Source organism: Pseudomonas sp. PB103 (assembly GCF_009764635.1).
Taxonomy (GTDB): domain Bacteria; phylum Pseudomonadota; class Gammaproteobacteria; order Pseudomonadales; family Pseudomonadaceae; genus Aquipseudomonas.
Map to the genome: position 1 here is coordinate 57,089 of NZ_RWIL01000148.1, position 102,960 is coordinate 160,048.

58 protein-coding genes and 5 tRNA genes (1 of these 63 running past the window's edge) are annotated in these 102,960 nt (G+C 61.1%); 40 read left to right on the top strand and 23 right to left on the bottom strand.

Annotation, left to right across the window (positions count from 1 at the left end; genetic code table 11):
• From EJA70_RS26250 to EJA70_RS26265, 4 genes are all read left to right on the top strand, one after another.
• Positions 1 to 320, top strand: the 3' end of a protein-coding gene (locus EJA70_RS26250) for a thioesterase II family protein (RefSeq protein WP_158834644.1). Its footprint begins 415 nt before the window's first position; 320 of the gene's 735 nt are visible here — the last part of the coding sequence; its start codon lies off the left edge, out of view; it ends in the stop codon at positions 318 to 320.
• Between the two features lie 179 nt (positions 321 to 499).
• The gene (locus EJA70_RS26255) at positions 500 to 16,060 is read left to right on the top strand and encodes a non-ribosomal peptide synthetase (RefSeq protein WP_158834647.1); all 15,561 of its coding nucleotides are present in this window, start codon (positions 500 to 502) and stop codon (positions 16,058 to 16,060) included.
• A 12-nt stretch (positions 16,061 to 16,072) separates the two neighbouring features.
• The gene (locus EJA70_RS26260; RefSeq protein ID WP_158834650.1) at positions 16,073 to 29,695 is read left to right on the top strand and encodes a non-ribosomal peptide synthase/polyketide synthase; all 13,623 of its coding nucleotides are present in this window, start codon (positions 16,073 to 16,075) and stop codon (positions 29,693 to 29,695) included.
• Positions 29,696 to 29,758: 63 nt separating this feature from the next.
• Entirely contained in the window at positions 29,759 to 30,706 is a 948-nt protein-coding gene (locus EJA70_RS26265; protein ID WP_158834653.1) for an alpha/beta hydrolase, read from the top strand.
• 111 nt (positions 30,707 to 30,817) lie between these two features.
• On the opposite strand, the gene EJA70_RS26270 is transcribed toward EJA70_RS26265, so the two are convergent.
• From EJA70_RS26270 to pvdM, 7 genes are all read right to left on the bottom strand, one after another.
• Positions 30,818 to 32,131 carry an S-type pyocin domain-containing protein gene (locus tag EJA70_RS26270; RefSeq protein ID WP_158834656.1) on the bottom strand — a complete coding sequence of 438 codons (1,314 nt, stop codon included), beginning with the start codon at positions 32,129 to 32,131 and terminating at the stop codon, positions 30,818 to 30,820.
• Positions 32,132 to 32,192: 61 nt separating this feature from the next.
• Positions 32,193 to 33,224, bottom strand: a complete 1,032-nt coding sequence (locus tag EJA70_RS26275; RefSeq protein WP_158834659.1) for a hypothetical protein — start codon at positions 33,222 to 33,224, stop codon at positions 32,193 to 32,195.
• A gap of 239 nt (positions 33,225 to 33,463) precedes the next feature.
• Positions 33,464 to 35,890 carry a TonB-dependent receptor gene (locus EJA70_RS26280; protein ID WP_158834673.1) on the bottom strand — a complete coding sequence of 809 codons (2,427 nt, stop codon included), beginning with the start codon at positions 35,888 to 35,890 and terminating at the stop codon, positions 33,464 to 33,466.
• Between the two features lie 154 nt (positions 35,891 to 36,044).
• Positions 36,045 to 37,694 carry a cyclic peptide export ABC transporter gene (locus EJA70_RS26285; protein WP_158834676.1) on the bottom strand — a complete coding sequence of 550 codons (1,650 nt, stop codon included), beginning with the start codon at positions 37,692 to 37,694 and terminating at the stop codon, positions 36,045 to 36,047.
• A 119-nt stretch (positions 37,695 to 37,813) separates the two neighbouring features.
• Complete coding sequence (locus EJA70_RS26290; RefSeq protein WP_158834691.1) at positions 37,814 to 38,707, bottom strand: formylglycine-generating enzyme family protein; 894 nt, start codon at positions 38,705 to 38,707, stop codon at positions 37,814 to 37,816.
• 30 nt (positions 38,708 to 38,737) lie between these two features.
• Entirely contained in the window at positions 38,738 to 40,018 is a 1,281-nt protein-coding gene (locus EJA70_RS26295; RefSeq protein ID WP_158834694.1) for an aminotransferase class V-fold PLP-dependent enzyme, read from the bottom strand.
• Between the two features lie 28 nt (positions 40,019 to 40,046).
• Positions 40,047 to 41,396, bottom strand: a complete 1,350-nt coding sequence (gene pvdM, locus EJA70_RS26300; RefSeq protein ID WP_158834697.1) for a pyoverdine-tailoring dipeptidase-like protein PvdM — start codon at positions 41,394 to 41,396, stop codon at positions 40,047 to 40,049.
• 221 nt (positions 41,397 to 41,617) lie between these two features.
• On the opposite strand from pvdM, the gene EJA70_RS26305 reads away from it, so the two are divergent.
• Positions 41,618 to 43,246: a PvdJ/PvdD/PvdP-like protein gene (locus tag EJA70_RS26305; protein ID WP_158834700.1), complete on the top strand. Its 1,629-nt coding sequence runs from the start codon at positions 41,618 to 41,620 to the stop codon at positions 43,244 to 43,246.
• A 211-nt stretch (positions 43,247 to 43,457) separates the two neighbouring features.
• Here EJA70_RS26305 and EJA70_RS26310 read toward each other — a convergent pair whose 3' ends face one another.
• From EJA70_RS26310 to EJA70_RS26320, 3 genes are read right to left on the bottom strand one after another with little or no spacing between them, the layout of a single operon-like run.
• Positions 43,458 to 44,852, bottom strand: a complete 1,395-nt coding sequence (locus tag EJA70_RS26310; protein WP_158834703.1) for an efflux transporter outer membrane subunit — start codon at positions 44,850 to 44,852, stop codon at positions 43,458 to 43,460.
• 7 nt (positions 44,853 to 44,859) lie between these two features.
• Positions 44,860 to 46,833, bottom strand: a complete 1,974-nt coding sequence (locus tag EJA70_RS26315) for a MacB family efflux pump subunit (protein WP_158834706.1) — start codon at positions 46,831 to 46,833, stop codon at positions 44,860 to 44,862.
• Positions 46,834 to 48,006: an efflux RND transporter periplasmic adaptor subunit gene (locus EJA70_RS26320; RefSeq protein WP_158834709.1), complete on the bottom strand. Its 1,173-nt coding sequence runs from the start codon at positions 48,004 to 48,006 to the stop codon at positions 46,834 to 46,836.
• Positions 48,007 to 48,328: 322 nt separating this feature from the next.
• Between EJA70_RS26320 and EJA70_RS26325 the strand changes: the two genes are divergently transcribed.
• From EJA70_RS26325 to EJA70_RS26360, 8 genes are all read left to right on the top strand, one after another.
• Positions 48,329 to 48,811, top strand: coding sequence for a sigma-70 family RNA polymerase sigma factor (locus EJA70_RS26325; protein ID WP_158834712.1), 483 nt, complete (start codon positions 48,329 to 48,331; stop codon positions 48,809 to 48,811).
• A gap of 134 nt (positions 48,812 to 48,945) precedes the next feature.
• Positions 48,946 to 50,280: a lysine N(6)-hydroxylase/L-ornithine N(5)-oxygenase family protein gene (locus tag EJA70_RS26330; RefSeq protein WP_158834715.1), complete on the top strand. Its 1,335-nt coding sequence runs from the start codon at positions 48,946 to 48,948 to the stop codon at positions 50,278 to 50,280.
• Positions 50,281 to 50,870: 590 nt separating this feature from the next.
• Entirely contained in the window at positions 50,871 to 53,570 is a 2,700-nt protein-coding gene (mgtA, locus tag EJA70_RS26335) for a magnesium-translocating P-type ATPase (protein ID WP_158834718.1), read from the top strand.
• A 151-nt stretch (positions 53,571 to 53,721) separates the two neighbouring features.
• The gene (locus EJA70_RS26340) at positions 53,722 to 54,438 is read left to right on the top strand and encodes an MgtC/SapB family protein (protein WP_007913384.1); all 717 of its coding nucleotides are present in this window, start codon (positions 53,722 to 53,724) and stop codon (positions 54,436 to 54,438) included.
• A gap of 209 nt (positions 54,439 to 54,647) precedes the next feature.
• Positions 54,648 to 55,037: a hypothetical protein gene (locus EJA70_RS26345; RefSeq protein WP_158834721.1), complete on the top strand. Its 390-nt coding sequence runs from the start codon at positions 54,648 to 54,650 to the stop codon at positions 55,035 to 55,037.
• A gap of 178 nt (positions 55,038 to 55,215) precedes the next feature.
• The gene (locus EJA70_RS26350) at positions 55,216 to 55,656 is read left to right on the top strand and encodes a chemotaxis protein CheY (RefSeq protein ID WP_158834724.1); all 441 of its coding nucleotides are present in this window, start codon (positions 55,216 to 55,218) and stop codon (positions 55,654 to 55,656) included.
• A gap of 134 nt (positions 55,657 to 55,790) precedes the next feature.
• Positions 55,791 to 56,417, top strand: coding sequence for a response regulator transcription factor (locus EJA70_RS26355; RefSeq protein ID WP_158834727.1), 627 nt, complete (start codon positions 55,791 to 55,793; stop codon positions 56,415 to 56,417).
• A gap of 9 nt (positions 56,418 to 56,426) precedes the next feature.
• Complete coding sequence (locus EJA70_RS26360) at positions 56,427 to 59,645, top strand: transporter substrate-binding domain-containing protein (protein ID WP_158834729.1); 3,219 nt, start codon at positions 56,427 to 56,429, stop codon at positions 59,643 to 59,645.
• A 4-nt stretch (positions 59,646 to 59,649) separates the two neighbouring features.
• Here the strand turns inward: EJA70_RS26360 and dkgB are convergent, their stop codons facing one another.
• The gene (gene dkgB, locus EJA70_RS26365; protein WP_158834732.1) at positions 59,650 to 60,453 is read right to left on the bottom strand and encodes a 2,5-didehydrogluconate reductase DkgB; all 804 of its coding nucleotides are present in this window, start codon (positions 60,451 to 60,453) and stop codon (positions 59,650 to 59,652) included.
• Positions 60,454 to 60,698: 245 nt separating this feature from the next.
• Positions 60,699 to 61,607 (bottom strand): LysR substrate-binding domain-containing protein, encoded by a 909-nt coding sequence (locus EJA70_RS26370; RefSeq protein ID WP_008084032.1) that lies wholly within the window; start codon positions 61,605 to 61,607, stop codon positions 60,699 to 60,701.
• Between the two features lie 105 nt (positions 61,608 to 61,712).
• Between EJA70_RS26370 and EJA70_RS26375 the strand changes: the two genes are divergently transcribed.
• The 4 genes from EJA70_RS26375 to EJA70_RS26390 all read left to right on the top strand — a co-directional run bounded on the left by EJA70_RS26375 (position 61,713) and on the right by EJA70_RS26390 (position 65,659).
• Positions 61,713 to 62,579, top strand: a complete 867-nt coding sequence (locus EJA70_RS26375; RefSeq protein ID WP_158834735.1) for a pirin family protein — start codon at positions 61,713 to 61,715, stop codon at positions 62,577 to 62,579.
• A gap of 86 nt (positions 62,580 to 62,665) precedes the next feature.
• Complete coding sequence (locus EJA70_RS26380; protein WP_008084027.1) at positions 62,666 to 63,349, top strand: isochorismatase family protein; 684 nt, start codon at positions 62,666 to 62,668, stop codon at positions 63,347 to 63,349.
• 55 nt (positions 63,350 to 63,404) lie between these two features.
• Positions 63,405 to 64,031 (top strand): isochorismate family cysteine hydrolase YcaC, encoded by a 627-nt coding sequence (ycaC, locus tag EJA70_RS26385; RefSeq protein ID WP_158834738.1) that lies wholly within the window; start codon positions 63,405 to 63,407, stop codon positions 64,029 to 64,031.
• Between the two features lie 185 nt (positions 64,032 to 64,216).
• Complete coding sequence (locus EJA70_RS26390; RefSeq protein WP_158834741.1) at positions 64,217 to 65,659, top strand: mechanosensitive ion channel family protein; 1,443 nt, start codon at positions 64,217 to 64,219, stop codon at positions 65,657 to 65,659.
• 5 nt (positions 65,660 to 65,664) lie between these two features.
• On the opposite strand, the gene EJA70_RS26395 is transcribed toward EJA70_RS26390, so the two are convergent.
• Positions 65,665 to 66,246, bottom strand: coding sequence for a GNAT family N-acetyltransferase (locus tag EJA70_RS26395; protein ID WP_158834744.1), 582 nt, complete (start codon positions 66,244 to 66,246; stop codon positions 65,665 to 65,667).
• A 128-nt stretch (positions 66,247 to 66,374) separates the two neighbouring features.
• Here EJA70_RS26395 and xth point away from each other — a divergent pair, with 128 nt between their 5' ends.
• Together xth and EJA70_RS26405 are read left to right on the top strand one after the other, a co-directional pair.
• Positions 66,375 to 67,169: an exodeoxyribonuclease III gene (xth, locus tag EJA70_RS26400; protein WP_008083033.1), complete on the top strand. Its 795-nt coding sequence runs from the start codon at positions 66,375 to 66,377 to the stop codon at positions 67,167 to 67,169.
• A 101-nt stretch (positions 67,170 to 67,270) separates the two neighbouring features.
• The gene (locus EJA70_RS26405; protein WP_158834746.1) at positions 67,271 to 68,104 is read left to right on the top strand and encodes an arylamine N-acetyltransferase; all 834 of its coding nucleotides are present in this window, start codon (positions 67,271 to 67,273) and stop codon (positions 68,102 to 68,104) included.
• Here the strand turns inward: EJA70_RS26405 and EJA70_RS26410 are convergent.
• Positions 68,101 to 68,421, bottom strand: a complete 321-nt coding sequence (locus tag EJA70_RS26410; protein ID WP_008083030.1) for a BrnA antitoxin family protein — start codon at positions 68,419 to 68,421, stop codon at positions 68,101 to 68,103. The two genes, EJA70_RS26405 and EJA70_RS26410, sit on opposite strands and share 4 nt — an antisense overlap.
• Positions 68,422 to 68,424: 3 nt before the next feature.
• Entirely contained in the window at positions 68,425 to 68,709 is a 285-nt protein-coding gene (locus tag EJA70_RS26415; protein WP_008083028.1) for a BrnT family toxin, read from the bottom strand.
• 254 nt (positions 68,710 to 68,963) lie between these two features.
• Between EJA70_RS26415 and EJA70_RS26420 the strand changes: the two genes are divergently transcribed.
• Positions 68,964 to 70,487 carry a nucleobase:cation symporter-2 family protein gene (locus EJA70_RS26420; protein ID WP_158834750.1) on the top strand — a complete coding sequence of 508 codons (1,524 nt, stop codon included), beginning with the start codon at positions 68,964 to 68,966 and terminating at the stop codon, positions 70,485 to 70,487.
• A 200-nt stretch (positions 70,488 to 70,687) separates the two neighbouring features.
• Here EJA70_RS26420 and EJA70_RS26425 read toward each other — a convergent pair.
• Positions 70,688 to 70,763, bottom strand: a tRNA-Asn gene (locus tag EJA70_RS26425).
• Between the two features lie 220 nt (positions 70,764 to 70,983).
• Here EJA70_RS26425 and EJA70_RS26430 point away from each other — a divergent pair.
• The gene (locus EJA70_RS26430; protein WP_008083020.1) at positions 70,984 to 71,214 is read left to right on the top strand and encodes a hypothetical protein; all 231 of its coding nucleotides are present in this window, start codon (positions 70,984 to 70,986) and stop codon (positions 71,212 to 71,214) included.
• Here EJA70_RS26430 and EJA70_RS26435 read toward each other — a convergent pair.
• Together EJA70_RS26435 and EJA70_RS26440 are read right to left on the bottom strand one after the other, a co-directional pair.
• Positions 71,211 to 71,411, bottom strand: coding sequence for a hypothetical protein (locus EJA70_RS26435; protein ID WP_008083017.1), 201 nt, complete (start codon positions 71,409 to 71,411; stop codon positions 71,211 to 71,213). The two genes, EJA70_RS26430 and EJA70_RS26435, sit on opposite strands and share 4 nt — an antisense overlap.
• A gap of 229 nt (positions 71,412 to 71,640) precedes the next feature.
• Positions 71,641 to 72,837: an amino acid aminotransferase gene (locus EJA70_RS26440; RefSeq protein WP_158834753.1), complete on the bottom strand. Its 1,197-nt coding sequence runs from the start codon at positions 72,835 to 72,837 to the stop codon at positions 71,641 to 71,643.
• A 337-nt stretch (positions 72,838 to 73,174) separates the two neighbouring features.
• Here EJA70_RS26440 and uvrB point away from each other — a divergent pair, with 337 nt between their 5' ends.
• A complete protein-coding gene (uvrB, locus tag EJA70_RS26445) occupies positions 73,175 to 75,190 on the top strand; it encodes an excinuclease ABC subunit UvrB (protein WP_008083013.1) in 2,016 nt (671 codons plus the stop codon).
• 139 nt (positions 75,191 to 75,329) lie between these two features.
• Here the strand turns inward: uvrB and EJA70_RS26450 are convergent, their stop codons facing one another.
• Both EJA70_RS26450 and EJA70_RS26455 read right to left on the bottom strand, forming a co-directional pair.
• Complete coding sequence (locus EJA70_RS26450) at positions 75,330 to 76,820, bottom strand: MDR family MFS transporter (RefSeq protein WP_178117000.1); 1,491 nt, start codon at positions 76,818 to 76,820, stop codon at positions 75,330 to 75,332.
• Positions 76,821 to 76,869: 49 nt separating this feature from the next.
• Positions 76,870 to 77,919: an HlyD family secretion protein gene (locus EJA70_RS26455; RefSeq protein WP_158834759.1), complete on the bottom strand. Its 1,050-nt coding sequence runs from the start codon at positions 77,917 to 77,919 to the stop codon at positions 76,870 to 76,872.
• Between the two features lie 228 nt (positions 77,920 to 78,147).
• Between EJA70_RS26455 and gltX the strand changes: the two genes are divergently transcribed.
• The 11 genes from gltX (at position 78,148) to EJA70_RS26510 (ending at position 87,179) form a co-directional block, all read left to right on the top strand.
• Entirely contained in the window at positions 78,148 to 79,629 is a 1,482-nt protein-coding gene (gene gltX, locus EJA70_RS26460; RefSeq protein WP_158834761.1) for a glutamate--tRNA ligase, read from the top strand.
• A 256-nt stretch (positions 79,630 to 79,885) separates the two neighbouring features.
• A tRNA-Ala gene (locus tag EJA70_RS26465) sits at positions 79,886 to 79,961 on the top strand.
• 80 nt (positions 79,962 to 80,041) lie between these two features.
• Positions 80,042 to 80,117 (top strand) — tRNA-Glu (locus tag EJA70_RS26470).
• Positions 80,118 to 80,170: 53 nt separating this feature from the next.
• Positions 80,171 to 80,246: transfer RNA gene (locus EJA70_RS26475), tRNA-Ala, on the top strand.
• Between the two features lie 79 nt (positions 80,247 to 80,325).
• Positions 80,326 to 80,401, top strand: a tRNA-Glu gene (locus EJA70_RS26480).
• 180 nt (positions 80,402 to 80,581) lie between these two features.
• Positions 80,582 to 81,121 carry a TetR/AcrR family transcriptional regulator gene (locus tag EJA70_RS26485; RefSeq protein ID WP_008083008.1) on the top strand — a complete coding sequence of 180 codons (540 nt, stop codon included), beginning with the start codon at positions 80,582 to 80,584 and terminating at the stop codon, positions 81,119 to 81,121.
• A 30-nt stretch (positions 81,122 to 81,151) separates the two neighbouring features.
• Entirely contained in the window at positions 81,152 to 81,985 is an 834-nt protein-coding gene (locus EJA70_RS26490) for an alpha/beta fold hydrolase (RefSeq protein ID WP_008083003.1), read from the top strand.
• 45 nt (positions 81,986 to 82,030) lie between these two features.
• On the top strand, positions 82,031 to 82,468 hold the full coding sequence (locus tag EJA70_RS26495; protein ID WP_158834764.1) for a thioesterase family protein: 438 nt from the start codon (positions 82,031 to 82,033) through the stop codon (positions 82,466 to 82,468).
• A 187-nt stretch (positions 82,469 to 82,655) separates the two neighbouring features.
• On the top strand, positions 82,656 to 83,615 hold the full coding sequence (locus EJA70_RS26500) for a tRNA-dihydrouridine synthase (protein WP_158834767.1): 960 nt from the start codon (positions 82,656 to 82,658) through the stop codon (positions 83,613 to 83,615).
• Positions 83,616 to 83,760: 145 nt separating this feature from the next.
• A complete protein-coding gene (locus EJA70_RS26505; protein WP_158834770.1) occupies positions 83,761 to 84,456 on the top strand; it encodes a DUF1266 domain-containing protein in 696 nt (231 codons plus the stop codon).
• Positions 84,453 to 87,179, top strand: a complete 2,727-nt coding sequence (locus EJA70_RS26510) for a DUF805 domain-containing protein (RefSeq protein WP_158834773.1) — start codon at positions 84,453 to 84,455, stop codon at positions 87,177 to 87,179. Before EJA70_RS26505 ends, EJA70_RS26510 begins: the two co-directional genes overlap by 4 nt.
• On the opposite strand, the gene EJA70_RS26515 is transcribed toward EJA70_RS26510, so the two are convergent.
• From EJA70_RS26515 to EJA70_RS26525, 3 genes are all read right to left on the bottom strand, one after another.
• The gene (locus EJA70_RS26515; protein WP_158834776.1) at positions 87,176 to 88,867 is read right to left on the bottom strand and encodes a molecular chaperone HscC; all 1,692 of its coding nucleotides are present in this window, start codon (positions 88,865 to 88,867) and stop codon (positions 87,176 to 87,178) included. The genes EJA70_RS26510 and EJA70_RS26515 overlap by 4 nt on opposite strands.
• 94 nt (positions 88,868 to 88,961) lie before the next feature.
• On the bottom strand, positions 88,962 to 92,240 hold the full coding sequence (locus EJA70_RS26520; protein WP_158834779.1) for a PAS domain S-box protein: 3,279 nt from the start codon (positions 92,238 to 92,240) through the stop codon (positions 88,962 to 88,964).
• Positions 92,241 to 92,314: 74 nt separating this feature from the next.
• Entirely contained in the window at positions 92,315 to 93,199 is an 885-nt protein-coding gene (locus EJA70_RS26525; RefSeq protein ID WP_158834782.1) for a LysR family transcriptional regulator, read from the bottom strand.
• 140 nt (positions 93,200 to 93,339) lie between these two features.
• On the opposite strand from EJA70_RS26525, the gene leuC reads away from it, so the two are divergent.
• The 7 genes from leuC to EJA70_RS26560 all read left to right on the top strand — a co-directional run bounded on the left by leuC (position 93,340) and on the right by EJA70_RS26560 (position 102,828).
• Complete coding sequence (leuC, locus tag EJA70_RS26530) at positions 93,340 to 94,758, top strand: 3-isopropylmalate dehydratase large subunit (RefSeq protein ID WP_158834785.1); 1,419 nt, start codon at positions 93,340 to 93,342, stop codon at positions 94,756 to 94,758.
• Positions 94,759 to 94,768: 10 nt separating this feature from the next.
• Positions 94,769 to 95,413 carry a 3-isopropylmalate dehydratase small subunit gene (gene leuD / locus EJA70_RS26535; protein ID WP_007913445.1) on the top strand — a complete coding sequence of 215 codons (645 nt, stop codon included), beginning with the start codon at positions 94,769 to 94,771 and terminating at the stop codon, positions 95,411 to 95,413.
• Positions 95,414 to 95,576: 163 nt separating this feature from the next.
• Positions 95,577 to 96,344, top strand: a complete 768-nt coding sequence (locus tag EJA70_RS26540; RefSeq protein ID WP_158834788.1) for a class I SAM-dependent methyltransferase — start codon at positions 95,577 to 95,579, stop codon at positions 96,342 to 96,344.
• Positions 96,345 to 96,398: 54 nt separating this feature from the next.
• Complete coding sequence (gene leuB, locus EJA70_RS26545) at positions 96,399 to 97,481, top strand: 3-isopropylmalate dehydrogenase (protein ID WP_158834791.1); 1,083 nt, start codon at positions 96,399 to 96,401, stop codon at positions 97,479 to 97,481.
• A 66-nt stretch (positions 97,482 to 97,547) separates the two neighbouring features.
• Positions 97,548 to 98,660 carry an aspartate-semialdehyde dehydrogenase gene (asd, locus tag EJA70_RS26550; RefSeq protein WP_158834794.1) on the top strand — a complete coding sequence of 371 codons (1,113 nt, stop codon included), beginning with the start codon at positions 97,548 to 97,550 and terminating at the stop codon, positions 98,658 to 98,660.
• Between the two features lie 276 nt (positions 98,661 to 98,936).
• Positions 98,937 to 99,947 carry an aspartate-semialdehyde dehydrogenase gene (locus EJA70_RS26555; protein WP_158834797.1) on the top strand — a complete coding sequence of 337 codons (1,011 nt, stop codon included), beginning with the start codon at positions 98,937 to 98,939 and terminating at the stop codon, positions 99,945 to 99,947.
• Positions 99,948 to 100,155: 208 nt separating this feature from the next.
• Positions 100,156 to 102,828, top strand: a complete 2,673-nt coding sequence (locus EJA70_RS26560) for a FimV/HubP family polar landmark protein (RefSeq protein WP_158834800.1) — start codon at positions 100,156 to 100,158, stop codon at positions 102,826 to 102,828.
• Positions 102,829 to 102,960 lie beyond the last annotated feature (132 nt).

A 102,960-nucleotide genomic window follows, 5' to 3' on the forward strand; every position in this document is an offset into this window, starting at 1 on the left:
GCGAAGAAATTCTCGCCAATGCCGAATTGATGAGCCTGACCCTGCCGGTGCTGCGTGCCGACTTCCTGTTGTGCGGACGTTTTCAGCCCATCCAGCGCCCACTGCTCAAATGCCCGGTGCATGTGCTCGGCGGTACCACCGACCGGGCGACCACCGAGCAATTGATCGGCTGGAGCAAGGAAACCCTCGGCAGTTTCTCCGTGGACATGCTCGCCGGCGGTCATTTCTTTATTCATGAACACGAAGCCAAAGTGCTGAAAGTTATCAAGGATCAGCTCGACGTTCATCACCGCCGACACTCAATGCCCGCCACTGCCTGAACATCAGCACATTTCATGTGGGAGCAAGCACGCTCCCACAGGGTTTCCTGCCCGTCTGAAAATCCCCGCCTGCCTCGCTCCTGATACTTCTTCTCATTCGCTAATTTTTCCGGTGTGCATTCGTTTTATAGGGACGACGTGCCTTTGTGCTTCCTGCCTACTGATCCGGATGCTAAGAAATGAATGCTGAAGACTCCTTGAAACTTGCTCGCCGGTTTATCGGGTTGCCCCTGGAAAAGCGCCAGATGTTCCTCGCGGCCCTGCAAAAGGAGGGCGTGGATTTCGCCCGGTTCCCGATTCCCGCCGGGATCGAGGCCGAAGATCGCCAGGCGTTGTCTTACGCGCAGCAACGGATGTGGTTTCTCTGGCAACTGGACCCGCACAGCGGCGCCTACAACTTGCCGGGTGCGGTGCGCCTGAGCGGGCGGCTGAATCTGTCGGCACTGGAGCAGGCGTTTGCCGCACTGGTCGCCCGCCATGAAACCCTGCGCACGGTGTTCCAGCGGCAGGCGGATGACAGTCTGCTGCAAGTGCCCGCCACGGCGACCTTGAACATCCGTCACGAAGATTTCAGCGCGCTGCCGGCCGCCGAACGCGAGGAAGCGGTCGTTCGTGCCGCCGAGCAACAATCGGTGTTGCCGTTCGATCTGGCCGTCGGGCCGTTGCTGCGGGTCACCTTGCTCAAGCTCGCCGAGCAGGAGCACGTATTGCTGCTGACCCTGCACCACATCGTTTCCGATGGCTGGTCGATGAACGTGCTGATCGACGAATTCATCCGTTGCTATGACGCCTTTGACGCCGGCCAGCCACCGGCGCTGGCAGCGCTACCGGTGCAGTACAGTGATTACGCGCTGTGGCAACGCCGTTGGCTGGAAGCCGGCGAGCAGGCGCGGCAACTGGAATATTGGCAGGCGCAGTTGGGTGATGAGCACCCGGTGCTGGAATTGCCGCTGGACCATTCGCGCCCGGCCATGCCGAGCTATCGCGGCCCGCGCTATGAGTTTGCCGTCGACGGTCAATTGGCCGAGCAACTGCGCGCCACCGCGCAACAGCATCAAGTCACGTTGTTCATGTTGTTGCTCGGCGCGTTCAATGCGCTGCTGCACCGTTACACCGGGCAGACCGACATCCGTGTCGGCGTGCCGATTGCCAACCGCAATCGCGCCGAGATCGAAGGCCTGATCGGTTTCTTCGTCAACACCCAGGTGCTGCGCACAAAAGTGGATGGCCAGACCCGCGTCGATGCGTTGCTGCAAGCGATCAAAGAGACGGCGCTCGGCGCTCAGGCCCATCAGGATCTGCCATTCGAGCAACTGGTCGAAGCGCTGAAACTGGAACGCAGCCTCAGTCACACGCCGCTGTTCCAGGTGATGTACAACCACCAGCCGCAGGTGGCCGATATCGCCGCCCTCAGCACGGCCTCGGGCCTGGTGCTCGACAGCCTCGAATGGCAAAGCCGCACCACCCAGTTTGACCTGACACTCGACACCTACGAGAAGGGCGGCAAGCTACACGCTGCACTGACCTACGCCAGCGATCTGTTCGACGCGCCGACCATCGAACGGATGGCGCGCCACTGGTTGCGCCTGCTCAAGGCAATGGTCGCCGATCCTGCGCAACGCATTGGCGAACTGCCGTTGCTGGACGCGGATGAGCAGCACACGCTGGTGCACGCCTGGAACGCTACAGCAGCGGTTTATCCGTGCGGGCAGCCGATTCATCAATTGATCGAAGCCCAAGTGGCGCGCACCCCGAATGCCCCGGCGCTGGTGTTCGCCGAGCAAACCCTGAGTTATGCACAACTGGATGCCCGAGCCAACCAACTGGCGCATCTGTTGCGTGATCAAGGCGTGCGGGCCGACAGTCTGGTGGGCATTTGCGTCGAGCGCTCGCTGGAAATGGTGATCGGCCTGCTGGCGATTCTCAAGGCCGGCGGCGCCTATGTGCCGCTGGATCCGGGATACCCGCAAGAGCGTCTCGCCTACATGGTCGAGGACAGCGGCATCACTTTGCTGCTGACCCAGAGTGCGCTGCTGGCGTCCCTGCCGACGGCAGGGGTGAACGTCATTACCCTCGATCAGGAAGCTGACTGGCTGGATCGCTACAGCGAAGGCCGTGTCGATGTGGTCGTTGATCCGCTGAACCTGGCGTACGTGATTTACACCTCCGGCTCCACCGGCAAACCGAAAGGTGCCGGCAACAGTCATGCGGCGCTGGTCAACCGTTTGTGCTGGATGCAGGAGGCTTACGGGCTGGATGCCAGTGATTCGGTGTTGCAGAAAACCCCGTTCAGCTTTGACGTGTCGGTCTGGGAATTTTTCTGGCCGCTGCTGACCGGCGCGCGTCTGGTCGTGGCCGCACCGGGTGCGCACCGCGATCCATCGCGGTTGATCGCAACCATCAACCACTACGGCATCAGCACGCTGCACTTTGTCCCGTCGATGTTGCAGGCGTTTATTCATGAACCGGGCGTCGAGGCCTGTGTCGGCCTCAGGCGCATTGTCTGCAGCGGCGAAGCGCTGCCGCTGGATGCGCAACTGCAAGTGTTCGCCAAGCTGCCGAAGGCCGGGCTCTACAATTTGTACGGCCCGACCGAAGCGGCCATCGACGTCACCCACTGGACCTGTGTCGACGAAGGCGCCGACAGCGTGCCGATCGGTCGGCCGATCGCCAACCTGCGCACGCATGTGCTCGACGCCGAACTGTTGCCGGTACCGAGCGGCGTCGCCGGTGAGTTGTATCTGGGCGGGGCAGGGCTGGCGCGCAGTTATCACCAGCGCCCGGCGCTGACCGCCGAGCGTTTTGTGCCGTGCCCGTTCCATGACGGCGCGCGCCTGTACCGCACCGGTGACCGGGTGCGCCAACGTGCCGACGGCGTCATCGAATACCTCGGGCGTCTCGATCATCAGGTGAAGTTGCGCGGCTTGCGTATCGAGTTGGGCGAAATCGAAACCCGCCTGATGCAGCATCCGCTGGTGCGTGAAGCCGTGGTGCTGGTGCAGGGCGGCAAACACCTGGTCGGCTATCTGGTGCTGGAAACTGCTCAGGCAGACGAACAATGGCAACAGGACGTCAAGGCCTGGCTGCTCGGCAGCCTGCCGGAATTCATGGTGCCGACCCACCTGCTGACGCTGGACCGGTTGCCGGTCACTGCCAACGGCAAGCTCGATCGCAAAGCTTTGCCGCAACCGGATGCCGCGCCGCAACAAGCCTTCGTTGCGCCGCAGGATGCCATGCAAAAGGCCCTGGCCGCGATCTGGGAAGACGTGCTCGGTCTGCAGCGTGTGGGTCTGGAAGACAACTTCTTCGAGCTGGGCGGTGATTCGATCATTTCGATTCAAGTGGTCAGCCGCGCGCGGCAGGCCGGGATCCGCATCAGCCCGCGCGACCTGTTCCAGTATCAGACTGTGCGCAGTCTGGCGTTGGTCGCAATCCTCGACAGCCACAGCTCGGTGGATCAGGCCCCGGCGACGGGCGAAGCGTTACTGGGGCCGATCCAGCAACAGTTTTTCAGCCGGACGATGCCGCGGCGTGAGCACTGGAACCAGTCCCTGTTGCTGACCCCGCGCGAGGCGCTGAATGCTCAGTGGCTCGACACGGCATTGACCCATGTGATCAACCACCACGATGCCTTGCGCCTGCGTTTTGTCGAGGGCGTCGACGGCTGGCAGCAAGCGTACGCGGCACAGGTCGAACGCGGTGACGTGTGGCTGCGCACGGCCGAGACGACCGCGCAACTGAGCGCCCATTGCGACGAAGCCCAGCGCAGTCTTGATCTGGCCAACGGGCCGCTGTTGCGCGCGGTGTTAGTGACCATGGCCGATGGCAGTCAGCGCCTGTCGCTGATCCTCCATCACCTGGTGGTGGACGGTGTGTCGTGGCGCGTGTTGCTGGAAGATTTGCAGCAAGCCTACGAACAAATCGCGGCGGGCGGTGGTGTGCAATTGCCGGCCAAGACCAGTGCGTTTCAGCGCTGGACGGCGCGCCTGAGCTCCGAGGCTTCGCGCTTCGACGATCAACTGGCTTACTGGAAGGCCCAGCACAACACCGCGCAGGATCTGCCGTGCGAACGCCCTGAAGGCAGCCTGCAAAACCGTTTCGGTAAAAAGATCGAATGGCGTCTGGACGCCGAGCGCACCCGCCAATTGCTGCAACAGGCACCGGCAGCCTATCGCACCCAGGTCAACGATCTGCTGCTGACGGCATTGGCGCGCACCATCAGTGGCTGGAGCGGTCAGCCGGGCACCCTGATCCAACTGGAAGGCCATGGTCGTGAAGACCTGTTCGACGACATTGACCTGACGCGCAGCATCGGCTGGTTCACCAGCCTGTTCGCCGTCAATCTGCTGGCGACCGAGGACCTCGACGGTTCGATCAAGGCGATCAAAGAACAACTGCGCGCGGTTCCGGACAAAGGTCTGGGTTACGGCGTGCTGCGTTATCTGGCCGCGCCGTCGGTGCGCGAAGAACTGGCTGCATTGCCTGCGCCGCGCATCACCTTCAACTATCTGGGGCAGTTCGACCGTCAGTTCGATGAGCAGGCGTTGCTGGTGCCGTCCACCGAGTTTGGCGGCGTCGCCCAGGATCAACAGGCGCCGCTGGATAACTGGTTGACGGTCGAAGGCCAGGTCTATGGCGGCGAATTGAGCCTGAGTTGGGGTTTCAGCTCGCAGATGTTCGATAGCGCCACTGTGCAAATGTTGGCTGACCGCTACGCCGCAGAATTGACTGCCCTGATCGAGCACTGCTGCGCCCTCGACATTGCGCAAGTGACGCCGTCGGACTTCCCGTTGGCGCGCATCAGCCAGGCGCAACTGGAGGCGTTGCCGGTCGCCGCCGCCGTCATCGAAGATGTTTATCCGTTGTCGCCGATGCAGCAGGGCATGTTGTTCCATACCCTGTATGAACCGCAGGTCGAGGCGTACATCAGCCAGATGCGCCTGGACATCCAGGGCCTCGATCCGCAGCGTTTTGCCGACGCCTGGCAAGCGGCGCTGGCGCGTCATGATGTGTTGCGCAGCAGCTTCCACTGGCAAGGCCTGGACAGCGCCCATCAAGTGATCAGCCGCCAAGTGCAACTGCCGCTGCAGGTGCTGGACAACACGGACACCGATGCGCTGGCCGAGACGGAGCGGGCGCAGGGTTTCGAACTCGACTGCGCGCCGTTGTTGCGCCTGAAACTGGTGCGCACCGGTGCCGATCACTGGCACTTGATCTACACCAGCCATCACATCCTCATGGACGGCTGGAGTAACGCGCAACTGCTCGGCGAGGTGATTTCGCACTACGCCGACGCGCGTTCATTGCCGGCGCCGGTGGGGCATTACCGCGATTACATGGGCTGGTTGCAGCAGCAATCGGCAGACGCTGGCAAGGCGTTCTGGAACGCTGCGCTGGCGCCGTTGCAGGCGCCGACACTGCTTGCCGATGCCGTGCGTGCGCCCGTGGCTGGCCACGGCACAGACGAGCATCGCGAGGTGATCGACGCCGCCGCGACGCGGCGTCTGGGCGAGTTCGCTCGTCAGCAGAAAGTCACCCTCAACACGTTGCTGCAAGCGGCCTGGAGCCTGTTGCTGCAACGCTACACCGGGCAGGACTGCGTAGCGTTCGGCGCCACGGTGGCCGGTCGTTCGGCGCCGCTGCCGGGCATCGAGCAGCAATTGGGGTTGTTCATCAACACCTTGCCGCTGGTGTGCAACCCGCGCCCGGATCAGCACGTCGGGCAGTGGTTGAGTGATCTGCAGGCGCAGAACCTGGCCCTGCGTGAATTCGAGCATGTGCCGTTGTATGACATTCAAGGCTGGGCAGGGCATCAGGGCTCGGCGCTGTTCGACAGTCTGCTGGTGTTCGAAAACTTCCCGGTCGCCGAGGCACTGAAACAGGGCGCGCCGGCCGGGTTGACCTTCGGCAACCTGCATAACCATGAACGCACTCACTATCCGCTGACGCTGGGCATCGAACTGGGCGCCACGCTGAGCCTGGAGATGAGCTACGACGCCGCGCGATTCAGCGCCGCGCAAGTGCACATGCTCTGCGCCAACCTGCGCCACTTGCTTGAGCAATTGATCACCAACGTCACCGCTTGCCTCGGCAACCTGACGTTGCTCGATGAAGCTGCAACGCACGCCATGCTCGCCCATTGCCAGCCGCCGGCGCTGCAATTGCAGCACACCGGCCTGGTGCACGAGCGCATTGCCGCGCAGGCCAAAGCCACACCGCAGGCACTGGCCGTACAGTGCGGTGAACAGCGTCTGAGCTATGACGAACTCAACCGTCAGGCGAATCGCCTTGCTCACCGTCTGCTGGCCAGCGGTGCCGCACCGGGCAAACGCATCGGTCTGGCGCTGCGTCGTGGCCCGCAAATGATCGTCAGCTTGCTGGCCGTGCTGAAGACCGGCGCCGCTTACGTACCGCTGGATGCCAACTATCCGGCCCAGCGTCTGGCCTACATGATCGAAGACAGCCGTGTCGATCTGCTGCTCGATGAATCCGCTCTGCTGCAAGACGTGCCGCTGCCGGCAGGTCTTGAACATTTGCACCTGGGCGAAATCATCGAGACGCTGGGCGCTTATCCGGACAGCGATCCGCTGAATCACGCCACGGTCGATGACCTGGCGTACGTGATTTACACCTCGGGTTCCACCGGCCAGCCAAAAGGCGTGGCGATTGCTCACGCGGCGCTGCGCGAATTTTGCCAGACCGGTGCCGAGTATTCGGCGCTCACCGCCGAAGATCGCGTGCTGCAATTTGCGACGTTCAGCTTCGACGGTTTTGTCGAGCAATGTTATCCGCCGCTGTGTGTCGGTGCGGCGCTGATCATGCGCGGTGACGAACTCTGGGACGTTATCCAGTTGGCCGACCAGATCGTCGGCCATGGCGTGACCCTGGCGGACTTGCCGGCGGCTTATTGGTTCTTGCTGGCGCGTGAATGCGCTGGCGGCAACATCGCCAGCCTGGGCCCGTTGCGTCAGGTTCACGTCGGTGGTGAAGCGATGTCGGTCGAAGGCCTGCGCCTGTGGCACGAGGCCGGGTTGAGCCACGTGCGCTTGCTCAACACCTACGGGCCGACCGAGGCGACGGTGGTGTCCAGCGTCCACGATTGCCGCCTGAGCGATGCCAGCGATAGTTTCGGCATTCCGATTGGCCGAGCCATCCCCGGCCGCGCGTTGTACGTGCTCGACAGTGCCGGCCAGTTGCTGCCGGCCGGTGGTGTCGGCGAGTTGTGCATTGGTGCGAGCGCCTGTCTTGCGCAGCAGTATTTCGACCGTCCGGCCCTCACCGCCGAGCGCTTCCTGCCAGACCCGTTTGCCGCCGAGGCGGGTGCGCGGCTGTACCGCAGCGGCGACCTGGTCCGTTACAACGAAAACGGCGATCTGGAATACGCCGGGCGGATCGACCACCAAGTGAAGATTCGTGGCTTGCGCATCGAGATGGGGGAAATAGAAGCCTGTCTGCAAGCGCAGGAAGGCGTGCGCGCCGCCGCAGTCATCGCTCAGGATTTCCCGGGGGGCGCACAACTGGTGGCTTATGTGGTGCCCGAAACAGGCACCGAACCTGCGACCGCGCAGGCGCAGTGGCTGGGCTCGCTCAAAGCTTCGCTGCAACAAGTGCTGCCCGATTACATGGTGCCGGCGCACCTGCTGTTGCTGGACGCGTTGCCCCTGAACAACAACGGCAAACTGGATCGCACCGCGCTGCCGAAAGCCGAACTGAGCCAGGATTTGTGCGCTTATGCCGCGCCGCAGACCTTGCTGCAGGTGCAACTGGCGCAGATCTGGGAAGCCGTGCTGAAGTCCGGCGCGGTGGGGCTCAGCGATCACTTCTTCGAACGCGGCGGCCACTCGTTGCTCGCCACCCAGGTGATTTCCCGGGTCCGCCAGACGCTCAAGCTCGATGTGCCGATGCGCACCCTGTTCGAGCAGCCGACGCTGCAAGCCTTCGCGGCCGCCTGCGCCACCCTGCAACACAGCGAAACTGTGCCAATGCTTGCGGTGCCGCGCGGTGATGCTCTGGCGTTGTCGTATGCCCAGGAACGTCAGTGGTTCCTCTGGCAGCTGGAGCCGGACAGCGCCGCTTACCACGTGCCGAGTGCACTGCGTTTGCACGGTGCGCTGGACATCGCGGCGTTGCAGCACAGCTTCAATCAACTGGTGGCCCGTCACGAGCCGTTGCGCACCACGTTCCGTCAGGACGACGAACGCACCGTGCAGGTGGTTCATGCGCAGGGACAATTGACGATTGAACAACACCGCCTCAATACCGAAGAGGGTCTGGCGGATTGGGTGCAGGCGCAGATCCGCCAACCGTTCGATCTGTTGAACGGGCCACTGCTGCGTGTCGCCCTGCTACGGATGGCCGCGGATGATCATGTGCTGGTGATCACGCAGCACCACATCGTTTCTGACGGCTGGTCGATGCAAGTGATGGTGCGCGAACTGATGGCGATGTATGCCGCAGAACGCGCCGGACAACCGCTCGAACTGGCAGCCCTGACGCTGCAATACGCCGATTTCGCGCAGTGGCAACGGCAGTGGATGGAGGCCGGCGAACGTCAGCGTCAACTCGATTATTGGAGGGCTCAACTCGGCGGCGAGCAACCGGTGCTGGAACTGCCGCTGGACCATTCGCGTCCGGCGGTGCAGAGCTATCGTGGCGCGCGGCTGGATGCGCCGCTGGAATCCGCGTTGAGTGCGCAATTGCAGGAGGTTGCCCGACGTGAGGGGGTGACGATGTTCATGCTCTTGCTGGCCTCGTTCCAGACCCTGTTGCACCGCTACAGTGGTCAGGACGATATCCGCGTCGGTGTGCCGATTGCCAACCGCAACCGCGCTGAAACCGAAGGCCTGATCGGCTTCTTCGTCAACACCCAAGTGATGCGTGCACAGTTTGCCGGCGACCTGAGTTTCCGTGATCTGCTGGCGCAGACTCGTCAGGCCGCAATGGGCGCTCAGGCGCATCAGGATCTGCCGTTCGAGCAATTGGTCGAAGCGCTGGCGCCGGAGCGCAGCCTGAGCCACAGCCCGTTGTTCCAGGTGCTGTTCAACCACCAGCGCGATGCCGCGCCGGTCACCGATGTGGCGGGTTTGCGCATCGAAGGCCTGCCGTGGAACAGCGCCACCGCCCAATTCGACCTGACCCTGGACACCACCGAAACCGCCGCCGGGCTGATGGTCAGTCTGACCTACGCCAGCGATCTGTTCGAGGCGACGACCATCGCGCGCCTGTTCGAACACTGGCAGGCATTGCTGCGGGCGATTGTCGCTGCGCCGCAACAGGCGATTGCCGCGTTGCCGATGCTCGCTGCGCAGGAGCGTCAGCAGATTCTCGAAGACTGGAACGCCACGGCCACCGAGTACCCGCTGCACCTCAGCGTGCAGCAGTTGATCGAAGCGCAGGTGCTGCGCACGCCGGACGCCATGGCGCTGAAATACGCCGATGAATGCCTGAGCTACGCGCAACTCAATGCCCGCGCCAACCAGTTGGCGCACAAGCTGATGGCGCTGGGTGTCGGACCTGAAAGCCTGGTCGGCATCGCCGCCGAACGTTCGATCGAAATGGTCGTCGCGCTGTTGGCCGTGCTCAAGGCCGGGGGCGCCTACGTGCCGCTGGACCCTGAATACCCGCAGGATCGCCTGGCCTACATGATCGAAGACAGCGGCGTGCAGCTGTTGCTGACTCAGGCGCATCTGCTCGATGCCTTGCCGCTGAGCGGACAGGTGCAAACCCTGTTGCTCGAGGCATCGATGGAGGGCTTCGCCAGCGACAATCCGGAAGTGGCGGTCACGGGTGAGAACCTTGCCTACGTGATTTACACCTCCGGCTCCACCGGCAAACCGAAAGGCGCTGGCAACCGTCATGTCGCCCTGACCAACCGTCTGTGCTGGATGCAACAGGCCTATGAGATCGGCGCGGGCGACAGCGTGCTGCAAAAGACCCCGTTCAGCTTTGACGTGTCGGTGTGGGAGTTCTTCTGGCCACTGATGACCGGCGCACGTCTGGTCGTCGCAGCCCCGGGCGATCACCGCGATCCGGCAAAACTGGTGGCGCTGATCAATCGCGAACACATCACCACGCTGCACTTTGTGCCGTCGATGTTGCAAGCCTTCCTGCAAGACGCCGAGGTCGGTACGTGCACCAGCCTGCAACGCATCGTCTGCAGCGGTGAAGCGCTGCCGGCTGATGCGCAACAGCAAGTCTTCGCCAAGCTGCCAACTGCCGGGCTGTACAACCTTTACGGCCCGACCGAAGCGGCCATCGACGTGACGCACTGGACGTGTGTGGAGGAGGGCCGCGACAGCGTGCCGATCGGTCAGCCGATTGCCAACCTCGGTTGCTACATCCTTGACGATAACCTTGAGCCGGTGCCGACCGGCGTGCTCGGCGAGTTGTACCTGGCGGGCGTCGGTCTGGCGCGCGGCTACCACCAGCGTCCGGCGCTGACCGCCGAACGTTTTGCGGTCAGCCCTTACGGCACCGGCGAACGGCTCTATCGCACCGGTGACCTGGCGCGCTACCGCGCCGACGGCGTGATCGAATACGCCGGCCGAATCGACCATCAGGTCAAGCTGCGCGGCCTGCGTATCGAACTCGGTGAAATCGAAGCGCGTCTGCTCGAGCACGCCAATGTCCGGGAAGCCGCGGTGTTGGTGATCGACGGCAAACTGTTGACCGGTTACGTGGTGCTGAACGAAGAAAGCGCGGACTGGCGCGACACTCTGATGCGTCATCTGCACGTCGGGCTGCCGGAATACATGGTGCCCAACCAGTGGCTGACGCTGCCGCAGATGCCGTTGAGTCCCAACGGCAAGCTGGATCGCAAGGCGCTGCCGAAGCCTGGATTGGGCGCCGGCAAAGCCGAATACATCGCTCCGCGCAATCAGCTGGAGCAGCGTATCGCTGCGGTGTGGGCCGATGTGCTGAAACTGCCGCGAGTTGGCTTGGCCGATAACTTCTTTGAACTGGGTGGCGATTCGATCATCTCGATTCAAGTGGTGGCCCGTGCCCGTCAGGCTGGAATCCGCTTTACCCCCAAAGACTTGTTCCAATACCAGACCGTCCAGGCGCTGGCCGGCGTCGCGACGCTGGGCGATAGCGCGGCGCAGATCGATCAGGGCGCGGTCAGTGGCGCTACACCGTTGCTGCCATTCCAGCAGTGGTTCTTTGCGGCTGAGATTGCCGAGCGGCATCACTGGAACCAGTCGGTGATGCTCAAACCGGCCGTCAGCATTGAGGCAAATGCGCTTGAGCAAGCCTTGCAAGAACTGGTCGCGCATCACGATGCCTTGCGCCTGTCGTTCACCGAAACGGCCAACGGCTGGACCGCAAATCATCATGCAACAACGGTGCAACACAGCCTGCTGATGCAGGCGAGTGTCAGCGATGAACAACAGTTGCAGGACGCTTGCCTTGAGGCACAACGCAGCTTCGACCTGGCTCACGGCCCGCTGTTGCGTGGCTTGCTGGTGACCCTGGCCGATGGTTCGCAACGCTTGCTGCTGGCGGTGCACCACTTGGTGGTGGACGGTGTGTCCTGGCGGATTCTGCTGGAAGATTTGCAAAGCGCTTACCAGCAGCGCATCGACGGCAAGCCCCCGCGCCTGCCGGCCAAGACCAGCGCCTTCAAGCACTGGGCCGAACGTTTGCAACAGCACGCGCCGCAACGCGCTGGCGAACTCGAACTGTGGCGCGCACAACTGGCGGGTGCGCCCGTCGACCTGCCGTGCACCCATCCACAGGCCAGCCTGCAAAACCGCGATGCGCACACCGTACAGACGCGCCTCGATCAAGTGCTGACCCGACAACTGCTGCAACAGGCGCCGGCGGCGTATCGCACTCAGGTCAATGACCTGTTGATGACCGCGCTGGCCCGAGTGATCTGCCGCTGGACGGGGCACGCCTCGACCTTGATTCAGCTGGAAGGCCACGGCCGTGAAGACCTGTTCGACGACCTCGACCTGAGCCGCAGCGTCGGCTGGTTCACCAGCCTGTTCCCGGTGCGCCTGACCCCGACCGCGTCGCTTGACGGTTCGATCAAGCAGATCAAGGAACAGCTGCGGGCGATTCCTGACAAGGGCCTGGGCTTCGGCGTGCTGCGTTACTTCGGCGACGAAGCGACCCGCCGTGAGCTGGCGGCGCTGCCAACGCCGCGCATCACCTTCAACTACCTCGGCCAGTTCGACAGCCAGTTCGATGACGGCGCACTGTTCGCCCCGGCCAGCGAAAAGGCCGGCGACGAACAGAGCCCGTTGGCACCGCTGGGCAACTGGCTGGAACTCAACGGTCAGGTCTACGGTGGCGAGTTGAGCCTGGGCTGGACGTTCAGCCGGGAAATGTTCGATGAAGCGACCATTCAACGTCTGGCCGATGAGTACGCGGTCGAACTGGCGGCGCTGATCGAGCATTGCTGCGCCGCGCAGAACGCCGGCATCACGCCGTCGGACTTCCCGTTGGCGTCGCTCAACCAGCAACAGCTCGACGCCTTGCCGGGTGCCGGTGCCGATGTCGAAGACATCTACCCGCTGTCGCCGATGCAACAGGGCATGTTGTTCCACAGCCTGTATGAACAAGGTTCGGGCGATTACATCAACCAGATGCGCGTCAGCGTCGAAGGCCTGGATCCCGAGCGCTTGCGTCAGGCCTGGCAGGGCGCGGTCGACCGCCATGCGATTCTGCGCACGCGGTTCGTGTGGATCTCCGAGCAGGAAAAGCCGCTGCAAATCGTCCAGCGCCAGGCCGAGTTGCCGTTCAGCCTGCATGACTGGCGAGATCGCGCTGACCTGCCGGCGGCGCTCGACGTGCTGGCGCAAGAGCAACTGCAACAGGGCTTCGACCTGTTGCAGGCACCGTTGCTGCGTCTGGTGCTGGTGCGCACCGGCGCTGACTGCCACGAGATGATCTACACCAGCCATCACATCCTCATGGACGGCTGGAGCAACTCGCAGTTGCTCGGCGAAGTGATGCAGCGCTACGCCGGTGCAACCCCGGCCGCGCCGCTGGGCCGTTATGCTGATTACATCGGCTGGCTGCAGCGTCAGGACGGTCAGGCCAGCGAACGCTTCTGGACAGAGCGTCTGGCCGACCTGGAGGAACCGACTCACTTGGCCCGCAGCTGCCTTGATACGCTGGCGACTGCCGGCCAGAGCGGTTACGACCAGCAAACCCGGTGGCTGGACCGTGAGCAGACGCAACGTCTGGGCGCGTTCGCCCGTCAGCACAAAGTCACCCTCAACACCGTGGTGCAGGCCGCCTGGTTGCTGCTGTTGCAGCGTTACACCGGGCAACCGACCGTGGCGTTCGGCGCGACGGTCGCCGGGCGTCCGGCCGAGCTGCCAGGCGTCGAGCAACAGGTCGGGTTGTTCATCAACACCTTGCCGGTGATCGCTACCCCGCGTGTCGAGCAACCCCTCGGTGATTGGCTGCAAACAGTGCAGGCGCTGAACCTGGCCATGCGCGAATTCGAATACACGCCACTGGCCGACATCCAGCGCTGGTCCGGGCAACGTGGCGAAGGCGTGTTCGACAGCCTGTTGGTGTTCGAGAACTACCCGGTGTCGGAGGCGCTGAACAACGGTGCGCCGCAAGGCTTGCGCTTCGGCCAGGCGTGCAGTCAGGAACAGACCAACCTGCCGTTGACGGTGCTGGTGGACCTGAGCGACAGCCTGTCGTTGCAATTTGCCTACGCCCGGCAACATTTCAGCGCTGCGCAGATCGAGCAGATAGGCGGCCATTTGCAGCACCTGTTGCAGCAAATGGCCGACTCGCCGGCGCAACGTCTGTTGGCCGATCTGAGTGTGTTCGATGCCGCGCAGCACCAGGCGGTGTTGCAGGACTGGAACCGTGCGCCGGCCACCTTTACGCAAACCCGCACCCTGCCACAGCTGATCGAAGCACAAGTGCGTCGGGCACCGCAGGCCATTGCCGTGAGCCTGGGCGAGGAACAATTGAGCTACGGCGAACTCAACGCCCGCGCCAACCGCCTGGCCAATGCCCTGATCGCACGGGGTGTCGGTGCCGATGTGCTGGTCGGTCTGGCTGCCGAGCGTTCGATCGAAATGATCGTCGGCCTGGTCGCCATCCTCAAGGCCGGCGGCGCTTACCTGCCGCTGGATCCGCAATACCCGGCCGAGCGCTTGCAATACATGATCGAAGACAGCGGCATTGCTTTGCTGTTGATGCAGCCGGGGGTGCTCGATCACCTGGCGGTGGCCGAGAGCGTCGAAACCCTGTTGCTGGGTGATGACAGCCGCTGGCAGGATCAATTGGCAACCGATCCGCAGGTCTGGGCCGACAGCGCCAGCCTCGCTTACGTGATCTACACCTCGGGCTCCACCGGCAAGCCGAAAGGTACGCTGCTGGCTCACGACAATGTGCTGCGTCTGTTCGAGGCCACGGACCCTTGGTTCAGCTTCGGTGCCGAGGACCGCTGGACGCTGTTCCACTCGTACGCGTTCGACTTCTCGGTCTGGGAAATCTTCGGCGCGCTGCTGCATGGCGGGCGTCTGGTGATCGTGCCGCACAGCGTCAGCCGCTCGCCGCAAGAGTTCCATGCGCTGCTGTGCCGCGAGCGCATCACCGTGCTCAACCAGACGCCGTCGGCCTTCAAGCAACTGATGCAAGTCGCCTGCGACGCACCACAGGATGCGCAACTGTCGCTGCGTTACGTGGTGTTTGGCGGTGAAGCGCTGGAAGTGCGCAGCCTGCGTCCATGGTTCGAACGCTTCGGTGATGCTGCGCCACAACTGATCAACATGTACGGCATTACCGAAACCACGGTTCACGTGACTTACCGTCCGTTGACCCTGGCCGATCTCGAACAGGATGCCGGCAGCCCGTTGGGCGAACCGATCCCGGACCTCGGCTGGTACGTGCTCGACGCCGACCTGCAACCGGTGGCCAAGGGCTGCATCGGCGAATTGCACGTCAGCGGCGCCGGGCTGGCACGCGGTTATCTCAAGCGTGCCGACCTCAGCGCATTGCGTTTCGTGCCCAACCCGTTTGGTGACGACGGCGCGCGGCTGTACCGCACCGGTGACCTGGCGCGCTATCGCGCCGATGGCCGGATCGAGTACGCCGGACGCATCGACCATCAAGTGAAAATCCGTGGTTTCCGTATCGAGTTGGGGGAAATCGAGGCGCAATTGTTGGCGCTGCCGCAAATCCGTCAGGCCGTGGTACTCGATCAGCCAGGCGCCGGTGGCGTGCAACTGGTCGCGTATCTGGTGGCCGATCAGTCGGTCGAACTCGATCAACAGGGCCCGTGGCGTGAGCACCTGCGCCAGGCGCTCAAGCACAACCTGCCGGATTACATGGTGCCGGCGCACCTGTTGTTGCTCGACAGTCTGCCGCTGACCGCCAACGGCAAGCTCGACCGCAAGGCCCTGCCGCAACCGGATGCCAGCCTGCTGCAGAACACTTACGTGGCGCCTGAAAGTGAGCTGCAACAGCAGATTGCCGGGGTCTGGGCCGACGTGTTGAAGCTGGAGCGAGTCGGCCTGACGGACAACTTCTTCGAACTCGGTGGCCATTCGCTGCTGGCCACTCAGGTGGCCCTGCGTTTGCGTGAGTTGTTGGGCTTCGAAGTGCCGTTGGCCAGCCTGTTCGCCAGTGCCGATCTGGCGGCTTTCAGCGCGGCCGTACAAGCCCTGCAACCTGATTTGCAGCCCGTTCATGATGTTTTGGCTAAATCCTTGGAGGCTCTCAATCGTTTATCAGCAGATGAACTTGAAAAACTGATTTCCTGAGAGGACCACGGCATGCAGCAGTTGATTGAATCGGTAGGCGCGCTTTCTCCCGAGAAACGCAAGGCGCTGGCGATTCTACTGGGCAAACAGGGCATTAACCTTTATGGCATCGCGCCGATTTTCCGGCGCACCGAAGGTGAACCGCTGCTGTTGTCTTATGCCCAGGAGCGGCAGTGGTTTCTCTGGCAGATGGAGCCGGACAGCGCGGCGTACCACATTCCCACGGCGTTGCGCTTGCGCGGCGCCCTGGACATGGCAGTACTGCAGCGCAGTTTCGATACGCTGATCGAACGTCACGAAAGTCTGCGCACCGGGTTTGCCCGAGGTGATCAGGACAAGGCCATTCAACTGATCAAGGCGCCGTATGCCTTGCAGATCGAGGTTCATGCGCTGGCAGGCGAAGTCGATGAGCCGCGTTTGCGCGCGGCCATCGAAGCGCAGATCGCCCGCCCGTTCGACCTTGAACAGGATGCGTTGCTGCGGGTCTGCCTGTTGCAACTGGCACCGGACGATCACGTTCTGGTAATGGTGCAACATCACATCATTTCCGATGGCTGGTCGATGCAAGTGATGGTCGGCGAACTGATCGAACTCTATGCCGGGTTCAGTCGGGGCGCGCCGGCCACGCTTGCACCGTTGCCGATCCAGTACGCCGATTTCGCCCAGTGGCAACGCAGCTGGATGGACGCCGGTGAGCGCGAGCGGCAACTGAGCTATTGGGTCGAGCACCTGGGCTCGGATCCCGGCGTGCTGGAATTGCCGGCCGACCATCCACGCCCGCTGGTGCAAAGCTATCGCGGCGCACGTCTGGATCTGCAACTGGACGCGGCATTGAGCAAAGGCTTGCAGGACCTCGCGCGCCGTGAAGGCGTGACGATGTTCATGCTGTTGCTGGCGGCGTTCCAGACCTTGCTGCATCGCTACAGCGGTCAGGATGACATTCGCATCGGCGTGCCGATTGCCAACCGCAACCGCGCGGAAACCGAAGGGCTGATCGGCTTTTTCGTCAACACCCAAGTCTTGCGCGCCAGCCTCGACAGCAGCATGCCGTTCAGCGCTCTGTTGGCCCAGGCCAAGCAAACGGCGCTGGGCGCGCAGGCGCATCAGGATCTGCCTTTCGAGCAATTGGTCGAAGCCCTGGCGCCGGAACGCAGCCTGAGCCGCAGCCCGTTGTTCCAGGTGATGTTCAACCATCAGAGCGGCGCGCGGCAGGCCAATCAGGCCATGCAATTGCCGGGGCTTGCGGTTGAGAGCGTGAACTGGGACAGCCTCACGGCGCAGTTCGACCTGACCCTGGAAACCCACGAGTCGCTGCAAGGCGTGTGGGCCTCACTGATCTACGCCACGGACCTGTTTGAGGCGACGTCCATCGAGCGTATGGGCCGGCACTTGCAGGCGTTGCTCAAGGGCATCGTCAGCGATGCGCAACAGCGCGTCGGCGAGTTGCCGTTGCTCGATGCCAGTGAGCGGCAGGTGTTGCTGCACGACTGGAATCCTGTGGACGCTTCGTTTGCCAGCAATCTGTGCATCCACCAGTTGATCGCTCGTCAGGCGGCGCAGACCCCGGATGCACGCGCGGTGACCTTTGCCGAGCGGCACCTGACGTATGCCCAGCTTGAAGCGCGGGCCAACCCGTTGGCGCATGCCTTGATCGAACGTGGCGTCGGCCCGGAAGTACGGGTCGGCGTGGCGATGCAGCGCTCGGAGAATCTGCTGGTCGCGCTGTTGGCGGTGGTCAAGGCTGGGGGGGTGTACGTGCCGCTCGACCCGGATTACCCGGCCGACCGTGTCGCTTACATGCTCGAAGACAGCCGTGCGCTGTGCCTGCTGACCGAACGCGAGGTCGCCGCCAATCTGGCGATTGCGGCCGACACCGACGTGCTGCTGATGGACAACGCCGCCGAAAATTTCGCCGCGTACCCTACGCATGCGCCGGAGACGCGGGTGTCGGCCGACAACCTGGCGTATGTGATTTACACCTCCGGTTCTACCGGCAAACCGAAAGGCGTGGCGATCGCGCATCGCAACGTGCTGGCGCTGATCGACTGGTCGCAATCGGTGTACAGCCGCGACGATATTCAAGGCGTGCTGGCCTCGACCTCGGTGTGTTTCGACCTGTCGGTGTGGGAACTGTTTGTCACCCTGGCCAACGGTGGCTCGCTGATCATCGCCCGTAATGCGCTGGAGTTGCCGCAGTTGCCGGCTCGCGATCAGGTGCGCCTGATCAACACCGTGCCGTCGGCGATTGCCGCCCTGCAACGCAGCGGCGAGATCCCGCCGAGCGTGCGCATCATCAATTTGGCCGGCGAGCCGCTCAAGCAAGCGCTGGTCGACACCTTGTACGCGCAACCGACGGTCGAGCATGTTTTCGACCTGTACGGTCCGTCGGAAGACACCACCTATTCGACTTGGACCCGGCGCACGGCCGGTGGCCAGCCGAGCATAGGCCGGCCACTGAAGCACACCGCCAGCTATGTCCTCGATGGCGAGCTGCAACCGGTGCCGCAAGGCGTTGCCGCCGAACTGTATCTGGCCGGTGCCGGCATCACCCGCGGTTACCTGGCCCGGCCGGCATTAACCGCAGAAAAGTATCTGCCGAACCCGTTCGGCGCTCCGGGCGAGCGCTTCTACCGCACGGGTGACCTGACGCGTTATCAAGCTGACGGCAACCTGCAATACGTCGGGCGGATCGACCATCAGGTCAAGGTGCGCGGTTTCCGCATCGAGCTGGGCGAGATCGAAGCCCGCCTGCTGCAACAAGACGCGGTGCGCGAACTGGCGGTGCTGGCGCAGGAAGGCGCGAGCGGTCAGCAATTGGTCGCCTACATCGTGCCGAGCGCTGCCCTGGGCAATGCCGAAGAACAGGCGCGGCTGCGCGAAGTGCTCAAGGCCGGCCTGCGTGAACACCTGCCGGAGTACATGGTGCCGGCGCACTTGCTGTTCCTCGAACAATTGCCGCTGACCCCCAACGGCAAGCTTGACCGCAAGGCCCTGCCTAAACCTGATGCAGCGCTGGAACAGCACACCTATTTGGCGCCGAGCAACGACAACGAACGGCAATTGTGTGAGATCTGGCAGGCCGTGCTCGGGTTGGAGCAGGTGGGCGTCACGGATAACTTCTTTGCTCTGGGCGGTGACTCGATCATCTCCATTCAGGTGGTCAGCCGCGCGCGTCAGGCCGGTCTGCGCATTACCCCCAAGGATTTGTTCCAGTACCAGACTGTGCAAGGTCTGGCCCGGGTCGCCCAGCGTGGCGAAGCGGCGTTCAGCATCGAGCAGGGCGCCGTCACCGGCAGCACGCCGTTGCTGCCGTTCCAGCAACGATTCTTCGAACTGCAGATTCCTGAGCGTCAGCGCTGGAACCAGTCGCTGCTGCTGAAACCTTCGCAGGCGGTCGACGCCAATGTCCTCGAACGCGCCTTGCAAGCGCTGGTGGCGCATCACGATGCCTTGCGCCTGAGCTTCAGCGAAGGTGCTGAACGCTGGACGGCCACGCACCGTGCGCCGGATAACCAGGCGTTGCTGCAACAGGCGAGCGTGCAGCACGTCGACGAAATCGAAGCGGTGTGCGACGCCGCGCAAGGCAGCCTCGATCTGCAAAACGGTCCGCTGTTGCGCGCCGTGCTGCTGAATGTGGCCGACGGCAGCCAGCGGTTGTTGCTGGCGATCCATCACCTGGTGGTCGACGGTGTGTCGTGGCGTGTGTTGCTGGAAGATTTGCAGAACGCTTGCGAGCAACTGCAAAACGGCCAGGCAATCAAACTCGCGGCCAAGACCAGCCCGTTCAAGGACTGGGCGCAACGCCTGCAAACGTTCGCCGCCGGCGAGCTGCATAGCGAACTGGCGTGGTGGGCCGAGCAGTTGGGCGAGGCACCTGCCGATCTGCCTTGCGACAACCCAGTGGCGACCTTGCAAAACCGTCACGCGGTGAGTGTGGAAACCCGCCTGAATGTCGATCAGACCCGCCAACTGTTGCAGCAGGCGCCCGCCGCCTATCGCACACAAATCAACGATGTCTTGCTGACGGCACTGGCGCGGGTGATCTGCCGCTGGACCGGGCAGGCTTCGACCCTGATTCAACTCGAAGGTCATGGCCGCGAGGAGCTGTTCGATGACATCGACCTGAGCCGCACCGTTGGCTGGTTCACCAGCCTGTTCCCGGTACGCCTGACCCCGGCCATGGGCCTGGCCGACTCGCTCAAGGCGGTCAAGGAACAACTGCGTGGCGTGCCGAACAAAGGCCTGGGTTTTGGAGCCTTGCGTTACCTGGGCGATGAGCGCGCGCGACAGACCCTCGCCGCGCAGCCGGTACCGCGCATTACCTTCAACTACCTGGGGCAGTTCGACAGCCAGTTCGACGATGCCGCGCTGTTCGTGCCCGCCAGTGAAAGTACCGGCCGTGAACAGAGTTCGCTGGCGCCGCTGGCCAACTGGCTGGACATCAACGGCAAGGTCTATGGCGGCGAGCTCAACCTCAGCTGGTCGTTCAGCCACGAAATGTTCAATCAGGCGACGATCCAGCGTCTGGCTGATGACTATGCGCAAGAACTCAATGCACTGATCGCCCATTGCTGTGATACGCACAACCGCGGCGTGACGCCGTCGGACTTCCCGTTGGCTGACCTGACTCAGGCGCAGCTCGATCAACTGATCACCGATCCGCAAGCGGTGGACAACGTTTATCCGCTGTCGCCGATGCAGCAGGGCATGCTTTTCCACACTCTGTACGAACAAGGTTCGGGCGATTACATCAACCAGATGCGCGTGTCGGTGGAAGGGCTCGATGTCGAGCGTTTCCGTCAGGCCTGGCAAGCGGCGCTGGAGGCTCATGACATTCTGCGTACGCGGTTTGTCTGGGGCGGCGAGCAAGCACAGCCACTGCAAATCGTCGAACGCACGGCCACGCTGCCGTTCACCGTTCACGACTGGCGCGGCCAGCCGAGTGAAGCGCTGGACGCGCTGGCCGAGGCCGAGCGCAGCCGTCCGTTCGACCTGAACGAGGTGCCGTTGCTGCGCCTGGTGGTCGTGCGCACCGCTGCAGACCGTCACGAACTGCTCTACACCAGTCATCACATTTTGATGGACGGCTGGAGCAACTCGCAGTTGCTCGGTGAGGTGTTGCAACGCTATGCCGGGCAAGTGCCAGCAGCAGCCATCGGCCGCTACAGCGATTACATCGCCTGGCTGCAGCGTCAGGACAGTCAGCTCAGCGAGCAGTTCTGGCTTGAGCGTCTGGCGCAATTTGATGAGCCGACCCGCCTGGCCCAAGGGCTGGCGGATCGTTCGGCGAGCGCGAATGGCGGGACCGAACAATATCAGCAGTGGATCGACGCCACCGGCACGTTGCGCCTGAGTGAATTTGCCCGTCAGCAAAAAGTCACCCTTAACACTTTGGTGCAAGCGGCGTGGCTGCTGCTGTTGCAGCGTTACACCGGGCAATCGACCGTGGCGTTCGGCGCCACCGTGTCGGGGCGTCCGGCGAGCCTGCCGGGCGTCGAGCAGCAGGTCGGCCTGTTCATCAACACCTTGCCGGTGATTGCCCGTCCGGAACCGCAACTGACGGTCGGCCAGTGGCTGCAAACCGTGCAAGAACTCAACATCGCCCTGCGTGATTTCGAACACACGCCACTGGCCGATATCCAGCGCTGGTCGGGGCAGGGCAGCGATGGCCTGTTCGACAACCTGTTGGTGTTCGAGAACTACCCGATCTCCGAAGCGCTGGAGCAAGGTTCAGCGCTGGGCCTGAATTTCGGCGCGGTGGACACCCGTGAACAAACCAACTTCCCGTTGACGGTCGGGGTCAATCTGGGCGAAACCCTGTCGGTGCATTACAGCTTTGCCGCGGCGAATTTCAGCCAGGCGACGATTGCTCGTCTGCACGCACAACTGGCCTCGCTGCTGGAGCAATTCGTGCAGTCGGCCAATGCGCGTCTCGGCGCGTTGACCCTGCTCAGCCGTGAAGAACAGCACCGTTTGCAGGGCAGCAATCGTGCGCAGCCGTGCACCGACCCGTTGCTGGTGCATCAGCGCATCGCAGTGATTGCGGCGCAGCAGGCGCAACAAGAGGCCGTGCGTTGTGGCGATCAGGCGTTGACCTTCGCCGAGCTTGAAACCCAGGCCAATCGCCTCGCGCAGGTGTTGATCAATGAAGGTGTCGGCCCGGAAGTGCGCGTCGGCGTAGCCCTGCCGCGCAGCCCATCGGTGCTGGTGGCCTTGCTCGCTGTGCTCAAGGCCGGCGGCGCCTACGTGCCGCTGGACGCCAGTTATCCGCGCGAACGCCTGGCCTATCTGATCGAAGACTCGGGCATCGCGCTGTTGCTCACTGATTCGCAACTGCGCACCCAGTTACCGCTGAGCGCCGGTTTGCGCGCACTGGACCTGGACACGCTGTCGACCGCCGAATGGCCAGACGTTGCGCCGCAGGTTGACGTGCAGGCGGAAAACCTCGCCTACGTGATTTACACCTCAGGTTCCACCGGACAACCCAAGGGCGTGTGCGTGGCGCACGGCCCGTTGGCGATGCATTGCCAGGCCATCGGCCAGCGCTATGAAATGACCCCGGACGATTGCGAACTGCATTTCATGTCGTTCGCGTTCGACGGCGCACATGAGCGTTGGCTGACCCCGCTGACCCATGGCTCGCGGCTGTTGTTGCGTGACGACAGTCTGTGGAGCCCGGAGCAGACCTATACCGCCATGCAACAGCACGGTGTGACCGTGGCGGCGTTCCCGCCGGTGTACCTGCAGCAATTGGCCGAGCACGCCGAACAGGTTGGCCAGCCGCCGGCAGTGCGCATTTACTGCTTCGGCGGCGACGCCGTGCCCAACGACAGTTTCGAGCGGGCGCGTGCCGCGCTGGCGCCGCAGTACATCATCAACGGTTACGGGCCGACCGAAACCGTGGTCACTCCGCTGATCTGGAAGGCCGGACGCAATGACGAGTGCGGCGCGGCCTATGCACCGATCGGCACGCGTATCGGCGACCGCAGCACCTGTGTGCTCAGCGCTGATCTCAATGCGTTGCCACAGGGCGTGATGGGCGAGTTGTACCTGGGCGGCAGCGGGCTGGCCCGGGGTTATCTGGATCGTCCGGCGATGACCGCTGAACGCTTCGTACCCGATCCGTTCGGGGCGCCGGGCAGTCGTCTGTATCGCAGCGGGGACCTGGTGCGTGAGCGCGCCGATGGCGTATTTGACTATCAGGGCCGCGTCGACAACCAAGTGAAAATCCGTGGTTTCCGCATCGAACTGGGCGAAATCGAAGCGCGTCTGCTGGAACTGAGCAGCGTGCGCGAAGCCGTGGTGCTGGCGCATGCCGGGCTCAGCGGCAAGCAACTGGTGGCGTATCTGGTGCCGGCGCAGCCGGTGGCAGAAGCCCATCTGGGCGAATGGCGCGACAGCGTGCGCAACACCCTCAAGGAGAGTCTGCCAACGCACATGGTGCCGGCGCACTTGATGGTGCTGGCGCACTTGCCGGTGACCCCGAACGGCAAGCTGGATCGCAAGGCGCTGCCGGCACCGGATGCCAGCCTGATGCAGAACAGCTACGTGGCGCCGCGCAACGACATGGAGCAACGCATCGCCACGATCTGGGCCGATGTCCTGCGCCTGGAGCGGGTCAGTGCCACGGACAACTTCTTCGAGCTGGGCGGTGATTCGATCATCTCGATTCAAGTGGTCGGCCGTGCGCGGCAGGCCGGTATCCAGTTCACGCCCAAGGATTTGTTCCAGCACCAGACCGTGCAGGCACTGGCGGCAGTCGCGCAACTGGGCGGCACGCTGCTGAGCATCGACCAGGGGCCGGTCAGCGGCGCGACGCCGTTGCTGCCGTTCCAGCAATGGTTCTTCGCCAGCGAAATTCCCCAGCGGCATCACTGGAACCAGTCGTTGTTGCTCAAACCGGCGATGACCCTGCACGCCGACAGCGTTGCGCAGGTGCTTCAGGCACTGGTTGTGCATCACGATGCCTTGCGCTTGTCGTTCAGTGAAACGACTGACGGCTGGACAGCCACTCACCGCCCGATCGAGCCTGCGCAAACACTGCTCTGGCAGCGCACGCTGACCGATCCGGGTGAAATCGAAGCCACCTGTCAGCAGGCTCAGGGCAGCCTCAATCTGCACGACGGTCCGCTGCTGCGAGGTGTGCTGCTCGATCTGCCGGACCACACTCAGCGTTTGCTGCTGGTGGTGCATCACTTGGTGGTCGACGGTGTCTCGTGGCGGGTTCTGCTGGAAGATCTGCACACCGCGTTCAGCCAGATTCAGGCCGGGCGCGAGGTCGCGTTGCCGGCCAAGACCAGCGCCTTCAAAGCCTGGGCCGAGCGCCTGCAGGCGCACACCGCCAGCCTCGATGATGAACAGGCCTTCTGGCGTGAGCACTTGCAGGGGGCCAGCACCACGTTGCCGTGCGAGCGCCCGGACGGCAGCCTGGAAAACCGCTACGCGCAAAGTGTGCAGACGCGTCTTGCCCCTGAGCTTACCAAACAACTGTTGCAACAGGCCCCGGCGGCTTATCGCACGCAGGTCAACGACCTGCTGCTGACCGCACTGGCGCGCGTCATCAGCCGCTGGAGTGGGCATGCCTCGGCGCTGATTCAGCTGGAAGGACATGGTCGTGAAGACCTGTTCGACGATATCGATCTGAGCCGCACCCTCGGCTGGTTCACCAGCGTGTTCCCGGTGCACCTGACGCCGGCCAGCGGGCTCGCTGACTCGATCAAGCAGATCAAGGAACAACTGCGTGCGATTCCCGACAAGGGCATCGGTTTTGGCGCCTTGCGTTATCTGGGCGATGTGTCGGCGCGTGAGGCTTTGGCAGACCTGCCAACGCCGAAAATCACCTTCAACTACCTTGGCCAGTTCGACAGCCAGTTCGACGACGCTGCGCTGTTCCTGCCGGCCGGCGAAAGTGCCGGCAGTGACCTCAGCGATCGCGCCCCACTGGGTAACTGGCTGTCGGTCAACGGCCAGGTGTATGGCGGTGAACTGAGCCTGTCGTGGAGCTTCAGCGAGCAGATGTTCGACACCGCGACCGTGCAGGCATTGGCCGATGATTACGGGCGTGAACTGACGGCGCTGATCGACCACTGCGTGGTTCCGGGCAACCACGGCCTGACGCCGTCGGATTTCCCGCTGGCCGCGCTGAGTCAGGCGCGTCTGGACGGTTTGCCAGTGGCAGTCGCGGACATCGAAGACATCTATCCGTTGTCGCCGATGCAGCAGGGCATGCTGTTCCACACCTTGTCCGATGATGGCGACGATCTCTACGTCAACCAGCTCAACCTGTCGGTGGAAGGCCTCGATATCGAGCGCTTCCGGGCCGCGTGGGAATGCGTGGTGCAGCGCCACGAAATTCTGCGCACGTCGTTCCACTGGCAAGACAGCCAGGCGTCACCCGTGCAGATCGTCCACCGTCAGGGCGTGGTTGACCTGCAAGCGCTGGACACGCCGATGGATGAAGCGCAACTCGCCGAGTTCGCCCGTCAGCAGCGCGTTCAGGGCTTTGCGCTGGACCGCATGCCGTTGCAGCGCACGCGCCTGATTTGTCTGGGTGCGGACAAGTACCAATTGATCTGGACCAGCCACCACATCCTGATGGACGGCTGGAGCAGTTCGCAGTTGTTCGGCGAGGTGCTGCAGCATTACGCAACCGGTCAGGTTGAAGGCGAGAGCGGTCGTTATCGCGACTTTATCGCGTGGTTGCAGCAGCAGGATTCGGCGCAACTGCAGCAATTCTGGCGCGGCCACTTGCAGACGCTGGTCGAACCGACCGCGTTGAGCCAGGCGATGCACCCGCGTCACGAGTCCGCCGAGCACGGTCACCAGGCGTTGTACACCCGTTGGGACGCACAGCAGACCGCCTTGTTGCAGCAGCATTGCCGAGCGCAGGGCATCACCGCCAACACGCTGATTCAAGGTGCATGGTTGCTACTGTTGCAGCGCTACACCGGTCAGCACAGCGTGGCGTTTGGTGCCACCGTGGCCGGGCGCCCGGAAGGCTTGCCGAATGCCGGCAGCATGCTGGGCCTGTTCATCAATACCTTGCCAGTGATCCAGACCCTCGATCCGGCGCAGCCGCTGAACGCCTGGCTGAGCAGTCTGCAGGCTTATAACCTCGACCTGCGTGAACATGCTCACGCACCGCTGGCGGACATTCAGCGCTGGTCGGGGCAGGGCGGGCAAGCCTTGTTCGACAGCATCATCGTGTTCGAGAACTACCCGATCGACCAGCGTCTGGAACAGGCGCCGCGCGGCTTGCGCTTCGGCACCTCGGCCAGCCATGACGTGACCAACTTCCCGATGGACCTGGCGGTGCATCTGGGCGAAGAGTTCTCCATCGAGTACCTGTTCCTGCGTGATCGTTTCAGTGTCGAAGCGGTCGAGCGGATCCGCCAGACCATGGAAGTGTTGCTGCACAGCATGATGCAGCAGCCGACCGAGCGTCTGGGCAATCTGCAACGTCTGGCTGCGCCGCAATGGCAGGCCTTGCAACAGTGGGGCGCAGAACCGGCGGCGGTGCACCGGCGCGAGCTGTTGCCGGCGATGATTGCCGCACAACGCCCTGAGGCGATTGCCGCCGAATGTGCCGACGAGCAGTTGAGCTATGCGCAACTTGAGCGCCGTGCCAACCAGTTGGCGCATCATTTGATCGCGGCGGGTGCCGGTCCGGAAGTGCTGATCGGTGTCGCACTCGAGCGCTCGCTCGACATGCTGGTGGCCTTGCTCGCGGTGTTCAAAAGTGGCGCTGCCTACGTGCCGCTGGACATCGATTATCCGAGCGAGCGCCTGGCCTTCATGATCGAAGACTCCGGCATGCGTCAGATGATCAGCCGTGGCGCCGCCAGCCAGCGCTTGCCGCTGCCGGCGAACCTGCCATTGCTCGATCTCGATCATTTCGATGGCAATCAATATCCGCACACCGCGCCGCGCGTGCAGACCTGTGATGACAGCCTCGCGTACCTGATCTACACCTCGGGCTCTACCGGTTTGCCCAAAGGTGTGGCGGTGACCCACGGACCGCTGAGCATGCATTGCCAGGCGATCCGCGAACTGTACGAAATGGACGCGACCACCCGCGAATTGCATTTCATGTCGTTCGCCTTCGATGGTGCGCATGAACGCTGGCTGACCACCCTGGCTTTCGGCGGCACCCTGGTGCTGCGCGATCATGAACTGTGGACGCCAGAGCAGACCAGCCACGCCTTGCTCAGCCGTTCGATCGACATCGCCTGCTTCCCGCCGGCCTACCTCAAGCAGGTGGCCGAGTACGTCGAGGCCAGCGGTATGGCCGTGCCGAACGTGCGCATTTACTGCCTGGGCGGTGACGCTGTGCCGGAGCAGACCTTGGCGCAAGTGCGCCGCGTGTTGCAGCCGCAGTTCATCACCAACGGTTACGGCCCGACCGAAACCGTGGTCACTCCGATGCTCTGGAAAGCGCCGAACGATGAAGCCTGCGCTGCCGGCTATGCGCCGATCGGGCGAGTGGTCGGCCAACGCTCGCTGTGGGTGCTGGACGACGACCTCAATCCGCTGCCACAAGACTTGTCCGGCCAGTTGTATATCGGCGGCTACGGGGTTGCCCGCGGTTACCATGGCCGTGCGGCCATCACCGCCGAGCGCTTCGTGCCGGATCCGTTCGGCGCGCCGGGCAGTCGTCTGTACCGCAGCGGTGACCTGGTGCGCCTGCGCCATGACGGCATCCTCGATTACGTCGGCCGTGCCGACCACCAAGTGAAGATTCGCGGTTTCCGTATCGAACTGGGTGAAATCGAAGCCTGCCTGCGTGCGCAGGACGGCGTCAGCGATGCCGTGGTCATCGCCCGTGACGGCGTCTCGGGCAAACAGTTGATCGGTTACGTGGTCAGCGCCGACGACAACGCCGGTGACCGTCTGAAGACCCTGTTGCGCGCACAACTGCCGGAATACATGGTGCCGCTGCAGATCATTGGCCTGGCGCGCCTGCCGATCTCGCCGAACGGCAAACTGGACCGCAAAGCGCTGCCGGAGCCAGCGTTTTGCGCCGATCAATATCAGGCGCCACGCAACGAGCAGGAACGTTGGCTGGCAGAGATCTGGGCCGACGTGCTGCAAGTGGAACAGGTGGGTATCAGCGACAACTTCTTCGAGTTGGGCGGTGATTCGATTCTCAGTCTGCAAGTGATTTCCCGGGCGCGCAACCATGCGCAACTGAAACTGGAGATCAAGCTGCGCGACCTGATGCGCTTCCAGACCATTGGCAACCTGTTCGACCAGCAAGCGGTCGCCCGCTCGAGCCAGACTGCCGACAGCAGTCATGTGGCGCAGGCTGGCGCGTTTGGTCTGTTGCCGATCCAGGAGTGGTTCTTCGCCGAGGGCATGAGTGAACCGCAGCATTTCAACCAGGCGATGATGCTGCGTTCGCGCCAGGCACTGGATGCCCCGGCGCTGGAGCAGACGCTGCGGTTGATGCTCGAGCAGCATGATTCGTTGCGCCTGCGCTTCTATCAGGATCAGGGCCGCTGGTTGCAGCACTATCAAACGTTGCCGGACTGCTTGCGCATCGCTGAGCGCAACCCGTTGCTGTGGCAACGGGAGATCAGCGACATCGAGCAACTCGACGCACTGGTCAACCAGGCCCAGCGCAGCCTCAACCTGCTCGAGGGGCCACTGCTGCGCGGCCTGCTGGTGAACCTGCCGGACGGCGAGGTGCGTCTGCTGTTGGTGGTGCATCACCTGGTGATCGATGCGGTGTCGTGGCGGGTATTCCTGCAAGACTTGCAACTGGCCTACGAGGCGTTCAGTCAGGGCCGCGAACCGCAACTGGCGCAGCGCACCAGCAGCTATCGCGCCTGGGCCGATGGCCTCGCGGCGCAGGTGCCGGCACTGGTCGAGCAAGAGCTGGATTACTGGTTGGCACAGCTGGATCAGCCGGGCAAGGATTTGCCGTGTGACAACCCGCGTGGCAAGAACCTGGTGCGTTTCCGCGAAGAAACCTTCATGGGCCTCGACGCCACCCGCACCGGGCAATTGCTCAAACAGGCGCCAGCGGTGTACGGCACGCAGATCAACGATCTGCTGCTGACGGCGCTCGGTCGTGTGCTGTGTCGCTGGAGCGAGGCCGAGTCGGTGCTGGTGCAACTGGAAGGTCACGGCCGTGAAGACCTGGTCGAAGGGCTGGACCTGAGCCGCACGCTCGGCTGGTTCACCACCATGTTCCCGGTACGGCTGACGCCGTTGACCGAGCAGGATTTCGGCGCCTCGATTCTGGCGGTACGCGAACAGTTGGCGGCGGTGCCGCAGAAGGGCGTCGGCTACGGCGCGTTGCGCTACATGGCTGATGCGTCGGTGCAGCAGCGTCTGGCGGCCTTGCCACAGGCGCGACTGACCTTCAACTACCTGGGGCAGTTCGACCAGACCTTTGATGAGCAGGCGATGCTGATGCCGGCGGACGAGCACATCGGCGACGTCTACAGCCTGGACGCCAACCTTGGCAACTGGCTGGAAATCGTCGGTCAGGTGTTCGACGGCAAGCTGTCGATGCGTTGCATGTACAGCACCCGTCGCTTCCGCCCAAGCACCATCGAGACCTTGATGCAGCAGTATCAGGCCGAGCTGGAAGCGCTGGTCGAGCATTGCCTGCAACAGTCGGCGCGTTGAGCCGGTCTTTAACTTTTTGAGAGGGCCGGTGCGCATTGCGCGCAACAGCCCGGGATGTGATGCATGTCATTGAATTCGGAAGTAGCGGCGTTTCTTGATCTGGTCGAAGACAGTCAGAACGACGCGTTTCACCAAGGGACACCCGAGCAGGCGCGTGAGGCGTTCGAGCAGTCCTCGCAACAGATGCGTTGGGCCGTGCCGGATGTCGACGTGAGCGAGGTGCAACACCGTGCCCGCGACGGCGCTGAACTGACCTTGCGCTTGTACCGTCCGTTGCAAAAGGGCGGTGTCTTGCCGGTGCTGCTGTTTTTGCACGGCGGGGGTTTTGTCGTCGGCAGCCTCGATTCCCACGACGGTATCTGCCGCGAGTTCTGCGCGCGCACGCCGTGTGCAGTGTTGTCGGTCGGCTACCGCCGCGCGCCGGAACACAAGTTCCCGGTGGCGTTGCACGATTGTGCCGATGCACTGGATTGGCTGCGCGAACAGGCTGGTGAATTTGCTCTCGATCTGTCGCGCCTGGTGTTTGGCGGCGACAGCGTCGGCGCCACGCTGGCGACCGTGCTGGCGCTTGAGGCGCGCGCCCCCGGCGCGCTGAAACCCTGCCTGCAATTGCTCTGCTACCCGGTGACCGACGCCTCGCAGCGCCGTGAATCGATGGACTTGCTCGGCGAAGGCTACCTGCTGGAAAGCGATTCCCTGGAATGGTTCTACCAGCACTACGCCCGCAGCATCGAGGACCGCAGCGACTGGCGTTTCTCGCCACTGCTGAGCAACGACCTCGCCGGCGCCGCCCCGGCCTACATCGCCCTGGCAGGCTTCGACCCGCTGCTGGACGAAGGCCGTGCCTACGCCGAACGTTTGGCCAGCACCGGAGGACTGCTTGAATGCCGCGAATTCAGCGGCCACGTGCACGACTTCCTGCGCATGCGCATGGTCACTGAAGAAGTGGAGGCGATCTATCAGGAACTGGTGAGCGTGCTGCGCACCGTGATGTATCCCGAAACGGTCTGATCCGCCCTGGCCTGATGTGTGCGTCGACACCTCAGGCCATCAACATCCGCCCCTGTGGGAGCGAGCCTGCTCGCGAAGAGGCCGGTCCTGACAGCTTGTTTCAGGAACTGACTATTGCGGTTTGAAACCGGGTTTGCCGTTGGCGGCTCGCCATTCTTTGATGGTGTTTAAAACGCCTTCTGGACTGTCCTCAACGCCTTCGGCGGGATAATACAAAACGTTTGATCCTGCAGGGTGCTCGGCTGCATCGACGATGAGTTCTACAATTTCATCCAGCTCTTTTTCTGATGAGTAGTCACCTTTGAATAATCGATGTATCAAATTCATATAATCGAATTCCGTGTAGTCCTCGTATTTTTTATTTGAATTCAATTTGATGTCCTCCGGTTTTGTGTGTGTCGAAATATGTTGTTTCGGTGTAAGCACTTTGATGTTGTCAACGTCGTAAACAGAGCCGCCCTCACTGATAGGAATTACATGGTGAAGATCGAGTTTTTTCTTCTTACCGACGTGGTCCACGATGTCGGCTGTAGCAGCAAGTCCCTTTGCAGTTTCAATTTGACTAAGTGAGGACAATCCTGAATTTAGTTTTTGGTCTGCTGCCACAGCCTTCCAAAACGCCCGCCTAAATGCTTTAAAACTGGAAAACTCCCGCCCCCTCAGCTTATCCGCAATCTGCGCGGGTATCGGTGCGCCCTCCGGGGTTGACGCCGTCCCCAGCCAATTACCCGATATCACTTGTCCATTCCCTGTAGCGACTCCCGGATCCTGTCGGCGATCCCTGAACATCGTGAAGGTCGGCGGGATGCCGGACTCGATCGGGAATACGGTGATGAAGCCACCGAAGCCGTACTGATCCAGTTCGGGAAACGGGTCGACTCGCCCGCCTTGCGGGGTGGCCGTTGCACCTTCGTAGATCGGCAGATCGGTGTCGGCGAACGGTAAGTCCGTCGAAGGATTCAGCGGCAGTACCAAAGGCGTCCAGGTCAAGGTGGGACCCTTGGCTTCGGCGTCGCCGGAGACGTATACATTTTTGCCGGCATCAAAGCGGGCCAGTCTTACCGGCACGTTGGCGGGTGTGACGCCGTCCGTACCGACGACGACAATCTCTACGCGGTTGCCGATCGTCCTGGAACCAAGCCTTGCCGGCAGGTCGACGTCTTTGCCGTTGGCCGCTTGTTCGTACAGGTCGACAGCGTTCAGATCGGGAGCGAGTTCCGCGAGCGGAACGCTGGCCGAATAAAGATCACCGCTGCCCAGCCTGGAGGGAATCAGCAGTGCTGCGAAGCCGACCAGCACGGGCGCAGCCGCGGCGCTCACGATAGAAACGGCTGTGCGCAAAGCGGTTCTGAGCGCCAGTGAGGTGGCCTGGCTGGTGGCGATGTGGCCGAGGGTGCCGCTGAACGTTGAGTCAAACGCCGCCATTGAGCCAACGTTGGCGAACGTCGGACTTTGCCAGCGCGCGTCGCTCTCGGCTTGCCATTGTTCATGCTGGCGGTTGTTTTGCGCGGCCAGTTTGGCCTCGGCTTGGGCCGCGCGGCGCCTGCTGCTGCCTTTTCCTTTTGGCTTTTTTCTGAGCCTGACTCTGTTCCCTCAGGCGCTGTGCTTCCTCGTCTCGCTGAATCCGCGCCTGTTCAGCCTCGGCTTCTGCCTCACGTTTTGCCTGCGCCTGACGCGCGAGAAGGGCTTGCTCGGCGGCGAGGCGATCCCGCTCGGCAGCCGCGCGTTGAGCTTCTTCCTGTTCCCGTTGGCGACGTGCTGCATCTGCCAACGCCTGTTGCCGCTGTTGCTCCGCAGCAATCCTTGCGTGTTCAGCGGCCTGACGTGCCGCTTCGGCGGCAGCCGCTTGCGCCTGTTCGTTGGCCTGCACGGTGGTCAGCCAGTTGTGCACACTGGCTTGTTGTTGATGCAGAACCGTAAGGGTCTGGGCCAGCAGTCTGGCTTCGAGCGCCGCTCGATAGGACTGTTTCCACAGGTTCATGCCCGGGCCGTTGGGGCTCAGGATGCGGTCGACGATCTGTGCGCGGGAAAGGAACTGGAAAACCGTTTTATCGGTAGGATCGCTGCCGTAGAAACCGTGGGACACCTGGATTTCGTGCTGCAGTTGCCGGGTCTTGCGCTCGATCACGGTGTTGCGCACACCCAGCTCGCGGATCAGCGATGCAGCCGGTGGTAGCGGCTGGGTAGAAATTTCCTGTCGTGCGGCAGCCAGGTCTGCTTCGATGGTCACCGGAATCTGTGCGGTCTTGCCTTGATATTCCGCTTCCAGCGGGCCGGTAAAATTTTGCAGAACTTGTTGATATCGGCCGGTGTTTCGCGGCGGTCCGAACATTCCGCTGTTGGGAATCGTGGTGCCGGTTGCGGGACTGATTGGAACGTCTTTGGGGGCTATTGCGGTTGTATGGACAGCCTCGTCCAACTCCCAGGCTTGGGGCTTCTTCGGCATATTCATATCCTTTTGAATGTGCGCGGTTATCGATAAGCAACTGGCAATGTTCCGTTGCTTTCTGCCATTCAAAATTACAATGAAACGGTTGCAGACTTTTCCGAGAAGCCCGTAGCTGATTGCAGGAGATGAGGCAGGCGTTTTCGACGGGGCGTCGGTTATAGCGCAGACTTCTTTCAGGTAATCGGACGTTTCCTATGCAACGAAAGGAAATGCCTTTCAAACCGCACGCCGTGTAGTCCGTTAAGCCTTTACCCATAAAAAAAGCGCCCCGGTTTGGCCGGGGCGCTTTTTGTGTTGCGGTGGTTAAATCAGAACGTGTACTTGAAGCCGGTCATGATGTTGCGCGGTGCGCCGTACATGCCGTGGTCGCCGGCGTAGCTGAGGTATTCGCGGTCGAATACGTTGTTCAGGTTGACCGAGGCGCTGAGGTTTTTGTTGATGTCGTAGCGTGCCAGCAGGTTGGTGACGGCGTAGCTGCCTTGCTGGAAGGTGTGCAGGTCGGCACCGGTCTTGCTCTGCCAGTTCACGCCACCGCCAACGGTGACTTTGTCCAGAATGCCCGGCAGGCGATAGCTGGTGAAGGTCTTGAGGCTGTGACGGGGCAGGGTGGTGACGATGCGCTGGTCATCGGCATCGGTGCTGACCGCGTAGGCGTAACCGGCAGACGCTTGCCAGCCTTCGGCCAGTTCGCCATCGAGGGTGAATTCCGCACCTTTGGTGGTGGTGCCCTGTTCGGATTTGTAGGTGTTGCCGCCTGGGGTGTCGATCCAGATCGCCAGGTTGTCCTGCTCGATCTTGAACAGCGCGAAGCTGGAGTTCAGCTTGCCATCGAAGTGGCTACCCTTGACGCCGACTTCGTAGCCGGTGCCTTCCATCGGGTCCAGCGGCTTGTTGTTGATGTCGCGAACCCACGACGATTGCGGGTTGAAGATCTTGGTGTAGCTGGCATACAGCGACCAGGTGTCGTTGACGTCGTAGACCACGCCCGCGTAAGGGATGTAGACACCGGTTTCCGATTCCTTGGTCTTGGTTTCTGCACCGCCGTACGGTTTGTCTTCGATCTCGCGATGCCAGTCGACCACACGGCTGCCGAGCAGGATGCTCAGGTCATCGGTGGCGCGCAGGCGGGTGGCCAGGTAAGCGGCGTATTGCGTTTCATCGACGGTGGATTTGCCGGTGACGTTGAATTCGGGTTTGACCGAGTCGCCGTTCCAGTTCAGCAGGTTGTCGATGGCGCCGGCAGGGGAGCTGGAATAGTCGTATTTCCAGCCACCGTAGCTCGGCACGTTTTCGTAGTATTGGGACAGGGTCACACCGGCGATCAGCTCATGCTCGCGACCCAGCAGGCCGAACGGGCCGGTCAGATAGGCGTCGATGTTGTTCTGGCGCGGGGTACCGGAGAAGCGCACCGGCAGTTGGGTCGTGCCGCTGCCGTCAGGGTTCAGGCCGCCGTTGACGTAGTTGAAGACTTCGTCGAATTTGTTCTCGGAGTGAGTCAATTCAACCTTGCCGCTCCAGCCATTACCGAATTGCTGTTCGATCGAGGTGAAGAAGCTGGTTTGTTCGTGGTCGTTGTAAGACCAGGTCTGCGCCGAGTTCAAGGAACGTTTGAGGTTGGTGCGCGAGCCGTCGGTGAAGCGGGTCGGCAGGCCCGAACGCATTGGCGAGTCGACGTCGGTGCGCTGGTAGCTGAAGCCCATCGTCAGCAAGGTGTCTTCGGTCAGGTCGAACTCAGTGATGCCATACATCAGTTGCGAATCTTGCTTGTAGCGGTCGACCCAGGACTGTTCAGTCTTGAAGTCGCCGACCAGACGGCCACGGATGTTGCCGGTTTCGGTCAACGGCCCGGAGACGTCGAAGCCGGTGCCGTAGCGATCCCAGTTGCCGGCTTCAGCGGTGACGCTGGCCTGCGCTTCGGCGGTCGGACGCTTGCGGATCAGGTTGATGGTCGCCGAAGGGCTGCCCAGGCCGCTGATCAGACCGGTGGCACCACGCACCACTTCAACTCGGTCGTACATCGCCATGCTCTGGGTGTAGTTGTCCATGCGCTTGACGGTCGGTACGCCGTCGATTTCGAAGTTCTGGATCTCGAAACCACGGGAGAAGTAGCCGTCGGACTCTGCGCCCTGGCCGTCACGCAGCACGATGATGCCCGGTGTGGCGTCGAGGGTGTCGCTGAGGTTGGTCAGGCGCTGGTCGTCGAGGCGCTGACGGGTCATGACGGTCAGCGACTGCGGGGTTTCCTTGGGTGTCAGGTTCAGACGCGTCGAACTACTGGAGGAGTACGTGGTGTACAGCCCGGTGCCTTCAGTGGTCGACCCCGGCGCCTTGCCGGAAATCGATACCGCGCCCAACTCCAGTGCGTTTCCCGCACTTGCTCCGGCGGCCGGCACCAGCGAAACGGTGTTGCCGGTCAGTTGATAAGTCATGCCGCTCCCCAGCAGCAAGTTGTCCAGCGCCTGTTTCGGCTCCAGGTGACCGGAGACCGCACTCGATTTCAGGCCCGCCAGGGTTTCCGGGCTGTAGAGAATCTGCAGGTTGGCTTGTTGCCCAAGCTGTTGCAGTGCGCTGGACAGCGGTTGCGCAGGGACGTTGACGTCGACCGGCGTCGCTTGTGCCTGGGCGCTGCCCAACAACATCAGCGTCAGCAGGGCACCTGACAGCACGGCGCCACGCGGATTGCGGCGGGAAATGGCTACAGCCAGAGGGGTGCGGGACAACTTTAAGGCTTGCATTTGCTCGGGATGCTCCTGAAGTGCGAGTGCAGTTTTATTAGTTAATGATAATTAGACGCAACACTGCGTAAAAACCGGAAAAAATCCCGCCAACCGCGAAAAACTCTGCTATCGCGTGAAGGCGGGATCAGCCCATCCCTGAGCGGTTGGCGGGTCAGGCCGGGTTGAGCGCGGTTTTGACTTTGCCGGCATCCATGCGCACCAACTGGTCGGCGACATCGAAGTAACGGTCATCGTGGGAGATCACGATGATGGTCTTGCCCAGACGTTTGAGGTCGGGCAGCAACTCGGTGTAGAAGACCCGGCGGAAGGTCGGGTCCTGATCCGCGGCCCATTCGTCGAACACCAGCACCGGGCGTTCCTCCAGCCAGGCATTGACCAGCGCCAGACGCTTGCGCTGGCCGGTGGACAGGTCGGTGGTGGTGAAGCTGCCGTCCTGCACGCTGACCTTGTGGGCGATTTCCAGGCGTTGCAGGTATTTGTTGGCGTCGTCGGGAATGTGCGTATCGCCTTGCACCACGTCATCGAACAGGTAGTAGTCGGCAAAGACTGTGGTGAACAACTGGCGGTAATCGTCGCGGGTGAGGGCGGTCACGCACTCGCCGTTGAGGCGGATTTCGCCTTGTTGTGGCGGATACAGGCCCAGCAGCAATTTGATCAGGGTGGTCTTGCCGCAGCCGTTTTCGCCGACGATGAACACGATGTCGCCCTGTTCGATCTTCAGGTTCACCGGCCCCAGCGTGAACGGACTGGCGTCGCCCACGGCCGGGAAGGCGTAGCGCACGTCTTTGAGTTCCAGGCTCTGCACCGGCTCGGCTTTCTTGCCCTGATCGCTGAGCAACAGATGCGGCTCGGGCGAGGAGAACTGCGCCGACAGTTCGGCGATGCGGCGGAAGGCGATCTGTGCGCGGCTGACCACCGGCAAGGTGCCGACCAGATGCTCCAGCGGACCTTTCATGTACAGCAGCACCAGGACGAAACCGCTCATCACGGTTTTGTCAGCGCTGGGCCAGAACGATTGCAGGGCCAGTGCCAGACCGATGACCACAAAGAACAGCATCGAGCCGAAACTCTTGGCGATCACGAAGGTGTTGATCGATTTGATCTGGGTCTTGCAGATGAAATCGGCAGTGCCCTTGATGCCGCTGTTGAACATGCGTTGGCGGCGCGGGCGGTGAATGCGCAGTTCCTTGGCACCTTCGGCTATCGCATTGTAATGCTTTTGCAGTTCGTCTTCAGCGTCTCGGGCGGCGAAGAAACCTTTGATCCCGCGCCCTTGGGCGAAGTACTGAATGCCCGTGCCGATCAGGATCGCCACCACCATGATGAGGAACATTGGCCACGACAGCATCGCCAGATAACCCATGCAACCGAGGGTCACGGTCAGCGAGATGGCCAGTGGCGCGAAGGCGAAGGCGAAGTCGCTGATGGTATCGACATCGTGGGTCAGCACCGGAATCAGGCGATGGCTGCGATAGCGTTCGATCTGTTCGATCGGTGCCGACAGGACTTTCTCGCCCAGTTGTTTGCGCAGGGTGGCGATGATGTGCTGGCCGACATAATTGGTGCCGATGTCCGAGCAGATCGAGCTGAGCAGCGCCAGCACACACAGGCCACCGAACAGCGCGACCACGCCTTGGGTCAGACCGGATTCGGAGTGCAGCGCGTTGTTGATGGTGGCCAGCAGGACGGTGACACTCAGGCCACCGACCATACCCAGAATGACCGACAGTGCGACGACGAGCCGAAAAGGTTTGAGTAGGGTGAACAATTCATGAATTGCACCGCGCGTAGGCTGGGTCATGACAGGACAGTTCCTTGGGTCGTAAAGGCAGATACCCTGTAGAACGTCTGATCCGCTGCTTAATTTAGACGGTCGCCGACTGGCGGCGACCGGGGGGAGAGGAGAAGCGTTACTGCCGATTACAACTCACGCACGACACGGAAACCGATCCAGTCGCCGCGGGTCTTCGGATCGATGTCGTTGCGGTTGCCGGAACGGGAGAAGACCGGCGCTTCACCCCAGTCATTGCCGCGAATGCGCAGGGTCTCGCAGTTGGGTTCCAGCCACGCGCTGCCGTCTGTTGGCGCACCTTTGTAGTCCGGGTGATAGCAGTCTTCGACCCACTCATAGACATTGCCGTGCATGTCGTACAGGCCAAAGGCGTTAGCCGGATAGCTGCCTGCCGGCGAGCTGAAACTGTAACCGTCCGCCGGGCCGTAGGTGTTGGCGTGCTTGGCGATGCTGTAGCCCTTGCCCTCGTCGAACGGGAAGGGGAACGGTCCTTTGGAACCTGCACGGGCACCGTATTCACGCTGGGCTTCGCTGAGCATGCTGTAGGTCTGGCCGGTTTTTTTCGACAACCAGGCGACGTAGTTCTTGATGTCCTGGAAGTCCATGCACACCGCCGGCTGGCGCGGGGTTTGCGGGTAGCGCGGTTTGCTCGCGACGCATTCGCGACCGGGGCGCGTGTCACCGTCGGCGATCACCGCACCGCTCTCGCGAATGTAACTGTCCCATTCACCGGCAGTGATCTGGAAGCGGCTCATGGCGAAGGGTTTGGCGAAGGTCACTGCATGCATCGGGCCTTCGTCGGGTTCGCGCCCGACTTCATCGTCCGGTGTGCCCATGGTAAACGTGCCGGCCGGCAGCACGACCATTTCCGGGCAATCTTTGCAGTCCTTGAATACTTTGCCCGCGGCGGGCGCTGTCGCGGCCTGTGCGGCACTAGGCAGCAGACCGGTCATGAGGGCGGCGAGGGCCAGTGCCTTGAGCGCCTTGGCGCCGAGGGCAGGGGTCAACAGATCACGTTTCATGAGTCATCTCGTTTAAAGGAAAGCGGGGCGTCACAGCTGTTTGTTGAGCACGGCCATGAAACGCTCGATGTCGTTTTCGCTGTTCAGCAGGCCGGGTGCGATGCGGATCACCGGGCCGACGTCGCGCTCCACCGCGTCGCATACCACGCGGTTTTGCATGAGTTGAGCGGCGACCTGATCGCAATCGCGATCCTTGATCCGGAAGAAGGTGAAGCCGGCAGACAGATCGCTGCTGCGCGGTGTCACCAGTTCAATCGAATAGTGTTCCAGCAAGCGGTTTTTGGCGTAGGTATTGAGTTCGTGAATACGCGTTTGCACCTCGCGCTTGCCCAGCGTCAGATGCAGCTTGAACGCTTCGTCCAGCGCCCAGCGGTGTTCGAAACTGTGATACCCGCCGGGGGTCATGATGGTCGAGAACGTGGTGGCTTCGGAGAAGGTCGGGATGGTCGGGGTGACATCCTTCAGTTCGCTGGAACGTGCGCAGATGATCCCGGTGCCGCGCGGGCCGAACATCCACTTGTGGGTACCGGCGATAAAGAAATCGCAATGCATGTCGGGGAAGTCGAGGTCATCGACACCAAAGCCGTGCACGCCATCGACGACATAGAGGATGCGATCCTTTTCCTCGCGCTGGCGATTGTGCTGGTCCACCAGTTTGCCGATCTCGCCGATCGGCAGCTTCACGCCGCTGCCCGATTGCACCCAGGTCATGCCCAATACGCGGGTTTCGGGGCGAATGCCTTTGTCGATTCGGGTCAGTATTTCGTCGACGGATACCTTTGCGCTGCTGTCGAACAGCTTCAGTTTGCGCACCTTGACGCCATCTTTCTGCTGGCGGTAAGCCAAGGTGTAATTGGTCGCGTAGTGCTCGTGTTCGGTGGTGAGGATTTCCTGATCGGCGCGCACATGAATGCCGCCATAAATCAGCGCCAGCCCTTCGGTGGTGCTGCCAGTGAGGGCGATCTGCTCAGGCTTGGCCTTGAGGTAGCGACCGGCCCATTCGCGCACGGCTTGCTCGCGCTTTTCGGTTTCACCCAGATCCCAATCCATTGCGCGACCGGGATTGCGGTCGAGGGTCACGCGGTAACGCTCGATGGCTTCGCGCACCGGGCGCGGATGGGAGGTCACGAGGAAGTTGGCGAAATGCAGGTATTCCGGGTCCTGATCGAACAACTGACGCAGTTGCGCCCATTTGTTGCCGCCGATCGGTTGTGGATTGGCGGCGCGGGCCGGCAGGTTGACGGCAGCGCCCAGGGGCAGGCCGGCGGCAAGAATGCCGGCTTGTTTGAGAAAAGAACGACGGTTGGTCATGAGGTCTGATCGCTTGTTCGAAGAGGTGTCAGCGGTTGACGACAGGCTTGGAGGACTTTTGCACCTGTTCCCAGACCCGCAAGAAGTTGCCGCCCCACAATTTGGCGATGTCGGCCTCGCTGTAGCCACGCGAGATCAGCTCGGCGGTCACGTTGCGTGCTTCGCTGACGTCCTTCCAGCCATCCAGACCGCCGCCATCGTTGAAGTCGGAACTGATGCCGACATGGTCGATGCCGATTTTCTTCACGGCGTAATCGATTGCGTCACCGAGGTCCTTGAGGTTGGCCTTGGGTTCTTCGTCGACGATTGCGTAGAGCTGGCCGGCGTACTCGCCAAAGCGTTGTTCCGGCCAAACGGTGATGATCGGGTCACCAGGCATCAGCGCCATCTCCAGGCCCTGCAGTGGTTGCAGATCAAACCTGGCACGCAGGGCGTTGAGCTTGTCCTGCGTTGTTTGGCTCAGGGGACGCAAATAGGTCGGGAAACCGACGATTTGCACAACGCCGCCACTGTTCTTGATCAGTTGCATTTCCTGGTCGCTGATATTGCGCGGGATATCCACCAGTGCCCGTGGCGCCGAATGGGAGGCCACGATCGGTGCGCGACTCAGTTGCGCGACCTGTTCCAGTGCCTTGGTCGACATCTGCGAGACATCGATAATCACGCCCAGATCGTTGAGGCGATGCACGGCTTGTTTGCCAATGTCCGACAGGCCGCCGAGCGCATCGCGGGTGTCATTGAAAAACGGCAGTGGTCGTGAAGAGTCGGCCCAGTCGTTGTTGCCCACGTAACTGAAACCGAACATGCGCATGCCACGTGCGGCCCACTTGTCCAGGGCGTTGAGATCGTTGCCCAGTGGATAGGCGTTGAGCATGCTCATGAAAATCGCAAACTTGCCTTCGCCATGCAGACGGCGGAAATCGTCCGGGGTGTAGGCGATGGCGACCTGATTGGGGAAGTCGCGCACCAGGGTGCTGATGATCTTGTAACGGGTTTCCTGTTCGAAGCGTGCTTCTTCGACAAACCCGGCGGTCGGACGGTGGGGGGCGTTGGCGCCGTTCCAGATTTCCGGCCAGCCGAAGATCGTCAGGGCGGCACCGGACAGGCGCCCGCGGGCGGTTTTCACCAGATCGAACTGGCTGCTGCCATCCTTGTCGGCTTCGTTGCCGGCGGTGCCGAAATCCAGCGGTACGGTGATGTGGCTATCGAAGGAAATGATGCGGTCCTGCAACTCATCGGCTTGCTGCATGACTTTGACCGGGTAGCCGGGATTGTCCTTGAACCAGTGTTCCCAAACCGCAAAACCTGCGGCGGCACTGATCGCCAGGGCCAGCGGCAGGCCGATGTAAAGAGCCTTTTTCGAACGTGGTTTTGTCATTGCCATCTCAGTCAGGTTCGCCGTCGAGGTGCAGGCGCAAGGGCCTTCGCTATCTGGGTGGAACGACTGGGCTGCCGGGTAATTTAGGTCTGGCTGAAAAGAACGCGCGCGATGCAGGAACTGCCGAAGGCTGCGATCTTTTCAGGACGGCATAAATTTACCTCCGCAACAAACGTTCTAGCTTGGATAAAGCCTGCTTCATGGCTGACACAGGTAGGGCAATGAAGATTTCTCGACGATGGTTCATGGCGGGCCTGGCACTGACCGGCGCCGCTGTGCCTGCAGCGTATTTTGGGCATCGTGAATGGACGAAGCCGGATCCGACGATCACCCCGGGTGAGGCGTCGTTCGACGTCGCGGATGTCGCCGGGCAACGCCTGGCGGATGCGCTGCGCGGTGTCTGGCAGATTCGTTTCGAGGGTCATGACGCCGGTATCGCGGGTTTGCCCGGAGAAGGTCTGGAAGTGTTTCTCGATGTTGCCCAGAAAGGGCGCGGCGTCATCGGCTTTCTCGACACGGCCGAGCGCTTGCGTTCGTCTCAGGCACCGCGCTATCGAATTCTCGCGGACCTGGCCGATGTCAAAGCCTCGCAGTTGAGTTGGCGTCTGGTCAGCCTGTCCGCAGCCGACGGTGCACCGGACTACGAATTCAGCATGACGCTGGATGAGGTCTGGGGCGGTTTCGGCAACGCCGGCAGCGGCAGCCTCAGCGGGCGCGTCCTCAACCTTGATCGCCCCTTGATGCTGCCGGCGCAGGACAACCGTTTTATTGCCGTCAAACGCGTATTCCCCGAGGCACGCGAGCGCGCAGGGTTGAACCCGACGTTGCTGGCCTGGCTGATTTCTCCTGAGCACCGTTTGTTCCATCAACTCTGGCACGCCAGCCGCGACAAGTGGCATACCTTGAGCGAGGAAAAACGCGGCGCCCTGCGCGGTATCGGCTGGCAACCCGGCCCGCGTGACAAGGAGCGCGACGCCCGTGGCCCGCGCAAGGACCGCAATGGCTCGGGTATCGATTTCTTTTTCATGCACCGGCACATGCTGGGCACGGCGCGTTCAATGCAGGATCTGCCGTCGTGGCAGCATTTTCCGCTGCCGCAGCCGGAATTGATCCGCGACCGCCAGGGTTTTGCCGATTACTTCGACAACCACGACGGTACTTCACTGCCGCCGACCTGGCTGGCCGAGGACGATGAGGAATACTCGCAATGGGTCAGCGACATCAAGACGGCCGAGACTTATCACAGTAATTTCCTGGTCTGGGAATCGCGCTACCGTGACCCGCGCTACCTGGCCAGACTGACCTTGGGGCAGTTCGGTTCGGAAGTCGAACTGGGGCTGCACGACTGGCTGCACATGCGCTGGGCGTCAGTGCCACGGGACCCGTCCAATGGCCATCCGGTACCGTTCGCGCGCGATCCGGCAGATTTTTCCGCGCGTTGGTACGCCGCGGAAAACGACTTCCTGGGCGATCCGTTCTCCTCGCATGTCAGCCCGGTGTTCTGGCACTTTCACGGCTGGATCGATGATCGTCTGGAAGACTGGTTTCGCGCGCATGAGCGCTTTCATCCGGGCGAAGTCAGTCGCTTGCAGGTCAATGGTGTGCCGTGGTTTGCACCGGGGCGCTGGGTTGAAGTCGCCGACCCGTGGCTCGGGCCGAGCACTCACGGCTGCAGCGCGGTGCCGGGCCTGCAACCGGGCAAGTCAGTGGAGATGGATCCGGAAACCATGAAACTGGCGCTGCGCATCACCTTCAGCGATGACGAGAAGGTGTTGTCGTCGTTGTTTCGCAAGGTGCCGCAGCGCCCTTGGTATGCGCGTCATCTGAAACCCAAACAGGCTTCGGCCTGAGGCCGCGTCATCGTTCTTGGCGAGTTGGCTCGCTTCCATAGGTTTTGTATTAGCCACAGATTGTGTCAACACCACCTGTTTTTGTGGGAGCTGGCTTGCCAGCGATGGCATCGGGTCAATCAAATTTGCTGTCGGGCGTGCTGGCTCAATCGCTGGCAAGCCAGCTCCCACAGGTTTTGTGGTGACTCGTAGCTTAGCGGCAGCACCCTGACTACAGCGCCTGCCAGCCACCCCCAAGCGCCTTGTACAACGCAATGCTTGCCTGCATTCGCGACAATCTCAACTGCACATTCAAGTCCTGCGCGGCGTACAACGTGCGTTGGGTTTCCAGCACCGTCAGCAAGTCTTCGGCACCGGCCTGGTAGCGGCTCTGGGCGATGTCGAACGCGGTCTGCGCTTGCCGCAGTTCTTCGCTCTGCCACTGCCGCTGTTCGTCGAGGCCGCGAATGCTATTCAAGGCTTTTTCAACATCGGCGAAGCCGTTGATGATCGCACCGCGATAGTTCTGCAGCAGTTCTTCCTGGCGAGCGGTGGCCTTGTCACGCTCTGCGCCGAGGCGACCATTATTGAAGATTGGCCCGATCAATCCGGCAGTAAGGTTGTAGAAGGGGCTGCGTAGAACGTCGCGGAACTGGTCCGCCCCCGAGCCGATATCGGCACTGAGGGTGACGGTGGGCAACATGGCGGCGCGGGCAACCTTGACGTCGGCTTCGGCGGCAGCCAGTTGCGCTTCGGCGCGGGCGATGTCCGGGCGTCGATCAAGCAGATCGCTTGGCACGCCGGCGGCTATTCCCGGCCATTGCAATTGATCGAACGATTCCCGGTTCAGTGCAAGTGCCTGAACGGGTCGACCGAGCAGCGCCGCGAGGCTGATCGCAGCGTCTCGGGCTTGTTGCTGCACCAGCGGCAATTGTCGTTGTTGGGCGGCCACCAGGCTTTTCTGCTGAGCCAGTTCCAGAGCGGTGGCCGAGCCTGAGTCAAAGCGCGTTTGCACCAGTTTCAGCACGCTTTGCGCGTTGCCCAGATTGAGTTCGGCAATGCGGCTCTGCTCGCGCAGCGACAAGGTTTGCGCATAGGTGTCGGCGACACTGCCGAACAACGTCAGCTCCACCGTGGCGCGGTCGAACTCGCTAGCCTGCAAGGCAAATTGCGCACTGTCGCGCGACGCCTGTTTGCCACCCCAAAAGTCGATTTCGTAACTGGCATTCAGATTGGCGTCGAAATAATCCACAGCCTTGTTACTGCTGTCGGCGTCCAGTTGACTGTAGCCGTTGCCACGGAGCAGTTTCTGCCGATTGGCATTGAGCGAGGCCTTTACCTCAGGCAATTGAGAACCGCCGGCGATCACGGTGCCGGCCTGGGCCTGGCGTACCCGGGCCATGGCGGCGGCGAGGTCGAAACTGCCGGCGCGCGCCTGTTCGATCAGACGATCAAGCTCTGGGCTGCCAAACTGCGTCCACCATTGCGGGTTGTTGCGAGCACTGCTGGCAGCAGGCGCTGACTGCCACGCGGCAGGAGGCTGCAAGCCGCTGTCCGGGCGCTGGAGGGGACTGCCGCAGGCGCTGAGAATCAGGCATACGGTCAACAAACTGAGGCGCGGTTTCATAGATCGATCATTCGCTGGTAAGGGCCGTGACCGGGTCGAGCCGGGCAGCTTTGCGGGCCGGCATGAAGCCGAAGACAACACCGGTGACCAGCGCGCAGCCAAAAGCGCCGAGCACCGCCAGTAACGAGAAGGCGACCGCGACGTCGCTGAGGATCAGCACGCCGCCGACGAGTAACGCCAAGGCAATCCCGGCGATCCCGCCGACCACCGAGAGCATCACTGCTTCGGTGAGGAACTGGCGCAGGATGTCGCGCTGTCGCGCACCGGTGGCCATGCGAATACCGATCTCGCGGGTGCGTTCACGCACGGTCATCAGCATGATGTTCATCACGCCGATCCCGCCGACCAGCAGCGAAATCGCGGCAATCGAACCGAGCATCAGCGACAGGGTGTTTTGCGTGCGCGCCTCGGCCTGGATCATCGCGGCGTTGTTGGTCAGCTCGAAATCTTTCTTGCCGTTGTGCAGGCGCAGCATCATCCGCTCGATGTCCTGCTCGGTTTCCTTGACCCTGCGCGCATCGGCGGCGGCGATGGCGACGTACTCCGGGTTATAGGTGCCAAACAGGCGCGTGCTGGCGGCGGAGTAGGGGATGGCAATGCGGTCGTCGCTATCGGAATCGCCAGAGCTGGAACCCTTTTCCGCGAGAACCCCGACCACTTGAAAGGGTACGTTTTCAATCAGAATGTACTGCCCGATAGGGTTGGCAACATCCTTGAGCAACTTGCTTCTGACTTTGTGCCCGATGACGGCTACCGCAGCGCCACTGGCTTCGTCGGCAGCGGTGAAGTAAGTGCCTTCAACCACTGGCCAATTGAAAATCTTCGGGAAATTGGTGTCATTGCCGCCGACGTAACTGTTGTGGTCGAGATTGCCGAAACGCACCACGGCTTCGGCGCCGTTGACGGGCATGATCTGTTTGATCAGCGGCAGGGTGGCGAGCACGGCGAGGTCGTCGAGGGTGATGATGCCCTGCGGTGCGCGCGGGTGCGGAGGGACGCCGCCCAGATAAATGATGTTCGAGCCGAACGCACCCATTTGCGCCATGACCTGACGCTTGCTGCCTTCGCCGACCGCCAGCATCACCACCACCGAGGCCACGCCGATGATGATGCCGAGCAGGGTCAGCGCGGTGCGGAAGCGGTTGATCCACATCACTCGCCACGCGGCGTGCAAGGCGTCGACCAGTTCGCCTTTCCAGGCGCCGGTGGCTTCGGCGCCCTCGGCCAGACGCTTGCGCAGATCGACCGCTTGCAGGGCGCCGGGGTTGGCGCTGGTCTGAGCCGCGGGGTTGTCCTTGGCGCTGTCGCTGATGATCAGGCCATCGCGGATTGCGATGATGCGTTTGGCCCGCGCCGCGACTTCGCGATCGTGGGTGATGAGGATGACCACATGGCCCTGGCTCGCCAGTTCGTCGAGCAGTGCCATGACTTCTTTGCCGCTGTGGCTGTCGAGGGCGCCGGTCGGTTCGTCGGCAAGAATGATGTGGCCGCCGTTCATCAAGGCGCGGGCAATCGACACCCGTTGTTGCTGACCGCCGGAGAGCTGATGCGGGCGGTTGCCGGTGCGTGAGGCGAGGCCGAGGCGGTCGAGCAGGGCGGCGGCGCGGGCATGACGCTCGGCGGCGGGCGTGCCGGCATAGATCGCCGGCATCTCGACGTTTTCCTGGGCCGAGCCGGACGGAATCAGGTGGTAACCCTGAAACACAAAACCGAAGGCTTCGCGGCGCAGCCACGCCAGCTCATCGCTGTCGAGGCCGGCGACGTTTTCCCCGGCGAAGCGGTATTCGCCGGACGTCGGCCGGTCGAGGCAGCCAAGGATGTTCATCAGTGTCGACTTGCCGGAGCCGGACGCGCCGACAATCGCCACGAATTCGCCAGCGTGGATCGACAGGTCGATGCCGCGCAATACGTGAACTTCCGGCGCATCGCCGCCGCCGTAGGATTTGCGGATGTCCTGCAGGTCGATCAGGGGCGTCAGCATTCAACCACCACTGCCGTCGGCCGGACCGATCAGCAGGTGATCGCCTTCACTCAGGCCATCGAGAATCTGGACCTTGAGTCGATCGCTGATGCCGGTGCGCACCTCACGAGATTCGATGTTGCCGTTGGCGGCGACCACCTGCGCGGTCTGCAGATCCGCCTTGGCGCTGCCTTGCAGAGCGGCTACCGGGGCGGTGAGGACATCCTTGGCCTGATTGGCGACGAAGAATACCTGGGTGGTCATCTCCGCCATGAGTGCGTTGTCAGCGTTATCGACGTCGAGCAATACGGTGTACAGCACGACACGAGCACTGCCACTTTTACTGCTGCTCGCGGGGCTGCCGCCACCCTGGCTGGTTTGATCGAGCGGTTTGGGCGGCACCGGCAGAATCTGCCGCACGGTGCTGCTCCAGCGCCGATTGCCGCCGCTGAGGGTGGTGAAGTAAGCGGTCATGCCCGGTTTGACGTGGCCAATGTCGGCCTCGGAAACTTCCGCCCAAACGGTCATCGGCGACAGCTTGGCGATGCGCAGAATCAGTGGTGTCTGCTGTTGCGCGTTGAGGGTCTGGCCCTCGCGAGCATCGAGGGCGACCACGGTGCCGGCCATCGGCGCGTAAATCCGTGTGTAGCCGAGCTCGGCCTGATCGCTGCGCAGGCTGGCTTCGGCCTGGCGAATCTGTGCCAGGAACATATCGATGCGCGCCTGCGTGGCTTTCAGTTCGGCGCGGGCGGTCTGCACATCTTCTTCGCGGGTTGCGCCGCCGGCGGCCAGATTTTGCTGGCGCTGGTATTTCTGCTGCGCCAGTTCATGTTGCGCGCGTTGTTCCTGCAATTGCGCTCGCAGGTTTTCGATCGAAAAGCGGCCCGCGTCGAGTTTGGCTTTTTGCGTCGACGGATCGATCTCCACCAGCAACTGGCCTTCCTTGACGACGTCACCGACCTCGACATGGATCTTCTGGATCTGCCCGGAGGCCTGCGCACCAACGTCTACGTAACGGCGTGGTTGTAACGTGCCGAGCGCGGTGACGCTGCTTTCGATATCGCCACGGCTCACTTGCACGGTGGCTAACTTATCCCGGCCCGGCGGCAGCATTTGCCACGCGGCATAGCCGAAAACAGGGATCAGACAGAGGACTACGAGCAGGGCGCGTCGGGCGGGGCGGGGACGTTTCATGCAGGGTTCCGGCCAGTGGAAATCGGCCCGTCGTTCGGCTGGCACACAGGTTCGGGCAGCGCTGAACGCTGTCGCAGGGCGCGACAGACACGGGGAGCTGTCCTGTAAACGTTGCAAGGGCGGGGGAATTTAAGCGCGGAAACACGAAGTTACAGCTATAGAGCAGGACTATTTGTCGGTCAACGGCAAACACCACTTTAAATCTATATGAGAATTACTATAAATTACGCGCCTCAAGTTGCCACTATCTTGCTACTGCGTTTTGCGCCGTCGTAAAGCGGTGTGCTCAAGGACACAAACCGCATTTTCGCGGCCGGGAGTCATGTTGGAAAACTACTATCGCGAGTTGGTGTGTTTCCTTAACGCCAAACTCGGCAATCGCCAGATTGCCGAAGATGTGGTGCATGACGCCTATGTGCGGGTGCTGGAGCGCTCCAGCGACACGCCGATCGAGCAACCCCGCGCCTTCCTCTATCGGACCGCGTTGAATCTGGTCATCGATGACCATCGCCGCAACGCCCTGCGCCAGGTCGAATCGCTGGAAGTGCTCGACAATGAAGAGCGCTATTTCACCCCCTCGCCTCACAGCAGCCTCGATCATGGCCAGCGCCTGCAGATGCTTCAGCGTGCGTTGGCCGAGTTGTCACCGCTGTGCCGCGAAAGTTTTCTGCTGCGCAAGATCGAAGGTCTGTCGCACCCGGAAATCGCCGAGCAACTCGGCATTTCCAAGGCTTTGGTGGAAAAGCACATCGTCAACGCCATGAAACATTGCCGCCTGCGCATCAAACAATGGGATGCCCATTGAGCCGTCGCCGTTAAATTTTATTTCACTGTCCTCGTTCCTACTCAACAGACGACCTGCTGTCCTGCTCAAGGCCAGTCAGGTTACTTAGGCTCTCCTTGCCCCTTGTTGAGGGGTTCATCCAGAGGACACTGGAAATGACTCAGGCAATTGCATCGCCCATCGTTCACGACCTGATCGGCGTCGGTTTCGGCCCTTCGAACCTGGCGCTGGCCATCGCTCTGCAAGAGCGCGGGCCGACTCACGGCGAGCTGGATGTGCTGTTCCTCGACAAGCAGGCCGACTACAGCTGGCACGGCAACACCCTGTCGACGCAAAGCGAGTTGCAGATTTCCTTCCTAAAGGATCTGGTGACCCTGCGCAATCCGACCAGCCCGTATTCGTTCGTCAATTACCTGAAGTACCACGGCCGTCTGGTCGACTTCATCAACCTCGGCACCTTCTATCCGTGCCGCATGGAGTACAACGACTACCTGCGCTGGGTCGCCGGGCAGTTCACCGCGCAGAGCCGCTACGGCGAAGAAGTGCTGACCATCGAGCCGGTGCTGCACAATCAGCAGGTTGAAGCCTTGCGCGTCATTTCCCGCGACAGCCACGGCCTGCAACATGTACGCACCACTCGTTCGGTGGTGGTCAGCGCCGGCGGCACGCCACGTATTCCAGAGGCGTTCAAGGCGATGAAGGGCGACACCCGCGTGTTCCACCACTCGCAATACCTGTCGCAAATGGCCAAGCAGCCGTGCGTGAACAATCAGCCGATGAGCATTGCGATCATCGGTGGCGGGCAGAGTGCGGCGGAAGCGTTCATCGACCTCAACGATTCGTTCCCGTCGGTGCAGGTCGACATGATCCTGCGCGGTTCGGCACTCAAGCCTGCGGACGACAGCCCGTTCGTCAACGAAGTGTTCTCGCCGGAGTTCACCGACCTGGTGTTCCAGCAGAACAGCGCCGAGCGTGAGCGGCTGGTCAACGAGTACCACAACACCAACTACTCGGTGGTCGACATTGACCTGATCGAACGCATCTACGGCATCTTCTATCGCCAGAAGGTTTCCGGGATTGCCCGTCACGCGTTCCGCACCCTGACCACCGTCGAGAGCGCTACCGCCACCGAAAACGGAATCGAACTGGCCGTGCGCAACAACGCCACTGGCGAAGTCACCGTGCGCAACTACGACGCCGTTGTACTGGCCACCGGATACGAGCGGCAGATGCACCGCAAACTGCTGGCACCGCTGGAAGAGTACCTGGGCGATTTCGAGGTTGATCGCAACTACAAAGTGATCACGGACGAACGCTGCAAGGCCGGCATCTACATGCAGGGCTTCTGCCAGGCCAGCCATGGTCTGAGCGACACGTTGCTGTCGGTGTTGCCAATCCGCGCGGACGAGATTGCCGGCTCGCTGTATGAGCATGGCAAGAATCGCGGGCATCGTTCGATGGCAGATCTGTTGTTAGCAACCGCCAGCTAACTCAGTATTTCCTGATACACCGCCATCGCTGGCAAGCCAGCTCCCACAGGATCTGTGTTGGACACAAAATTTGTGTTCACTGGAGATCCCTGTGGGAGCTGGCTTGCCAGCGATGGGGTCCTTATGGCTAACAAAAATCTGATTTCTGAACCCTTCCTGAACATCCCCCACATTCCCCGGCACACTGCCTTTTGCGGGTTTACTCTGCAGACATCGGGGCGTAAGCTTCGCGCGTTTTCATCAATAGCGGAGACCCACAGTGGGTACTTGTTCGAGTGACAGTTGTCGGCCGGTCTCGGTAACCGGCAGATTCTCGGCAAGATAACGCGCAGACTTTCTCTGTCGTTGTCTCGCCGTAAAAGCGAGCAGCGGCATCCCGTGCATGTCCCGTCCTGGGCCATGTCTGGACGTTCCTTCTCATCGACGCTGAACAGAGCGTGATTTCGACTGCACAGTCGTGATCGCAGCCCTATCGACACGCCTGTCTTTTTTGACCGGCGCGCCAGGCCTTGCCGTGCCGGTTTTTCCGGCGGACGAGGCGCGGCCGTACCTGCTCGACGGTTTCCCGGCTGACCATAGGGGCAACAGCCATGAAACTTACGCTCAAGGAATTTTTCGCAGGCTTCCTGCGCACCCGCCACATCGCCCGGCACTTCCGTCGCCTGGCGCTGCTGGAATCGATCAACGACACCACGGTCAGCCGTGAAGTCCCGCCGACTCTGGCCAACACTTTGGTCGATGCCGCGCATTGCGACAGCGGTGTGCTGCTGTCGTCATTGGGCACGCATTCCGATGGCCTGACCGATTTCGAAGTCGACGCGCTGCGTGCGCAATACGGCCTCAACGAAGTCGAACACGAACAACCGCTGCCATGGTGGATTCACCTGTGGCACTGCTACAAAAACCCGTTCAACCTGCTGCTGACGTTGTTGGCGGTAATCTCGTGGCTGACCGAAGACCTCAAGGCTGCCGTGGTGATTTTCGCCATGGTGGTGCTGTCGACGCTGCTGCGTTTCTGGCAGGAAAGCAAATCCAACCAGGCCGCCGATGCGCTGAAAGCCATGGTCAGCAACACCGCGACGGTGATGCGCCGTGACGCGCCGCGCAGCGAGCTGCCGATCAAACAATTGGTGCCGGGCGATCTGATCGTGCTCTCGGCCGGTGACATGATTCCTGCCGATTGCCGAGTGCTCAGCGCCAAGGATCTGTTCGTCAGCCAAGCCGCGATGACCGGCGAATCGATGCCTGTGGAGAAGTTTCCACGGCAGGCCGATCGTGACACGCGCAATCCGCTGGAACTGGACAACATCCTGTTCATGGGCACCAACGTGGTGTCCGGCACGGCAGTGGCGGTGATCCTGACCACCGGCAATAGCACCTATTTCGGCGCGCTGGCCCAGCGTGTCGGCGCAACCGATCGCGCAGTGACTTCGTTCCAGCAAGGCGTTAACAAAGTCAGCTGGCTGTTGATCCGTTTCATGTTCGTCATGGCGCCGCTGGTGCTGTTCATCAACGGCTTCACCAAGGGCGACTGGACTGAAGCGCTGCTTTTCGCGCTGTCGATTGCCGTCGGCCTGACCCCGGAAATGCTGCCGATGATCGTCACCTCGACGCTGGCCAAAGGCGCGGTGTTTCTGTCACGGAAAAAAGTCATCGTCAAACGTCTTGATGCGATCCAGAACTTCGGCGCCATGGACGTGCTGTGCACCGACAAGACCGGCACCCTGACTCAGGACAAGATCTTCCTTGCGCGCAATGTCGACGTGTGGGGCGCCGATTCCGATGATGTGTTGGAAATGGCGTATCTGAACAGCTACTACCAGACCGGCCTGAAAAACCTGCTCGATGTCGCGGTGCTGGAGCACGTGGAAATCCACCGTGAACTGAAAGTCGGCACGGCGTTTCGCAAGGTCGACGAGATCCCGTTCGACTTCAATCGTCGGCGCATGTCGGTGGTGGTCGAAGGCCGTGGCCAGCCGCATCAATTGATCTGCAAAGGTGCGGTGGAAGAAGTGTTGGCGGTGTGCAGCCGCGTGCGTCACGGTGAGGTCGATGAAGCCTTGAGCGATGAATTGCTGACCCGGATTCGTCAGGTCACTGCAGCATTCAACGCTGAAGGCTTGCGCGTGGTGGCCGTGGCCGCTCGCTCGATGCCCGAAGGTCGCGAGATTTATAGCTTGGCCGATGAACAGGAACTGACGCTGATCGGTTACGTGGCGTTCCTCGATCCACCGAAAGAAAGCACCGCTCCCGCGCTCAAGGCATTGGCCGAACATGGCGTAGCGGTGAAAGTGCTGACCGGCGACAACGAACTGGTAACCGCAAAGATCTGCCGCGAAGTCGGCCTCGCGCAACAAGGCCTGCTGCTGGGCAATGACGTTGAACGCATGAGCGATGCCGAACTGGCCGTGGCCGTGGAGAAGACCAACGTCTTTGCCAAACTGACCCCGTCGCACAAGGAACGCATCGTGCGCATCCTCAAAGGCAATGGCCACGTCGTCGGGTTCATGGGCGACGGCATCAACGATGCGCCAGCACTGCGCACCGCCGACATTGGTATTTCGGTGGACAGCGCAGTGGATATCGCCAAGGAAGCGGCTGACATCATTCTTCTGGAAAAGAGCCTGATGGTGCTGGAGGAGGGCGTGCTCGAAGGGCGGCGCACCTTCGCCAACATGCTCAAGTACATCAAGATGACCGCCAGCTCCAACTTCGGCAACGTGTTCTCGGTGCTGGTGGCGAGCGCGTTTATTCCGTTCCTGCCAATGCTGCCGATGCATTTGCTGGTGCAGAACCTGCTCTACGACATTTCGCAGATCGCCATTCCATTCGATAACGTCGATGAGGACATGCTGAAAAAACCACAACGCTGGCAGCCGGGCGACGTCGGGCGCTTCATGCTGTTTTTCGGCCCGATCAGTTCGATCTTTGACATCACCACGTTCGCTTTGATGTGGTACGTCTTCGATGCCAACACCCCGGATCACCAGACCCTGTTCCAGTCCGGCTGGTTCGTGGTCGGGTTGCTGACCCAGACGCTGATCGTGCACATGATCCGCACGCCGAAGATTCCATTCCTGCAAAGCCGCGCAGCGATGCCGCTGCTGGTGATGACCGGGATCATCATGGCGGTCGGCATTTTCCTGCCGATGGGGCCGCTGGCGCACTACTTCAAATTGCAGGCGCTGCCGTCGCTGTACTTCGTGTTCCTGCCGGTGATCCTGCTGGCGTACATGGCGCTGACCCAGGCGGTGAAAGGCTTCTACATCCGCCGCTTCGGCTGGCAATAATGCTGCCCCTGTAGGAGCTGCCGCAGGCTGCGATCTTTTGATCTTGTTTTTACAAGGCAACAGCAAAAGATCGCAGCCTTCGGCAGCTCCTACAGGGGCTCGTTTCAAGCAGGCCCCACAAGGGGGTTTGTGTGTTTTCAGGGAGATGACGATGCAAGCCATCAACAACCTCAACCTCGATTCGCTGCTCGACACCCTCGTCAGCCTCAGCGCCGCCTTCATTCTCGGCGGCCTGATCGGTTTCGAGCGCCAATACCGGCAACGCACCGCTGGCCTGCGCACCAACGTGCTGGTGGCGGTCGGCGCGGCGATCTTTGTCGACATGGCCAACCGTCTCGCCGGTGCAGAAGGCGCGGTGCGCGTGGTTGCCTACGTGGTCTCCGGCATCGGCTTTCTCGGCGCCGGGGTGATCATGCGCGAAGAGGGCAATGTGCGCGGCCTCAACACCGCCGCGACCCTGTGGACGTCGGCGGCGGTGGGCGCCTGCGCCGGTGCCGACCTGCTCGCCGAGGCCGTGCTCGGCACGCTGTTCATTCTGGCTGCCAATACCTTGCTGCGGCCGATCGTCAACAACATCAACCGCCAGCCATTGGACGTGGTCTCGGCGGAGGTCACCAACATCGTCTATGTCATCGCTCGACGCTCGCAGCAAACCGCCGTGTTCGCTCTGCTGGAAGCCGAACTGGAACGCAGCAACTACCCGGCCAGCGATGTCGATGTGCATGCGTTTGGCGCGGATGAAATCGAGATTGAAGCGACGCTGGCCACCACCTCGGTCGACGGTGATGAACTGGATGCATTGGTCGCGCGCATTTCCACTTCGGCGTTGGTGGTGCAGGCGTTCTGGAGTCCGAGTACCACGGAATAAGCCTGCGCAGAGGAGAGCAAACGTTCGGCGAGACCTTGGGTTAACGCCGTCGTGAGTCCATCAAAAAGCCACGTCGGGTTGTCCGACGTGGTTTTTTCTTTTGGGGTTTCGAGACCTTTCTGTCTCTTTATCAGAATCGTCCTACATGACTCGCGCTTGCTTTTGCTTAGTGTGATGCACCGTAACTTTTCCCATAGCCGTGAAAGAAAATGTCCTACAAGTGTTGGCGAATCCTGATTGCCGAAGAGCAACCGGCTCTGCAAGGCAGAATCGGTAAATCGCTGAACGAACTCGGTTACCGAGCGCTCACGGCAGTGTGTTCCTTCCGGGAACTGCTCAGCGTGACGCAGTACTCGTACGAGCCGTTCGATCAGTTCGATTTGCTGATCATCAATGGTGAGTTGCTGGCCGCCGTGGGGGTTGATCCGATACGTTTTTTCCAGAGCAACGCGCAGATTCGTCATGGTGTGATCCACGATGCGCGGCGCGGTCAGCCGCACGCTGAGACGATCTATGCGAGTCAACGACGCCAGTTGAATCTGATCCGGACGGCGGATCGCTCATCGCTGGGTTCCCTTCTGGAGCAGTTGGATGTCTAGGCATTTTCCTCCGGGTTGCAGTCCCGCAATCAGCGAGTCAATGACAATGCCTGTCCCGCCGTTGCGTGTTCTGGCCCCGGATGAATGACCGGTTTCTTCAGAAACGTCCTACATAAAGATCCGTGAGCGTTGCGTAGTCTTGCCGCACCCAGAAACTGCTACTACCGGGAGATCGACCATGATCAATAAAACCCTGCGCATCCTGATTGCCGACTCGCAGCATTTTCACCGGATGAAAATCGAACGTGTGTTCAATGGCCTCGACTACTACCGGGTTGCACCGGTACAGAATCTTCTCGAGTTATTGACCCTGGTCGAGTACGGCTGCGAACCGTTTGACGTGGTGGTCATCAACGCCGAGCTGGCCGCCGGTTCGCTGGATCTGTTGGCTTTCTTCCTCGACAACCCGCACGTTCGCCACGCCCTGATCTACAACGAACCTTCGGCGCCATTGCAGGCCAATCCGGGGTTTGCCCAGGAAAACCTGCAAATCACTCACGCCGCATTGCCTGGCCTGCAGACAATCAAAGCGCTGATGGCAGCGGTCGACGCTCACACCGCGTCAGCGCAGCGGGTCTGGGCAGCGGAATCAGTGCCGTCGCGGCGCGCTCAAGCATAGATTCACGCAAGCCACAACTGTCAGACCTGACAGGTAGATTCGCTTTGATGCCCGTGCAACAGTCTCTGCGTAACCCCACTATCCGACACCAACGGATCAGATCGTCATCGTCATGCTTTTCACAGGGAGTGTTCATGAAGTCAGCGCTGATCGTCGACGATCATCCGGTGGTGCGCGCCGCGGTCAGAATCGTGCTGCAAGCGGAAGGTTTCAAAGTCATTCATGAGGCATCCAGCGGCAACGAAGTGGTGCAACTGCTGCGCGAGCACCAGCCGACACTCGTCGTGCTGGATCTGAATCTGCCGATGCTCGATGGACTCGATGTCATGGAGCGCATCAGAGCCAATGACCTGACCTGCCTGATTCTGGTCTTCACTTCGTACGAAGCCACGTTCTACCAGGAACGTTGCCTGCGCGCCGGCGCCATGGCTTTCGTGCCCAAGACCAATCATTTGCAGCAATTGCACAAAGCCATTCAGGCGCTGATGTCCGGTTACACCTACTTCACCGCACTGTCCGACAACGCGAATGCCTCGAACACACTGCAAGGCTCAGAAACGCAACTGATCGACCAGCTATCCAACCGAGAGCTGAATATCTTTGTGCAACTGGCCTCTGGCAAGCCGAACAAAACCATTGCCGAAGACATGCACCTCAGTCACAAGACCGTCAGTACCTATAAATCGCGCCTGATGGCCAAACTGGGGGTCAATTCGGCGGTTCATCTGCGTGATTTCGCCAGACGCAATCACTTGATCTGAGAGGTCGGCATGGGCTGGTGGCGCTGGTGTCTCATGCTGTTGTCGGCGAGCGTGCTGACGGCCTGGGCTGATGCTGTACCAAAATCGCTGGAGATTCTCACCCGCACCCGCCTGGAAAATGTCCAACTGCGGCTGGACGGCACCGATCGCTACTGGTTGCGCAAACATCCGCTGCTGTACATGGGAGTCTCCGGGCCGGATTACCCGCCTTTTGAACTGACACGTAACCAGCATCAACTGGAAGGCCTCAGCGCCGATTACGCCGATCTGCTCGCGCAACTGCTGAATATCAGGATCGAGGTGCGGCGTTACGCCGACCGAGCGTCGGCGATTACTGCGCTCAAACGCGGCGAGATTGACGTACTTGGCACCTCGAACAACTTTGAACTCGCCGATCCCGAGCTGATGCTTTCCCGTGCCTACGCCGAAGACCAGCCGGTGTTGGTGGCCCGCATCGGTGAGCAGGCGCTGTCCGATCTGGCCGGCAAGCGCCTGGCGATGGCCGAAGATTATTTGCCTCTGTCGGTGGTTCAGGCCTTCTATCCCGAAAGCAATATTCAACGCTACCACTCGGCCATGGATGCACTCGGGGCCGTGGCGTTCGGGGTGGATGATGTCTACCTGGGCGACTTCATCAGCGCCAATTACCTGATCAACACCAACTACCGTAACGATGTGCAACTGCTCGGCCCATCGGGGCTGGATGCCAATCCGTTCGGGTTTGCCTTGCGCCGCACCGATGGGCGCTTGAAACGGATCATCGACAAGGCGTTGGCCAGCATCCCGCTGGATCAGCGCCAGCTCATCGAGCAGCGCTGGAGTGCCGGCCGGGCCGAGATGGCCGAGCACGCGCGAGTGCCACTGAGCGCTGGCGAACAGCGCTGGCTGGACCTACATCCACGGGTGCGCGTAGGCGCCATCGAGGACTTTGCACCGTTGTCTTTTTTTACTGCCGACCGCCAGTTCAGCGGGCTTGCGGCGCAATTGCTCAGCTTGATCAGTCAGCGCAGCGGTCTGACTTTCGAGATTGTTCGTGGCAGCTCGCTGAGTCGGCAGATAGAGCAACTCACGGCAGGCGAGCTTGATGTGTTGCCGGTCATCACTCCCAGCCGTGAACGCGAAGACGAGTTGCATTTCACCCGGGCCTATTTGAACAACCCGTTTGTGCTGGTCACCGCGACGACTGACGGCAGCCCGCGCAACCTCGACGATCTGGCCGGCAAGCGCCTGGCGATCTATCGCGCGCATCCGCTACGCGCTTATCTCGTCGAGCATGTGCCAGAGGTCACGCTGATCGAGGTGAAAAGCCCGGCGATCGGCATGGAGATGGTCAGCAAGGGGCAAGTGGAGGCGACCTTGAGTTCGTTGGTGGGCGCGCGTTATCTGATTGCCCGCCAGTACCGCGAGCGTTTGCGGATCGCCACCACCGTGGGCGATCAGCCGGCGAGAATCGTCATGACCACGTCACCGCAAGCGCCCGAACTGCATTCGATTCTGAACAAGGCGCTGCTGAGCATTGCTCCGCAGGAAATGGACGAACTGGTTGGACGCTGGACCCACGATCTGGCGGTCGACGCCAGCTACTGGCAGCGTCATCGCACAGAAATTCTGCTGGGCTTTGCCGGTGCCGCGTGCTTGTTATTGCTGGCGCTGGGCTTGATCGGCTTTCAGCGTCGGCAGATCAGCCAGCGCCAGCAGTGGTTGCGTCAGTTGCAGGACGCCAAGGACGCCGCCGACGATGCCAACCGGGCGAAAACCACGTTTCTGGCCACCATGAGCCACGAAATTCGCACGCCGATGAACGCCTTGATCGGCATGCTCGAACTGGCGCTGAAACGTGCGGAAGAGGGGGTGACCGATCGGTTGGCGATTCAAGTCGCCTCCAGCGCGGGCCAGCAGTTACTGGCGTTGATCGGCGACATCCTCGACATTGCGCGCATCGAGTCCGGGCATTTATCGCTCGCCCCGGAACGGGCCAATTTGCGCGATCAGGTGGTGTCGGTGTGCCGGGTCTTTGAAGGTCTGGCGCGGCAGAAACGTTTGCTCTGGCGCGTCGAACTGGATGCGCGCAGTGACGTCGACGTGCTGGTTGATTCGACGCGCTTCAAGCAGGTGTTGTCCAACCTGTTGAGTAACGCGATCAAGTTCACCGAGGCCGGCGAAGTGAGTCTGCAACTGCAGGTGAACCGCGTAACCACCGAGCAACTGGTCGTCAGCCTGATCATCGAAGACAGTGGCATTGGCATCAGTGCCGAAGACCTGCAGCGCCTGTTCAGTCCATTTGTCCAGGCGAGTAACCATTCACACGCCGCGCGCAGTGGCTCCGGGCTGGGCCTGGTGATCAGCCGCAGCCTGTGCGAAATGATGGGCGGCGAGTTGCAACTGCACAGCCAGCCCGGCCTTGGTACACAGGTCACCGTGCGGCTCGAACTGCCATTGCTGGAAGCGCTCGCACCCAGGGATGCCGTGGTTCAACTGACACCCGCCACAACGCGATCATTGAATATTCTGGTGGTGGATGATCATCCGGTGAATTGCTTGTTGCTGTGCCGGCAACTGAGTGAGCTGGGCCATCGCACGGTCGACAGTCAGGACGGTGAGCAGGGCCTGGCATTGTGGCGCGAGCAGTCATTCGATGTGCTGATCACTGACTGCAATATGCCGCGACTCAATGGCTATGAACTGGCCCGCGAGATTCGTCAAGCCGAGGCGCTGGCAGGTGCGCAACGTAGCCTGATCCTGGGTTTTACCGCCAATGCGCAGGTCGAGGAAAAGGTTCGCTGCCTGGAGGCCGGCATGAACGATTGCCTGTTCAAACCGATTCGTCTGCACGACTTGAGTCAGGCGTTAAGCGCTGCGCGTCATGAGGAACAAGACCTCCCGCGCCTGGAAAAACCGTCACTGGCAGAATTGGATCTGAGCGTGCTGGAGCAATTGGCCGGCGATGACCAGGCGATCATCGAGCACTTGCGCAAGGAGGTGCTGAGCAGTTTGCACGGCGATCTGCGGCGGCTCGACGACCTCGGGCAAGTCCTTGACCGCGCCGGGTTGCGCGATCTGGCCCACCACATCAAGGGCGGCGCACAGGTGGTCGGCGCGGCGCGGCTGGTGTCGGCATGTACCGACCTGGAGCGCGCCTGCACGGATGCCGGAAGTGTGGCGCTGGGCCCGAGTGTCAGGGCGTTGCGCGAGGCCATGAATGGCCTCGCGCAACGTCTTCAAGCCTGAGCAATCAATCCCAATGCGGCGCGATGCCTTTCGGGCTGGTCAGGCGATGGCCGCGCTCCAGCATGGCAATCTGCGCCATGTCGGCATCGCTCAAGGTCAGCGCGGTGGCCCCCAGGTTACTTTGCAGGTTGGCGCGTTTGGTCGACGACGGAATCACCGCGTAACCCAGTTGCATGGCCCAGGCCAGCGTGACTTGCGCCGGGGTAGCGTGCAGGCGTTCGGCGATCTGCTGGATCAGCGGGTCTTTCAACACTTCACCGTAGGCGAGGGTCATGTACGAGGTGATTTGAATGCCTCGGCTTTGGGCGAACTCGGCCACAGCGCGGTTTTGCAGGTACGGGTGCAGTTCGATCTGGTTTGTAGCGATGTTGTCGGCGCCCACGGCGGCGATCGCCTGTTTCATCAGGTCGATGGTGAAGTTGGACACACCGATCTGCCGGGTCAGGCCCAGTCGCTTGGCTTCCAGCAGGGCGCCCATGAATTCTTCGACGGGCACTTGGTCCTCCGGCGATGGCCAGTGAATCAGTGTCAGGTCGAGGTAGTCGGTCTGCAGCTTTTGCAGGCTCTCTTTGAGGCTGTGGATCAGGCGATCTTTGGCGAAATTGGCGATCCAGATCTTGCTGGTGATGAACAGTTCTTCGCGGGGGATGCCGCTGGCGGCGATGGCCTGGCCGACCTCGGCTTCGTTCTCGTAGATTTGCGCGGTGTCGATGACCCGGTAGCCGAGCTCAAGGGCGGTGCTGACCGAGTCGATGACCACTTGGCCTTGCAGGCGAAAGGTACCGAGGCCGAAAGCGGGAACAGACATGAAAGACTCCAGGGATTGCAGTGGGAATGGGCTCGAGTATCCGCGTGTGCATCCTTGAGAAAAACCGCTGCCGGGGCAAAGCAGTGTTGAGCAGAAGTCATGAATCAATCCTGGATTCTGTGTTGTCTGGACTGGCCTCATCGCTGGCAAGCCAGCTCCCACAGGGATATATGTTGGTAATGAATGATGTGTTCACCCCCAAATCCTGTGGGAGCTGGCTTGCCAGCGATGGCCGCGCCACCGATTCAGGCAATGTCACTGTGCGCAAATTCCTCGCCGAGAAAATCAATCAACGTGCGCACCGACGGCAACAACCCGCGCCGCGACGGAAAGATCGCATGCACCACGCCACATTTCGGTGCCCACCCCGGAATCAACTCCACCACACGCCCCGCCGCAATGTCCTCACGCACCACCACACTCGGCAAATGCGCCACGCCAACGCCAGCAATCACTGCCTGACGCAACGCGATCAAATCATCGGTGACCATGCGCGGCGTGTGCCGGATCAGCGCGGTGTTGTCATTTGGCCCCAGCAACTCCCACTGATACTCGCGCTGCGCCGCACCCCAATGCAGGCTCGGCAAACCGTTGAGGTCAGCAGGCGAGGGTGGTGACGACAGGCGTTCGACAAACTGCGGACTGCCGACCACCGATTGCATACTGTTGCCGAGCACCTTCATGACCATGTCGGTGTTTTCCAGCGGCGGAAAGCGCACGCGCAAGGCAATGTCGAACCCTTCGTGAATCAGGTCGACGCGACGATTGGTGCTCTCGATGAACAACTCCACCAGCGGATACTTGAGCATATAGCGGGTGAGCATCGGCCCGACCCACGAGTTGAGCAGCGCGGTTGGGCAACTCAGGCGCACCAACCCCTGCGGCTCGGAACGGTTGCGTTCGATCAGCTCGGCGGCGCTTTCGGCTTCGATGCGCATCGCCAGGCAGCGCTGGTAATAGGCCTGACCGATTTCGGTCAGCGAACAATGACGGCTGGTGCGGTGCAGCAGGCGTACGCCGAGGCGCTCTTCGAGCTCGGCAATGCGCCGGCTCAGTTTCGATTTGGGCATGTCCAGCGCACGCCCGGCGGCGGCGAATCCGTGGTGTTCGACCACTTGAGTGAAGTAATAAAGGGTGTTGAGGTCTTCCACCATCGTTCTCCAGATAGAACGCTAAGGCTGATTTTTGCAGTCTAGTGCATTAATGGTCATGGATTTAAGCTTAATCCATCGCATCATTCACCCCCATTGGAGACAACCATGAAAAACATCATCGGTATCTACACCAGCCCACGCGGCCATTGGGTCGGCGATGGTTTCCCGGTTCGCACGTTGTTTTCCTACGACAACCTCGGCAAACACATCAGCCCGTTCCTGCTGCTCGATCACGCCGGCCCTGCCGATTTCACGCCGACCACCGATCGTCGTGGCGTTGGTCAGCATCCGCACCGTGGTTTCGAAACGGTGACTATCGTTTATGACGGTGAAGTGCAGCACCGCGATTCGACCGGCAGTGGCGGCGTCATCGGCCCGGGCGATGTGCAATGGATGACGGCGGCGTCCGGGATCCTCCACGAGGAGTTTCACTCGGATGACTTCGCCAAAACCGGCGGCAAACTGGAAATGGTGCAGCTGTGGGTCAACCTGCCGGCCAAGGACAAAATGGCCGCGCCGGGCTACCAGACCATTCTCGACAGCGACATCCCGAGCATCGCGCTCAAGGACAACGCCGGCAGCCTGCGCCTGATCGCCGGTGAATTCGATGGCCACACCGGCCCGTCGCGCACCTTCACGCCGATCGACGTGTGGGATCTGCGCCTGAACGCCGGCAAGTTGCTGACGCTGGATCTGCACGAAGGCCGCAACACCGCGCTGGTGGTGTTGAAGGGTTCGGTGCAGGTCAACGGTGTGGAATCGGTGCGCGAAGGGCAGTTGGCGTTGTTCGAACGTGATGGCAAGCAACTGACCCTCGAAGCCAGTCAGGACGCAGTGGTGTTGCTGCTCAGCGGCGAGCCAATCGATGAGCCAATCGTCGGCCACGGCCCGTTCGTGATGAACACCGAGCAGGAAATTCACCAGGCCTTCGCCGACTTCCAGTCCGGCCGCTTCGGCCAGATGCACGCTTAACGCACAACCACTCCGCTCTACACAGGACGCGTAGGCCGGTTCGAAGGCCAGGGATGGCTGTTGCCTAAAGAAAAGAGGACACGCACATGAACACAGTCAATGCAGCGAACTTCGACGGCCAGAAACCGACCATCGATGCCAGCGACGCAGCCATGCTGCTGATCGATCACCAGAGCGGTCTGTTTCAGATCGTCAAGGACATGGACGTGCCGCAACTGCGCGCCAATGCCGTAGCGCTGGCGAAAGCGGCGACCCTGTTGAAGATGCCGGTGATCACCACCGCCTCCGTGCCGCAAGGGCCGAACGGGCCGTTGATTCCGGAAATACACGAAGCCGCACCGCATGCGCAATACGTGGCGCGCAAAGGCGAGATCAATGCCTGGGACAACCCGGAATTTCACGCGGCAGTCAAAGCCACTGGCAAGAAAACCCTGGTGATCGCCGGCACGCTGACCAGCGTTTGCCTGGCGTTTCCGTCGATCGCCGCTGTGCATGAAGGCTACAAAGTGTTCGCCGTGGTCGATGCCTCCGGCAATCATTCCAAACTCGCCACTGATCTGACAGTTGCCCGTTTGGCGCAGGCCGGGGTGGTGCCGATCGACATCATGGCTACGCTTTCCGAGCTGCAAGGCTCGTGGAACCGTCCCGATGCCGAGCAGTGGGCGGCCGTCTACGCCCAGGCCATGCCGCATTATCAATTGCTGATCGAGAGCTACCTCAAGGCTCAGCAAGTCGCGAACGAACACGAAGTGCTGGATTCCCAGCGCTGATCGAGTCTCCTGAGGCCGACCCCGTCGGCCTCTACACCCCGCGAGGATTACTGCAATGACCACTCAATACAAACGTCTGGACAAGAACAATGCTGCGGTGCTGCTGGTCGATCACCAGGCCGGGCTGCTGTCGCTGGTGCGCGACATCGATCCGGACAAGTTCAAGAACAACGTGCTGGCGCTGGCCGATCTGGCCAAGTACTTCAAACTGCCGACGATCCTCACCACCAGTTTTGAAACCGGCCCCAACGGCCCGCTGGTGCCCGAGCTGAAAGCGCTGTTTCCGGATGCGCCGTACATCGCCCGTCCTGGGCAGATCAATGCGTGGGACAACGAAGATTTCGTCAAGGCGATCAAGGCCACTGGCAAGAAGCAACTGATCATTGCTGGCGTGGTGACCGAGGTCTGCGTGGCATTCCCGGCACTGTCGGCGATAGAGGAAGGTTTTGATGTGTTTGTGGTCACCGATGCCTCGGGCACGTTCAATGAAATGACCCGTGATTCGGCATGGAATCGGATGTCCAGCGCTGGCGCGCAATTGATGACCTGGTTCGGCCTGGCCTGCGAGCTGCACCGCGACTGGCGCAACGACGTTGAAGGGCTGGGCACACTGTTCTCCAACCACATCCCGGACTACCGCAACCTGTTCACCAGCTACAACAGCCTGACCAACGACAAATAACAATTCCCTGTAGGAGCTGCCGCAGGCTGCGATCTTTTGATCCTGTTTTTGAAGATCAAAAGATCGCAGCCTGCGGCAGCTCCTACAAGGGTTGTCTGGTGATTTTTGTCGGCTGAAATCAATTGCTCCTACACTCTCCCAATCTGTGCGATCTTCTCGCGATTGGCCTTCGTCGGAGTTGTTTGATGCTGTCTCTGCTGACTGAACACCCGTTGTTTTGCGCGTTGGTCCTGATCCTTCTCGATCTCGGTCTGTGGCGCCTGATCAGTTCCCGTGGCAGCGAATGGAAACTGCTGGTGCGCGTGCTGATTTTTACCCTGTTCAGCATCTTGCTGTTCAACGAAGGCCTCAACCCGATGGAGCCCGCGCCGTGGGCTGACAACGTGCCGCTGCACCTGGCGGCGACCGGGTTGCAGATTGGCTGGTGGCTGTTCGGCGCCCGCACCCTGACGGTATTGATCGGCGCGGTGATGATGCAGCGGGTCGGCCACACCGGGCGGCTGTTGCAGGACTTGCTGGGAGCGGTGATTTTCCTCATCGCGATCATTGCGGCGCTGGCCTACGTGCTCGATCTGCCGGTCAAAGGCGTGCTGGCGACGTCCGGGGCGTTGGCGATCATCGTCGGTCTGGCCTTGCAGAGCACGCTCAGCGACGTGTTTTCCGGGATCGTCCTCAACACCACCAAGCCTTATCAACTCGATGACTGGATCTCCATCGACGGCACCGAAGGCCGGGTCACCGACATCGACTGGCGCGCCACGCGCCTGCAAACCAGCCAGGGCAGCATGGCGGTGATTCCCAACTCGCTGGCGGCCAAGGCCAAGATCATCAACTTCAGCCGGCCGAGCAATATGTTCGGCGTCGCGGTCAGCGTCCAGGTCAGTCCGCATGCACGGCCCAACTCGGTGATCGATGCACTGGAGCGGGCGATGCAGGGCTGCCGGCAACTGCTCGATAACCCGGCGCCGAGCGTGGCGCTGAAAAGCTCCGGCAGCAGCGGCGCGGAATACGAGATCAGCGGTTTCGTCGCGTCGATGGGCGAAAAGCGCGTGGTGCGCAATCAGTTGTTCGACCTGGCGTACCGGCACTTGCAGGCTTCCGGGGTGAATTTGCTGTCGAGCGACGAAGCCAGCACACCGACCAACCTTTCACGGCCTCGGGCATTGCTCGACAGTTCGCCGATCTTCTCGACGCTGCGTCAGGAAGAGAAGGAAACCTTCAGCCAGAACATGACCCTGCAAAACTTCCGCGCCGGCGAGACGATCCTTGAGGCGGGGGAGGTCAGCGATCACTTGTTCATTATCGAGTCGGGTGTAGTCACGGTGACGTTGACCCGCCACGGCACGCCGTTCGAGTCAGGGCGCATGGGCCCGGGCGAAGTCATTGGCGAGGCCGGCATTCTTTCCGATACCTCGGTGCCGGCCAAGTTTGCCGCGAAAACCTTCTGCGCCCTGTACCGCATCGAGAAGACTTACCTCAAACCCTGTCTCGACGCCCGCCACGACATCAACGACGCCATGAAAGCCTTGCTCGATTATCGCCTGCACAAGGCGCAATCGCTGACCGAGGAAGCGCCGGTGGTGGTGCCGAAAAAGGGCTTCCTGCAGTGGCTGCGCAGTCGCGCCTGAATGTTTTACGCGTAGGCGGCGAGTTTCTGCTCCAGGTGCAGACGCACTTGCAGCCACTCGTCGTCGATGATGCTGAAACGCACCGAGTTGCGCTTGCGCCCGTCCGGCATGATCCGTTCATGCCGGACGATGCCTTCCTGCTGCGCGCCGAGCCGCAGGATCGCGTGACGTGACTTCTGGTTGTTCTCGTCGGTGGTGAACTGCACGCGCACGCAATCAAGCACTTCGAAGGCGTGGCGCAGCATCAGGTATTTGGCTTCGGTGTTGACGAAGGATTTCTGCCAGCTCGCCGAGATCCAGCTGCTGCCGATTTCCAGCTTGCGATTGAGCGGATCAATCTTCCAGAAACGTGTTGAGCCGATCACTTCACCGGTGTCTTTCAGCACGATGACAAATGGCATCACCGTGCCGGCGTCACGGCCATCGAGCGCTCTTTTCAAGTAACTGTCGACGGTGCTGGCCGAGGGCACAACGGTGACGGTGAGGTTCCACAACTCGCCGTCGGCAGCCGCGCAGAGCAGGGCGGCGGCGTCGGAATACTCAAGCGGGCGCAGAAGGATGCGCTGACCTTGCAGCGTGGTTTGCATGGAATTCAGGTCTCGGCAGAGTGGTGGATGGCGAGCGCCTATTACGCCGCAGCGCACGGATCCGATGCAACCGCCAAGATGTTCCCGCGGTCACAATTTTCACAGCCCACGGGCAGGAGCCTCAGCCGATGAAAAACCTGCGAATCGCCACCTACAACGTCAACGGCTTACGCGCACGTTTGCCGAACCTGCTGGATTGGCTCAAGCGCGAGCAACCGGACATCGCCTGCCTGCAAGAACTCAAATCGGTCGACACGGCATTCCCCGCCGCCGAACTTGAAGCCGCCGGTTACGGCGCGATCTGGCAGGGCCAGGCCTCGTGGAACGGCGTGGCGATTCTCGCCCGTGACGCGCAGCCGCTGGAGAGCCGTCGCGGTTTGCCGGGCGATCCCGACGACAAGCACAGTCGCTATCTGGAAGCGGCGGTGCACGGCGTGCTGGTCGGTTGCCTGTACCTGCCCAACGGCAACCCGCAGCCGGGGCCGAAATTTGATTACAAACTGGCGTGGTTCGAACGGCTGATCAGCTACGCCAAAGACCTGCAAAGCAGCGATCACCCGGTGGTGCTGGCTGGTGACTACAACGTTGTGCCCACCGACATGGACATCTACAACACCCGCTCATGGCTCAAGGACGCGTTGCTGCAACCCGAGAGTCGCGAGTGTTATCAGCGCTTGCTCGATCAGGGCTGGACCGATTCGCTGCGGCATTTGTATCCCGAGGATCGGCTCTATACGTTCTGGGACTACTTCCGCCAACACTGGCAAACCAACTCCGGCCTGCGCATCGATCATCTGCTGCTCAACCGGGCGCTGAGTCCGTATCTGCACGAGGCCGGGGTAGACGCCTGGGTGCGCAATGAGCCGCATGCCAGCGACCATGCGCCGACGTGGATTCGTATCGGTTCACGCAAGAAACGCTAGCAGGCGATTGGCGAAATCAATTGTCGAACACACTGCCCGATCCCGTATACATGGCGACCATCAACGCAGTGAACTGCGGCCCCATGCATAAGGACCGAGCAATGAGCGAGCCACGCCTGACGAATCTGAAACTGTACCTGCAACGCCTGGGGTTTGCTGCGCCGCCGGCACCGACCCTGGAAACGCTGCGGCAATTGCAGTGGCGCCACACCGGCGCATTCCCGTTTGAAAATCTGGCGACGATCACCGGGGCGCCGGTACTGATCGATCTGCCGTCCATTGAAGAGAAAGTCTTGCTCGGTGGTCGCGGCGGCTACTGCTATGAACTGAACCAGCTGTTTTTTGCCTTGTTGCTTGAGCTGGGCTTCGACGCACGCGCCATCAGCGGGCGCGTAGTGATGAATCAGCCGGAAGGCAGCTGGACGGCGCGCACGCACCGCCTGACGCTGGTGACCCTCGACGACGTGCGTTACATCACTGACGTCGGTTTCGGCGGCATGGTACCCACCGCGCCGCTGCTTCTCGATACCGAGGCAGAACAAACCACCCCGCACGAACCCTATCGCATCGAAAAACAAGCGGATGGCTACATGCTGCGCGCCAACGTCGCGGGCGAATGGCGGCCGATGTACTTGTTCGATCTGCAACGCCAGGAAGACATCGATTTCACCATCGGCAACTGGTACGTCTCGGCCCATCCCGACTCTCCGTTTACCCAACGTCTGATGGCGGCGCGTACCGGTGATGGCTGGCGCAAAACCCTCAACAACGGCAGTTTCGCCCTCCATCGCATGGGGGCGAGCAGCGAGCGGCGCGAAATCACCGAGGTGGCGGCATTGATCGAATTGCTGGAACAGGAATTCGACATTCACCTGCCGGACTTGCCGCAGGCACGGCATTCCCTCGAGCGAATGATCGTACCGGTTAAAGCCTAAGGCTTCGCGTCCGGCTCCAGCACCCGGCGAATTTCCACGGCCGCTGCCGACAATCTTTTTTCAAGACTCTTCAGGTCGGCGGCGGTAATGCCTTTGCTGAATTGCAGCGGATCGTCCTGATCGTGCTTTTCAGCATCGAGCAAAGCATGGCGCAGCGTGTTGTTGATCACCGTCTGATAACCAAACCCTTCGTTCTCCGCCACCGTGCGCGCGGCGTCGATAACAGCATCGTCGAGCATGATGGTGATGCGGGTTTTGCCCTTGGTGGACGCCACAGCGCCGCGTTTGCCCTGGGAGAAGTCATATTCGTCTTTCATCGGTCAAGCCTCCAGAAAATAGACGCAACGTTCGCTCGGTGTGGCGACACGTGCAGAAATGATTCGAACGACATTCGGCTCGCGATAGCTGTAAGCAACGACCAGCAAGCGTCCCTTGGCGTCGAGACCGAGGGTGATCCAGCGTTGTTCGTCGTGGTCGTTGTCTTCAACGGTTATTGCTCGTTCGTCGTAAAAGACCGCTTCGGTCTCGGCGAGGCTGATGCCCCTGTGCTTGAGTTTGTTGGCTGCGTTCTTGCTTTTGTCGAACTGAATATCGATTAACTGCATTATGCATACTTTATATGTATAAAAAAGAGCGAGCCCGCACCGTCGGTCGCCATGAATCGTTCAGCGTAGTGGGGGCGGGCGAAGAAGCCGGAGGGGATGTGTTGCCGGATTTGTGGGCGATGGGAGCAGCGGGCTAGAAGCTTGGGTGGCTAACTATCCATTTTGTGACTGGTAAGTTGTATACAACTCTATGGACATTTGTCCCGAGTATTGAATACAGTGTGCGCATAACAAAAACCAGGGAACCCCCCACCATGAAAACGCCCCATGTTTCACACCAACGGCCCGAGGACGAAAATCTCGGGGTCGGCGCGAATATGGCTTACGGCCTGCAACATGTTCTGACCATGTACGGCGGTATCGTTGCGGTGCCACTGATCATCGGCCAGGCGGCCGGCCTGTCGCCGGCGGACATCGGTTTGCTGATTGCTGCTTCATTGTTTGCGGGGGGGCTGGCGACGCTGCTGCAAACCCTCGGTCTACCGTTTTTTGGCTGTCAGTTGCCGCTGGTACAGGGTGTGTCGTTTTCCGGTGTGGCGACCATGGTCGCAATCGTCAGCAGTGGCGGGGAGGGCGGCTTCCAGTCGGTGCTCGGCGCCGTGATTGCGGCGTCGCTGATCGGCTTGCTGATCACGCCAGTGTTCTCGCGCATCACCAAGTTCTTCCCGCCATTGGTTACGGGCATCGTGATCACCACCATCGGCCTGACGCTGATGCCGGTGGCCGCACGCTGGGCGATGGGCGGCAACAGCCACGCGCCGGACTTCGGCAGCATGCAAAACATCGGTCTGGCGGCAGTCACGCTGGTGCTGGTGTTGCTGCTGAGCAAGGTCGGCAGCTCGACCATCTCGCGTCTGTCGATCCTGTTGGCCATGGTGATCGGTACGATACTGGCGGTATTCCTCGGTATGGCGGACTTCTCCAACGTCACCACCGGGCCGATGTTCGGCTTCCCGACGCCGTTCCACTTCGGCATGCCGACGTTCCACTTTGCCGCGATTTTGTCGATGTGCATCGTGGTTATGGTGACACTGGTGGAAACCTCGGCGGACATCCTCGCGGTCGGTGAAATCATCGGCACCAAAGTCGATTCCAAACGCCTGGGCAATGGCCTGCGGGCAGACATGCTGTCGAGCATGTTTGCGCCAATCTTCGGTTCGTTCACCCAGAGTGCCTTCGCCCAGAACGTCGGCCTGGTGGCGGTGACTGGGATCAAGAGCCGTTACGTGGTGGCCACTGGCGGTGTGTTCCTGGTGATCCTCGGCCTGCTGCCGTTCATGGGCCGGGTTATTGCAGCGGTACCGACTTCGGTACTCGGCGGCGCCGGTATCGTGCTGTTCGGCACCGTGGCAGCGAGTGGCATTCGCACGCTGTCGAAGGTGGATTACCGCAACAACGTCAACCTGATCATCGTGGCTACCTCGATCGGTTTCGGCATGATCCCGATTGCTGCGCCGAACTTCTACGATCACTTCCCAAGCTGGTTCGCGACCATTTTCCATTCGGGCATCAGCTCGTCGGCGATCATGGCGATCCTGCTCAACCTGGCGTTCAACCACTTCACGACCGGTAACTCGGATCAGCAGTCGGTGTTTGCGGCGGCGGAAGAGCGGACTCTGCGATATCGCGATCTGGATGCGCTGCGCGAAGGCGATTACTTCAGCGACGGCAAACTGCATGACTGCGACGGCAATGAAGTGCCAGTGATCGAGCCGGATGACCATGATCATGGGCATGGCGCGCCAAAAGTGCAGGTGAAAAGCAGCGAGCATGTCTGACGGCTGCAACTGAACAGGAAAGGGCCGATCTGTAGCGCAGATCGGCCCTTTTCGTTGGTAGATCAAAAGATCGCAGCCTGCGGCAGCTCCTACATGAGAACACCAATCCCTGTAGGAGCTGCCGCAGGCTGCGATCTTTTGATGTTTTCAAGCGCCCACAAAAAAGCCCCTGAATCTTGCGATTCAGGGGCTTTGCTATTTGGCTCCACAACCTGGACTCGAACCAGGGACCCAATGATTAACAGTCATTTGCTCTACCAACTGAGCTATTGCGGAATTGGTGCGTATGTTACTGATTCGAAAAGAGAAGTCAAGCGTGAGATGTAAAAAACTGCGATTCATCAGGATGGACGGTGGTTTGTCAGCGATTGGCGGTTACCAGAATCGCAACAGAGGTCTACCATGGCCGCCCGGAAGTGGTCACACGCGCTACCGGCCATCCGCCGAAAAAGGTATGCGCCATGAACTACACAGCCCGCAAAAAACAGGTGCTCGCATGAGCATCACGCAAATCAGCCTGCCCAAAGGCGTCGGCCCGCACGCCGAAAAACTCTTCGACGCAATTACCCAAGCGAGCACCGCTGAAGAACTGAACCGCGCCGGCGGCAAGGCAGAAGGTTTCGTCCTCGGTCTGGAAAGCGCCAAAGCGATCAAGAGCCAGATCGCCGAATCGATGTATGTCGCCTATGACGATGCCGCCACCCAGCGCGCCAGCGAACTGGCCTAACTGCCGAAGGTGATGGTGCCGAGCAGCAGTTTGGCGTAAGCCGCCGTCACCGCCAGTTGTACCAGCCACAATGCCAGGCCACCGAGAAACACCCCGGCCGCGACTTGCAGTACCAGGCTTTTTTCGCGCTTGGCCGGGGTGCGAGGGATGAAATCATCCAGATCGTCACGGTCGGCGCGCAGGTTGTCGTTTTTCATTTAGGTTTCTCGCAAATTTCGCAGGTTGACTCAAAACCTGTAGGAGCAGAGCTTGCTCGCGAAGGCGTCTGGTCAGTCGCCATCATCATTGGCTGAACCACCGCTATCGCGAGCAAGCTTTGCTCCTACAATTTGGATTTGTGTGCAGTTTAGAGGGAATGTTGCATTCCTTCGGACAAATAAAAAACGGGAAGCCCCAAGGCTTCCCGTTTTTCGTCACGCGGCGTTATCAGATGACCTGAACGATCGCGTCCGTCACAGCCTTGATGTTGCTCTGGTTCAGCGCTGCCACGCAGATGCGGCCGGTATCCAGTGCGTAGATGCCGAACTCGTTACGCAGGCGATGCACTTGTTCAGTGGTCAGGCCCGAGTAGGAGAACATGCCGCGCTGACGACCGACGAAGCTGAAATCGCGGCCCGGTGCTTTCTCAGCCAGCAGATCAACCATCTGGGTACGCATGCCGCGAATGCGCAGACGCATTTCGGCCAGCTCGGCTTCCCACTGCGCACGCAGTTCCGGGCTGTTCAACACCGCAGCAACGATGCTTGCACCGTGAGTCGGCGGGTTGGAGTAGTTGGTGCGGATCACGCGTTTGACTTGCGACAGCACGCGCGCGCTTTCTTCTTTCGATTCGCTGATGATCGACAGGGCGCCAACGCGCTCGCCGTACAGCGAGAACGACTTGGAGAACGAGCTCGAGACGAAGAAAGTCAGGCCGGATTCAGCGAACAGGCGCACAGCAGCGGCGTCTTCGTCGATACCGTCGCCGAACCCCTGGTAAGCCATGTCGAGGAAAGGCACGTGACCTTTGGCCTTGACCACTTCCAGCACGTTGTTCCAGTCCGCCGGGGTCAGGTCGACGCCGGTCGGGTTGTGGCAGCAAGCGTGGAGGATGATGATCGAGCCGTTCGGCAGAGCGTTGAGGTCTTCGAGCATGCCGGCACGGTTAACGTCGTGGGTGGCAGCGTCGTAGTAACGGTAGTTCTGCACCGGGAAACCAGCGGTTTCGAACAGCGCGCGGTGGTTTTCCCAGCTCGGGTCGCTGATCGCCACAACGGCGTTCGGCAGCAATTGCTTGAGGAAGTCGGCACCGATTTTCAGGGCGCCAGTACCGCCGACGGCCTGAGTGGTGATGACGCGACCGGCGCTGATCAGCGGCGAGTCATTGCCGAACAGCAGCTTTTGCACGGCCTGGTCGTAGGCAGCGATGCCATCGATCGGCAGGTAACCGCGCGAAGCGTGTTGAGCAGCGCGAACGGTTTCGGCTTCGATCACGGCGCGCAGAAGTGGAATTCGCCCCTCTTCGTTGCAGTACACGCCAACGCCCAGGTTGACCTTGGTGGTCCGGGTATCGGCGTTGAATGCTTCGTTGAGGCCCAGGATTGGATCGCGGGGTGCCATTTCGACAGCGGAGAACAGGCTCATTATTACGGCGGCTCTGAATGGAGTGTGGAGGGACGTGTCGCGCTCCAGCCGAATGCACTAGAGCGGTGCACAAACGGGGAGCTAGTATAGAGGCCATTACTGAGCGATGGCGACAGGCGAATCGGCTTTTACAGCAAGTTTTTCCGATTATTTCTTGACCGTTAGTCGATTGGCCATGTCAGAGTCTTTACCGGATGTAGGACGTTTGCCTTGAAAGGTGAGGCAATCGCCACCACATTGAGCACAATCCAGGTTTTTTCTTGCGCGACACCGGTCGTTTGCGGTCGTCCCCGTGGTGCTCCGCTTTGCTCGGAATGCCGCGATCCCAGAGGTGTATATGTCCGAATTCCAGCTCGTCACTCGCTTCGAGCCCGCCGGCGACCAGCCGGAAGCCATTCGCCAATTGGTCGAGGGCATCGAAGCCGGCCTGGCGCACCAGACGCTGCTCGGTGTGACCGGCTCGGGCAAGACCTTCAGCATCGCCAATGTCATCTCGCAGATTCAGCGTCCGACGCTGGTGCTGGCGCCGAACAAAACCCTGGCTGCGCAGTTGTATGGCGAGTTCAAGGCGTTCTTCCCGAACAACGCTGTCGAATACTTCGTTTCCTACTACGACTACTACCAGCCTGAAGCCTATGTGCCGTCGTCCGACACCTTCATCGAGAAGGACGCGTCGATCAACGACCACATCGAGCAAATGCGCCTGTCCGCGACCAAAGCCTTGCTGGAACGAAAAGACGCGATCATCGTCACCACGGTGTCGTGCATTTACGGTCTCGGTAGCCCGGAAACTTATCTGAAGATGGTCTTGCACGTCGATCGCGGCGACAAACTCGATCAGCGTGCGCTGCTGCGCCGTCTGGCCGACTTGCAATACACCCGCAACGATATGGATTTTGCCCGTGCGACCTTCCGTGTTCGCGGCGACGTGATCGACATTTATCCGGCGGAATCCGATCTGGAAGCGATTCGCATCGAGCTGTTCGATGACGAAGTCGAAAGCATTTCCGCGTTCGACCCGCTGACCGGCGAAGTCATCCGCAAGATGCCACGCTTCACCTTCTACCCGAAGAGCCACTATGTGACGCCACGGGAAACCCTGCTCGACGCCATCGAACACATCAAGGTCGAATTGCAGGAACGCCTCGAATACCTGCGCAGCAACAACAAACTGGTCGAGGCTCAGCGCTTGGAACAGCGCACCCGTTTTGACTTGGAAATGATCCTCGAACTGGGTTACTGCAACGGCATCGAAAACTACTCGCGTTACTTGTCCGGGCGTCCGGCCGGTGCCGCGCCGCCCACCCTTTACGATTACTTGCCGGCGGATGCCTTGCTGGTGATCGACGAATCCCACGTCAGCGTGCCGCAGGTCGGCGCGATGTATAAGGGCGACCGTTCGCGTAAGGAAACCCTCGTTGAATACGGTTTCCGTCTGCCCTCTGCGCTGGACAACCGGCCGATGCGTTTTGACGAGTGGGAAGGGGTTAGCCCGCAGACCATTTTCGTCTCGGCGACGCCGGGCAACTACGAAGCCGAGCACGCTGGGCGCGTGGTCGAGCAACTGGTGCGCCCGACCGGGCTGGTCGATCCGCAGATTGAAGTGCGTCCGGCGCTGACGCAGGTCGACGATCTGCTGTCGGAAATCTCCAAGCGCGTGGCGATAGAAGAGCGCGTGCTGGTCACCACGCTGACCAAGCGCATGGCCGAAGACCTTACCGATTACCTCGCCGATCACGGTGTGCGCGTGCGTTATCTGCACTCGGATATCGACACCGTTGAGCGCGTCGAAATCATTCGCGACCTGCGCCTCGGCACGTTCGATGTGCTGGTCGGCATCAACCTTCTGCGAGAAGGTCTGGACATGCCAGAAGTGTCGCTGGTGGCGATTCTTGATGCGGACAAGGAAGGTTTCCTGCGCTCTGAACGCTCATTGATCCAGACCATTGGCCGCGCGGCGCGTAACCTCAATGGCCGGGCGATTCTCTACGCCGACCGCATGACCGGTTCGATGGAGCGGGCGATTGGTGAAACCGAGCGTCGTCGCGACAAGCAGATAGCGTTCAACCTGGAAAATGGCATCACCCCGAAAGGCGTATTCAAGGACGTCGCCGACATCATGGAAGGCGCCACCGTGCCGGGCTCGCGCAGCAAGAAGCGCAAAGGCATGGCCAAGGCTGCCGAAGAAAACGCCAAGTACGAAGCCGAATTGCGTTCGCCGAGCGAGATCACCAAGCGTATTCGTGCGCTGGAAGAGAAGATGTATCAGCTGGCACGGGATCTGGAGTTTGAAGCGGCGGCGCAGATGCGTGATGAGATTGCCAAACTGCGTGAACGCCTTTTGGCTGTTTGATTTGTGCTGTCTGGTCGGGCCTCATCGCTGGCAAGCCAGCTCCCACAAGGATTGATGGCGTACACGAAATTTGTGAACACCAAAGAAACCTGTGGGAGCTGGCTTGCCAGCGATGGGGCCAGACCAGGCACAGCAAATATCAGTGGGATTCCCCAGCCTTCAATCCTTGTGGCAATTTCTTGGTCAATAAGATCGCCAGCATGCTGACCCCCAGCGCAATCCCGACAAAGTGAAACGCATCGTTGTAGGCCATGATCGCCGCCTGCTGATGGACGATCTCACTCAGCTTGCCCAGCGCCGCCGTGTCACTGCCAAACCGGTCCGTCATCGATGCCAGGCGCTCGGCCACCTGCGGATTGGTCGGCACCACCGCCTCGCGTAAATAATCGAAGTAAGTCTTGGTGCGCGCGTCCAGCAGCGTCGCCAGCAGAGCAATGCCGATCGCACCGCCAAGGTTACGCAGAATGTTGAACAGACTCGACGCCGACCCCGCGTCCTGCGGCAGGATGTAAGCCGTGGCAATCAGGGAAATGGTCACCATGATCAACGGCTGCCCCAGCGCGCGAATGATCTGAATCTGATTGAACTGCGGCCCGGCGAAATCCGGGTTGAGCACCCCCGACGAAAAACTTGCCAGACCAAACAAGCCAAACCCGAGCGTGCACAGCCATTTTGGCGAAATGAACTTCATCAGTTTCGGCACCAGCGGAATCAAAAACAGTTGCGGCACGCCCATCCACATGATCACTTCGCCGATCTGCAGGGCGTTGTAGTTCTGGATCTGCGCCAGGTACAGCGGCAACAAATAGATCGAGCCGTACAACCCGACACCCATGCACAAACTGGAGATACTCGATAAACCAAAATTGCGATTGCGCAGAATGCCAAGGTTGATCAGCGGATTGGGTTTGGAAATCTGCACGATCACAAACGTGATCAGACTCACCAGCGCAATACTGCCCAGCGTCACGATCAGGCTCGATTCCAGCCAGTCTTTGCGATGGCCTTCCTCAAGGAAAACCTGCAAGCAACCGAGGCCGATACCCAGCGTGAGGATGCCGGTGTAGTCGGTGCTTTTCAGCAATTCCCAGTGCGCCTCTTTCTTCTCCAGCCCGTACATCAACCCGGCGATCATGATCAGCCCCGGAGGAATGTTGATGTAGAAGATGTATTCCCAACCCCAGTTTTCCGTAAGCCAGCCGCCCAGCGTCGGGCCGATGGAGGGGGCAAACGTCGCGGTCATGGCGAACATCGCCATGCCTTTGGCGCGGTGATGTTCGGGGAGTTTGATCAGGGTGAGGGTGAACGCCAGCGGGATCAGCGCGCCGCCGGTGAAGCCTTGCATGGCTCGAAAGACGATCATGCTCTCCAGGCTCCAGGCCATCGAGCACAGCAGCGAAGACACCAGAAAACCCAGCGACACCCAAACCGCTAATCGCCGCGCCGAAAGCAACTGCACCAGCCACGCGGTCAGCGGGATCATGATGATTTCCGCGACCAGATACGAAGTGGAAATCCACGAGCCTTCTTCCAGCGTCGCCGACAACGCGCCTTGAATGTCCTTCAGCGAAGAGTTGGTGATCTGGATGTCGAGCACGGCCATAAAGGCACCGAGCATTACGCTCATCACCGCGATCCAATCGCGCCGGGTCGGTTCGCCGACCGGGCGGATCAGCGAATCACCGGCCATCTTCAGGGGCGTCTTTGATGTTCACAGTCGCGGTGACTGACATGCCCGGACGGATTTTGCCGTGCAGCGGGTTATCGGCTTTGAAGGTCAGTTTCACCGGAATCCGTTGCACGACTTTGGTGAAGTTGCCGGTGGCGTTGTCCGGTGGCAGCAGGCTGAACTGCGCGCCGGATGCGGCGAACAGGCTCTCGACCCGCGCTTCGATCGGCGTGTCGCCATACGCATCGAAGGTCAGCTCGGCTTTTTGTCCCGGCTGCATATGGCCGATCTGGGTTTCCTTGAAGTTGGCCTGCACCCAGATGTCCTCGTCCGGAACGATCGACAACAGATAGGCGCCGGCCTGCACCACTTGACCGTTGCGCGCGGCACGCTGGCCAACGAGGCCGCTGATCGGTGCGTGGATTTCGCTACGGGTCAGGTTGAGTTCGGCTTGCGCAATATCGGCGTGGGCGTTGGCGATCTGTGCGTCGAGGCGTTTGATTTCAGCGTTCAGGGCGTTGACCTGCTGACGCTGACCTTGCGCGTCAGCCTGTGCTTTAGCCACTTGCGAACGAGCAATGTGGGCGTCGGCGGAGAGGGTGGTCACGCGTTCTTCGGACACGTAGCCGGGTTTGCGCAGGGTTTCGGCGCGCGACAAATCCATCTGCGAGCGGCCAAGCGTGGCCTGGGTGGTTGCCACTTGCGCATCGCTGGCGGCGATCAGGCTCGATTGCTGGGTCAGTTTGCTTTGCGCTTGCAGACGTTCGGCTTCGCGGGTGGCGAGGGCGGCATTCGCGCGGTCGACCGCCAGGCGGAAATCATTCGGTTCGAGGCGTACCAGCAATTGGCCTTTTTCCACGTGCTGATTGTCCTGCACCAGCACTTCGTCGATGCGCGCGCCCAATTGGCTCGACACACGGGTGATCTCACCCTGGACATAGGCGTTGTCGGTGCTTTCATAAAAGCGTCCCTTGAAAAACCAGTGGGCGAAGAAACCCCCGGCAATCAGCAGGACGAGCAGCAGGAAAATCAACAGGCGACGCTTGAGTTGGGCAGGCATGGGCAAACTGTAGTCGAGGAATTGTAAGGAAAGTTATCAGCGGCTGAATCTCGCACACCGCCGATAAACGGTAAATGCCCCCGCTTGATAATCGGCCATTCGCCACGGCTTACGGGCATTACAGACGCAAACTTGGCTTAAATGCCCTGCCTGCTGGAGCGGGGCGGGTGTCGCCTGTTACCATTCGCCGCTTGATTGTTTTGCTTTTCATTCTTTTCGAGACATGCCATGACCACCGTCCGCACTCGCATCGCGCCATCGCCTACCGGGGATCCCCACGTAGGTACCGCTTACATCGCATTGTTCAACTACTGCTTTGCCAAGCAGCATGGTGGTGAGTTCATCCTGCGGATCGAAGACACCGACCAGTTGCGTTCGACCCGCGAGTCCGAACAGCAGATCTTCGACGCCCTGCGCTGGTTGGGCATCGACTGGAGCGAAGGCCCGGACGTTGGCGGCCCGCACGGCCCGTATCGCCAGAGCGAGCGCGGCGACATTTACCAGAAGTACTGCCAGCAACTGGTTGAAATGGGCCACGCGTTCCCATGCTTCTGCACCGCTGAAGAGCTGGATCAGATGCGCGCCGAGCAAATGGCCCGCGGCGAAACGCCACGCTACGACGGTCGCGCGCTGCTGCTGTCGAAAGAAGAAGTCGCCGCCCGTCTGGCGGCTGGCGAGCCGCACGTGATCCGCATGAAAGTGCCGAGCGAAGGCGTTTGCGTGGTGCCGGACATGCTCCGTGGCGACGTCGAGATCCCGTGGGATCGCATGGACATGCAAGTGCTGATGAAGACCGACGGCCTGCCGACGTACTTCCTCGCCAACGTCGTTGACGATCACCTGATGGGCATTACCCATGTATTGCGCGGCGAAGAATGGCTGCCATCGGCGCCGAAACTGATTCTGCTCTACGAATACTTCGGCTGGGAGCAACCAGAGCTGTGCTACATGCCGCTGCTGCGTAACCCGGACAAGAGCAAGCTGTCCAAGCGCAAGAACCCGACCTCGGTAACCTTCTACGAGCGCATGGGCTTCATGCCCGAAGCGATGCTCAACTACCTCGGCCGCATGGGCTGGTCGATGCCGGACGAGCGCGAGAAGTTCTCGCTGCAGGAAATGGTCGACAACTTCGACCTCAAGCGCGTCTCGCTGGGCGGGCCGATCTTCGACATCGAGAAGCTGTCGTGGCTCAACGGCCAGTGGCTGCGTGATCTGCCGGTGGAAGAGTTCGCCAGCCGCTTGCAGACCTGGGCGCTGAACCCGGAATACATGATGAAGATCGCGCCGCTGGTGCAGGGCCGCGTTGAAACCTTCAGCCAGGTTGCACCGTTGGGCGGGTTCTTCTTCGCCGGTGGTGTCAACCCGGATGCCAAGTTGTTCGAATCGAAGAAGCTCTCGGGCGATCAGGTTCGTCAGTTGATGCAGTTGATCCTGTGGAAGCTGGAAAGCCTGCGTCAGTGGGAGAAGGACAACATCACCGCGACGATTCAGGCAGTGGTTGAATCGCTGGAGCTGAAACTGCGTGACGCGATGCCGCTGATGTTTGCGGCGATCACCGGTCAGGCGAGTTCGGTGTCGGTGCTCGATGCGATGGAAATCCTCGGCCCGGACCTGACCCGTTTCCGTCTGCGCCAGGCGATCGACCTGCTGGGCGGCGTGTCGAAGAAAGAAAACAAAGAGTGGGAAAAGCTCCTGGCCGCCATCGCCTGATAGCTTAACCCCCCTGTAGGAGCTGCCGAAGGCTGCGATCTTTTGATTTTGGCTTTTAAAAACCAGATCAAAAGATCGCAGCCTGCGGCAGCTCCTACAGGGGCATGCTTTATCCCAAGTCCCGGATTTTCGGGAGGAGGGCGGTAAGTGATTGTTATGCCGACGAAAAACTTTGAAAAATTTCAAAAATAAGTTTGACAGGCTTTCGATACGCCCTTAAGATTCGCCCCGTCCTCAGCGATGACATCAACGATGAGGGGCTATAGCTCAGCTGGGAGAGCGCCTGCATGGCATGCAGGAGGTCAACGGTTCGATCCCGTTTAGCTCCACCAATTTTACACTTCAAGGCCTGGCCACGCCGGCCTTGAAGCGATCAACACTCAGCGTTGATCAGTTGTATAGAAGGGTTTGCGTCCCCTTCGTCTAGTGGCCTAGGACACCGCCCTTTCACGGCGGTAACAGGGGTTCGAGTCCCCTAGGGGACGCCAGTTTTACAGAAGTGATGTTGCAAGATGTCACTCCGCCGCGAGGCGAAAAATCCGGGGCTTTAGCTCAGCTGGGAGAGCGCCTGCATGGCATGCAGGAGGTCAGCGGTTCGATCCCGCTAAGCTCCACCAATTTTACAGTTCAAGGTCTGGCCACACCGGCCTTGAATCGATCAGCACTCAGCACTGATCAGTTGTATAGAAGGTTTGTGTCCCCTTCGTCTAGTGGCCTAGGACACCGCCCTTTCACGGCGGTAACAGGGGTTCGAGTCCCCTAGGGGACGCCACGATTACCCGCTCTGCGGGATTTTATAAGGGTCATTCAATTATTGAATGGCCCTTTTGTTTGTCTGGCGTTTGGCCAATTCTCCTTTTCCTAAACTGTGCTTCAGACCAGCGGTCATATTCTTGACTTGCAGATTATTATTATGCGAATAATATTCTAGTCGTAATATTCGGAGGCAACGATGAACGATAAAAAAGCTCAAACCCGCGAACGCATCCTCAAGGCCGCCAGCTCCGCGCTGATCCAGCGTGGCCCGGCCGACCCAAGCGTGGGCGAAGTGATGGGCGCAGCCGGCCTCACGGTCGGTGGCTTCTATGCGCACTTCGAAAGCAAGGACGCGATGATGCTCGAAGCGTTCAAGCAATTGCTCGGTCGCCGCCGCGACCTGATTGCCGACATGGACAGCGAACTGACCGGCGAAGAACGTCGCGCGCTGGTCGCAGCGTTCTATCTGTCGCGCAAGCACCGTGATTCCAGTGAGGCAGCGTGCCCGATTCCTGCCTCGATCGGCGAGTTGGGGCGTTTGCCGGATTCGTTCCGCCTCGCGCTGAACGAACACTTGGAATTGATGGTTGCGCAGTTGGCGTCCAGCCCTGAGGACACCGACAAAGCCTTGGCCGACATGGCCCTGATGGTGGGTGGTCTGGCGCTCGCACGAGCACTGGGCCCGGGTGATTTATCCGATCGATTGCTGCGCGCGGCCAAGTCGGCGGTGCGTTGACCTGAAGGCAGCAGGCCTGAGGAGAGAGCGATGAACACGTTGAAGTGGGTTCGTGGCGTTAATGGCACCTTGGGCTGGATTGCACCACAACGAGTGGCGAGCAAAATGCGCTTGGCGTTCATGACGCCGCGCGCGCTGCCACTGCGCGATTGGGAGCTGCCGATGCTGGCCAGTGCCGAGCGCATCACGCTGCGCTTCGGGCTTTCGGCATTGCGCTGGGGACAAGGCCCTGCCGTGCTGCTGATGCACGGTTGGGAAGGGCGCCCCACCCAGTTCGCCGCGCTGATCACTGCGCTCGTCGATGCCGGTTATACCGTTGTTGCACTCGACGGCCCGGCCCACGGTCGCTCACCGGGACGTGAAGCCAACGTCGTCCTTTTTGCGCGCGCCATGCTTGAAGCCGCCGCCGAACTGCCGCCGCTGCAAGCCGTCATCGGCCACTCGATGGGCGGCGCCAGCGCCATGCTCGCCGTGCAATTGGGCCTTCGTACCGAAACCCTCGTCAGCATCGCTGCGCCGGCGCGAATTCTCGGTGTACTGCGCGGCTTCGCCCGCTACGTCGGTATGCCGCCCAGAGCGCGCTCCGCGTTTATCCGCCAGGTCGAGCAAGACGTCGGCATGCGCGCCGCCACGCTGGATGTCGCCCACTATCAATTGGATATGCCGGGCCTGATCGTGCATGCCGAGGACGACAATTTTGTCTCGGTCAAAGAGTCGCAACTGATCCACGAATCCTGGTTCGACAGTCGTTTGCTGCGTCTGGAAGGCGGCGGTCATCAGCGTGTGCTGGCCGACCCGCGCGTGATTGATGGCGTGTTATCACTGCTGGCCGGTCGCAGCCTTCAGGCGCGCCAATCGGCGTGAGCTCCGTTACACTGCCCCGGTTGAATAACTGACCGGGAGTGGGGCATGGGCTGGGATCGGGCAACGCCGTTTACCATTGATCTGCAAGTAGGCGCCGAGGACATCGACGGGCTGGGCCACGCCAATAACGCGGTGTACGTGACCTGGCTCGAACGCTGCGCCTGGCGCCATTCGCAGCGTCTGGGGCTGGATCTGGTCGAGTACCGGCGTCTGGATCGGGCGATGGCCGTGGTCCGTCACGAAATCGATTATCTGGCGGCCGCCTATGAGGGCGACGAACTGCAATTGGCGACCTGGATCGTCGATTGGGATCAGCGCCTGAAAATGACCCGGCATTTCCAGCTCAAGCGCCCGAGCGACAACACCACGCTGCTGCGCGCGCAAACCACCTTCGTCTGCATCGAGCTGTCCACCGGCAAGCCCAAGCGCATGCCTGCCGAATTCATCGAAGGCTACGGCCCGGCGATCCAGCTCACCGCCTGACCCGCCCTTTGCCTGGAACTCTGCTCTAACTCATGTAGGAGCTGCCGCAGGCTGCGATCTTTTGATGTTGTTTTTTTTAAGATCAAGATCAACAGATCGCAGCCTGCGGCAGCTCCTACAGGGTTTCCGCTTTATGGCGGTAATCCAGTAAACTGCGGCACGTTTTTCTCTAAGTAGTGTTTTCCCCATGCAAATTGCTCTGGCGCCCATGGAGGGGTTGGTCGACGACATCCTCCGCGACGTGCTGACCCGCGTTGGCGGCATCGATTGGTGCGTGACCGAATTCATTCGGGTCAACGATCAGTTGCTCACCCCGGCTTACTTCCACAAGTTCGGCCCCGAGCTGCTCAACGGTGCCCGCACGGCGTCCGGCGTGCCACTGCGTGTGCAATTGCTCGGTTCCGACCCGGTGTGCCTGGCGGAAAACGCTGCACTGGCCTGCGAACTCGGTTCCGAAGTGATCGACCTCAACTTCGGCTGCCCGGCCAAGACCGTGAACAAATCCCGTGGCGGCGCGGTACTGCTGAAAGAGCCGGAGCTGCTCAACCAGATCGTTGAGCACGTGCGCCGCGCGGTGCCTGCGCACATTCCGGTGACTGCGAAAATGCGCCTGGGCTTCGACAGCCCGGACGGCTCGCTGGTCTGCGCCACGGCGTTGGCCGAAGGCGGCGCCGAACACATCGTGGTGCACGCGCGAACCAAAATGGACGGCTACAAACCGCCGGCGCACTGGGAATGGATCCCGCGCGTGCAGGACGTGGTCAAGGTGCCGGTGTTCGCCAACGGCGATATCTGGAGCGTTGAAGACTGGCGTCGTTGCCGCGAAATCAGTGGCGTGGAAGACATCATGCTCGGCCGTGGTCTGGTGTCGCGCCCGGATCTGGCCAGGCAGATCGCCGCCGCGCGTGCCGGCGAAGAAGTGGTCGAGATGACCTGGGTCGAGTTGATGCCGCTGATCCAGGATTTCTGGCTGCAAGCCAAGGCGCAGATGACCGCGCGTCAATCGCCGGGCCGTTTGAAGCAATGGCTGGCGATGCTGACCCGCAATTACCCGCAAGCCACCGAACTGTTCACTGTGCTGCGTCGCGAGACCGAGCCTGATCATGTCTCGCGCTTGCTCGGTTTGCCCGTCGCCGAAGCCGCCTGATTCCGCTCGAAAAAATGCCCCGATACGTCGGGGCTTTTTTATGGGCGCTGCACACCGGCTTTGCCGCACGGCAGCGCTTTCTCTACAATCCGCCGCAGTTTTGCCGACCTCCCATTTCTCACTCGGTCGGCGTGGAGCATTTTTCATGGACGAGATTCAGCAGCGCTGGCTGTGGGCCCTGTCGGCGCCGATGGCGGCGCTCAATCCTGGCGCCGGGTATGACGACCCTGCTTTCTGCGACGACGCGTACATCAATCTGGAGCACAGCTGGGGCATTGATACCCGCCAGGAGCTGTTCGGCATGCTCAGGGGGATGACCGACGACGGCCACGCCAAACACCTCAGTGACGGTTATCTGGCCTGGCAGCATTGCCTGCCGAGTGAATGGCCGGCGCTGCTCGAGCGTCTCGCCCCGCGTGAACGCATCCTGCATGAGTTTGCCAGCCGCACCTTCGATAGCTGCGGGGCCGGTGGGATTCTGTCGTGGGACTACGGGCGCATGGGCTTCCTCTTGCGCTGCGGTGTGCGCAACAAGTGGATCGATCTGGTCGAGAGTCAATGGCTGCATTCGCGCCTGGCCGTCAGGGCGCAATTTCACTACGACAGCTGGATGGCGTACTACCACGGCTTCCTTATCGGCCGGGCGTTCTGGTGCTGCCAGAACAAAAGTGATGATGCGCTGGCGTTCGAGCTGGATCGACAAGGGCAGACTGCGCATAACCTGCTGATCACCCGGGGTCTTGAGCAGAACATCCCGCAGTTTCTGCCTGACTTGCCTTGGCATATGGACATCGACCCGCCGCCGCGTCCGGCATCGCTCAAGGAGTTCGACTGGTCATGAGTTGCTGGATCCAACTGGGCATCGAGCCCACTGCCGACGAAACCCTGATCCGTGATGCCTACCGCGCACGCTTGCCGGCGCATCACCCGGAGACCGACCCCGAAGGCTTTCAGGCGTTACGCATGGCGTACGAAAAAGCCCTGCGTCTGGCTCGTGAAGGCGATGTGGAAGAGGACTACGGGGAAGAGGGCGACGAGGAGGATTACGCCGAGTTCGAGGCGCCAGACGCGCCGGTCGCCGAGACTCCCCAAGCCTTCGTGGAGTTCTGTGAACTGCTCGACGATCCTGCACGGCGCTTCAATATTGCCGCCTGGCAGGCGTTTATCCGCACGCTGGATCAATTGCCCCTCGATGACCTCGACGATCTCAGTTGGGGTTTCTACCACCGCATGACCGATGCCGGTTTGCTGTCGCATCAATGCGCGAACCTGCTGGCCGAGCGCATGGCCTGGGATCAACAGTTGCTCGATCTTGGCTACGATCAGGCGGAGCGGGTCGATGCGTTTCTGCGGCGGATAAAAACCCAGGACCCGTTCGATGTGGCGTTGATGAGCCATTGGCCGGAGCCCGCGCAGGTTGAAGCGTTGTGGTACGCCCGCAGCCTGGAAGTCACCTTCACCCAGCGTCCGCTAAACGAATTCCGCCATTTCGCCCTTCGACACACCTGCTTGCCGTTGCCGAACGATGAGGCATACATCAAACGTCTGCTCGCGCAGTTCACTCAGGCGGGCATCGGCGGGGAAGGGCTGCTGCAGTCCTGCATCGAACAACAGCGTCAGCACCCTGACGACCTCGACTGGCTGTACATGCTGGCCAGCCAGTACAGTTTGCAGGGGCTGGATGATCAGGCGTGGCCGTGCTGGATCCGCTCGTGGCAGGAACACCGTCATCCGAAAGCCGAAGGCCATTTGTTGGCGCTATGTGCCGAGCGCTCGCCGGACCTGCTGCCGTTGCTGATTCAAGCCTTCGATTGTGCCCGGCCTTTCAGTGCCTGGCCGCTTGATCTGGACGACGCCAGTCAGGCGTATGGCAGCCCGACTCAGCAACCACAGACCTTGTTGCGCTGGCTGGACGTCGGTCCTCTGCAACTTCAGGGGCTGGCCGGGACTTTTGTCGATTGGCGCCTGCACGACGACGAGTTGCCGCTGGTGGCGCTGTTGCTCGGCGAGCATGCCGACCAGCGCCTGCAACGACTTTACCGGCATGCCTGGGCGTTGCATCGCGGTGACGTGCTGTTGTTGCAGCAGATGCTCGACGAGGCGTTGCCGCCGGACGCGCTTGAAGCGCTGGTGCTGAGCGGTTTCCAGTATCAGGCTGAGCAACATCTGCGCTGGCTGAAAATTTCGCCGATCGCGCGGGCGATGACCGCCTACACCGATGAAAACGCAGAATCGCCACAACTGCCTGTGGCGCAGACCAGCGATCAGTCGCACAGCCTGTGCCGCGGCTGGTTGCGCCGGTTGCGTCCCTACAGTCACGCCGCGCTCGCGCGCATTGAACAAGACTTCAAGCTCAACGGCTCATACGCCGGCACTGATCTGTCGGAACTGACGCAGTTGCTGCAACTGGCTCAACTCGATGTGCTGTTGCCCGCACCGGAGGCGGGCGAAGGGCTGTGGCCATGGCACGCGCAAACGCTGTTTTTGCTGATGTTGCTGGGGCAGACGGAGCGTTGGTTGCCATTGATCGACGCGCGGATGCTGGAGTCGCTGGCATTCAACCCGGCCCATCCGCTGAGCCGCTTGCAGCCGTTGTTGCAGCGATTGCTGCGTGAACAGGGTCATTGCAGCGGCTTGCTCGGCCTGCTGCAAACCGAAGAGCCAGTGCAGGCGCTGCTGGCCCAGCAGATGTGCGGGGTTCAGGAGGCGCTGGACAGCCTGCGCTTGCTCAGCAACGACCGGTTGTTCCTGTGCATGCGCCGTGATCTGCGTGCTTTTGACGACGACCTGCTCGGGCGGATGCTGCTGACGGGCGTGCTGTATCACACGTCATTGTTTGATGCCAAACAGCGGCGCTTTTTGCTCGACAGGATTACCGAAGTCGTCAACCCACAGGAGTGGTTCGACGGTTTCCGGCACAGCTTGATCAAGGGCGAACCGCTACGACCGCCACGTCAGGCGCTCGAAGATGAGGGCATCAACGACTGCGACGATTTTTACCTGGCGCTTGATGTGCTCAAGGATCTGGTCAGGTACGGCGACGCGGGCGTGCCACGGCAGAAACACCTGATACCCCTGCAGCGGGCCAAGGACAATCAGCAGAACGGCCTCGGTGTGCGGTTTGCTTGCAGTGCGCTGCTGTCGTGGTCGGAGCGATTGATGATGGCCAAGGCCGAGGCGCGGCCGATATCGGCCATGGCGTTCTGGCGCCTGGGCTCGCGGCTGAGTCGCGAGGCCTTTGTCGGGCAAGTGCTTGGCCTGGTGCTGCTGACCCCGCTGGTCGCCGTGCTCAGTGGATCGACGCCGCCCGCCCTGGTGGTGCTGGTGCTCGGGGTGTTGATTCTGCTCGGCGCCATGCTGCGGCGCCTGCATGACATGGGCCGGGGTGTCGCGACCTTTCTGGTGTTGGCCGGGTTGACGCCAGCCTTGCCGTTTCTGCCGCTGGTGCTGTTCGGCTTTCCCGGGGAAAAACTGCCCAACCGCTACGGCATGCCCCCGGAAAGCTTTCGTGAAGACCCGTTGGCCGCCGGCTTGCAGGCGGCGCTGCGGCGACTCATCGGCTAGAAGCGCAGTTCATCCAGGGCGCTGTTGAGTTGTGAACGCTGGTTGGCAATCTCCGCCGGTTGTTGGTCGCCGAGCACGGCCGTGAAGCTGTGCAGCCATTCGGCAATGCGCTCGCGCTCGGTGCCCAGGCTCTGCATCCAGGCGCGCTCCAGGCGTGCCAGCAGCGTGCGGTTGGGCAAGGCATCACGCGGGTGGACCTTGAGCGCGGCGAGCCGGTCGTGGCTGTTCTGCCGAGCCTCGTCATCCAGCCCGGTCGGGCTGCGGTCGATGCTGTGGCTGTGGCGCTTGCCGGTCTCCAGCAACGTGACGTCGACCTCAAGCAGGCCATTGATGTCGTAACTGAAGCGAACATCGAGCGCCTGACGGTGTTCGGTGGGCGTTAGCGTGACATCGAAACCGTCGATGAAAATGTTGTCGCGCACCCATGGGCGCTCACCCTGATACACCGAGATACGGATCTGTTCCTGCTTGGGATAGGTGGTGCAATAGCGCTCCACCCGTGACGTCGGGATGATCGTGTTGCGCTCGATTATGGGCGAAAACGCGCCTTCGACGCCTCTGCCGCGCATCGTCTCGATACCCAGCGTATAAGGGCAAACATCGGTGAGGATCAACTCTTCTACCGCTCCGTCGCGGGCCTTGCAGGCCGCTTGCGTCGCGGCGCCAAGGGCGACAATCGTGTCCGGGTCGAGGTGACGATACGGCAGGCGCCCGAACAGCGTGGCGACCATTTGCTGCACCGCGAGCATGCGTGTGGCGCCGCCGACCAGCACCAGGCTGTCGAGGTCGCGGGGTTTCAGTCGGGCATCGCGCAGGGCCTGTTCGATCGGTGCGCGCAAGCGTGACAGCAGCGGCTCCCAGATTTTCAGCGCGGCCGCTTCGTCCAGCGACCATTCGCAGACATTGTCGGCGTGGCGCCAGCTCAAATGCTGGACGCCTTCACCGAGGTTGCACTTGAGTTGCTCCAGCGCATCGCCGAGGCTGGCGAGGCTGTGCGCGTCGATCATTGACGGCGTCAGTTGCCAGGTCTTGAGGCAGTCTTCGAGCAGCGCGGCGGTAAAGTCTTCGCCGCCGAGAAAGTTGTCGCCAGTCGACGCATGCACTTCGATCAGCGGCAACGCGTATTCCAGCACCGTGACGTCGAAGGTGCCGCCGCCCAGGTCGAAAATCAGCGTGCGCTCGAATTTCTGCTCATGCAGCCCGTAAGCCATGGCCGCTGCCGTGGGTTCATTGATCAACCGTGTGACCGCCAGCCCCGCCAACTCGGCGGCGAACAGGGTGCGCTTGCGTTGTTCGTCGCTGAAATAGGCCGGCACTGAAATCACCGCCTCAGTGACCGGATGGCCAAGAAACGCTTCGGCGTCCTGCTTCAGTGAGCCCAACACCAGCGCCGACAACTCTTCCGGGCTGAACGCGCGAGCGCCGAGCTCGACCCGTTTATCGCTGCCCATGAAACGCTTGAACGCCGCAGCGGTGCGATCCGGGTGGGTGGTCAGGCGGGCGCGGGCGGCTTTGCCGACCAGGATCGTGTCATCTTCATCGAGGCTGACCACCGAGGGGGTCAACACGTCGCCGAGGGCGTTGCGGATCAACTCGGCGCGACCGTCACGCCAGACGGCGATCAGGCTGTTAGTGGTGCCAAGGTCGATGCCCAGCAGGGCTGGGCGGGGGAGGGTTGCATCCTGCATGAAAGATCCCGAAACGGCGCAAAAAAAGCGACCCTACAGGTTGGCGCAAACGCTGGCAATTGCCGCTCTGTTGCAAGCTGCGCAGCGGCGAGTATCAGGGCAGCAGCTTTTTCAAACCCTCCAGTGGCAGTGGCCGGCTGTGCAGGTAGCCTTGGTACAAGTGGCAGCCTAAACCTTGCAGGAACGCCAATTGTTCGGGGGTTTCCACGCCTTCGGCGATCACCTCCAGTTCCAGGCTGCGGGCCATGGCGACGATGGCGCGGATGATTTCGGCGTCATTCGGGTCGGTGGTGGCGTCGCGGATAAACGACTGGTCGATTTTCAATGTGTCGACCGGCAGGCGCTTGAGGTAAGTCAGCGACGAATAACCGGTGCCGAAATCGTCCATGGCGAAGCTCACGCCGAGCTTTTTCAGGCGGCGCATTTTGCTGATGGTGTCCTCCAGGTTCTGGATGACGATGCCTTCGGTGATTTCCAGTTTCAGCAGCGAGCAGGGCAGGCCGTGGCTGCTCATGCTGTGTTCGATGCGTTCGACAAAATCGTTCTGGCGGAACTGTCGTGGGCTGATGTTCACGCACAGGCTGAAGTTGAGCGGGTCGACCAGTTTCAGCGCGATCAGCTGTTTGAACGCGTCGCAGGCTTCGTCGAGGATCCACGTGCCGACTTCGAGAATCAGCCCGCTGTCCTCCAGCACCTTGATGAATTCGGTGGGCGATTGCGCGCCGAGCTCCGGGTGATTCCAGCGCACCAGCGCTTCGGCGCCGATGATGCGGTTGTCGCGGGCATCGATCTGCGGCTGGAAGTGCACATTGAATTCGCCGCGTGACAGCGCCAGGCGCAGGTCGGTCTCCATGCGCAGCCGCTCGCTGGCCGCTTTCTGCATGGTGTTGTGGTACATCTGCGTGGTGTTGCGCCCGGAATCCTTGGCCCGGTACAGGGCGATGTCGGCGCGCTTGAGCAGGTCGGTCGGGGTCGAGCCGTGATCGGGAATCAGCGCCACGCCGATGCTCGGCGTCACTTGCAGGCGCTGGCCGTCGAGGAACATCGGTTCCGAGAGCAACTCACGCAGGGTGTCGGCGAGGTTGCGCACTTGCGCGCTGACTTCATTGCGCGAGCCTTCGAGGCCGCTGAGCAGGACGACAAACTCGTCGCCACCGAGGCGTGCGACGGTATCTTCCATGCGCACACTGGCTTCGAGCCGCGCGGTGATGATCTTCAGCACCGTGTCGCCCACCGGATGGCCGAGCGAATCGTTGATGTGCTTGAAGTGGTCGAGGTCGAGAAACAGCAAGGCGCCGCGCAGGTTATGCCGTTTGAGCAGGGCGATCTGTTGGCTCAGGCGATCCATCAGCAAGGCGCGATTCGGCAGGTTGGTCAGCGGGTCGTGGTACGCCAGATGACGAATCTGCGCTTCGGCGTTTTTCAGCAGGCTGACGTCCCGCGCGGTCAGCAGCAGGCACGCGGTTTCATTGAGGGTGATCGGCTCGACCGAGACTTCCACAGTCAGCATCTCCCCGCGCTTGTTGCGCCCGAGCATTTCCTGATGGTGCACGCGGCCCTTGATCTGCAACTCGGCCAGCAGCGCCGAGCGTTGCTTCTCTTCGGCCCAGATGCCGACCTGATACACGGTTTTGCCCACCACTTCGTCGGCGCGATAGCCGGTGAGGCGGCAGAAACCGTCGTTGACCTCCAGATAACGGCCGGTATCGCGCTCGGTGATGGTGATCGCGTCGGGGCTGGAGTGGAACGCCTTGGCGAATTTCTCTTCACTGGCCTTCAGCGCCGCTTCCGAGCGTTGTTGCTGGGTAATGTCGCGCAGGGTGGTGACGATGCACGGCTGGTCGCCGACGCTGATCTGCCGGCTGGAAATCACGCAGGTCAGCGACTGGCCGTCCTTGTGCTGGACGATGATCGCGACGTTGCTCAGGCCTTGTTCGCGGATCACGCGCTCGATGCGTTGCAGGCTTTTCGCCGAGGCGTCCCACAGGCCGATTTCTTCGGCGGTATGGCCGATCACGTCGGCGGCGCTCCAGCCGAAGGTCTGGCTGAAGCTGGAGTTGATCTCGATGAACTCGCCGCTGTCCTGGCGGGTCACGCAAATCGGGTCGGGACTGACCTGAAACAGCGTGGCGAATTTCTCCTCCGACGCGACCAGCCGTTGTTCACGTTCGACCTGATCGGTGATGTCCAGCAGGGTGCCGGCCATGCGCAGCGGCGCACCGTTGTCATCGCGATAGAGGCGGGCGCGGCTTTCCAGATAACGCGAGCTGCCATCCGGCAGTTGCACGCGATAGGTCAGTTGATAATTGCCCGCCGGACCTTCGCGCAGGCTGCGATAGGCATCGCGCATGCTGTCGCGTTCCTCGCCCGGCACGCCTTCGAAAAATTCGTCAAACGATTCATGAAAGGGTTTCGGCTCCAGCCCGTGCAGTTGCGCAGCCCGTGCCGAGCCGTAGAGCATGCCGCTGGGGATGTGCCAGTCCCACGTGCCGAGCTGCGCCGAATCCAGCGCCAGGTCGAGGCGTTCCTGGCTGTCCTTCAACGCGTGTTCGGCGGCTTTGCGTTCAGTGGTGTCGAGGAATGTGCTGAGCAGATACGGCTGGCCTTCGAGTTCGACCTTCTGCGCGCTGAGGATACCGTCGTGAATCTGCCCGTTGCTGGCGCGAAACTGCACCTCCATGCTGATCAGTTCGCCCTTGGTGTTGGTCTTCTTGACCAGTTCGGCGCGCTGCTCGGGGTGTACCCACAAGCCCAGTTCCAGCGTGGTGCGGCCAATGGCGCTCTGCACCGGCCAGCCGAACAGGCTTTCGAAATACTGATTGGCCTCGCTGATCAGGCCGTCTTCCTGACGCGTCAGCAAGACCATGTTCGGACACAGGTGAAACAGGGTGGCGAAACGTTTCTCCGAGCTGCTCAGCGCCTGTTCGCGTTGACGCTGGTGGGTGATTTCGCGAATCACCCCGATCATTCGGGGGCGGCCGTGTTTATCCGGCAGCAGGCTGCCGCTGATTTCCAGCCAGTGCAGGCTGCCGTCGGGCCAGCGGATGCGGTGGTGCATCGCTTGTTCCAGCGGTGCGCCGGCGATCACCGCATGGAAGGCGCGAACGGTCTTGGCGCGATCTTCCGGGGGCAGCAGATCGAGGTATTCAAGGTCCGCCGGCAGCGGTTGCCGTGGATCGAAGCCGAACAATGCCTGGGTGCCCCGTGACCAACTGATCTGCCCGCGCTCGATGTCCCAATACCACGCGCCGAGCCGCGCGCCGTTGAGCGCGGCGAGCAATTGCGGCGCGCTCTCCCAGCTCTGCTCGGAATGACGCGGGTCAATCGCCTGGATACGCGGCATCGGCGGAATGCGGTCAACAGATTTCGGCATTGTGGACAGGCCTTGAGCTGATGGTGGCGTTAGGCACAGGGACAGCGGCTCTATAGGAGTAGCACAAGTTGGCCTTATGTCCCTGGCAGATCGATTTGTGCATCCAGCAAGGCCATAAAGGCTCTTGCCGCATTCGATAGCGTCCGTTCGGTGTGCAAGATATAGCCTAGCTGGCGACTGAGCTGTATGCCCGGCAAAGCGATGCTTGCCACCTGTTCATCGAGCATGGTCCGTGGCAGAACGCTCCAGGCCAGACCGATCGAGACCATCATCTTGATGGTTTCCAGATAGTTGGTGCTCATGGCGATGTTCGGCGTCAGGCCCTGAGCCTCGAATAAACGCTGCACGATATGGTGTGTAAAAGTGTTGCCGCCGGGGAAAACCGCCGGATGACCGGCGATGTCGGCCAGATTGACCGCGCCGTTATTGATCAGCGAATGCTCCGGGGCGACCACGAAATCCAGCGGGTCGTCCCACACCGGCGTGGCTTTGACCAGCGCGTGAGGCTCCGGCGCGAGGGTGATGACCGCCAATTCTGCGCGGCCATGGAGAATTTCCTCGTAGGCCACTTCCGAATCGAGGAACTGAATATCCAGCGCGACTTGTGGGTAACGGCGGGTAAATTCCCGTAAAAGCGGCGGCAAACGGTGCAAACCGATGTGGTGACTGGTGGCCAGGGTCAGGCGCCCGCTGACTTCGCCGGTCAGATTGGTTAGCGCGCGGCGGGTGTCATCCAACACATTAAGAATCTGATAAGCCCGTGGCAACAGGGCGCGGCCGGCCTCGGTCAAGCCGACTTCACGGCCCAGCCGATCAAACAGGCGCACCTTCAATTGTTGCTCCAGCCCGGCGATGCGTTTGCTGATCGCCGGCTGCGTCAGGTGTAGGCGTTCGCCGGCGCCGGAGAAGCTGCCGGTCTCGGCAATCGCGATAAAAGCGTTGAGGTTGGCCAGATCCATGTTCGTATTCCAGTTGGTTATCCAAAGCATAAAAAATATGAATTTGAGTTATTTAATCTAACCCCATAGGATCGGCCTCACAAGCCAAAGGGTTATTGATAAGCCCAGGGCATAGAAACAAGCTGATGAGGAACCGTCTGATGGCCGGCAAAACGCTCTACGACAAGCTCTGGGATTCGCATTTGGTCAAGCAGCGCGACGATGGCTCTGCGCTGATCTACATCGATCGTCACATCATTCACGAAGTGACCTCGCCGCAAGCCTTTGAAGGCCTGCGTCTGGCCGGGCGCAAGCCTTGGCGCATCGATGCCAACATCGCGACCCCGGACCACAACGTACCGACCACGCCAGAGCGCAAGGGCGGCATCGAAGCCATTGCCGACCAGGTCTCGCGTTTGCAGGTTCAGACCCTCGACGACAACTGCGATGAATACGGCATTGTCGAGTTCAAGATGAACGACGTGCGCCAAGGCATCGTCCACGTGATCAGCCCGGAGCAGGGCGCGACCTTGCCGGGCATGACCGTGGTCTGCGGCGACTCGCACACCTCGACCCACGGCGCATTCGGCGCGTTGGCGCACGGTATCGGCACCTCCGAGGTCGAGCACGTGCTCGCCACGCAGTGCCTGGTCGCCAAGAAAATGAAAAACATGCTGGTGCGCGTTGAAGGGCAATTGCCGTTCGGCGTGACCGCCAAGGACATCGTCCTCGCGGTGATCGGCAAGATCGGCACCGCCGGCGGTAACGGCCACGCCATCGAATTCGCCGGCAGCGCGATCCGCGATTTGTCCGTTGAAGGCCGCATGACCATCTGCAACATGTCCATCGAAGCCGGCGCCCGCGTAGGTTTGGTCGCAGCGGATCAGAAGACTGTCGACTACGTGAAGGGCCGTCCATTTGCTCCGAAAGGCGCGGAATGGGACATGGCCGTCGAGTCCTGGAAAGACCTGGTGTCCGACGCCGACGCCAAGTTCGACACCGTGGTTGAGCTTGACGCTACGCAGATCAAGCCGCAAGTCAGCTGGGGCACTTCGCCTGAGATGGTTTTGGCGGTTGATCAGAACGTGCCGGATCCTGCGAAAGAGATGGATCTGGTCAAACGCGACTCGATCGTCCGCGCCTTGAAATACATGGGTTTGACCGCCAATCAGGCGATCACCGACATTCAGCTGGATCGCGTATTTATCGGTTCCTGCACCAACTCGCGCATTGAAGACTTGCGCGCTGCGGCGGTCATCGCCAAGGGTCGCAAGGTTGCTTCGACCATCAAGCAAGCGATCGTCGTGCCGGGCTCGGGTCTGGTCAAGGCGCAGGCTGAGGCCGAAGGTCTCGACAAGATTTTCCTCGAAGCCGGTTTCGAATGGCGTGAGCCGGGTTGCTCGATGTGCCTGGCGATGAACCCGGACCGTTTGGAGTCCGGCGAGCATTGCGCCTCGACTTCCAACCGTAACTTCGAAGGCCGTCAGGGCGCCGGTGGCCGTACCCACCTCGTCAGCCCGGCCATGGCGGCGGCGGCAGCGGTGAACGGTCGTTTCATCGACGTTCGCGAATTGATTTAAGGAGCGCAGCATGAAAGCTTTTACTCAGCACACTGGTCTTGTCGCGCCTTTGGATCGTGCCAACGTCGACACTGACCAAATCATTCCGAAACAATTTTTGAAGTCGATCAAGCGCACCGGTTTCGGTCCGAACCTGTTCGACGAGTGGCGTTACCTCGATGTCGGTCAGCCGTATCAGGACAACTCCAAGCGCCCGCTGAACAAGGACTTCGTCCTCAACGCCGAGCGTTATCAAGGCGCCAGCGTGTTGCTGGCCCGCGAGAACTTCGGTTGCGGCTCCAGCCGTGAACACGCGCCGTGGGCGCTGGAAGAATACGGTTTCCGCAGCATCATCGCGCCGAGCTACGCCGACATCTTCTTCAACAACAGCTTCAAGAACGGCTTGCTGCCGATCATCTTGAGCGACGCTGAAGTCGATGAGTTGTTCAAGCAGGTCGAGGCCGAGCCGGGTTATCAACTGCAAGTTGATCTGCAAGCGCAGACCGTGACGCGTCCGGATGGCAAGGTGTACAGCTTTGAGATCGATGCGTTCCGTAAGCATTGCTTGTTGAACGGTCTGGACGATATCGGTTTGACCTTGCAGGACGGTGATGCGATTGCGACGTTTGAGGCCAAGCACCGTGTGAGCCAGCCTTGGTTGTTCCGCGACGCATAAACAAGATTTGGAATTGATGTAGGCAGGGCCGGCCCCATCGCTGGCAAGCCAGCTCCCACAGTGATTTGCGGTGTTCACAAAACCTGTGGGAGCTGCGGTGCGACGATTCGACTTGCCAGCGATGAGGCCGGAACAGGCACCACAAGATCAAAAGGAAGTCCCCATGACCAGCACCGCCCAACACACTCAGGTCGTACAAAAGCAATTCGGTGAACAGGCCGCCGCCTACCTGAGCAGCGCCGTTCACGCGCAAGGCACCGAATTCGCCCTGCTACAAGCTGAGCTGGCGGGGCAGGGCGAGGCGCGGGTTTTGGACTTGGGTTGCGGCGCCGGTCACGTCAGTTTTCACGTGGCATCGCTGGTCAAGGAAGTGGTCGCTTACGACCTGTCGCAGCAAATGCTCGACGTGGTCGCCGCCGCTGCGATTGATCGCGGTATCGGCAACATTTCCACGGTCAACGGTGCCGCCGAGCGTCTGCCGTTTGCCGCTGGCGAGTTCGACTTCGTGTTCAGCCGTTATTCGGCGCATCACTGGAGCGATCTCGGTGTGGCCTTGCGCGAAGTGCGGCGGGTGCTGAAGCCTGGCGGTGTAGCGGCGTTCGTGGATGTGTTGTCACCGGGCAGTCCGTTGTTCGACACTTACCTGCAAAGCGTCGAAGTGCTGCGCGACACCAGCCATGTGCGCGATTATTCAGGTGCCGAATGGCTGCGTCAGGTCAGCGAAGCCGGTTTGCATGTGCGCAGCACCACGCGTCAGCGCCTGCGTCTGGAGTACGCCAGTTGGGTGGAGCGCATGCGCACCCCTGAAGTGATGCGCGCCGCGATCCGCCAGTTGCAGCAGTCGATGGGCAACGAGGTGCGTGAATATTTTGAGATTGATGCCGACGGCTCGTTCAGTACAGATGTAATCGTATTGATGGCTGAGCGCTAAGAATTTTTCCGGGCGCGCCTCAGATGGCGCACCGACTGAAGACACGAGGAAAGCATGAGCAAGCAGATTCTGATTCTCCCAGGTGACGGTATTGGTCCGGAAATCATGGCCGAAGCGGTCAAGGTGCTGGAACTGGCCAATGACAAATACAGCCTGGGCTTTGAGCTGAGCCATGACCTGATCGGTGGCGCCGCCATCGACAAGCACGGCGTGCCGCTGGCCGACGAAACCCTCGAGCGTGCCCGTGCTGCCGATGCCGTGCTGCTGGGCGCCGTCGGTGGCCCGAAATGGGACACCATCGAGCGTGATATCCGCCCTGAGCGCGGTCTGCTGAAAATCCGTGCGCAACTGGGCCTGTTCGGCAACCTGCGTCCGGCGATTCTCTACCCGCAACTGGCCGAGGCTTCGAGCCTGAAGCCGGAAATCGTTGCCGGCCTGGACATCCTGATCGTTCGCGAGCTGACCGGTGGCATCTACTTCGGCGCGCCACGCGGCACCCGTACCCTGGAAAACGGCGAGCGTCAGTCCTACGACACCCTGCCGTACAGCGAAAGCGAAATCCGCCGCATCGCCCGCGTCGGTTTCGACATGGCCATGGTGCGTGGTAAGAAACTCTGCTCGGTGGACAAGGCCAACGTGCTGGCGTCCAGCCAACTGTGGCGTGAAATCGTCGAAGAGGTGGCCAAGGATTATCCAGAAGTCGAACTGAGCCACATGTATGTCGACAACGCTGCCATGCAACTGGTGCGCGCGCCGAAGCAGTTCGACGTGATCGTCACCGACAACATGTTCGGCGACATCTTGTCCGACCAGGCGTCGATGCTTACCGGTTCCATCGGCATGCTGCCGTCGGCCTCGCTGGACACCAACAACAAGGGCATGTACGAGCCTTGCCACGGTTCCGCTCCGGACATCGCCGGTAAAGGCATCGCCAACCCGTTGGCGACCATTCTGTCGGTCTCGATGATGCTGCGTTACAGCTTCAATCTGCAGGATGCGGCTGATGCCATCGAAAAAGCCGTCAGCGTCGTGCTCGACCAAGGTCTGCGCACGGGCGACATCTATTCGGCAGGTTGCAGCAAAGTCGGTACGCAGGAAATGGGCGACGCAGTAGTCGCCGCGCTGCGGAATCTGTAATCTCTCGGGCCCGCTGCGAAATTCAATACAAAGCAGCGGCCCACTTTTCAAGAAGGTGTAGTTGCGATGAAACGTGTAGGTCTGATCGGTTGGCGCGGGATGGTCGGTTCCGTGCTCATGCAGCGGATGCTGGAAGAGCAGGATTTCGATCTAATCGAGCCGGTGTTTTTCACCACTTCCAACGTCGGTGGCCAAGGCCCGTCCGTGGGCAAGGACATTGCTCCGCTCAAGGACGCTTACAGCATTGATGAGCTGAAGACCCTCGACGTGATTCTGACCTGCCAGGGTGGCGACTACACCAGCGAAGTGTTCCCGAAACTGCGCGAAGCCGGTTGGCAGGGTTACTGGATCGACGCAGCCTCAAGCCTGCGCATGAACGATGACGCGGTCATCATTCTTGATCCGGTCAACCGCAAGGTTATCGATCAGCAGCTCGATGCGGGCACCAAGAACTACATCGGCGGCAACTGCACCGTCAGCCTTATGCTGATGGGCCTGGGCGGTCTGTTCGAAGCCGGTCTGGTCGAGTGGATGAGCGCCATGACCTATCAGGCGGCCTCCGGTGCCGGCGCGCAGAACATGCGTGAACTGATCAAGCAAATGGGTGCGACCCACGCCGCTGTCGCCGATCAACTGGCCGATCCGGCCAGTGCGATCCTCGACATCGACCGTCGTGTGGCTGATGCCATGCGCAGCGACGCGTACCCGACCGAAAACTTCGGCGTACCGCTGGCTGGCAGCCTGATCCCGTGGATCGACAAGGAACTGCCGAACGGCCAAAGCCGCGAAGAGTGGAAAGCTCAGGCCGAGACCAACAAGATCCTCGGTCGCTTCAAGAGCCCAATCCCGGTTGACGGCATCTGCGTGCGCATCGGCGCCATGCGTTGCCACAGCCAGGCGCTGACCATCAAGCTGAACAAAGACGTACCGATCGCCGATATCGAAGGGCTGATCAGCCAGCACAACCCTTGGGTCAAACTGGTGCCGAACCAGCGCGAAATCAGCATGCAGGAGCTGAGCCCGACCAAGGTTACTGGCACCCTGAATGTGCCGGTCGGCCGTCTGCGCAAGCTGAACATGGGCTCGCAGTTCCTCGGCGCGTTCACCGTGGGCGACCAACTGCTGTGGGGCGCGGCCGAACCGCTGCGTCGTATGCTGCGGATCTTGCTTGAGCGTTGATCGTTTGCAGTAATGAAAGAGCCCGTGCCTTGTGAGAGGTGCGGGTTTTTTTATGCCTGGGGTTTCTCGGGTGTTTGTACCGGCCTCATCGCTGGCAAGCCAGCTCCCACAGTGTTCAGTGTTGTACACAAGATTCATGCACAACACCGAAACCTGTGGGAGCTGGCTTGCCAGCGATGAGGCCGGTTGAGGCGCGGCAAATCCCCGGCAGAAATTGCCTGTGCGCCAGTCACCCGGTAAAGTGCCGCTCCCCCCGTTTCGCCAGAGGCTCGCACCATGACCCAGACCCTAGATATTGCCGTGATCGGCGCCACCGGTACTGTCGGCGAAACCCTCGTACAGATTCTCGAAGAACGCGACTTCCCGGTCGGCACCCTGCACCTGTTGGCGAGCAGCGAATCCGCTGGCAGCTCGCTGCTGTTCCGCAACAAGAACGTGCGCGTTCGCGAAGTCGACGAGTTCGATTTCAGCAAGGTCAAACTGGTGTTTTTCGCCGCCGGCCCGGCCATCACCCTGAGCTACGCCGCGCGCGCGCATGCCGCCGGTTGCTCGCTGATCGACCTGTCCGGCGCGCTGCCGGCCGATCAGGCGCCACAAATCGTCCCTGAGGCCAACGCCAGCAAGGTCGACGGCTTGAAGGCGCCGTTCCAGGTCAGCAGCCCAAGCCCGTCGGCCACTTCGCTGGCCGTGGTGCTGGCGCCGCTGCTCGAGCTGATCGACCTGCAATCGGTGCATGTCACTGCCAATCTGGCCGTTTCTGCTCAGGGTCGCGAGGCTGTGACCGAGCTGGCGCGGCAGACCGCCGAGCTGTTGAACATGCGTCCGCTGGAGCCGACCTTCTTCGATCGACAGATGGCTTTTAACGTGCTGGCCCAGGTCGGCACGCCTGACGCGCAGGGCCACACGCTGCTGGAAAAACGCCTGGTGCGCGAGCTGCGTCAGGTGCTGGCGCTGCCTTTATTAAAGATTTCCGCAACTTGCGTTCAAGCCCCGGTGTTTTTTGGCGATAGCTTTAGCGTGACCTTGCAGTCAACGCAGCCTGTCGACCTGGTAAAGGTCAACGCGGCGCTTGAAGACGCAGCCGGTATCGAACTGGTCGAGGCGGGTGATTATCCGACTGCGGTCGGTGACGCGGTGGGGCAGGACGTTGTCTATGTTGGGCGCGTGCGCAGCGGTGTCGACGACCTGGCGGAACTTAATCTGTGGCTGACGTCAGATAACGTACGCAAAGGCGCGGCCCTAAACGCTGTGCAGGTCGCTGAATTGTTGATAAAAGACCTGCTGTAAAAGATACTTGGCAACAATTTGTCGACTGATTCTAGGTGAGCGCTATGCTTGCCCAGATCGCTTGATAACGTGTCACCCTCCGGGACATTCCGGGGCATCAAAGAAATGATCGCGCGCGACATCTGTCGTCGTCGCGCGCAATGCCTTACGGCAGCGGTGTTCAATATCTTCTCGCTGGCCGAGGAACGTTCAAACAAAGGATGAGGCTATGGTTCAAGTTCGCAAACTGGTGTTAGCAATAGCGGCCGCCTCGGCGCTGTCCTCCGGTATGGCGCATGCCCTCGGGCTCGGGGAGCTGACCCTGAAGTCGACCCTGAACCAGCCGCTGGTGGCTGAAATCGAGCTGCTCGACGTCAAGGATCTCACCGCTGCCGAAGTGGTGCCGAGCCTGGCTTCACCCGAAGATTTTGCCAAGGCCGGCGTTGATCGCCAGGCCTTCCTCAACGACCTGACCTTCACCCCGGTGCTCAACGCCAGCGGCAAAAGCGTGCTGCGCGTCACTTCGAGCAAGCCGCTGTCGGAGCCGATGGTGAAATTCCTCGTGCAGGTAATGTGGCCGAACGGTCGTCTGCTGCGCGACTACAGCGTGCTGCTCGATCCGTCGAAGTTCTCGCCGCAGACCGCTGACGCTGCCGCACAACCGGCGCCGTCGCAGACCATTGCTGCGCCAACCACTGGCGCCACGCACCCGACGCAATACACCACCACGCCACGCGATACCCTGTGGGAAATCGCCGCGAAGGCGCGTACTGGCGGTTCGGTGCAGCAGACCATGCTGGCGATTCAGGCGCTGAACCCGGATGCGTTCATCGGTGGCAACATCAACCGGCTGAAAACCGGTCAGGTACTGCGTCTGCCTGATTCGGTGCAAAGCACCGCGCTGCCGCAGTCCAAAGCAATTGCTGAAGTCGCCGCGCAGAACGAAGCCTGGCGCACGGGTCGTCGTTATGTGGCCAAGCCAGGCACTGGTCAGCAGCAACTTGATGCGACCAACCGTGGTCGTGCAAACACCGGCGCTGCCCAGAACGCTCAGGACAATCTGAGCCTGGTCTCTGCCGAAAGCGCTAAAGGTCGCGGCAAAGGCCCGGCCGGTGATGCCAAGGCGCTGAGCAACAAATTGGCGGTCACTCAGGAAAACCTCGACACGACCCGTCGTGACAACGAGGAACTGAAAAGCCGCATGTCCGATCTGCAAAGTCAGCTGGATAAGCTGCAAAAACTGATCGAGCTGAAGAACAATCAACTGGCGAAACTGCAGGCAGAAGGGTCGGGTACAGCGCCGGCCGCCAACCCTGCCGCTCCGGCAGTGCCTGCGATCACCGCTGAACTGGCCGCCACACCGCCGGCCACTCCGGCGGACGCGGCGCCGACACCGGAATCGGCGATTGCGCCACCGGCCGAAACGCCCGCTGAAACACCGGTTACGCCAGTGGTCGAGCCGAAACCGGCAGTCGATGACGAGAAAACCTTCAATGAGCTGCTGACCAACCCGATCCTGCTGGGCCTGGTCGGTGGCGGCGCTGTTGTGCTGCTGCTCTTGCTGTTGCTGCTGGCACGTCGCCGCAAAGCCCAGCAGGAGGCCGAAAAGCACCTGCGCATGGCTCGCGCCCTGTCTGAAGAGCAAGAGTTCTCTGCCGAACAGGATTTGCCGGAAAGCAGCTTCGAAGGTCTGGAAACTCCGGCGGCGAGCGTCAAGCTCAACACCCCGGCGCCAGCCCCTGCTGCTGCGGTAGTCGCGCCGATCGTGATGGCTGAGCCGATTGCCGCGCCGCTGGTGGCGCCGGCCGCCGAGCGCTCCGACGACGTACTCGACAAGGCGCAATCGCACATCAATGCCGGTCGCCTGAACCAGGCGGCCGCGCTGCTGGAGGAGGGCGTCAGCCTGGAGCCGCAGCGCAGTGATCTGCGTCTGAAGCTGATGGAAGTCTACGGTCAGCAGGGCGACCGCGATGCGTTCGTCGGCCAAGAGCGTCAACTCGTGGCCAATGGCGATAACTTCGCCAAGGTCGAAGAGCTGAAGAGCCGCTTCCCGGCGATGGCTGTTGCCGTTGCTGCTGCCGGTGGCCTGGCCGCTGCCGCCGTGGCTGCCGAGCTGGACGCGCAATACGTCAAGGATCTGCTGCTGGATGAGCCTGAAGCACCTGTGCCGGCGCCGGTTGAAGATGACCTGGACAGCGCGTTTGACCTGAGCCTGGACGATCTCGACAACATCACGCCGGTAGAGCCTGCGCCAGTCGTCGAGCCAGAAGCGCCGGTTGAACTGGATGCCCCGGTCGAGCTGGACGAATTCCCGGCGGACGACGATCTGAGCTTTGAATCGGTGCTGCAACAGCAGACCGAAATCAAAGAGAATCTGGACGACCTGTCGGACTTCGACCTGGATCTGGACCTCGGCGCCGAACCTGCTCCGGCCCCTGCCGTGGACCTGGCGGACGATGACTTCCTGCTGGATCTGGACGAGGGCGTGAAAGACCTGTCGCCGGTCGAACCGCCGGTCGTGGCTGACGTGCCGCAGGATGATCTCGAGTTGCCGGCCGATTTCGACCTGTCGCTGGCCGATGAAATGGACAGCAACCCAGCCGCCGAACCGGATGCCTTCTCGGCTGAGCTGGACGACGTCAACGCCGAACTGGATCGCCTGTCGCAAAGCATCGCCGAACCGACCTTTACCGAAGCCGATGCGGCGGTGGGTGGTGATCTGGGCGAAGATGATTTCGACTTCCTTGCCGGCACCGACGAAGCGGCGACCAAGCTCGATCTGGCCCAGGCCTATATCGACATGGGCGATAACGACGGGGCACGCGATATCCTCAACGAAGTGTTGACCGAGGGTGACGAGAAGCAGCGTGGCGAGGCCAAGGACATGCTGTCGAGCCTGTAGTAAGTCCAGCGGTAAACAAAAACGGCAGCCCATTGAGGCTGCCGTTTTTGTTTGGTTTTCAAGGTCAAAAGATCGCAGCCTTCGGCAGCTCCTACATGAGATCGCATTCCCTTGTAGGAGCTGCCGAAGGCT

What these genes read in the sequence shown, in the direction of transcription:
- EJA70_RS26265 (WP_158834653.1), top strand. Translation starts at nt 29,759, where the DNA reads ATGTCATTGAATTCGGAAGTAGCGGCGTTTCTTGATCTGGTCGAAGAC.
- EJA70_RS26415 (WP_008083028.1), bottom strand. Translation starts at nt 68,709, where the DNA reads ATGCAGTTAATCGATATTCAGTTCGACAAAAGCAAGAACGCAGCCAAC.
- EJA70_RS26410 (WP_008083030.1), bottom strand. Translation starts at nt 68,421, where the DNA reads ATGAAAGACGAATATGACTTCTCCCAGGGCAAACGCGGCGCTGTGGCG.
- EJA70_RS26500 (WP_158834767.1), top strand. Translation starts at nt 82,656, where the DNA reads ATGCAAATTGCTCTGGCGCCCATGGAGGGGTTGGTCGACGACATCCTC.
- pvdM (WP_158834697.1), bottom strand. Translation starts at nt 41,396, where the DNA reads ATGACAAAACCACGTTCGAAAAAGGCTCTTTACATCGGCCTGCCGCTG.
- EJA70_RS26420 (WP_158834750.1), top strand. Translation starts at nt 68,964, where the DNA reads ATGAAAACGCCCCATGTTTCACACCAACGGCCCGAGGACGAAAATCTC.
- EJA70_RS26345 (WP_158834721.1), top strand. Translation starts at nt 54,648, where the DNA reads ATGTCCTACAAGTGTTGGCGAATCCTGATTGCCGAAGAGCAACCGGCT.
- mgtA (WP_158834718.1), top strand. Translation starts at nt 50,871, where the DNA reads ATGAAACTTACGCTCAAGGAATTTTTCGCAGGCTTCCTGCGCACCCGC.
- EJA70_RS26495 (WP_158834764.1), top strand. Translation starts at nt 82,031, where the DNA reads ATGGGCTGGGATCGGGCAACGCCGTTTACCATTGATCTGCAAGTAGGC.
- EJA70_RS26505 (WP_158834770.1), top strand. Translation starts at nt 83,761, where the DNA reads ATGGACGAGATTCAGCAGCGCTGGCTGTGGGCCCTGTCGGCGCCGATG.
- EJA70_RS26370 (WP_008084032.1), bottom strand. Translation starts at nt 61,607, where the DNA reads ATGGTGGAAGACCTCAACACCCTTTATTACTTCACTCAAGTGGTCGAA.
- EJA70_RS26485 (WP_008083008.1), top strand. Translation starts at nt 80,582, where the DNA reads ATGAACGATAAAAAAGCTCAAACCCGCGAACGCATCCTCAAGGCCGCC.
- EJA70_RS26305 (WP_158834700.1), top strand. Translation starts at nt 41,618, where the DNA reads ATGAAGATTTCTCGACGATGGTTCATGGCGGGCCTGGCACTGACCGGC.
- EJA70_RS26325 (WP_158834712.1), top strand. Translation starts at nt 48,329, where the DNA reads ATGTTGGAAAACTACTATCGCGAGTTGGTGTGTTTCCTTAACGCCAAA.
- EJA70_RS26310 (WP_158834703.1), bottom strand. Translation starts at nt 44,852, where the DNA reads ATGAAACCGCGCCTCAGTTTGTTGACCGTATGCCTGATTCTCAGCGCC.
- EJA70_RS26490 (WP_008083003.1), top strand. Translation starts at nt 81,152, where the DNA reads ATGAACACGTTGAAGTGGGTTCGTGGCGTTAATGGCACCTTGGGCTGG.
- EJA70_RS26375 (WP_158834735.1), top strand. Translation starts at nt 61,713, where the DNA reads ATGAAAAACATCATCGGTATCTACACCAGCCCACGCGGCCATTGGGTC.
- EJA70_RS26330 (WP_158834715.1), top strand. Translation starts at nt 48,946, where the DNA reads ATGACTCAGGCAATTGCATCGCCCATCGTTCACGACCTGATCGGCGTC.
- EJA70_RS26340 (WP_007913384.1), top strand. Translation starts at nt 53,722, where the DNA reads ATGCAAGCCATCAACAACCTCAACCTCGATTCGCTGCTCGACACCCTC.
- EJA70_RS26405 (WP_158834746.1), top strand. Translation starts at nt 67,271, where the DNA reads ATGAGCGAGCCACGCCTGACGAATCTGAAACTGTACCTGCAACGCCTG.
- gltX (WP_158834761.1), top strand. Translation starts at nt 78,148, where the DNA reads ATGACCACCGTCCGCACTCGCATCGCGCCATCGCCTACCGGGGATCCC.
- uvrB (WP_008083013.1), top strand. Translation starts at nt 73,175, where the DNA reads ATGTCCGAATTCCAGCTCGTCACTCGCTTCGAGCCCGCCGGCGACCAG.
- EJA70_RS26255 (WP_158834647.1), top strand. Translation starts at nt 500, where the DNA reads ATGAATGCTGAAGACTCCTTGAAACTTGCTCGCCGGTTTATCGGGTTG.
- EJA70_RS26560 (WP_158834800.1), top strand. Translation starts at nt 100,156, where the DNA reads ATGGTTCAAGTTCGCAAACTGGTGTTAGCAATAGCGGCCGCCTCGGCG.
- EJA70_RS26360 (WP_158834729.1), top strand. Translation starts at nt 56,427, where the DNA reads ATGGGCTGGTGGCGCTGGTGTCTCATGCTGTTGTCGGCGAGCGTGCTG.
- EJA70_RS26430 (WP_008083020.1), top strand. Translation starts at nt 70,984, where the DNA reads ATGAGCATCACGCAAATCAGCCTGCCCAAAGGCGTCGGCCCGCACGCC.
- EJA70_RS26555 (WP_158834797.1), top strand. Translation starts at nt 98,937, where the DNA reads ATGACCCAGACCCTAGATATTGCCGTGATCGGCGCCACCGGTACTGTC.
- EJA70_RS26320 (WP_158834709.1), bottom strand. Translation starts at nt 48,006, where the DNA reads ATGAAACGTCCCCGCCCCGCCCGACGCGCCCTGCTCGTAGTCCTCTGT.
- EJA70_RS26440 (WP_158834753.1), bottom strand. Translation starts at nt 72,837, where the DNA reads ATGAGCCTGTTCTCCGCTGTCGAAATGGCACCCCGCGATCCAATCCTG.
- EJA70_RS26260 (WP_158834650.1), top strand. Translation starts at nt 16,073, where the DNA reads ATGCAGCAGTTGATTGAATCGGTAGGCGCGCTTTCTCCCGAGAAACGC.
- EJA70_RS26290 (WP_158834691.1), bottom strand. Translation starts at nt 38,707, where the DNA reads ATGAAACGTGATCTGTTGACCCCTGCCCTCGGCGCCAAGGCGCTCAAG.
- EJA70_RS26520 (WP_158834779.1), bottom strand. Translation starts at nt 92,240, where the DNA reads ATGCCGAAATCTGTTGACCGCATTCCGCCGATGCCGCGTATCCAGGCG.
- dkgB (WP_158834732.1), bottom strand. Translation starts at nt 60,453, where the DNA reads ATGTCTGTTCCCGCTTTCGGCCTCGGTACCTTTCGCCTGCAAGGCCAA.
- EJA70_RS26280 (WP_158834673.1), bottom strand. Translation starts at nt 35,890, where the DNA reads ATGCAAGCCTTAAAGTTGTCCCGCACCCCTCTGGCTGTAGCCATTTCC.
- ycaC (WP_158834738.1), top strand. Translation starts at nt 63,405, where the DNA reads ATGACCACTCAATACAAACGTCTGGACAAGAACAATGCTGCGGTGCTG.
- leuC (WP_158834785.1), top strand. Translation starts at nt 93,340, where the DNA reads ATGGCCGGCAAAACGCTCTACGACAAGCTCTGGGATTCGCATTTGGTC.
- EJA70_RS26510 (WP_158834773.1), top strand. Translation starts at nt 84,453, where the DNA reads ATGAGTTGCTGGATCCAACTGGGCATCGAGCCCACTGCCGACGAAACC.
- EJA70_RS26515 (WP_158834776.1), bottom strand. Translation starts at nt 88,867, where the DNA reads ATGCAGGATGCAACCCTCCCCCGCCCAGCCCTGCTGGGCATCGACCTT.
- EJA70_RS26350 (WP_158834724.1), top strand. Translation starts at nt 55,216, where the DNA reads ATGATCAATAAAACCCTGCGCATCCTGATTGCCGACTCGCAGCATTTT.
- EJA70_RS26540 (WP_158834788.1), top strand. Translation starts at nt 95,577, where the DNA reads ATGACCAGCACCGCCCAACACACTCAGGTCGTACAAAAGCAATTCGGT.
- leuB (WP_158834791.1), top strand. Translation starts at nt 96,399, where the DNA reads ATGAGCAAGCAGATTCTGATTCTCCCAGGTGACGGTATTGGTCCGGAA.
- EJA70_RS26295 (WP_158834694.1), bottom strand. Translation starts at nt 40,018, where the DNA reads ATGACCAACCGTCGTTCTTTTCTCAAACAAGCCGGCATTCTTGCCGCC.
- EJA70_RS26380 (WP_008084027.1), top strand. Translation starts at nt 62,666, where the DNA reads ATGAACACAGTCAATGCAGCGAACTTCGACGGCCAGAAACCGACCATC.
- asd (WP_158834794.1), top strand. Translation starts at nt 97,548, where the DNA reads ATGAAACGTGTAGGTCTGATCGGTTGGCGCGGGATGGTCGGTTCCGTG.
- xth (WP_008083033.1), top strand. Translation starts at nt 66,375, where the DNA reads ATGAAAAACCTGCGAATCGCCACCTACAACGTCAACGGCTTACGCGCA.
- EJA70_RS26390 (WP_158834741.1), top strand. Translation starts at nt 64,217, where the DNA reads ATGCTGTCTCTGCTGACTGAACACCCGTTGTTTTGCGCGTTGGTCCTG.
- EJA70_RS26525 (WP_158834782.1), bottom strand. Translation starts at nt 93,199, where the DNA reads ATGGATCTGGCCAACCTCAACGCTTTTATCGCGATTGCCGAGACCGGC.
- EJA70_RS26395 (WP_158834744.1), bottom strand. Translation starts at nt 66,246, where the DNA reads ATGCAAACCACGCTGCAAGGTCAGCGCATCCTTCTGCGCCCGCTTGAG.
- EJA70_RS26355 (WP_158834727.1), top strand. Translation starts at nt 55,791, where the DNA reads ATGAAGTCAGCGCTGATCGTCGACGATCATCCGGTGGTGCGCGCCGCG.
- EJA70_RS26435 (WP_008083017.1), bottom strand. Translation starts at nt 71,411, where the DNA reads ATGAAAAACGACAACCTGCGCGCCGACCGTGACGATCTGGATGATTTC.
- EJA70_RS26285 (WP_158834676.1), bottom strand. Translation starts at nt 37,694, where the DNA reads ATGACCCAGCCTACGCGCGGTGCAATTCATGAATTGTTCACCCTACTC.
- EJA70_RS26270 (WP_158834656.1), bottom strand. Translation starts at nt 32,131, where the DNA reads ATGGCGGCGTTTGACTCAACGTTCAGCGGCACCCTCGGCCACATCGCC.
- EJA70_RS26455 (WP_158834759.1), bottom strand. Translation starts at nt 77,919, where the DNA reads ATGCCTGCCCAACTCAAGCGTCGCCTGTTGATTTTCCTGCTGCTCGTC.
- leuD (WP_007913445.1), top strand. Translation starts at nt 94,769, where the DNA reads ATGAAAGCTTTTACTCAGCACACTGGTCTTGTCGCGCCTTTGGATCGT.
- EJA70_RS26315 (WP_158834706.1), bottom strand. Translation starts at nt 46,833, where the DNA reads ATGCTGACGCCCCTGATCGACCTGCAGGACATCCGCAAATCCTACGGC.